Here is a 115,343-nt window from a genome sequence, read left to right as displayed (position 1 = left end):
TCATCTGCTCGAAGCAGATGCGGACGCTTTCCATGGGTGTGAAATTGTATTCCTCCTGCTCGACGATATAGAAATCGCAGGCGCCGATCGCCTCGGAGACTTCGATGATCGTCTTGAAGTCGATCTCGCCGGTGCCGAGTTCGCTCTGGCGTTCACGGGTGCCGTCCTTAAAGTGCAGTTGGGTGATCCGCCGACCGTGCTCACGGATGAACCGGACCGGGTCGGCGCCGGGCCGGAAGGCCCAGTAAATATCGAGTTGGCAGCCGAGGTTGCGGGGCTCGGCCGCGTCGAGCATCCAGTCGAAGACATAGCGGCCTTCGACCACGGCGAATTCGGCTCCATGGTTGTGAAAGCTGAAGGGCAGGCCCTCGGCGCGGAGTCTGGCACCGATCCCGTTCAATTCCTCGCCCACCTTCGCGCAGCCGGCGGCGGTCGCGAAATCTTCTTTCGGCCACCCCGGGCAGGTCACATGCATTGCCCCGAACAGGCGGGCTTCCGCCACGACGGTCGAGAGCTCCTCGCGCAGCTTCTGGATACCCACATGCATCCCGGAAACCTTGAGTCCGGCGGCATCGAGGGCGGCTTTGGCACCCTCGGCATTGAGATTTCCGTAACCGGCAGTCTCGACATACCTGTAGCCGATGGCGGCCACGTCCTTGGCCATGGCGGCAAAGTCCTTGTTCATCGAGTCGCGAACCGACCAGAGTTGGAGGGAGACGGGAGGTGTGCTTTTCATGATGGATTGCAGTTCGGTAAAGAAAGGCTGTGTGTGGGTCTGAGGATGGGTCGGATGGGATCGAGTTCAACCTGATAGCGCAGGCCACGGCAATTGAGCTGCTCTCTCGGGAGAGCGTGGTTGGGTTGGCTCAAGCCAACTCCACGGCCCAGGTCCATTTCCCGTCCTCACGGATCTCCAGCCAGGCGAAGCTGGCGGGGGCGCCCCGGTTGGGCCGACTGATGCAACCGGGATTCAGCCAGGTGACACCGTTTTCGGCCCGTCGTGAGGGAACGTGAGTGTGGCCGGAGAGGATGACGTCCGTCTCGGGAGGCGGTCTCCCCGGCGCGATATGTTCGAGATGAAAGCGGACCCCGTGCACTGTCCGGCGCATGACACCGGGCCAGAGATTGAGGTAGTCGCAGTTGCCCGAGATCACCCGCACGGCCATTCCCAATGCCTCTATCCGATCGAGGGTTTCGGGCCGGCAGACATCGCCGAGGTGCCAGATCTCGTTGGCGTCGGCGAGGCGGTCGGGCAGACCCGGGGGCATCCGGTCATGGGTGTCGGAGATAACGGCGATTCGGGTCATCGGTCTGGGTAGAACAATTCGACGGGTGACCTTGCCAATGAACGACACCCGGCAAGACTGTAGGGATGCTTTTCAACGGGTTCAAGCTGATCGGGCGATCATCGAGGGACGATGTCGATCGGGCCTTCATCACCAAGGTGAAGATCCGGCGCAAACGCCACCCTGTCGATGCGTTCCTGGTTGTCGGCTGGATCTTTATTCTGGCCAAGTGCCTGGCGAGCAGTTGGGCCGTTTCCCACTACCAGATTCCGATCGATCCGTTGTTTGTCTGGATACCGTCCTTCCTCTTTGGAGGGGTCTGCACCGGATTGTACCTCTATCGGGATTGAGCGGGAAAGCCTGTCCGGTCGTTTGGTGGGTCGGAGGGGGGCGTTCTCCTCCCTGGGATTTGCCGGTCTGCTGTTCGACCGTATTCATTGGGAATCGCATTGACCCGGATTTCGCGCCGATCTTCGATGGGAAGCGGCACTGCAACCACCCAAAGCCCCCAATCTACCATGCGTAAGAAAGCTGTTCCCGCCGGTCACGAATCACACACCAAGTCCGCCAGCGAGTCGGGTCTTCCCGGTTCCTTCAGCCGGCCGATCAAGATCACCATGATGGGTGCGGGCAGCGGGTTCACGCCGCGTCTGCTCAATGATGTCCTGCAGACTCCGGGGCAGCAGGGTGGGGAAATCGCCCTGGTCGATATCGACCGCAACCGGCTCGTCACGATGGAGAAGCTGATCCGCAAGCTGATCCGCAAGCTCGGTGCGAACAACTGGAAGGTGGTGGCGTCGACCAACCGCAGGACCGTCCTGAAGGGCAGCGACTACATCGTCAACTGCATCGAAGTGAGCGGAACCTCCTGTGTGCGGTTCGACAATGACATCCCGGCCAAGTACGGGATCGATCAATGCATCGGCGACACCATCGGACCGGGCGGTCTCTTCAAGTCGCTGCGAACCATCCCGGTCTTTCTTGAGGTGCTCAAGGATGCGGAGCGGCTTTGTCCCGAGGCAATCGTTCTCAACTACACCAATCCGATGAACATGATGTGCCTGGCCGCCGCGCGGACCAGTTCGATGCAAGTGGTTGGCCTCTGTCACTCGGTCCAGGGCACCAGTCATCTCCTGGCCGGTCGTGCCGGTGTGCCTTACCATGAGATGGAATGGGACTGCGCCGGCATCAATCATCTGGCCTGGTTCACCAAGCTGCGTCACGCGGGCAAGGATCTTTATCCCCTGTTGATGAAGAAGGCGAAGGACGATCTGAAGAAGGCGGCGGCCGAAGGCTGGGAAGATCCGGCGGACATGGCGGATCCCCGGTCGAACGAAAGGCCCGAGCATCACCGCGATCTCGTCCGCAAGGACATGATGGTCCACTTCGGTGCATTCATCACCGAGTCGAGCGGTCACCTTTCGGAGTATCTGCCTTACTACCGCAAGCGGAAGGACCTGTTGAAGACCTATGCCCGGCCGGCCTACGACGGTGGTTCCAGCTTCTATGCCGACAATTGGCCGACCTGGCGCAAGCATGCCGACCAGATGCGTGATGCCATGGTCAAGGGCCGTGAGTCGATCGACTGGGATCGCAGTTGGGAATACGCCAGCTGGATCATCGAGGCCCGCGAAAAGAACGTCCCGTTCCGGATTCACGGCAACGTGCCGAACTGGACTCGTGGGGGTGGCGCTCTCATCACCAATCTCCCGGCAAACGGCTGTGTGGAGGTGGCCTGTATGGTCGACCGCAACGGCATCCAGCCCACCCGCTACGGTGCCCTGCCGCCGCAGATGGCGGCGATCTGCTCCTCCAATATGAGCATGTTCGAGCTCGGCGCGATCGCCGCGGTCGAGAGGAGCAAGGAAGCGGCCATCCACGCCCTCATGCTCGATCCCCTCAGCGCGGCCGTCTGTTCTCCTGCGGAAATCCGCAGGATGACCCTCGAGCTCTTCAAGGCCGAAAGGGCTTTTCTGCCGGGGTACCGGTAGGCGGCTTTGCCGCCGCGGGTGGCCGGTGGACTGGTGGACGGTAGTCTGAGGACGGCAGGGGTCATGACGTTGATTGTTGCGCCCAGCGCAATCCATCCCGTTTTGACCCCTTGATACCAGGGTCGGGGGACAGCAGGATTTCGGTTCTGTGTTGTAGCCGCGGCAGTCTCTTGCCGCGAATCCACGTCGATGCGCCCCAAGAGACCGGGGGCGGCTACATGATTTGAGCTTCGAAATGGAGCAACGCTGCCCCTCCATCCGGTAGGGATGGACCGCCGGGCCGTCCGGCGAAGCGCAAACCCGTGATTCTTCCGTCCACTGTCCACCGGCGGCATCGCCGCACCGTCCACCGCGGCTCCGCCGTCTGCTGTAGCGATAGAACGGATGGCGGATCGCATTGGGGTGGAATTCTGGTCACGCTGGTCACCATCCATGAATCCCTACGGTCATTTCGACGACGCCAACCGGGAATACGTCATTTCCCGACCCGATACCCCGCTGCCCTGGCTGAATTATCTCGGGCAGGATGAGTTCTTTGGACTCTGCACGAACACGGGAGGAGGCTACACATTCTGGCGGGATGCGCGTCTGCGGCGGTTGACCCGCTACCGCTACAACAATGTCCCGATGGATCTCGGGGGCCGCTACCTTTACGTCCGGACCCGTGACCGGATCTGGAGCCCGACCTGGAAACCGGTCCGTGCCATGCTGGAGCGCTATGAGTGCCGCCACGGGCTCGGCTATACCCGGATCATCGGCGCGCTCAACGGCCTCGAGGTGGAGATGCTTTTCTTTGTTCCCCCGGGTGAGAACGTCGAGATTTGGAAGACGACGGTCCGAAACCACGAGCGCAACACCCGTGACGTGCGCCTCTTCTCCTTTGTCGAGTTCTGTCTCTACGAAGCGCTCAACGATATGACCAATCTCCAGCGCACTTATTCGATCGGTGAGGTGGAAGTCGAAGACGGCGCCATCTACCACAAGACCGAATACCGCGAGCGCCGCAATCATTACACCCTTTTTGCCTGCACGCACCCGGTGTCGGGATTTGACACGTCACGGGGCGCCTTTGTCGGTGTTCATAATGGTCTTCATGATCCGCAGGTGCCCTGTGTCGGCCAATGCACCAACAGCATCGCTCACGGCTGGAATCCGATCGGCTCACACCAGATCGACCTGCATCTTGAGCCGGGAGCGGAAAAGACCTTCGCCTTTCTGCTTGCCTACGTCGATCAGGGGAATGAACCGAAGTTCGAGAGTCCGCGGGTGCTGAACAAGGTCAAGGGCCGCGCCCTCATCGCCGAGTACCGGGATCCCGCCGCGATCGATCGGGCCTTTGCCGCCCTCGGTGGCCGCTGGTCGGAGCTGCTGGACAATTTCCAGGTCGATTGTCCGGACCCCCATGCCGGCCGGATGGCCAATATCTGGAATCAGTACCAGTGCATGGCCACCTTCAATCTTTCCCGCTCCGCCAGCCTCTATGAGACGGGCATCGGGCGCGGCATGGGCTACCGCGACAGCAACCAGGACCTGCTCGGCTTCGTTCACCTCATCCCGGACCGGGCGCGGCAGCGGATCCTCGACATCGCGGGCACCCAGAACAGCGACGGCTCCTGCTTTCACCAGTATCAACCCTTGACCAAGAAAGGAAATGCCGAAGTCGGGGCCGACTTCATGGACGACCATCTCTGGCTCATCCTCAGTACTTGTGCCTATATCAAGGAAACCGGCGACCGCTCCATCCTCAGCGAACGGGTCGGCTATGCGGATGAACCGGATTCCCCCGCCACCCTCGAGGACCATCTCGAGTTGAGCATGGCCTATACTCTGCGGGAGCGCGGCCCCCACGGGCTACCGCTCATCGGTCATGCCGACTGGAACGATTGCCTCAACCTCAACTGTTTTTCGACCGAGCCCAACGAGTCGTTCCAGACGGCCGGCGACGTGGCCGGATCCAAGGCGGAATCGGTCATGATCGCGGGCCTCTTCCTCTTTGCGGCGCGCGAGTTGACGGATCTCTATGTCTGGCTCGGGCGAGCGGAAGATGCCGCGCGGCACAACCTCTCCCGTGAAGCGATGCTCGAGGTGGTGGAAAAGCACGGCTGGGACGGCGAATGGTACCGGCGGGCCTACGATGCGGCCGGCAACCCGGTCGGGTCGGCTTTGTGCGACGAGGGAAAGATTTACATCGAGAGCCAGGGCTGGTGCATTCTCGGAGGCGCGGGGATGGACAACGGCCGGGCCCGCCAGGCGCTCGACAGCGTCGAGAAACACCTTGCCACCCCCTACGGGATTGTCCTCCAGCAGCCGCCCTACGGCGAATACCACGTCGAGCTGGGCGAGGTCTCCAGCTACCCGCCCGGCTACAAGGAGAACGCCGGTGTCTTCTGTCACAACAATCCCTGGATCCAGCTTGCCCTGATGAAGATCGGGGATGGCGACCGGGCCTTTGATTATTACCTGCGGACCTGTCCCTCCGCCCAGGAAAGCCGGATCGATCAGTATCGGGGAGAGCCCTACGTGTACTCACAGATGATCGCGGGGCCGGATTCCGGAACGCCGGGGGAGGCCAAGAATGCGTGGCTGACCGGAACGGCAGCCTGGACCTTTCTCACCGTGTCCCAGGGTATCCTGGGAATCAGACCCGGCTATGACGGCCTGCAGATCGATCCCTGCATCCCCTCGACCTGGCCTGGGTTCACCGCCCAGCGCCGGTATCGCGGCGCGACTTACCGGATCACGGTGGAGAATCCCTCGGGTCTCTGCCGAGGGATCAAGTCAGTCATGGTCGATGGCAAGCGGATTGCGGGTAACACCATCCCGTTGGCCGCCGCCGGCACCCAGGTCGAGGTGAAAGCCGTGCTGGAAGCCGGCTGACCCGATCCACCACCCCGAAGAATCGATCGGTAGGAGAGGCTTTACGCCTCGATCCGACGGTTGATCGAGGCGTAAAGCCTCTCCTACGGGTCGCTCAGTCGGTGGCCGGTTGTGATCTGCGGTTCGACACGCGACGGAGCCACGAGACCAGCGCTCAGTTGGTGGCCGGTTTCTACCTGACGGTCAGGGTCGGATCGTCGTTCATGATCCGAATCGCTGTCTCAGTCCGCGACCGGATTGAGGACGAATCGAATAAAGAACGGTGGAGGTGCGACGTCGTCCTGGATTTCGATCTCAACCAGGTCCGTCCCGGCTCCGGGTTCCATCAGGATTGGGGAGAGGCTGACATCGAGTGGCACCCAAGTCTGCATATCGCGGGATATCTCGATGCCGATCGGCTCGAGGTCGATCAGGGCGCGCACAGGAAACCTGACAATGGTACCTCGGTCATTAGGGATCATCCCGACCCACGGCACCGAGGCCGGGTCGAGCGGATCGGTTCCGAAGAGAAACTCCGCCTGATTGACCGAGCCGTCGTTGTCGGGGTCGGCCAGGTCGCTGCTGATGGCCGGATCGTGCTGTTGTTCGGCGGTGAATATCCGACTTTTCCAGGCCGCCGCGGACTGGTGAAAGCGGGCGACGACCCGCGTGTCGTGTTCGATGGTGAAGCCGAGATCCGCCTCGGGACCCGACTGATCGCCGGACCATCCGCGGAAGGCCCAATTCGGCTCGGATCGGGCACTCAGCCTGATGGCGGCTCCGGGCGGAAATACGCCTTCGTCCGGATGGACCTCGACCACTCCGGCACCCAAGACCTCGGTTCGCAGAGTCAGGGCCCGGGCGAAGTGGGCGGTGACTTCACGGTCGGTATTCATGCGGATTGTGGCGGTATCGAGATGGCTCTCCGTTACGCCTTCCCATCCGGAGAAGGCAAACCCGGGTGACTCGATCGGCACGAGGGTGACGCGCGCCTTGTTCGCGTAGCGCTGGCGGAAGGGCAGGATGTCAATCGTGCCCCCACCGTCGGACGAGGTGGTCAATCGGCGCTCGGGTATGTCGATCTCCGCTTTATCACTCCATGCGTAGTTGTTGAACTCGTTCTGTTCGGGGATGTGATTGCCTGCGTCGAGCCAGACGGCCACACCGTGGAGACCGGGAGGCACGTCGGCCGGGATGATGAATCGGATCGTTTGGATCTCGGACTTACCGGCGTCAATTGCGATCGGTCCGGTCTGGACGGTTCCCAGCCCGGTATCCGTGCGCGGGCTCCAGATGCGGTCCTCGGCAAGAAATGCCGCTACGGGTAGTCCCTCCGGAACGTTGATGGGCTCATCCGACGCGTTGCGGATCTCAATCTGAAGGTCGATCGGGTCATCTGCGCCGAAGGTATCCGCCGGGGCGGAAACGCCGGCGAGTTCCAGGTCGGTCTCGACCAGGGCGAGAACGTCGTTGTCAAGATAGTACCAGGTGCCGTTCACAAGAACCGGGGTCGTATAGCGGTAGCGGCCCGGGAGGGTGGCCGGTTGCCAATGGATCCCGTCAGGAGAGAAGAAGCTGCGACTGATGTCACTGTAGCTCTGGTCGTCGGCGAAGAACCCGTCGGCGGTCGGAATGATCCGCATATACTGGAGGGACGGCAGGCTCCCGGGAAGGGGATGGACCGTCCAGTCCTGGAGGTCGGTGGATACGGCGACGCGGTCATATCCGATGGCAAGTAGATAGGTCCCGTTGGCCCAATAGAGCCAGCCGTATTGATCCTTGAGGGCGACCCGGTGCCAATTGACTCCATCGGTGGTGTGGCGGAAGCCACCATCGAAATTGGAGATGACGTGGCCGTTGAGTTCGTAGAAATTCCCGGAGAACCGGTCGCGGAATTCCCCGGTGGTCCAGGTGACAAAGTCGGCGGTGGTGGCGAAGAGGTCGGCATTGACCGCCACGACATACCGGTTCGAGTCCTTCAGGTAGAACAGGGTTTCGAGATTGGCCTTCGGCGGGACCACCACTGCCTGCTTCTGCCAGACCCGGCCGTCGGGTGAGAAATAGACGGCATTGTTGTCCGAGATGGACGTGGCGACAAAGCGGGTCCCGTCGAAGAAGGCCCTTTTGAGATCGGTCCCTGACGGTTCGAGCCGGCTCAGGGTGGCCCCGGTTTTCACTCCGAAGTTGTAGGTCGACGCCACCCAGACTCCATTGCCCTGCGCGAGGTTGACCAGATTGGCCGTATAGTCCCACGGCAACAGGTTTTCCTCCTGTACCCAGACGGAGCCGTCGCGGGTATAGCCGAGGCCGACTCCATCCGCCGGGCAGACCAGCATGCCGGCCGGGCCGGTCACGAGCTTCGAACTGGAAACGGTGCCGCCGTGTTCGGGCAGTCGGTGGACGACGTCCCAGTGGACGAGGTCGTCGGATCGATAAACGGTCTGCCAGGTGGTTCCGTAGTAGGAACCGTTGAAACGGACGATGGAGGAGAGGCCTTTGACGGCAATCGTCTGCCAGTGTATCTGGTCGGTGGTGACGAGCGGATCAGCGGAACCGCCGTAGAGGACGATCGCTTTGCCGTCGGTGAAGGCTCCGGTGGGGTGAGAATAGTCGACCTGGCCGAGTTGCCAGACCTTCCAGTCATGACCATCGATTGACCGGGCCACCCAGGTGTCTCCCTTCAGATAGAAGTGGCCCCCGTGGGCGAAGAGGCTTCGGAACCACTCGCTCTCGGCGGGTGGAGGCAAGGCTTCCTTGCCACCGTCGGGTCTTCTCAGGGTGGCGGATTCCCATCGCGATTCGGCGGTGATGATCGATCCCTTGTTCATGGCCATCAGATCCACCCCGTAGTTGCTGATTCCGACCGGAAGCCATTCGACGCCGTCGAAGGAAGTGAAGATACCCTCGTTCTCCATCAGGAAGCCGTCGGCTCCGTCGGTGCTGAGGTGATCAATGCTGCGGCCGGCGTAAGGGGTTCCGACCTCGACGAAGCTCAGTCCATCGCGGGTCAGGGCCAGATCGGGGCTGCTCCGGATCAGCAGGACATCCTCATTGGCCACCAACTCGCGCCGGGCTCCGGGAACATCCGGGAAGAAGACGACGGACCAGTCCTCGAGGTTCGAACTTCGCCAGAGGTTTCCCTGCGTATCCAGGACGAAGTACTGATCCTTGAACAGAACCGCGTCGATCGCATTTCTCGGTCGGGTACGGTAAGAGACCGGCTGAAGGTTGGGTTCTCGAACCCGAATCCCGATGGCGTCGGTTGACGTCATGCCGTCCGCGTCCCGCGCTTCGGCAAGGAGGCCAAAGGTACCGGAAGTCGGCGGAGTCCAGTCCAGTTCGAGAAGTCCGGTGCTCGAGGAGGCAATCTCGGATCCGTTTGCCAGAAGCCGGATTCCGATCAGCCGCCCCTCGGGATCGGAGGCCCGGATCCTGAGGTGCTGGATTGCGTTGCGGGCGACGGTGAGTTCGGCCGTGGGCTCTTCGAAGGCGACGAGGGGCACGGCATTCGGTTGCTGGCCAAGTTGGAGGAAGATACCGGAGGTCGCCGCGACGAAAGTGCCGTTTCCGTAAGCGACCGTGTCCAGGGAACTGACCGGCGCGGGCGAGCGCGTCCATTGGTCGAGGTTGCCCGACCGGAAGATCCACCTGTGTCCGACCACCATGAACACCCCATCGCCGAAGGTAATGTCGGCAAGTGAGGGCAGGTCGTTGGAATTGCCGGAGTCTCCCGGGAAGCCGTGGACAAACCGCGTCCAGTTCAGTCCGTCCCGGGACCGATAGAGGACTCCGTTGGTGGTGGTCACCACAAACTCGCCGAGACCATAGGCAACTCCGGTCATGGTGGTGTGCTGGTCGGTCGGGTTGTAAGGAATCTCAATCTGGGTCCAGGCGTCCGGACCGCTGGACGTGGCGATGATGTTGCCGCCGACGGCCACGAATCGGCCGCCGCCGAACGCGATATCCTCGAAGCCGTAAGGGGGGCTGAAGGAGTGATCGGTCCAGTCGCGGCCGTTAGTCGAAGTGATGACGCTGTTGTAGGCGATGCCGGCAAAGATGCCGTCCCCGAAGACAATGGCGCTCGGGACCCATGGGTTGTCGTTCAAGCCGGGTTCCAGATAGTCTGGGGAAGGCCCGCTCAGTGCGCCGGTTGTGTAGACACCGTTGCCGTATTCGATGGCCTCGATCTCGGCCGGGCGGCCCGGAGCCATGTAGAGCCCCTGCGTATAGTCGTGGATCTCCCAATGGGCACCGTCATCGGAAGCGGCGGAGTCGGAACCCATCACATAAAACCGTCCATTGACAAACGATAGCCTGGGTGGGGCGCTGGCGTAGTAGGTGGGGCCCGGGAGGGGAGCGGAGGGGGTCGGGATCCCCGGTTCCGGTTGAAGCATGTGCAGGTCGCCGTTGCGGTTGACCACGACAAACCGATCATTGCCGAAGGCGACCGAGGTGATGTCTGAAGCGATGGTGCGGGCGGCTTCCCGGGTCCTGGCCGGACCAATCTCGAAAAAGGGGGCGCCGGTGCCAACCGACCAGACCTCCAGGGCATAGAGCCGGCCCTGATGGATGAAGATCCTGTTCATATCCCCGACGAGGACGGGCCCCGGTTCCCAGTTGATCCCGTCCGTTGTCCGAATTGAGGAATCCCAGGAACGGATGAGGTGGAGCGCGCCATCAACAACGGCGGCGGTTTCGTAATAATCGGTATTCACGGCCGTCGGGTCGGTCCAGTTGATGCCGTCGAGGGAATAGGCGATGGTTGCACGGCCTCCACGGGTGCTGTCGAACCAGATGGCGACAAAACGGTCGTTCAACCGGGCGAGATAGTCGGGCAGCCGACTGAACGGGGCGGCACGTTCGGTCCACGCCAACCCGTCCAGGGAGGTCTTCATCCCCCCCAGGGTGGCGGCAACGAAGAGACCGGAGTCAAAAACGATGCGGGCGGCCGAGAAGTCACCGTTGGCCATGGGAGCAGCCGAGAAGTCAAGGTCTTCGCCGACCACCCTGAGTCTTCCGAAGGAATCGCGAACGAGGTAGCGGTTGTTTCCGTAGATGATTTCCTCAATTCGATCGTCCTTGTTGAGATAGGGATGGCGCTGCCAAGTCTCTCCGTCGGTCGACGAGTAGACCGTTCCCAGCGATCCGTAGGCGAAGAAGCGGTTGTTCAGCCAGGAGACCATGGAAATACCCGGAGTGGACGAGGGGAAGCGGAAATGCCAACCTTCAGGGGTCGGCGCCGTCACCGTTATCCGAACGCGGTCCGACTCCACGGACCCGAAGGCGTTGGAGGCTTTCAGGGAATAGAGACCGGAATTTGAGGGTTGAGCCGAGGTTCGGATCAGCGAGTCACCGGTTTCACCTGTGATCGGCTGGCCGTTCAACAGCCACTGAAGGGAGATTGGGCCAACACCCCGGACCCGCACGCTCAGGCGGATGCTCTCGCCGACGAAATAGGATCCCGCCACGGGCGGGGTTTCAATGCGGGGAGGGTGCCCGCCGAAATAGAGGCGGGCCTCCCGGCTGAATGCCTGGGCTTCGGGCCCGGTCGCCTGTAGCCGGTAGCCGCCAAGGTCGGAACTCGTGATCGAGGACAGTTTCAATTGGGTTCCGGTGGCTCCGGCGATGGGGTCACCGTCCTTGAGCCATTGGTAGAGGATGGGGGGGCGGCCTTCGGCTCTTGCGTTGAAGACGGCCGTCGCTCCTTCGGTGGAGTAGCTGTCCTCGGGTTGAACCACAAAACGCACGCCGGTATCGAACGTGCCCTGGATCCTGACCATGCCGCCGGCGGGTGAGGTTGAATCCGCGACGATCCGGTAGGTCTGGCCGGCGACCGGATTGAAGGCGACGGAGCTGAAGACGACCCCCTCGGCTGAGTTGTCGTTTGCCGCGACGAGGGAGAGCCCGGACAGGGAATCGCCCTGGTAGACCGCGAGGGTGGTATCGTGGTCGCTGCCGAAGGTCGAGACCACGAAGTATCCGGAGCGCGGCGCTGTCCAACTCCACCAGAGTGAGCGGTTCGGGGCGAGGCCGGCGTGGGATGGCTCGGCGGTTTCCCGGGTGGCCAGACGATTGTCAGCCGAGACGTTGAAGGAATCGCCCGTCAGGAGAGCCGCGCGGGCGAAGGCATCGTTGGCGGCGGGAATGGAGACATCCAATTGGTAGAGGCCCTGGCGGTCATTTATCGGTTCAATGCGAATGCGATAAGGCAATCCGCCAATTGCCTCGAATGAGAGATCGACCTCGGACCCGGATCCCGAGGTGACGGTGGCGAGGTTCGCCAAGGCGTTGCCTCGATAGATGGTTACCCCCGACTCAAACTGGGTCGAGGAGGACCGCAGGCGAACCTTAGTGGTGTCCGGCACCGTCAGCTGAAACCAGACCGACCGGATCCTGGATTGGCTGAAGGGATTGGCTTCGCCCGCCTGGCCGGTCGCGAAACTGGTTGTTCCGAAATAGCGGAAAGTGGATCCGGTTGCGGCGACGGCGTCTTCGAAGTTGTCGTTGATCGGGGCGGATGAGGAATCGCTTAATGACCGTGCCAGGTCCACCACGCCGCCCCCGGTGACCTTCGAGGCGAGGAACGAAACGGCTCGGGACGTCCGGTAGAGCCGGTCGATCAGGTCCTCGGCGGATTCCGGACCGAATGTGCTCCGGAGCAGGGCGGCGATCCCGGCAACGTGGGGTGCGGCCATCGAGGTTCCGCTCGCATAGCCATAGGCATCGTCGGATTCGGCCAGGCAGGAGAGGATGTCGGAACCGGGCGCGGCGAGGGCGACCCGCTGGTAGCCGAAGTTGCTGAAGGAGGACAGCTGACCGTTCTGGATGACGGAGGCCACGGCCACGAGGGACGGCAGGTCGAAACCGGCGGGAAACTCCGGGGAGACGTCGATGTCACGCCCGCTGTTGCCGGCTGAAGTCACGAAGATGATCCCGGCGGATCCCGCCCGGCGGATCGCCGCCTCAAGGATACCGCTGCGTCCCGGGCCGCCCCAGGATGCGTTGATGACATGGGCGCCGTTGTTGATGGCATAGTCGATCGCTTCGACCGCATCGGAGGTGGCTCCTTCGCCGTTGGCGCCGATGAATCGCAACGCCATCAGATCGATCTCCCAGGCCACTCCGCTGATCCCGATGCCGTTGTTGCCCCGGGCGCCAATGATTCCGGCCACGTGGGTGCCATGTCCCTCCAGGTCCGATGGATCTCCGTCGCCGGATATGGTATTGATGCCGTGGATATCGTCAACGTAGCCGTTGTTGTCGTCATCGATCCCGTTGCCCGGAACCTCCCGCGGATTGGTCCAGAGGTTCTCGCGCAGGTCGCGGTGGGTCACGCGGATGCCGGAGTCGATGACCGCGACGACCACTTCGCCGGCATTGTGATCGATGGTCCAACCGGCAGGAGCCTGAATGCCGGCATTGGTCCCTCCGGACGCGAGCGCCCACTGCTGGCCGAAGGAGGGGTCGTTCGGAGTGATGAGATGGGTTGTCACCAGATAGTCCGGCTCAATCGCAGTCGCCCGTTCACCGAGGACCCGCCGGGCGGCTTCAATTGATAGCGGAAGCGAGTCCTCATGCTCGAAGTCCCCGATCCGGGCGACGAGGAAAGTGCTGCCGGAAGTGGCGACCCGGGCGTCGATCCCTAAGTTCCTCAGTTCAGTGATGGCTTCGGCCGGATCGGCCTCCGGTGCGAGGCCGACGAGGAATTGATCCGCCACCATCCGGATGGATCGTGCCTCGGTTGAATCAGACGATCCGCACGGCGGATAGCTCGTCTCGGAACGGACGGGCCAGGGAAGGTCCGGAGTTCGGCTTATTTCCACCGCTCCAATCGCGTAGCCGTTGGCATCGCGGCGGACGGAACGGTCGAGGAGGACGGACGGACTTCCCGATAGGGAAACGAGGGACGCGATTGCCGGCTTCGGGTCGGCCACCGGTCCGGAGGATGCCGGAACCTGCGGGGATGGAGAACCCTCGAAGACCTCCGCCCGCCGGGGTGACGGCTCATCTCCCGGTGACGAGATACGGAGAAAAACGACCGCCGTTACGACGACGGTCAAGCCCAACCCAACCCATTTGGTTGCCGCGTGCATCTCTTTGAATGTCGCAACCGAGCATGGCGGAAGTTCCTCAACCTACAAGATCGGTCTCGCCGAACCCACTAGATTAGAGCGTCTTATGGCGCCTGCGCCATGGCCTGCAGAAGGGGTGGTGCGTCCTCCCTTTTCGGCCGCACTTCGCGAAGTACTTCTTCGGCCGGGCCGACCCCTTTCCCCGCGTTCACTCCTGCGGGGTCAATCGTACGATGAGGATCAGGTCGCCCTTGGTTGTCTGCGGTTCGATGGTCAGGCGGTTCAGACCTGGGTTGGTCGGTTCTTCGGGTCGCGGCGGGTTTTCCGCTGACTCCCAATGGACGTTCAGGGGATATCCGGCTTCGGCCTCAACGCGCAGAGTCCTTCCATCCTGGCGGAGAAGGGCGCCGTTTGCGGTCGGCTCGATCTGCGCCCGGGTCAGCAGGTTCCATTGCGGAGGGACCGGTGCGCTCAGGCTTTCAATCCGATCTTCAATCACGGCCGATCCATCCGGCTCCAGCCTGGTCATGCGTTGGTAGGTGTCATAAAATTGTGGATATAAGGCGGTCAGATCCGCCGTGGCCTCGCGGGTGGAGGAATGGGCAGCCGGTTCCGACCAGTCGCACCGGCCATCGACGTCGGGGTTGAAACCCGGAAAGCGCAGGAGACTGTGCCCCAGGGTGTTCCAGGTCATCAGGGTCCAGCGTTCGCCGTCCTGGTTCATATCCCAGAGCTGAATGCCCTGACTCTCGAAGTGGTGATAAGATTTGGCCCCCAGATCGACGGCCCAGCGGATCCCATTGACTTCGTAGATGAAGCTTCCCGCATCCATCTGTCCGTGGCTGATCCGGGCCGCGCCCCCTTTGAAGCCGAGAAACGCAGCGTTCGGGTCGGACCAGGAGGTGCGGAAGACGGCGACCGGGTTCTTGCCGCCCCAGATAGAGGAAAGCGGAAGAGGGTCGTCGGTAACATCTGTCAGCGAAGAACGGCTCAGCCAGATCAGGTCGAGAGGAAGGAAACGATCTGATTCACCCAGGCCCCGGGCCGCGCGTTCTGCGAGGAAGTCATATTCGAGCCGGCTCACTTCGCTGTCACCGAACCAGAAAAGGGTCGGCGAGGCTCTCCGTGACTCGCCGTTGTCGGAGAAATTGTAACTCAGGCCGGCCGGTGTATTCAGTTGAGCGCGATACCGGGCGGTCTTGAGGAAGCCGGGGAAACTCGCGGTGACTCCGAAGTCGGAGCCGAGGGCGGATTGGAGAACATCGAGGAAGATCACGTTGTAAGTCGTCCCGTAATCCCAATAGCCGGGACCCTCGGGGTAGGCGCCCTCGGGTTCGTAGACCTGCATGCCGATGCCGATATTCTCGAGAGCCTGGCGGACGATCCGGCTGGGAATGTCGCCGCCGCCTTCGCCGGCAATGGCCAGGGCGGCCAGCGTCAGTCCTCCGTGGCAGACCTGGTTCCAATTGTTCGTTCCCTTGATCCACCAATTGCCTGGGGCCTCGGTGTCGAGGCCGACGGTCAGAGCCTTGCTCAGGATGGCTTCGCGGTAGCGGGTGCGCTGGTCGTCATTGAGAGCGTCGTGGAGCCAGTCGTAGCCGATACCCACCGCGGTCGCCATTTCGGCCACATCGAGAAAGTGCGAGGGATTCCAGTCTTCGAAGGCACTGACGGCGTCCAGTTCGATGATCGCTCGATGAAGGAAGCGGGCGTCGGCGGTCAACCGGTAGGCCATGGCGAGGCAGGCTATCCGCTTGATGGCTTCACGGCTGACCCCGAGCAGACGCCGCCCTTCGAGTTCCCGTTCGAGCGGTTCCTTCTCGAGGCAATCCATGGCGAATTCCAGAACGGGTTGGCGAAGGCAGTCCAGCCGGGCTCGCGAGGCCTCGATCCCTGACTTCAGCTCGGCCCAGTCGGTATCCTGCAGGAAGAGTCTGGGGTGGTTCGGATTCAGATTTTCGAGAGGATCCTAGATATCGGCAGCATTCATGATGGATGAAAAGACGATGACGGAGAGGGGGAGGGCCTTGGCGAAGGATCGCATGATGGGCGGATAGGTAGGGCATTCCGCGTCCGAACTCAAACCGGAACCTGCGGAGTGAGGCTCCGCCTCGAGAATCTGAAAGAATGTCACCGCCGCTGCCCGGTGGAAGAGCGGTTATGCGCGTTGCATGGTCTTTGACGGCAAAAAGTAAGGGCTGACCCTTTGCCCATGCACTTGACCACGCTTCTCGGTGGAATCGTGACCATCCTGATCATCGATCTGATCTGGATCACCTTCGATCACCAGCTCGGGGCGGAGACGATGAAGAACGTCATGCTGCAGTTCGGCGAACTCCTCGGCGAGGAGGCGGCCGAGCAGATGGCCGAAGCGATGGAGCAGTCGGTCGATCAGACACTGACGTCGCTCACCTTTGTCATGCAGTTGGCTTCATCCGCCACCATCGCGGCCATCGGCGGCCTGATCGCCGGAAGCCTCGGCGCCGCCCTTTTCAAGGGCCGGAAAGGGTAGGGACTGACGCTCCCGTAGGTCGCTTAGGTATCAGGAGGTCAGGCTGTCGGGCTTTAGGGACAGCGAATCCAGGTACGGCCAAGGGGTCATGACGTTGATAGGTGCATGCTTCATGCACTTATCCCGTCTTGACCCCTTTGAAACCAGGACCGGCGCGAGTGAGGAATCAGGAATCAGGTTGGTGTCAGGCTGTACGTCCCCAGTGCATCCGGGGTAGGGACGAGCGGCCCGCTCGTCCGTCGAAGCATCCGGCACCCATTGACTCAACAGCCATTCTCCCGTGTAGCGGCCGCGCTCTGTCGCGGTCGGGCAACCCCAGCCGTCTCGTCCCGCCCAACCAATCCATGATGCCTTGACATCATCAAACTCTGATGTTTGATGTCTGTCATGAGGACGACCCTGACCCTCGATCCGGATGTGGCCGAACGGCTCCGGCAGGAAACGGCTTCAGGCCGGCGTTCCTTCAAAGAGGTGGTGAACGAACGCCTGCGGGTCGGGCTCGGCCTGGTCGTCGAGGAGCCGCACACCCCCTACCGGGTCAAGCCGCATGCGTCCCCGTTTCAGCCGGGTGTCGATTCTGGAAAGCTGAATCAGCTGGTCGATGAACTGGAAGCGGGCTCAGCCCTCGGTCGTATGAAGCGGGCCTCGCGAAAGTGATTGTCCCCGACGTCAACCTGCTGGTTTACGCCCACAATTCTGAGGTTCCGTTTCATGATCGGGCACGGCGGTGGTGGGAGGATCGACTGAACCAGCCTGCCCCGGTCGGCCTCTCCTGGGTCACCATCAGCGGCTTCATCCGCCTGATGACCCACCCGCGCGTTCTCGTTAGTCCCATGACTGTCGACGCCGCAGTCGACCAGGTGGATTCCTGGCTGGCGCAACCCTGCGTCGTCCTTCTGGAACCCGGCCGGCGCTTTCCGCAAGTCTTCCTCGATGGGCTTCGGAAGCTGGGGACTGCCGGAAACCTGACGACGGATGCCTATCTCGCCGCCCTCGCCATTGAACACCAAGCCGACCTCTGCAGCTGCGATGGCGACTTCGCCCGTTTCGCCGGCCTGCGCTGGAGCAATCCGATCGAGAAGCCGCTGCCGAAAGCATCGAAGCCACGAGCGCATCGACGCGGACCCAGAAGGTAAGACGTTACCTGCTTTCTCCGTCGGACTTAGGGTAGTTTGGCACTGGCTCATAGACCATCGGAAATGCTCCCGGGTCCTTGATCGACTCGAGCGAAAGATCGATATCAAGGGCAGGCCAACGCAGATGCCCGGCGCCTTCTTCAGTCACGGAAAAAACCCGACCGACTGGCGCGTCGCGAAACCAGGGAAAGTCATCGTAACCCAGGAAATACTCCTTCCCTCGAAGCAGCAGCCAAATCCCGAAAGGGGATATGTCCGTGACCTCAGGCGCCGAAGTGTCTGTTCCAATGGTTCCGTATTTCATCTTCCCGTTCTTTGATGATTTCTTCGAGTTCTTTCAACTGTTTGCCAGAAAACCCATGATTGACCGCCAATTCAAGTTTGGGCTCGATCCAGAATTTCGCCTCTCCCGCGGGCGACCTGACATGGACATGCTGCCTCGCTTCTTCGCGTGAAAAGAAGAAGAAGCGGTAGGATCGAAACTGAAAAACGGTCGGACTCATACACGGTCATTCGCCGGACACGAGGGCGGATTCGATTCTCAGCAGGATTCGCCCAATCGGCAAGACCCGCTTTTGAGACAGCCTCCTGGGTGCATTTCAGAGCATCCGGGGTAGGGACGAGCGGCCCGCTCGTCCGCAGAGCAGGCGGGGAATCCTCTCCAACGATCTCCCTCGGCGCAGGCAAGGGGGGCTTCGAGTGGGCAACGGCAGGGAAATCTAGAAGAATTCCTCATATCGATCCCGCGATCTGCTTAATTGGATCCCTCAATATCCTGGGGCATAGTTGTTTACGCGTTTCGAATTGATTTCCCAAACGCTTCTGTCAGGATCCTTGGGACAACCGGAAAAGACCAATAGCCGTGTCTGACTCTTGACCCAGTCCGGGTGGCTGGGATGAAGTGGGTTTCCCCAGGCATCTCTCCATGAAAAAGTCCCTGTGGGTCTTCATACTTTTTGCAGCAGTCACTCTTTTCGGAATTATCCTCTTCCGCTTGGGTTCGGCTGAACGGGCAAGCTCCGGGAGGGCATCGGAGGCGCTGGCGACTCATCGTATTAGGACCCCGGCCAACCCGGCTCTCAACCCATCAACGCTCGATCCAGTCGAGTTCACCGCTTCGGTCGAAAACACCCGTTCCTCTTCGATTCCGGAGCAGGCGTTGGCTTCCTCGCTATCCCTCCTTCTGGATTGTTCGAATCTTCTGACTGAATCCACGGAGCCGATTGGAGATCGCCGTCTTCGGCGCACTCAGATATGGGAGACCGACGGCACTTATCCGTTTATCCGAACGGAAGAAGCGGTCGAACTTGATGAACAGGGAAGCGAAACGGTCGTCTCGCGCGTGGCCATGGTGGCCGACCATCTCCTCGTCCAATTGGAAGAACCGAAGCCGGACGCCACCACGGTTGCCCGGCTTTCCAGTCTCGGCGCCGACCTCTTTGAAACGGTCACCGGGGGTGGTCTTTACCGAGCCCGGATCCAACCGTTTGATGATCCCGAGAGGATGCCCCAGGTGCTCGCGAGCCTCCAGCGGGAGGGCGTCGGGATTCGTTTCTGCGAGCCGGACTATATTCTGGAAACCCAGCGGAGAATTCCCAATGATCCGAAGTTCAGGGAGCAGACCTGGTTCGACCGGACCCGGGTTGGTTCGGAGCCGAATCACGACATGGATGCGCCCGAGGGTTGGGAGATCCGTTCGTCTGCTCCGGATGTGGTCGTGGCCATCGTCGATACGGGAATCCACCTCACCCACGAGGACCTTCAGCCCAACCTCTGGGTGAACCCTGGCGAAATCCCGGCAAACGGGTTGGACGATGACGGCAACGGTGTGATCGATGACGTGCACGGATTCGATGCCATCAAAGGTTCGGCTCTCGAGGGCGATCCGGAAGGACACGGCACCTTGGTGGCCGGCGTCATCGGTGCAGTCGGAAACAACGGCAAGGGCATCGCGGGCGTGGCCTGGAAGGTCAAGCTGATGGGCGCACGCTTCCTTGACCAGAACGGGACAGGAGCAACCAGCGACGCCATCAAGGCGATCGATTACGCGGTCGCGAACGGAGCCGGGCTCATCAACAATTCCTGGGGCGGAGCGGGGCATACCTACGCCCTTGAGGATGCTCTCAAACGAGCTGGCAAGGCCGGGGTTCTTTCGGTCACGGCGGCGGGGAATTCGCACCGGAGTATCGGCGCAATTCCGACCTATCCCGCCGCCTTCGATCTGCCCGATCAGGTTGTGGTTGCGGCGGTCGACGACTCCGACACCCTGGCGACTTTCTCCAACTTCAGCTCCTCTCTCGTTCATCTGGCCGCCCCGGAGTCGGCTTTTTCGACCGATTACAACTCGGTTTCCAGTTATGCGATCTTCCACGGAACCTCCGCTGCCGCGCCCTATGTGACCGGGACCGCCGCCCTCCTTTTCGCACACCTTCCCGATGCCACGGCTTCATCAGTCACCGCCCGGATATTATCGACGGTCGAGGTCCGGGCATCCCTCAACCCGTATGTCGCCACCGGGGGGCGGTTGAACATCCACCGTGCGCTGGCCGGGGAGGTGGAAACACCGGCCAACGATGCCTTTGCCGATGCGACCGTGATGCCTTCCGACGGCTCCTTCGTCAGCGGGGTTCTTATCCGGTCCGGTAAAGAGCCCATCGAGCCGACCCCTCCCGGCTTTCTCGGACAGACTGTCTGGTATCGGTTCACGCCGGACCGTGACGCTTTTGCCGAGATCAGGCTCAGGCCGCTGGGGTTTGAGGCCGGGATTGCCCTTTACACGGGAGAATCGATCGGATCCCTCCAGCTGGTCCAATCGCGTCGGTCGACCTCCTTCGGGCAACCCCTGACCCTCACGGAAACGCTCAAGGCCAACCAGACCTACCGTATCCAGGTCGATCGGACAGCCGGCGTAGCCGGACCGTTCACCCTCAGTGTCGCGCTTGCGCCGGGCAATGACCTTCTCGGAAATGCCATCGAACTGTCGGGAGATGCCTTCGAGATCGAGGGAACCACCCGTCTGGCCTCAGCTCAGCCGGACGAGCCGACTCATCATCCGCAGGCCTCCCGTCGAAGCGTCTGGTACCGATGGACGGCACCCAAGTCGGGGACCTTCGCATTATCGGGCGAGAGTGTGGATGGCACGGTCTTCCCCGCGGTCTATGAAGGCGACACGATGCTCGATCTGGGTCGGTCCGATTCGGTCTTCGATCGGGGAATTGCCTCCCAATTGCTGATCCCGGTTCTCGAGAACCACGCCTATGTCATCGCCGTCGACTCCCAGAACGCCAACGGCTCCAGCTTCAGTCTTTGGGGGCGTTTCATCACCGGTCCGCGCCTGTTCGCGGAACCACAGGATCAAAGCGTCCTCCTTGGCGGGGATGCCGTCTTTTCCGTCACCGTCAACGGCGGCACGGATCCACAATTCCAGTGGTACTTCAACGGCAAGGCTCTCGTTGCGGAGACGTCCTCGTCATTGATCGTCTCGGGGGTAACTCCCGAGATGACCGGCATCTACCATGTGGTCGTCGCGACCGGCGGTGTCATCCTGGAGAGCCGCAGTGCCCGCTTGTCGATCGGAGGGAGCCCGCCTCGTATCCTGATTCCGCCGCGCTCCACCGCCGTGACTGTCGGTAGCTCTGTCACCCTCTCGGTATTGACCGATCCCGCGTCGGGCGTGGATTTCCAGTGGATCCGCGATGGGGAGGCGATCGAAGGCGCGAATGGACCGTCCTACAATTTCCTGAACGCGGAACTGGAGGATTCCGGGTTTTACGGGGTATCGGTTTCCAATCAATTCGGCATCTCCCATTCGTCGCCTGTCTTTCTGAGTGTCACCTCCGGTTCGACCGATTCCCACTTTTCCTTGCCCGCCGTCTTCGGGCCGCCTGGCCAGATCAATATGATCAACTGGGTTCATGATCGGTATTTCGTTACCGGATTCGGCGGATTGATCGGCTTTTCGCTCGACGGCGAGAATTGGCAGTACTCATCGGTTCCGGCCATAGGCGATTTGTATGGTTGGACTGTTTGCTTTGGCAACGGGATCTGGGTAATCGGAGGCACCCAGGGGTCCGCCCGTTCCGCCAACCTGATTGAGTGGGAAAAGGCGGACGACGGCGTCGGCGGCGTCCTTGCGGTCACTTTCGGCGCCGGTCGGTTCGTCAGGTCACTCTTCAGCGGAGTCAGCTATTCGCAGGATGGCCGATCCTGGACCCCGGCGACCGGACTGCCTGAGGACCTGATTGTGGGGTTGGCTTTTGATGGTCAGGTCTTTCTGGCCTCGAGCCCTCCGGGGATCTACCAGTCTCCCGACGGGATGACATGGGAAAAGGTCAATCGCACCGGGGCGACCGGTTACGGCAGGCTTCAGCACTCCGCCTCGCGAGGCTGGTGGATCCGGGAGCAGTATGGGCGGATGCTCCGGTCATCGGATGGCAAGCACTGGACTGAGGTCACACCATCGCCTTGGCGCGCCTCGGACATTAAAATCGACAGCATCGACGGTGAGGTTTACCTGGCAGATGACAAAGGGATCGCTGTCTGGTCGGGTGCCAAATGGACGACGCTGGACGAATCCGCCCAATGGGCCAGTGACTTTGTGGTTCGTGGCGGATCCATGACCGGCATATCCGGACGCCAGGTCGCGCCGTTGACGGCGCCAGCTCCCCCGTATGACAACGGAGCACTCTGGAGCGGCCACCTCGTTTCAGCTAATGATCGCTTCTTCCTCTTCAGAGACAGCGAGATCCTTGAATCCTCGGACGGTCTCAACTGGTCGGGAACGGCAAACCCGGAGTCGCTGCTTCCCGATTCTCGCCGGTTCGCATATGGCAATGGCGTTTATGCCTTCTCCGGTGGGCGAGGTACGCACCCGGCCGCATTCGAGAAAATGGATACCTTCTGGGAGCATGTCGTCTTCGGGGATGGGTTCTTCCTGGCGGTCGCCAGCAGTCAAGTATCCAGATCAATAGACGGCCTGGAGTGGGCAGAGGTCGCTTCACCTTTCCCTGAATCGGTTAGTGCGCTGGCATTCCAGAACGATGTTTTTGTCGCCGCGGGGCGCGAATTCATTGCCTATTCCATAGATGGAATCACTTGGACAGTGAAGCAGGGAGTCGAGTTGCAGCATGTGAGCTTCCTGGCCTACGGAAATGGCGTTCACATTGCCCTCAGTACGGATGGGACAATCCAGACTTCAGCTGACGGGCGAACGTGGACGACGAAAGGCAAAGCAAGCCCTTCGGGGGTTGGGGCTTCGATCCAGAGTCTGATCTTCCATCAGGGGCGCTTCCTAGCGATCGGCGATCGATCGATTATCCAATCGACCAACGGAGTGGATTGGACCTTGGCCACCGATAGCCTTTCGGCCTATGAACCCTGGAGGCTTTTGGCGGCCGGAGATGCCGTTCTCGTCATCAGCAGTTACGCACCGCCGGCTTTGCTGGGGACACCGAAAACCGAATCAGCCTTTCTGGACTTTCTTCATCCGAGTGGTCGACCGGTTGTGCTGCCCAACTCGCCGGTCGCGATCGAGTTGCTCGCGTCCAGCCCGGGCGATCCTTTTGAGCAGGTCATCATCACCGTGAACGGCAACGAGTTCGCCACCCTGATCCCCCCGGACCTGTCCGTTCAGTTCACCCCTGAGGCACCTGGTGACTATCGGATTGAAGCGGTTGGCAAGACAGCCGGCGGCCTGGAAGTGACTCGAACCCGGTTCCTCACTGCGGCGTTGGGAGGTTCGCCCGGTGGACCGCCGTCGACTCTGCGATTGTTCGATATGACCTTCTTCGAGGGTGCCTTCTACGGTGCAGGTCCCGACGGGATCATCTATGTCAGCCTCGATGGACAGGACTGGATCGCCATGCAGACACCCTCGTCGGCGGACGTGCGGCACTTCCAGGTGGCCCCGGCAGGTATCTGCGCCACCGACGAGGCCGGCGGCATTCTCTTCAGCCCGAATGGAGTCAAATGGGTCTATTTTCCGGACATGAGACTCTATTGGTTGTTCGAGCGGAGTCGGACGGACTTCTTTGCGATTGCCGATTGGCTTTCGGTCGACGGACTCAATTGGTACAATCACAAGACAGGGATTTCGCGTGGACCCGCAGGAAATCCGCCCGACGTTCCGGCTTCTTTGTTTGGGTATCTTGGTTCAGACCGAGGCAGGCCGGGCAGCCGGTCAACGGCCGTCGATGTGGCAGCCTCTGAGGAAGCGGGACGAATACTGCCATGGAAGGGACAGACGATCAAACTGAACTCGACGGCTCTTTTTCTCAGTTCCGACGGATTTGAGTGGGAGGAGATCACTCCGCCGGGCTACCCGGCGGGTAATGTCTCCCAGATTGATGTCACAGGAGATCTTCTGATCCTGCGCGACTACGCCTCCTATGAAGACCGGCCGGGTGCCATTCATCAATCCGTCGATGGGATCAACTGGCAACGGATCGCCACCGACCGGGGTCACCTGGCGACCGTCTCATGGAATGGAATGCTTATCAGTGCGACCCGTGGCGACGTGCGTATCTCCCGGGATGGTCTCATCTGGGAAACTGTAATGGAATTGGATCCAAACGTTTCCGGCTTGTCCCGAATGATTTCCGGGCCACTGGGTGTTGTTTTCCTGCGGGCGCCCTACGAACTGAGTCACCCAACCGTCATCGCGTCGACCCGCGACGGCCGAACCTGGGTCCACGGATCTGCCGAGCCCCTGGCAACGGTCAATAGGACCACGGCCATGACACAGAGTCCGGTCATTTATTCGGCCTCTTCACGATCCGTTCTGATTGAGGCAGCGGATTCCAATGAGGACTCGCCCGCCGACCTCGCCTTGGTGCGGGCGACGGCTCCTGCCGTTGACAAGTCGGTGGGGGACACGATCCCGATCGAACTTCTGTTCCGCAATGCCGGCAGATCGGGTCTGCCCGCCCGAGACCTTCAGGTCGACGTCCTGCTGACCACTCGAAAGGGTGTCTGGGGTGTTCCCGAGGATGGGCGCCATCTTCTACGATCGTTTCGGGTGAGTCTTCCGGCGCTTTCCGCTGATTCAAACCATACCGCCATCACCAACCTTCAATTGCCGGATACGATGCGTCCGGGCGACTACTACCTGGCGGCACGGATCCGTCCTTCCCGTAGTGTGATTGACGCCAACAGCGAGAACGACGTGGTGTTGGGCGATGCGGTATCGGTTGTCAGGATACCGAAGCGGAATCTCTCGATCGAGATCGCCGGCGAGGGTCGCGTCGACTCCAGCTTGCCGCTGAACGACCTGGCCAACGGGCAGGTCGTGGTCCTGTCGCCCCAGCCCGCCGACGGATACGAGTTTACCTCGTGGGCGGGGGATGTTGAAACCGGGCTTGATGTCGCCACGGTTCGGATGGATCGGGATCGGTCGGTGACGGCAACCTTCAGTCGGAGGCGTTACAGCGTGACTGTCGCGACACTGGGAGAGGGGACCGTCAGCGGTGTTCCGGCTTCAGGTTCGGCCCTTTTTGGAGATGAGGTCAACTTGCAGGCGGAGTCGGCCGTGCACTGGCGTTTCGATGCCTGGACCGGAGATCGCCAGACTTCGGAGTCGACCGTTCATCTGGCGGTTGCCCGTGACCAACGCCTGCTGGCCCGGTTTGTCCAGGACTATGTAATGTGGACTGCCACGGCGATGTCAGGGGCCGACGAAGAACGAAAAGCACCGGATTTCGATGCCGACGGCGATGGCTATTCCAACGAAGCTGAGTTCGCCCTTGGCACCGACCCGCTGGACGCGACCGGTATGCCCACTGTCCGGATTCGTCGGGAAGCCGCCAGCCTTGTCATTGATCTGGGCGTGAATCCGACGGCATTCGGCACGAGTGTTGGGCTTGAATCGAGCTTCGATCTCATCGATTGGGTCCCGGTTCCTGACCCCGTCGCAAGCGATCCCCTGGACTCCGATCCGGCCATCCGCACCTATCGCCTGAGTGGCACCTTCACCGAGGCAGTCTTTATCCGGATCGCCTCTGAAAAGGTGTCAGTTTTCAATATTCAACCCGGCTCAACTGAGGTTCCCGACTAAATGTCACTGCGCCTTCACCAAATAGCCGTTCAAACCGCAACCAACCCGATCGGCTACAAGAGTCAGTACATGGATCGGGACGCAGCGCGCAAGCGCGGAGATGGTGGTTGCCTCGCAACCGCCCGGAGGGTTGATGAGACGACGTCAAAGAAGGGGTCAACGTTCAGTTTTCAGTTTTTCTCTTGCTGAAACCACCAACCTGCCCGGAAGCATTTCCTGACCGTTCCGCACGGTGGACTTCGGGTTTGTTTTCTGAATTCTGAACGTTGACCCTTTTCTCCCCCTCGGTCGCTTCATCCGGCGCGACCCGATCGGAGAGGCCGGAGGGCTCAACCTCTACGGCTTCGCCGGCAACGACCCTCACTGATGATCGGCCGATGATGCTGAAGAAGAAAGAGCCTGGAAAGGTGACGCCACCGGTCAGGTCCGGTCTTTAGGGCGTCGCCTCGAAGTAGACGGTTGCCGGGGTGGGGTGGCCGGATCGATGCGGGTCAGAAACGGAAACCGGCTGAAATCGGTGTCCCGGGTGTAAATCGTCTTTATCCCGTTTTCCCTCATCAGGATTGCCGTATGGGCGTCAAATGCGAGGTTGCCGGTTAGGTCGGGGATTTCAGAGAAAACCTCGGCTGCAACATGCCGGTGCCGATCGGTCTCGACGAGGATTCGCAGGTGTGGGGACGCAAACAGCGCATCGAGAAAAGACCAGGCCTGAGAGACCGAAAACGGGAGGTTCAGGACCCGTGGGTGTGTGACGACCCGAATGAATTCGTAGACAATTCCCCACGTGAGGTACCACGGGGTGGTCTGTGGTCGCCAATTTTCGACCAACTTGCGGCATGACGCGTGGTCCGGCGAGTCCCCGTCCGCCGCATAGATGAGAATATTCGTGTCGACAACAAACACAGTCATCCTCCCATGGTGCGGTAGAGAGCTTCGCGGTCGGCGACATCCACCTGAAGTCCGCCGCCGCTTAGTTTCGGCAGGGGCGGAAGTTTTCCGTCTCGCTTTTCCGGTTCGACAATCGTGCGCAATGCCGCATCGACCATTTCAGACATGGTCTTCCGGCGCCGTGCCGCTTCGCGCTTCACCTCCCGCATCGTCGCGTCACTGATATTGAGGGTCGTCTTCATATGGTTAACCATACAGTCGGTAAGTTGCCTTGTCAATTGATCTTCCAGGGGCGAAGGCGGCGGAGCGGGTCGAAGGGGTCATTCCGTAAAAACGCAATTGTGGGGGGCGTTGGCATTCTCCTGATGCGCGACCTCCTCATGGCGTGGACTTGGCTGGGTGCCCTCAAGAAGCAAACGGATTCTTGATTTGCAGGGGACCGACATGCTGTCCGTCCTGCAGGTCTTCGGAATACAAGATAGACGCGCCTCCGGCTAGGGCGGATGCCACGATGAGACTGTCGTAGAGGCGGTATTGGAACCGGGCGTGAATCTCCAGAGCCTTGGCGAAAATCGTCCCGGACGGAAACACTCCACAATTCGGCCAGAGCACCAGATCCAGATAATCCTTGAGATCTCCGGCCTTCAGCGGCACCTCGAACCGGTGCAGGGCCACATTTGCGAACTCCTGCACAACCTGCCAGCTGACAAACCATCCGCTTCCACGAAGAATCTCTCGCGCGCGCTGCCGCTTGGCAGGAGCGGTGGCATCGAAGGAATAAACCACCACGTTCGTATCGAGAAAGACTCTAGCGGGCATTCATCTCCTCCCGGGTAAACTTCCCTCCGGATTGTGCGTAATCGAGTCGCAAATCCAGATCGCGGAGACGGTTCTCTCGCTCCTGCTGCCCCGCGAGGTCGGCCAACCACTCACGGAAAAGCTGGTTCAATGTCGATTTTCGCCTGCGGGCAATGTCCCGTGCACGTTCCACGAGGTCTTCATCTGCACTGAACGTGATGTTCTTCATAATCCGCACAAGATATGTGTGCACGGGTTTCGTGTCAAAGCGTAACTCGTGGTGGCCTTGAGAAGGGATGGTCAAGAGGATCAGCCCTGACTGTTAGCGGGATCGACGGCCTTGGTTTTCTTCAGCCGCGATGGCGCGGAAACCAAGGATTGGATGTATGCCGGGGGCCGGCTCGAAGGAATCCGGATTCGCTCTCGGAACCGGCGCGGTTCGAACCTGAAGCAGCAAAGCGTAAGGGCCGACCCGAATGGCGATGATAAGGGTGTTCAGGATGAATCACGAGATGTAGCCGCGGCAGTCTCTTGCCGCGTATCCACGTTGATACGCCCCAAGAGACTGGGGCGACTACACCAGACAATTGCACGATCAGGATATGGCCATTCTGAGCCAAAGAATCTGCCTATCTTGGCGCCATTCAGAGCTGCCCCCTTTCCTTCGAGACCCCTTTCCGTCGGATCAATCCAAGGTTGTAATTCGCTCTGCGGTTGCAGGCGGGATTGCCTTCCGGTTGCGGGTGGGACATCTTTCGGGGTGCCCATGACTTTGATCGATCTGAATTCCTACGCCCCTTTTCTCGATTCAATCCGGTTGGGTCGGCCGGAGATGATCGATCGGCTGGTCCGGTGGGCGGATCAGAACTCGGGCAGTCTGAACGGTCCCGGGCTCAAGGCCATGCAGGCTCTGGTGCAGGCGGATTTTGACCGGTTGCCGGGGGCGTTCTCGACTCTGCCGCTGGATCAATCGGCCCCGGGGGCCGGGCCGGGTGAGGTCATGCTGCGCTGGCAGTGTAGGCCGGAGGCCCCGATTCAGGTCCTCTTCAATGGGCACTTCGATACGGTCTTTGGTCCGGAGAGTGCCTTTCAGAAGTGCACGGTCCTCGACAACGGGCGCCTGCACGGTCCCGGGGTGACCGACATGAAGGGCGGGCTGGTCGTGCTGCTGGCCGCCCTGACTGCCTTCGAGGCCTGCCCGTGGAAGGAACGGATCGGCTGGGAGATCCTCATCTCGCCCGACGAGGAATTGGGTTCTCCGGGCTCGGCCGCAATCCTCACTGAGGCGGCCCGGCGGCACCATTTCGGGCTGGTTTTTGAATCGTCCCTCCCGGATGGGCAGATGGTCCGTTCGCGGATGGGGGTCGGGCATTTCAGCTATCGGGTTCGAGGGCGGGCCGCTCATGTCGGCCGGGATTTCGAGGCGGGGCGCAACGCGATCGAGGCTCTGTCCCGTATCGTGCTCAAGGCGACGGCGTTGAACCAGCAGATGGAGGGGGTGATCGTGAATGTCGGCCGGACCGAGGGCGGCGGCCCGATCAACGTGGTCCCGGACCGAGCGGAGGCGCAACTCAATGTGCGGGTCTGGCGGGCGGACCAGATGGAGGAGGTCATGGGGCGTTTGCGGGCCTGTGCGGAGCCGGTGGTGAAGCGCGAGGGATTTGCGGTCGAGATGGAGGGAGGATTTTCCCGTGGGCCGAAGGAGGTCACGCCTGAAGTGGAGGGGCTTTTTGCCACCATCCAGGATTGCGGACGGCCGCTTGGGCTGGATTTCGGTTGGCGGGATACCGGCGGCGGCAGCGACGGGAATATCCTGGCCATGGCGGGACTGCCCAATATCGACTCTTTGGGGGTGCGCGGGGAGTTCATCCACAGCGAAAAGGAGGTCGTTCTCGTTGACAGTCTGGTTGAGAGGGCCTCATTGACCGCGCTCTTTCTCATGCGGCTGGCCAAGGGCGAGGTGGCTTTGCCGGAGTCCATCTTGAACCGGTCGATCGAGCAACCCACGGGAGGGGTGAAGAGATGAACGGGGCGGTGGTCAGGCCGGTCCGTCCCGACGATCTGGATGCGCTTGTCGAGATGGCTGGTGCGATTCGTGGCGGGATGACCAGCCTGCCGCCGGATCGCGATGTCCTGGCCCAGAAGATTGATGAATCGCTCCGGGCCTTTGACGCGCGAATCCGCAAGCCCGGAGGGGAGTTTTACCTCTTTGTCCTGGAGGAAGGAGCCGACGGGGCGATCGCCGGAACCGCGGGCATCGTGGCGCGGGTCGGGGGCTTCGATCCCTTTTACTCCTACGAGATCAGGCACGAGACGTTCAGTCATGAACCCCTCAACCTGAATCGGGAGGTTGAGGTTCTGCATCTCAAGACCAACCACAAGGGGCCTTCGGAGGTCTGCAGTCTTTATCTTCGCCCCGCGAGCCGCCGGTCGGGCCGGGGGCGCCTGCTATCGCTTTCGCGCTTTCTCTTCATGGCCATGTTTCCGCAGCGGTTTGATCGGGAAGTGCTTTCCGAGATGCGCGGTTTCATCGATGAATCGGGTCGCTCGCCCTTCTGGGAATCGGTCGGCCGTCATTTCTTCCAGAATGATTTTGCGACTGCGGATTTCCTGAGTGGTCTCGGCAATAAGTCCTTCATCGAAGACCTGATGCCGGAGTATCCGATCTACGTGACCCTTCTGCCGGAGGAGGTTCAAAAGGTGATCGGCCGGGTGCATCCGGCCACCGAGCCGGCTCTTCGCCTGCTCCATGAGGAGGGCTTTACCTTCGCCAACGAAGTCGACATCTTCGATGCGGGCCCGCTGCTTCGGGCCGAGACCAGGAAGGTGCGGACCATCGCCTCCAGTCGGGTGGCCAGGTTGGAATCGATCGGGGAGATCGGCGAGCGGCCTGTCGATTCGCTCATAGCCTGGGGTGGGCTGGATTTCCGCTGTTGTCTCGGAGCGGCCGAGGCGGCGGGAGAAGGCCGTTTGTCCATCCGGATGGAGGACGCGGACAAGGGTTCTCTGAAGCCGGGTGACGAAGTGCGGGTCAGCCCGCTGAGAGGTTGATCAAGAAGCGATGAGACGGGGCATGTTTCAGTATTTGTCGGACAGCTTCCGGGCGGGTCGGACCATGGACGCTTTCAACCTGATGGGAGGTGCACGAGGGACGTGGCACCCTGCCAATGGCGAAAATGCAGGAGAGGCTTTATGCCTCGATGGGACAGGTGATCGAGGCATAAAGCCTCTCCTACGGGTAATGGATTTGGACCTTCATAAATGTCTGACCGTAGACATGGAAATCCGGAATGACCTTTGCCTGTTTTCACTGGATCGGGAGGTGCCTTGTGAGTCGGGGCCTATTTATATACAATAAATGGATACATGAAGCCGGGCCGGAGCTGGGGTCGACCGATCCGGTGACCGGCCAGGTTGTCTGGAAAGGGTGCACGGCCCGGCCGCAGGAGATTGATGCGGCGGTGGCCGCGGCCCGGGTGGCGGCCGCGGACTGGGCTAAGCAGGAATTGAGTCAGCGACGCGAGATCATTGAACGCTTTGCCGGTCTGCTCGAAGAGCATTCCGGTGCGATGGCCCTGGCGATCTCGCGCGAAGTGGGCAAGCCGGACTGGGAGGCGGCGACGGAGGTCAGGTCGATGATCGGGAAGGTGGAGCTTTCGATCGAGGCCCACGAGCGCCGCTGCGCTTCGTTCGTCGGCGGAACGGCGGTGGCCCGTTTCCGGCCGCACGGGGTGGTGGCGGTGCTGGGCCCGTTCAATTTCCCGGGGCACCTTCCCAACGGGCATATCGTGCCGGCGTTGCTGGCCGGGAATACGGTGGTTTTCAAACCGAGTGAACAGGCGCCGCTGGTGGCGGAGGAAACGGTGGCGTTGTGGGAAAAGGCCGGGTTGCCGGCCGGGGTGCTCAACCTGGTCCAGGGCGGCGGGGACGTCGGTGCCCACCTCGTCGAGCATCCGGGGGTGGATGGGGTCTTTTTTACCGGGAGTGCCCGGGCGGGTGTCGCGATCAATACCCGGTTGGCGGGAACACCTCAGAAGATCCTTGCCCTGGAGATGGGCGGGAACAACCCGCTGATCGTTCACCGGGTCGTGGACCGGGAGGCGGCGGTTCTGCTCACCCTGCAATCGGCGTTTCTTTCAGCCGGGCAGCGCTGCACCTGTGCCCGGCGCCTCATCGTCGAGCGAGCGGAGGCGGGGGACGCGTTTCTTGAGGCTCTGGTGACGGGGGCGGCGAGGATCCGGGTCGGTCACCACACGGAGCGGCCCGAACCCTTCATGGGTCCGGTTATTTCGCCAGTGGCTGCAGAGGCGGTTCTGAAGGCGCAGGCCGGATGGGTGGCGCGCGGAGGCCGGTCTCTTCTGGAATCGCGGAGGTTGCGAGCGGGCTCGGGGTTGCTTTCGCCGGGGATCATTGATGTGACCGAGATGGTGGAGCGGGAAGATGGCGAGGTCTTTGGACCGCTTCTTCAGGTGATTCGGGTCGATACCTTCGATGCGGCGATTGAGGAGGCGAACCGGACGGTCTTTGGACTGGCGGCCGGACTGATCAGTGACGACCGCGAGGCCTATGAGGTGTTCCGGAGGCGCATCCGGGCGGGGTTGATCAATTGGAATCAGCAACTGACCGGGGCAAGCGGAGCGGTGCCGTTCGGGGGGGTCGGGTTGAGCGGGAACCATCGGCCGTGCGGATTCTTTGCGGCGGATTATTGCAGCTACCCGGTGGCTTCAATCGAAATCCCCGAAGTGCGGCGGCCGGCAACGTTGCCGCCGGGGTTGGAGTGAGGCGAGCGGCACGGGGGGAATGGGGATGGATGGATTCTTTGAGGAGGCGCGCCCGGCGGCCACGCCCAGCTATGGCGAATCGGGTGGGGATGGGCGAGTCGGGTGGGGATGGCATCGATGAGGGGTATTCAGGAGGGATCACGAGATGTAGCCGCGGCAGTCTCTTGCCGCATATCCATGTCGAACCGCCCCAAGAGACTGGGGCGACTACACCAGACAGATGAACGAACAAGAAACGACCCCTTCGGGTGAGATTCCGACTTGCGCGATCGGGGTCTCGGGCTACAGGTTAACCGATTACGATACTTTCCCAAAATTTCCATCATGAGCACAACCACACCTGAACGATTTGAATTCCAGGCTGAGATCAAGCAGCTCCTCAACATCGTCGTCCACTCGCTCTACACGGACAAGGAGATCTTTGTCCGGGAGCTGGTTTCGAATGCCTCCGACGCTCTCGAGAAATTCCGGCATCTGCGGTTGACCGAGAAGGAAGTCTTCGACGATCGCCTCGAGCTCGAGATCAACATCACGACCGACGACACGGCCAAGACGATCACCATCCAGGACTTCGGATTGGGGATGAGTCACGACGATCTGGTCGAGAATCTCGGTACGATCGCCCACTCGGGCTCCAAGAAGTTTCTCCAGGCTCTGTCCGAAGGCGGTGAAAAAAACGCCAACCTGATCGGCCAGTTCGGGGTGGGCTTCTACAGTGCCTTCATGGTGGCCAAGACGGTCAAGGTCTACTCGCGTTCCTGGCACCTGGAAGGGACGGGCCATTGCTGGACGAGCGACGGTTCCGGTTCCTACGAGATCGAGGAGGCGGATGGACAGCGGCGCGGCACCAAGGTCGTGGTCGAGCTGAACGATGAATCGAAGGAGTTCGCCAAGGCCGACCGGATCAAGGAGATCCTCCGGCGGTATTCAAGTTTTGTCCCGTTCCCGATCAATCTGAACGGGGAAAAGATCAACACGGTCCAAGCGCTCTGGCTGCGGAACAAGAACGAAATCAAGGACGAGGAATACACCGAGTTCTACAAGTTCCAGGCCAACGCCTTTGACGAGCCCCGTTACCGTCTGCATTTCAGCGCTGATGCGCCTCTCGCCATCCAGTCTCTTCTTTTCGTACCGAAGGATAATATCGAGCGTTTCGGGATGGGGCGGCTGGATCCATCGGTCGCACTCTATTGCCGGAAGATCCAGATCGACGCTCATCCGAAGAATCTGCTGCCCGAATGGCTGCGTTTCCTCAAGGGGGTGGTCGACAGCGAGGATCTTCCCCTGAACATTTCGCGAGAGACGATGCAGGACAGCAGCCTGGTCGAGAAGCTCAACCGGGTCATCACCGGTCGCTTTCTGCGCTTTCTCGATGAGGAGGCTTCGAAGCGGTCGGAGGCCTACCTCGAGTTCTACAAGGAATTTGCCGTTTACCTGAAGGAGGGGGCGGCCACCGACTTTGCGAACCGGGAGAAGATCGCCAAGCTGCTGCGCTACGAATCGTCCCTGACCGAGAAGGGGAAGCTGACCAGCTTTGACGATTACGTCTCGAGGATGAAGGAGGATCAGAAGGAGATCTATTACCTGCTGGGCCCGAACCGTGCGGCGCTTGAGAGCGGTCCCTATCTGGAAGCCTTCAAGGCCCGCAATCTGGAGGTGCTCTTTCTTTACGAAGCAGTGGATGATTTCGTCATGTCCAATCTCCGTGAATACGGGGAGAAGAAGCTGGTGGCTATCGATCAGTCCGATCTCAAGCTGGAGGACACCCCGGAGCCGGCAGGCGAGAGTCTCGACGCCGACACCACGAAGAAGCTCTGCCTGTGGATCCGTGACCGGCTCGGCGACAAGGTGGCGGAGGTGAGCGGAAGCACCCGGCTGGTCGACAGTCCGGCCATGGCGCTCAATGCCGACAAGATGATGAGCGCGCAGATGCGGCGGATGATGCGGGCGATGAACCGGGACGAGGAGATGCCGCTGAAGGTGAACCTCGAGATCAATCCGCGGCATACCCTCATCCGGCGTCTGAACGACGTTCACGAAAGCAAGCCGGAGCTGGCACAGATGATCATCGAGCAGGTCTTCGACAACGCGCTGATCGCGGCGGGCCTGCTCGAGGACGCCCGGCCGATGGTGGAGCGGATCTACCGGATTCTCGAGACGGCGGCCGATTCGAAGTAGGGACGGCGGGACTGTTCTGAAGTGTAGCCACGGCAGTCTCTTGCCGTGGAGCCGGTTTGAAGCGCCTCAAGAGACTCAGGCGCCTACACCCAGCCCATCTCTGACCTGTGTTCCTGGGTCTCCGCCCTCAGCCTCTGCGGCGGATGGGCTCGCCGTCGCCGGGCAGGGCGACGGTGTTCTCCGGTGGGAGGATGACGGTTCCGGTTTCGAAATCTCCGGCGGCGGGTAAGGCCCTGATCGAGTAGAACTCGGATTCCGGGTTGAGCATCATGTCGCTCCAGCGGACGATTTCCCCGGTATAGGCGGAGAGGCGGCCCATGATGGCGGTGGCGGTGGATTCCGCCACCTGACGGGCTTCGTTCAGAGGCTGGTCGTCGATCACGCTGTTGATCAGATCGACCATTTCCTGGACGGTCCCGTTCTCGGAAGCGACTTTGAAATCGGGAATGGGGACGTCGAGTCCGGTGATCCGGCCACCGCCGTGGACCTCGCCCTTTGTCCCGCGGAAGAATTCACCGACCCGGTCGTAGCAACCGGAGATCTGCCGGCATTGGCTGTTGATGTGGACGCCGTTTCCGTAGTCGTAGTCGACGCTGAAGAAATCGTATTGGTTGCCGGATTCCCGGCGTGCGCGGCCGCCCATGCCGAGGGCGCTCTCCGGGGGACGGCCGATGAACCAATTGGCCACGTCGAGGTTGTGGACGTGCTGTTCGGTGATGTGGTCGCCGGACATTTCCCAGAAATTGACCCAGTTGCGGGCGAGGTATTCGGCATCGCTCCATCCGGGCTGTCGTTCGTAGATCCACGGGACGGTGCCATTCCAGTAGACGGCTCCGCCAAGGATTTGGCCGATGGCACCCGCCTGGACCCGGGCGGCGTTCTGCAGGTAATTCAGTTCGTGGCGCCGCTGGGTTCCGGCCACGATGGCGAGACGCTTTCGCTCGGCCACGCCGCCGAGCTCGATCACCTTGCGGCAGCCTGCGGGATCGACCGCGACCGGCTTCTCCATGAAGACATGTTTGTCGGCCTCAAGGGCAGCCTCAAGGTGGAGGGGACGGAAGTTGGGCGGGGTAGCGAGGAGGACGAATTCCGCATCGGTCTTGAGGGCTTCACGGTAGGCGCCGAACCCGAAAAAGCAGCGGCCGGCCGGGACGCCGAAACGGTCCGCGGTCCTGGCCGTCTGGTCGGGGAAGGCGTCGGCCAGGGCGGTGATTTCGGCCCGGAGGCCCAGGAGGGTGCAGGCCTCGATGAAATTCTTCAGATCCGTGCTCATCCTGCCCCCGCAGCCGATGGCGGCGACGCGGACGATATCCGGACTGTCGTCCGATTGGGCGCGGGCTTTCGGCGTCATGGCGTAGAGGCCGGCGACCGCGGCGGCGGCCGATGAATTCTTGAGGAACTGGCGGCGGGTAAGCGAAGGGTTCATGGGTGGGTTTGGGATCAGTGATTCATAAGGCAGATCGGGACGGACGGGAAGCCCGGATTGACCTGAAATGACGTCCGGGCATCGTCCCGTCATGGAACCAACCAAGATCAATCTGAGCGAAGTGCCGGTCCAGCACCAGCAGTGGGGGATGGGCGTTACGACCGGAAGCGTCGGCACCTGTCGGTGGCGTTGGGATATTCGAAGAAGCACCGTCACCCTTTCGATGTGGAATTCACCGTGGTGGCGCCTGGCAAATACAATTGCCCGCACCACAGTCATTCAAAGATGACCGAGTTCTTCATCATCATCTCCGGAGAAGGGCGGGTTGAGCGGAACGACGACGTCTTCGAGGTCGGACCCGGGGATTGCTTCATCCAGCATCCCGGAACCTTTCACCATATCCTGAACACCAGCGAGACCGCGGAGTTGTTCTTCTACATCATCGCCGACGAAGTGGACGGGTGTGAGCTGACGATCAATCGGCCCTAGGAAGAGGAGGGGAGGATAGGAAGAAGGGAAGAAAGGAAGGTAACTCACGGAACCTTTGCAGTCGCGCGGGTGTTCGATCCTTTCCGTGATTTGTAGCGCAACACCGTTGTGTCGGCGTTCATGAATTGGACGGCGCGGCGGGGTCAAGAGTGAATGGCACCGGGATAAGGAGTGTTCAAGAGGGGTCACGGGTTGTAGCCGCGGCAGTCTCTTGCCGCGAACCAACGTCGGAACGCCCCAGGAGACTGGGGCGACTACATCCACGAGATGAATGAGCTGAAAATGCCTGTTCTGAGCCGAAGGATCGGCTTAACTCAGCACAATTCCCTCTTGATCCGCTTGCGGAGGACGAGGACGAGGTCTTCCTGGGAATCGTCGAAGGGGCGGCGGATGGCGAGTTGGTGGGTGAAGTCGTGGGATCCGGCGATCTCGAATTCCGGGATGGACGCGATCAGGTCACCCAATTGACCGGCATCGTAGGTGCGGCAGGTCCAGCGGGTGGTGATGGTCTCCGTTTTACGGATACCGGATCGGCGGACGCGAAGCCGGTTGCTCAGATGTTCGATCCGAGTCCGGGGGTTGGGCGGGCCGGTGCGGGTGTCGCAGGTCACCCGGATGCCGTCGCGTTCGCCGACCCAGCGTTCGTGGTCGCGGCGGCGGTTCCGGTAATCGGCGAGATGGATTCCGAGGACATAGAGGCCGCCCGGTTTCAGGGCCCGGGCGATGCGGCGCAGGTGGGCCGCGGCGTCCTTCCCGGTCAGCAGGTACTTGAAGGTGCTGAGCAGGCAATGGGCCAGGTCGTAATGATTGGCCATTGGCCGGAAGGACTGCATGCGGGCCTCGCGGAAGGAGATGCGGTTCCGGATGGCGGGGGGCTGGGCGCGCTGCCGCAGGCGGGCGTAGCGCAGCATTGGTCGGCTGAGGTCGAACCCATCGACCCGGTGTCCGCGGCGGGCCAGTTCGAGAACGAGTCGTCCGCTGCCGCAGGCGGGTTCGAGAACGGTGGCTTTGGCTCCCCTGGCTGTCGGCCCGTAGTGCTTGAGGACGGCTTCGAGGAAGTCCGCCTCCTTCCCGGTATCGCCATCGAAGACGATGTCGTAATAGAGCGGGTGCGCGTACCAGTCGGCTGGGTCTGCGTCGCTCAACCTTAATGCGGGATTGAAGGCGAAAGCGGCTTCAGGATTCCCTGTAGCAATCCCGGTCGGACCGGGAACACGTCGCGACGCTGACCCGTTTGTCGTCGAAACCGATTTCTGTCATGGTCTTGTTGCACCAGCAATGGGCCGAGGCCCCGGCCTGTTGCTTTTCCTGAAGGGCTTCCGCGCTCAGGGAAGGGACGTAGAGTTTCTTCGTCCGGAGGTGTCTGCATGGTGTGTCTGGCATGGTCGGTGAAGGCTTCGGAAGGGGCTTGAGTTCGTGACGGGAAGGATTCCCGGGGTGGTGGAGAACTACAAAGAACGGAAGAATCAAAGGAGTGGCGGATAGAGGCCGGTTGGTCTTCGGAATCGAGGCGTAAAGCCTCTCCTACAGTCGGCGGCACTCCTGGGGAGAGGATGGTGGTCAGTGATTGAGTTGGAGGAGGGTTCGGCGGACGAGGGCCTTGGCCAGAGGGATCTTGTAGCCATTGTGCTCCAGCGGTTCAGCCGGGGCCAGGAGCAGGTCGGCGGCTTCCGTGGCGGTCGCTTGGTCGAGGATCCTGTCGTTGAGAAAGCTGTTCACCTCTTCGTTCTCGTAGGGAACAGGCGCGACGGCGCCGAGGACGACCCGGCAATCGCTCAGGCGACCGGAGTCCAATCGGGCGGCGGCCGCGCAACTGACCAGGGCCCAGTCGAAATCGCTTCGCTCACTCGCCTGCAGATAGGCGCTGTGTGTCCGGTCGGTCGGGATGGATACGCGCAGGATCAGGTCGTCGTCTCGAAGGGAATGGTGGGCGAGGGGATTGGTCCAGGCGTTTTCGTAGAGTTCCGCCATGGTCAGGCTGATTTCCTTATTACGGCGCCAGAGGACGACGGTGGCATCGAAGGCGGAGAGGGCGGTGGCCAGATTGGAGACGACGGGGCTGATGCAGGGATTTCCGCTGAAGAGGCTGTGGTATTTGTTCTCGCCGGTTCGGGCGTAGCAGGTGGGTCCGCCGTTCTTGAGGCATTTGACATCGCGGTGCCGATAATACCAGCAGCGGGAATGTTGGGCGAGGTTGCCCGCGAGAGTGGAAACATTGCGGATCTGGGGGGAGGCCACTTCGGCGGCGGCCTCGGCCAGTCCCGGGAAGGTCTTCCGGATACCGGGATGGGCGGCGATCGTGGCGATGGTCGTATTGGCGCCGATTGTCCAGGCGGCCTGACCGGGAGTGATCGCATTCGTGCCCGGCAGTCCCTTGACGTTCACGAGAGTCGTTTTCTCGATCAACGATTCCTTGAGGAGGCCGAGGAGGTCGATGCCTCCGGCGAGCCAGGCCCCTTTGTCGCGGACCATTTCGGGTGCCGATTCGGGGCTTTGGGCAGATACGTAGGCGAAGGGTTTCATACGGGAAGAACCTTGTCTTGGGCGAAGGGAGAAAGGGAAATCCGATTGAAGGATTCGAAGAGTCTCTGCGAGGCGGCGCGGGCCAGTTCGGGAGTCCGGTTGGGCACCTTGCCGAGGGCGGCGAGGACCTTGTCGGGGGTGATCGGCAGGCTGTCCACCCGTACACCGATGGCATTGGCGACGGCATTGGCGACGGCTGAGGCGGTCGGGATGGTGACGGGTTCACCGACGCCGATCACGCCGCGCTCGGGCATGTCGATGAGGTAGATCTCAATATCCGGGATGTCGGCCGCTCCGGGAAGCTTGTAGGTCTCGAAATTGGGGTTGAGGACCACGCCGGTGGCATCGTCCATCACCCGGTTTTCGTAGAGGGCATAGCCTAGCCCCATGATGATGCCGCCGTTGACCTGGCTTTCGCAGGTCAGCTTGTTGACGATGAGGCCGCAGTCCTGAACGCAGACCACTTTTCTGACGTGGACGAAGCCCGTTTCGGTGTCGACGTCGACTTCGATCATCTGGACACCGCCGACGCCGGAGGAGGAGAGTCCCTTCTGCCACTGACCCTGAACGGTCAGGGGATTGATGCCGATCTTGCGGCAAGCGGCCTTCCAGCTGGTTCCGCGGACATCCTCCAGACCGCTGACCTTCTCGAGCTCGGCGATCACGTTCTGGCAGAGGTCGTAGATGGCGGGCGAGACCGAGGCGGCGGTTGTGCTGCCTCCGCTTCCACCGGACGGGGGGAAGCGGGTGTCGCCGATCCGGACGATGATATCGGTCGGTTCGAGACCGAAGAGTTCGGCGGCGATGACCGCGATGAGTGTCTTGGTCCCTGTACCCAGATCCTGCGTGCCGCAGTGAATCTCGACCGTGCCGTCCGAGTTGACGATGGCCTCGGCCTTGGTTCCTCCCCCTCCTCCTCCCCAGGTGGCTCCGGCACAGCCGAGTCCCGACTTGATCGGTCCGGGAGTCTTACCGGGCGGATGCCATTTGCCGGCCCAGTCGATTTTCTCGGCCGCCAGTTTGTACTCCTTGCGGCGGGTTTCGGAGGGATCGTTTCTCAAGCGGATCTCGAGCGGATCCATGCCAAGGCTGGCGGCCAGCTGATCGAGGACGGATTCCATCCCGAACGAGGCCTGGGGGTGGCCGGGTGCGCGGAAGGCGCGCGCGGAGCCCGCATTGATGGCCACGCCGGCCTGTTTGACCCGGACGTTTTCGATCGGGTAGATATAGGGCGCGGGAAAACCGGCCCCCCCTCCACCGCCGGCGGTCTCGCCACCGCTGGCGTAGCCGGCGGAGCCGAACGAATCCATGTCGAAGGCGGTCAGCTTGCCCTCGTGGTCAGAGCCGAGCCGGATCCGCTGGAACGATGAGGGTCGATTGCCGACGGCGAGGGCTTCGTCGAACCGGGTCAACATCAGCTTGACCGGAGCGCCGGCTTCCTTGGAGAGACGGGCGGCGACGACTCCCTCGACTCCGGCTCCGAACTTGGCTCCGAAGCCGCCTCCCATGAAATCGCTGATCACCCGGACTTTGTTCTGAGGAATTTCGAGGGCGTCGGCCAAGCCATCGCGGACGCTGAAGATGCCCTGGGTCGAAGCCCAGGAAGTCAGCTCGTCCGATCGGAAGTCCGCGGTGGTCCCGTGGGTTTCAAGGGGGTGGTGGAGTTGGATCTGGGTGGAGAAGAAGCCCTCAACCACGGTATGCGCGGCGGCAAAGGCTGCATCGGGATCGCCCCTTTGCTCCAGCGTGGCCTCGCCGACGTTTGATTCGCCTTCAAAGACCTTTGGGGCGCCCTCCGCCATCGCGACCCCCTCATTGACCACGAAGGGCTGAGAGTTGGCCTTGACCCGGATCAATTGGAGCGCGTCGAGGCAGGCCTGTTTGGACACACCGGCCACGGCGGCAAGTTCTTCCCCGTAATACCGGATGTTCCGGCTGCCTTCGCGGATCAGGATGGCGGCTTTGATGCCGGGGTGTTTTCGCGCCTTATCGAGATCGATCGACTGGATGAGGGCGGCGGGCCATTTCGAGCGGAGAATCATCCCGAAGAGCCAGCCCTCCGGTTGGACGTCGGACGAGTATTTGGCGGTCCCGGTCACTTTGGCGATGCCATCGATTCGGGTGGTTCGTTTACCGAGGAACTTGGTTTCTTTGGGCCAGGCCATGATGGTAAAGTGCTGTTGACGACGGGGCTTCAGGTGAGGTGTTCGAGCTTCACGACGGTGGATTTGGAGGCCGTCTTGACGCCGGCTGCCTCGAGGGCGGCGGCGAAAACGCGAGGATAAGTGCCGCAACGGCAGGTATTGCCGCTGCAGGCCTTCCGCACGTCCTGTTCGGAAGGGTGGGGGTTCTTCTCGAGCAGGGCGGTCACGCTCATGAGGAAGCCGGGGGTGCAGTAGCCGCACATGAGGCCATCGCTGTCGATGAAAGCCTGCTGAACGCGGGTCAGTTCACCGCCTTGAGCGAGTCCTTCCACCGTGGTGATGGCCCTGCCCTGGGCTTCGATCGCCAAAGTCATGCAGGCGTAGACAGGTGTGCCGTCGATCAGCACGGTGCAGGCGCCGCAGGTTCCGCGATCGCAGACCTCCTTGGATCCGGTATGCGGCGTGTGGTTGCGCAGGGCGTCGAGCAGGGTGACGCGCGGCTCGAGCTCAAGGTCGATCGTATCTCCGTTGACCTGGAGCCTGATCGGGACCGCACCGGGACCGTGGACCTTCTCCTGGTTGACCTGGCCAAGTTGCTCGGCGACGGACTCGGCGCCGAGGGTGGCGGTGGTCACGGCGGCGGTGCCCAGACCTTTGATGAAATGGCGGCGGGAGACTTTTCCAGCGCCGGGAAAATGCGGCTCTTTCTGGCTCATGGGGGATCGGGCAAAAAGCGTTTCACGGCCGCATCGTATTGCGCGGGCGTATCGAGGTCTGTTGATAAACCAGGATCGGCGACTTGTAAAGCGATGACGCTTTCATGGTGGGCATGAAGGGCGTCCCGCAGGGTCTCGAAACGGGCATTGCCTGCGATCAGAGGGGCGAGGACCACCGGGAAGACAATCGGATGGCGGCGCCTTCCTTCATAGAGCGGCAGGAGGATCCGGCCTGGATTGGAGCGTGCGGCCTCAAGAAGCCGAGCGATCGACTCCGGGTCGATCTGGGGCTGGTCGACGAGGGCAAGAACGATATGGGTCGTCCCTTCGCGCCAGCCCGGCTGCTGCAAGGCGACTTTGACGGAGGAAAACATGCCGGATGCGGCTTCGAGGTTGAAAACACGGTCGGAAGGAGGGACCCCGATTCTGTCGAGTTCGGCCAGAAGAGGAGCGTCGTCCGCTCGACAGACCACCCTCACCTGACCGGCCAGCCTGCGGTAGAGTGACGTCAGATGGCCGATGACGGTGTGCTCTCCCCAAGCCAGCAGTGGTTTGGGCTGTCCCATCCGGCTCGAGGCACCGGCCGCGAGGATGGTCGCGCCACAGAGGAAAGGGGTTGCGGGCTTTCTCAAGATTGATCGATCGGTGGTTCCGCTTTTGGAACGATGGCCAGGTGTCCGCCCGAGGCCTTGCGCAGGACAAGGAGGATCTCGGCGACGACGCTGACGGCGATCTCCTCGGGCGAGTCGGCGCCGAGATCGAGGCCGATCGGGGCGTGCACGCGGTGGGTGGGCAGAACGGGTGATCCGGCCTCCTTCAATTCGTCGAAGACCCGGCGCACCTTGCGGCGGCTGCCGATCATGCCGAGGTAGCCGATGGCTTCGGCGGAGGGCAGGAGGGAGAGGAGCGCGTTCTTGTCGAGGTCGTAGCTGCGGTTGACGAGGACGACGGCATCCTCGTTCGTCCACGGGCGGTTCTTGAGATACTCCAGCATCCCCGGCTCGCTGAGGAGCTGATCGGCCTCGGGGAAGGACTCCCTGCGGGTGAGGTCGGCCCGGTCGTCGATCACGGTGATCTGAAAGCCGCAGGTTGCGGCTAGGTGGGCAATGGCCCGGGAGCAGTGTCCGGCGCCGACCAGGGTGAGTCGCGGGGCGGGCGGAGGCGGTTCAATCAGAACGGTGACCTCCCCGCCGCAGATTGCCCCGAAAGAATCCTCCAGCCCCTCGCGCAGGGGATAGGTCCTGAGGATGGGCCGACCGGATTTCAGCGCCTCGAGAGCGTCGGCGATGACGAGAGCCTCGAACTTGCCGCCGCCGACGGTGCCTTTGGTGGATCCGTCGGCGTGGATGAGCATTTTGGTTCCTGCCGTGCGGGGGACGGAGCCGAACGCCGCTGCGATGGTGGCGAGGGCGCAGGGCCGGCGATCGCGCCTTGCGGCAAGCCACGATTCCATCAGATCGATCATCATGGGTTCCCCGGCAAGGAAGAAGGGTGATGGAGGGTGGTGCAAGTTCTATCCGCTCTCGACGTGGGGCCTCATCCGTCGTTTGATCGGGGACATGAATACTGTCCGGATCGGGTTGATTGGCTGTGTGTTTCTGGAATCAGTCATTGCGGCCGCTTCGAATGAAGGGGTCAGGCCGTTGCCCCCGGTGGAGCGCCCGGAGGCGGGAATCGGGGGATGGACGGCGCTGTTTGACGGGGAGACCCTTTCGGGCTGGCGCGGATTCCGGATGGAGACGGTTCCCGAGGGATGGGTAGCCCGGGGCGGTGTCCTGCGTCGTTCGGGCAAGGGAGGGAATCTGATGACGTTGGAAAGCTTCGGTGATTTCGAGCTTTACCTGGAGTGGGCGGTTTCGGCCGGCGGGAACAGCGGCATCATTGTCCGAGCATCCGAGGAGACGACAGATCCGTGGCACAGCGGCCCGGAAATGCAGATCTATGACCCGGTGGATGCGTCTAAGGTCAAGCGGGTCCATGCGGCAGGAGCGCTTTATGATCTGGTACCGGTTCCAGACGGCCTGGAGTTGCGGCACCTGGACTGGAACCGGGTCTGGATCCGGGTGGTGGGCACGCGCTATACCTTTGCGTTGAACGGGGTGGTGACGGCGGATCTCGATCTGGCGGGTGAGGAAGGGCGCGCCCTGGTCGCAGGGAGCAAGTTCGCCAAGTATCCGGAATTTGGAGTTGCCGCGAGCGGGCATGTCGTCCTGCAGGACCACGGGGATGCGGTGGCCTTCCGGCGCATCCTGCTGCGACGACTGTAGGGACGGCGCATTATAGAAGTCGGCCACGTGATCGAAGGGTTGCTCCCGCGCGACCGCGGAGGATTTAGTGACGGGTCAGCCCGGGATGGTCCCGGATCAAGCCGATTTTCCGGCTCAGAACCGGAATTTCTTGTTCGTTCAATTGTCAGGTGTAGTCGCCCCTGCCTGTCACGGCGTAGCTTCGGCGAAGCCGGATCTCTTGGGGCGTGTCGACGTGGGTTTGCGGCAAGAGACTGCCGCCGCTACAACTCCTGATCCGTCCTGAAGACCACCCCAGGAGGGGCTGAGGATGGTCCGGCATGGACTGCGGGGAAGAGGGCGGAATTTTCTTCACAGAAAATGGCCAAAAGGCATTGACGGCAGGGAAGTCGGAACCATATCTAGTGGTTCATGCTTTCCGGGACCACCGTATCTTGTGGTTAGCAACTCGTTAATAAGTAAAGGTGGTCTTTCCCCTGCAACATCTTCGATATGACGGTTTGGCCGTTTTCAGCGGTCGATATCCATCTCTTTTTCCCGCAATTCCATAGTTCTTCCCACATGCAGAAAGTCTACGAAATCGGTAACCGAAAGTTCATTTTGGATCAGGACAAGGCGGAGGACGCCTTCAACGCGAAGAGGGTCATTCTCGGCCGTGACACGATGACCTTCAACCTGCTGCCGCTCAAGTATCAGTGGGCCTACGAGCTCTACCGGACGATGAAGGCGAACCACTGGGAGCCCGAGGATGTCCCGATGGGCAAGGACATCGAGCAGTGGAAAGACCCGGCGGTGGTCAACGAGATCGAGCGCTGGATCATCATGATGGGAATCGGTTATTTTTCGGCGGCGGAAGGGATTGTCGGCGACAATATCCTGCACGTGGTCCGGGAGATGGTGACGGCGCCCGAGTTGAAGCTGGTTCTCGGCCGGCATGCGCATGAGGAGAACATCCACGCGGATTCCCTCCTCTACATGATCAGCTCGCTCGGGATCAATCCGCATGAATGCGAGGCGATGTTTGAGGATGTCGAGACGATCCGCCGCAAGAACGCGTTTGTGACCGGGATTTCCAAGCAGCTGCGCCGCGATCTCGACCTGACGGTGACGGCGAACAAGCAGCTGTTGGCCAAGAATATCTTCGTTTTCGGGCAGTGCATGGAAGGGACCCAGTTCTATGGACTCTTCGGGATGGTGCTATCGCTTTACCGGCAGAACAAGTTCCCGGGCATCGGGCAGATGTTCCGCTACACCCTGCGGGACGAGTCCAACCACATCGAGCTCTTCCGGGCGCTCTTCATGGACCTGGTCGACGAGAATCCGGATGTCTGGACGCATTCCTTCAAGGAAGAGCTGCGGGATACCATGCGTCAGGCCGTCGAATTGGAGCGTGAATTCATCATGGACTGCCTGCCGGTCAATTCGGTCGGACTTTCCAAGGATGAGTTCATCCAGTACATCGATTTCATCGCGGACCGGCGCCTCGAAGGGGTCGGGCTGGCTCCTCTCACGCCCGGAGTGAAGAACCCGCTCCCGTGGCTGGCGGAGATGATGGACATCAAGAAGGAGCAGAACTTCTTCGAGGGCCGCGTCACCGAATACCAGAAGTCGTCCGCTCTTCAGACCGTCGACGACGACGAGCTCTGAACCCTTTCTATCACTTCACGTTCATTTTTGTAAGGACCGATCAGTCATGCTCAATCCCCGCTTCGAAGAGGATCTCGCCCTCAAGCATTCCGTCATTTCCCCCGGTGATCAGAAACCGAATTACAACTGGCGCGGCGTCGTCCGGGAGGATCCGCCCGCCGGGTCGTCAATCCGGGTCGTCTGTCCGCATGGTGAGGAGGATTTCGACCTTCGGGAAGTGATCGACACGGTGGGCAAGGCCCTGACCAATGTCCTGCTTTCGCGGCAGGAAAAGGAGATCTTCACCGAGGAAAACCAGCGCTGGGTGGAGCGGATCGCCCGTCAGGTCGGAGCGCGGCTGGAAGCGAGTGCGACGGACAACAAGACCGTACGGGTGGCGCTGAACGATCTCTACACCCTGATTGAGCGGACGCTGGTGGCGAACAATGCCTGGGACGTGGCCAAGAGCATCCTGGTGCATCGCTCCCGCAAGATGACGACCGAGTTTGCGCCGCCGACGGTGCCGGTCCGCCTGATCCGCCGCAACAACCAGGTCGTCCCCTGGAATGAGGCCAAGATCGAGATCGCGGTCCGCAAGGCTTTCCTTTCGATGGAAGCCGATTCGTCCCCCGCTCCGGACATCGCCCATGCGGTAACCCGTCGGGTACTGGACAACAACCATGCCTTTGTGCGGATCGAGGAAGTCCAGGACATGGTCCAGGAGGAGTTGATGCGGGCGGGATATTTCAAGCTGGCCGAGCACTATATCCTCTACCGGGCGCGCCGGGCCCAGCAACGGCTGAAGGAGCAGGCGGAACCCGGGGTCGAGGTTGAACAGAAATCGATGGTGGTGGTCCGGCGTCCGGATGGGGAAACCTATTTTTGGGACGGAATCGACCTGAAGAAGCGGATCGAGTTCGCAATGATCGGCCTGGACCTCTGCCTGACGGCGGATGAGATCGAGGCTGAGATCCGCCGTTCGATTTTCGACGAGATCAACCAGGCGGAATTGAACAGCACGCTGGTCCTCAATGCCAAGACCCTGATCGAGCGGGACGCCGATTTCGCGAAATTCGCGGGCCGGATCCAGCTCACCTTCATCTACGAAGAAGTCCTGGGTTGGGACATTGTCCGGGACGGGATCTCCGCCCTGAAGGCCTTCCACCTGAAGTATCTCTCGAAATACCTGAAGCACGGGGTTGCGATCAAGCGGCTCAACCCGCGGATGCTCGAATTCGATCTGGGCAAACTGGCGGCGGCTCTGGATCCGTCGGCCGACCTCGAGCTCGACTTCCTCGGGATCCAGACCCTCTACGACCGTTACCTCATCGTCGACAAGACCGGCACGAGGCAGAGGCGGATTGAGACCCCGCAGATCTTCTGGATGCGGGTGGCCATGGGGCTCTTCATCGATGAGAAGGAGGAGCGCGAGAACCGGGTGATCTCTCTCTACGAACTCTACAAGAGCCGCCGTTTCTGCTCGTCGACCCCGACCCTCTTCAATTCGGGCACCCTGCATTCGCAGCTCTCCTCCTGTTACCTCTACTGGGTCGATGATTCGATCGAAGGCATCATGCAGCGCGGCATCGCCGAAAACGCCTATCTTTCGAAGTGGGCCGGCGGCCTCGGCGGCAGCTGGACGAGTGTCCGCGGGACCGGCTCGCATATCAACGGAACGAACGGCGAGAGCCAGGGCATCATCCCCTTCCTCAAGCTGCACAACGATCAGCTGGTGGCGGTCAACCAGGGCGGAAAGCGGCGCGGTTCGGGCTGCGCCTACCTGGAAACCTGGCACAACGACCTCTACGATTTCCTCGAACTGCGCAAGAACGTGGGCGACGAACGCCGCCGTACTCATGATATGAATACGGCGAACTGGATCCCCGACCTGTTCATGAAGCGGATGGAGGCCCGGCAGGACTGGACCTTCTTCCGCTCAAGCGAGGTGCCCGATCTTCACCACACCTACGGCCGGGATTTCGAGGAGCGCTACATCGCCTACGAAAAGATGTCCGATGAGGGGAAGATCAACGGACGAAAGGTTCCGGCCCTCGATGTCTGGAAGCGGATCCTCCAGATGCTCTTTGAGACCGGGCATCCCTGGATCACCTTCAAGGACCCCTGCAATATCCGCAGCCCCCAGGACCATGTCGGGGTGGTGCACAGCTCCAATCTCTGCACGGAGATCACCCTGAACACCGGAGCGGATGAAACGGCGGTCTGCAATCTGGGCAGCGTCATCCTCGACTCGCACCTCGATCATGAAGGCAATCTCGACCACGAGAAGCTCCGGCAGACGATCCAGGTGGCGGTCCGGGCGCTCGACAACGTGATCGACATCAACTTCTACCCGACGGAGGCGGCCAAGCGGTCCAATCAGCGGCACCGCCCGATCGGGATGGGGGTGATGGGCCTGCAGAACGCGCTTTACGTCCGAAACACGCCGTTTGCCTCCCAGGAGGCGGTCGAGTTCAATGACGAGGCCATGGAGGCGATTGCCTATTACGCCTACGAGGCCTCGAGTGACCTCGCGGCGGAGCGGGGCACCTACAGCACCTACAAGGGGTCGAAGTGGGATCGCGGGCTGTTGCCCCAGGACACCCTGGATCTGCTTGAGGAGCAGCGTGGAGTCACGGTGGAGGTGCCCCGGGGCGGGCGCATGGACTGGACGCCGGTCCGGGAGAAGATCCGCAAGCAGGGCATGCGCAACAGCAATGTGCTGGCCATCGCGCCGACCGCGACCATCTCGAACATCACGGGAACTTCGCCGTGCATCGAGCCCGCCTACAAGAATCTCTTCGTGAAGAGCAATCTGTCGGGCGAGTTCATTGTCCTGAACGCCCATCTGGTGCGCGATCTCAAGGCCCGCGGTCTCTGGAACCAGGAGATGGTGGACAACCTCAAGTACTTCGACGGTTCGCTTGCGGATATCGAAGGCATGCCGGAAGACCTGCGGAAGAAGTACCAGACCGCCTTCGACATCGACTACAACTGGTTGATTGACGCGGCGGCCCGCCGGCAGAAGTGGATCGACCAGTCCCAATCGGTCAATCTCTTCCTCGGTCATCCCGAGATGAAAACCCTCTCGCACATGTACCGGGCGGCCTGGCGGCGCGGTCTCAAGACGACCTATTACCTGCGGACCCTTGGCGCGTCCAATATCGAGAAGGCGACTGTCTCGGTGAAGAAGGAGGTCAAGGCCAGCTTGCTGGGGGCTCCCTCGCCGGAGACGGGCAAGCGCGAGTATACCGAGGCGGAGAGGGTGGCCTGCAGCATCGAAGCCATGCGCAACGGAGAGGAATGCGAGGCCTGCCAGTAGCGGGCGGTCAAAACGAATTTGGTGTCGAACCTCGTTGAAGATCGGTCCCTGTGACCGGAAAAGATGCCGCGGAGCAATCCGCGGCATCTTTTTTTGGCGGTGCGGGTTGGGAAGTTTGAGAACTGCCAGGAACGGACGAACGGAAGGGAGATCGAAATGGAGGGATTTTCCCTGCTCCACCGGGTAAGGTCCTTTCGTTCTTTGGTTCTTTGCAGTTATTCTTCCTTCTGCTCTTTGGGCTCTGAAATCGAGGCGTAAAGCCTCTCCTACTGCTTGATGGATGCTTTCTGGCTCTTTCCTGCGCTTCAGCCGAGGGAGGGCTGAAAGTGTGGATTTCGAAACCCACTCTTCCGGCGATGCCCTCATCCCAATCCACCATTGCCGTCGCGGTGAAGGGGTTGATACTCGGGGCATGACCATTTCGGACGGACGGACCCGAACAAGCGGGAGCGCGCTTTCGCGTTGGATGATGATCGGGGGTCTCCTCTTCCGGGCTGCATCGATTATCTCCGCCGCAGAGGTGGAGGTGGCTTCGGAGGCGGCGCTCCGGGAAGCGATCTCTTCCGCTGGGCCGGGCGACCGGATTCTCCTGGCGGCGGGTGAATGGAAGGATCTCGACCTGGCGTTTTCCTTTGCCGGAACGGCGGAGGACCCAATCACCATCGCGGCGGCGGTGCCCGGGAAGACGATCCTGGGCGGGACGACGCGACTGGCGGTGGAGGGCCAGCATGGGGTCATCGCGGGTTTGCGCTTCGTGGACGCGACGGTGGTGGACGGCGCCTCTGCCCTCGTGCAGCTCGGGGGATCCGGCCGGCCGGCTGCGAGCATCCGGTTGACCGATTGTGCCTTCGAAGCGTGCAACCCGGATCGGCCGGAAATCCGTTATGCCTGGATCAGGCTTCAGGGTCGCGAACACGAAATCGACCATTGCCTCTTCGCCGGGCAGAACCACTCCGGAGTCACCGTGCAGATCGTGGTGGATGAGCAAGGCCCCGGGCACCTCATTCACCACAATCACTTCCGTGATCGGGCACCCGGAACGGGAAACGGGTTCGAGATGATCCAGATCGGGCAGAGTCCGGATTCCCTGAAGAAGAGTGGCTGTGTGGTTGAACGGAACTGGTTTGTGCGTTGCGACGGAGAGACCGAAATCATCTCCTCCAAGACGGATGGGAACCGGATCGGGGGGAATCTCTTTCTCGAATCATCAGGGACGGTCACCCTGAGGCACGGCAACCGTTCCACGGTGGAGTCGAATTTCTTCATTGGGCGAGGAAAGGCCGGGAGCGGGGGTGTCCGGGTGATCGGGGAAGGGCACCGGGTCGGCCGGAATTACTACGGCGGATTGACCGGGCGGACCGGGGGCGTGGTCGTCCTCTATTGCGGGATTCCCGACTCTCCGCTGAACGGCTATTTCAAGGCGGATAACGCCTTGATCGAGTCCAATCTCTTTGAGGGAAATTCGGGTAACGGAATCTATCTGAACGGTGGGTTCGGCGGACGCGGACGGACGCTTCTTCCGGCCGAAATCCGGATCCGGGACAACCTCTTCCGGGTGGGGGGTGACGGTGTTGTGGCGGTGGCCGGCGGGCTGAACGATGTGGTTTTCGAGGACAACCTCTACGAAGGCGGAGTGGATACAGGGGTGATCGAACCGGGCGGCTTGTTTGAGTGGACGGAGCCGGAGTATGGGGCAACCGGACCGTGGGCCTGGCGTTCGGCGGGTGAGGTCGGACCGACGGAAAGCTGGCCGCGGGCGCAGGAGGTGGGCCCGGTCTGGCAGTTGTCCCTGCCGGGACTTTCGCTGATCGAGCGGGCACGGTTGCTGGAACTCGCCCGAGCCCAGAGCGGGCAGACGAAGGCATTGAAAGGATCCCTGACCGATCATGCCGACGCCATCCTGGCGGCAGGAGCGGTTTACGCGGTGACCGACAACGACGCCCTGCCGCCGAGCGGGAATCCGCACGACTACTACAGCACGGGGCCGTATTGGTGGCCGGACCCCGCATCACCCGACGGCCTTCCCTACATTCTGATCGACGGAAAGTTCAATCCGGAGCGCGACCTTGTATCCGATCGCGAGCCCCTGCTCGGGATGATCGGGGATGTCGAAGTGATGGGTCTGGCTTATGCGGTGACTGGCGATGAATGGTATGCCGCCTGGGGACATCGACTGCTTCGGACCTGGTTTCTTGATCCGGAAACAGGGATGACTCCGCACCTGCGCCACGCCCAGGCCATTCCGGGGCGGAGTGAGGGGCGGGGCACCGGAATCATCGACACCCATCCCTTCGCCGAATTGGTCGACGCGGTCGCCCTGCTCGAGTCCTCACCGGGCTTCCCGGCAGAGGATGCCGCCGCTCTTCGCGACTGGTTCGGGCGCTACCTGGACTGGCTGCTGACCTCTCCGAACGGTCGGGATGAAGCGGAATCCGTGAACAACCACGGCACGGCTTATGACCTGCAGGTGGCGGCCCTGATGAGTTTTCTCGGAAAGGAAGACGCGCTGCGTGCTTATCTGGAAACCGTGACCCGGGCGCGGATTGACCGGCAGTTCGAAGCGGACGGTGCCCAACCGCAGGAACTGCGCCGCACCCGGACGTGGAGTTATTCGACGGAAAACCTCGAGCATTTCTTCAAGCTGGGCCTGATCGGCCGGCGGGTCGGGGTGGATCTTTTCGCCTATATGAACCCCAAGGGCGGATCGCTCCGGAATGCATTGGGTTATCTTCTGCCCTCGGTCTGTGATCCGGAGCGCTGGAATCATCCGCAGGAGACGGAGTGGCAGGAGGAATTCATCACCGTGGTCCTCGCCGTCGGCGGAGGCGTCTATGGCGACCCGGAGCTGGAGGCGGCCCGTCAGTGTCTGCGGGTTGCGTCGAATCAGCTGGAGGCGTTTGTCCTACGGCCGGAGACCGGCGAGGTCGCTGGAAACAAACCGTAGGTTGCTACGTTTGGTTGATGAATAAAGAACAAACCGTAGGATGCAACGTAGCAAAGATACAAACAATACGTAGTATAGACGAATGGCGCTTAGTTAGCGAAAGAGTCGGATCAGCCAACGAGGTGTTGACTGCTCTTCGACGGCGAGTCCGGAGGCCCTCGCCCTACCAACCGAAATCAGAGCATCCGTGGTAGGGCTGGACGTCCCCGGCCAGCCGCAACGGTTGTCCGAGACAAAACAACGACAAGCTCCCTTAACCAAGCGCCATTCTAGCATAGACGGGTTTCTTTGTGATGGGAAAGCCGCGGCAGGGTGTTGTCGCATCGCCGCTCTGCCGGCGTTCATAGGGTCAGGTGGCACTTCGACACAGCGAAGTGGCTACACCCTGGCGGGTGATCGAGGCGTATAGCCATTCGACCGGCTCATGGCAGGCCTCTCCTACACTTGTGCGCGACCGGTCTGTTCAGGAAGCCACCGCTTGCCGTTGCTCCCGGCTGATCTTCACGAACTCGTCGCACATCGCCTCGATGGCCTCCGGGGTGTGACCGGCACCGGCCGGATCGCTGTACCATTTGGCGATGAAGCCCCCGTTGGGTCGTCCAAGATGGGCGACCATTTTCCGGCAATAGGCCCGGATCTCGTCGGGATCGCCCCGGGCCATGGTCTGCTGGATGTCGACCGGGCACCAGAAGGTGATGCGTCCGCCGAAACGTTCGCCGAGCGATTCGACCGTCATGTTCTCCTGCTGATCCATCTGGATGACGTCGAGTCCGATTTCGATCAGATCGTCGAGGATGCTGACGATGTGGCCGCAGCTGTGGAGGAAGGTGAGGAGGCCGGCATCGTGGGCGGCCCGATACATCCGGGCGTAGCGTGGTTTCCAGATGGATCGCCAGGTTTCCGGAGCGATCATCAACCGGTCCTGCAGGCCCCAGTCGTCGCAGAAGATGAAGCCGTCCGCCCCGGCCTCGGCGTATCGTTGGATCGCATACAGGTTCATCTCGACGAGGATGTCGATCAGACGGCAGAGCTTCTCCGGTTCCTCCAGGATGTCGACCCAGGCATTTTCCAGGCCGCGGATGAAGTGGATCCGCTCGTAGATCGAGAGACCGTAGGTCAGGATGAAGCGGTCGCCGGCTTCGCGGCAGGCGGATTCGAGCCCCGTCCATCGACGGGTTTCCGTGATGTCGGGGATTCTCAAGCGGTCCCAGTCGTCCCATGAGGGGAGGGCCGGCTCCTTGACCTCGCCGAGGCTGGAGACGCCGATATTGTCCCAGAGGCAGCCCCATTCATCGCGTCCGGTGCTGTTGCGGGGGCGGTCATCGGGCGAGGGGCTCATCCCCACCCAGACAAAGTCGCTGCCGTGGGCGGGGTCGAGATCGAACGGCATGCGGTCGGCGCCCTGGAAACGGATGGTTCGCGAAACAATTTCGCGTGGAGTCATCCATTCATCCTGAATGATTCGGTGGACCCGATCAATCAGGAACGGATTCCCCGGGGATTCCGGCCTTCGACGCTCAGGCGGCCTTTGAGCGGATCTGGGGCAGGTGGGCCAGGAAGAGGTCGATCAGGGCGGGCTCGTACTTGACGTTGCGCAGGCGGGTCAGTTCGGCGATGACCCGGTCTTCCGGCCAGGCGGGTTTGTAGGGCCGGTCGGCGAGGAGGGCGTCGTAGACATCGGCGACGGCGACGATCCGGGCTTCCAGGGGGATTTCTTCTCCGCGAAGTCCGTTCGGATAACCGGTGCCGTCCCAGTTCTCGTGATGGGAGTGGGCGATCCGGGCGGCGCACTGCATGATCGGCCAGGGGCTTCCAGCGAGGAGATCGTGTCCGATCTGCGTATGGGACTGGACGATCATCATCTCATTCGGATCGAGGATGCCGGGTTTTTCCAGGAGGGTGCGCCGCAGTCCGATTTTTCCGAGATCATGCAGTGGGGCGGCGAGGGCGATATGCCCTACCTGCTCGGGAGCGAGGCCGGCGAGTCGGGCCAGTTCCGCGGAGAAGTGGGCCACGTTGTCGAGGTGGCGGGTGATTCCGGGATCGTGGGCCTCGCAGACCTTCCGAAGCCGGAGGATCATCTCGGTCTCGTGCTTGTGCAGGGTGGAGGGGATCATGCGCTGGCCCTTCCGGGAAAGTGGACGACGGCATCATCAGCCTGATGCCTGCGCCGTTTGTCATCGTAGAGCTTCTTGTCGGCGGTGGCGAGAACCTCGTCCATATTGAGCTTGGAGCGCCGGTCGAAAGTGGTGATGCCCAGGCTGGTCTGGATCCGGCAATCCTTGGGTCGCTCGCGGTTGCGATCGTGAAGGAGGGCTTCGAGCAGTTGGAGGTATTCCTGGAGAAGGCCTGATCGGCCCTCCAGGCCGATGGCGACGAACTCGTCGCCGCCGAGCCGGATGAGGGCGGAATCCTTGCGGAAGACGCGCCGGAGGACGGCGGCGAAATCCTTGAGGGCCTCATCTCCGGTGGCATGGCCCATCCGGTCGTTGATCAACTTGAAATTATCGAGATCGAAATAGCAGAGGAATCCCCCGTGGGGGCTGGTGCGGGCCCGCTGAAGCATGTCGTCCTTGAGCGAGTTGAAGCCCCGGCGGTTGTAGAGCCCGGTCAGCTCATCAATGACAGCCAGCTGGCGGATGGTCCGCTGGAGCCGGTGGCGTTCGATGCTGTAGAGAATGCTCCGGTTCAGGCTCTCCGCGCTGAACGCTCCCTTGATCAGATAATCCTGGGCGCCGAGTTGAACGGCCCGGATGCCGTCCGCTTCGCTTTCGTTGGCGGTAAGGACGATGACGGCGGCTTCGGAATCGGCCGCCACGATGGCTTCGGTGGTTTCAAGACCGTGGCTGTCCGGGAGATTGAGATCGGCCAGGACGACGTCGAAATCCTGGTCGCGTTGGGCGTTCAGGGTCTCGGTGAGAGAGGCGGTGTGGGTGATGGCATAGCGCCCCTTGCCGCTTTTCTCGAGCATCCGTCGGGTCACCGCGGCAGTTACTGGCTCATCCTCAACGAGGAGGACGCGGCAGGGTGGTGTCGTCATGAAGGAATGCCGGGTCGAAACCGGTTCAGGGCTGGGCGGCAGCGACCACCTCCACGGAGCGGATTTCGCCGAGATCCTTGATGATGCGGGGAGTTACGAAGAAGATGAGTTCGGAGCGCTCGGTTGATTTGTATTCGCCGGAAAAGGCTTTGCCGAGAAGGGGGATGTCGCCGAGAATGGGGATCTTGCGGGTGGTGGTGGTTTCGCCATCCTGGACGAGTCCACCCATGACGACGGTGTCGCCATCGCGGACCCGGACGAGGGACGAAGCCTGGCGGATATCGATGACCGGAGCGTCGGTGTTGCCGCTGGCCGATTGGATGATCCGGACGAGGCGGCTGACGGCCGGGGTGATATCGAGTGTGATGAGTCCCTCGTCGGAAATCTGTGGTGTGATGGACAGGACGGTGCCGACAGTGACCACCTGGATGGTCTCGCTCTGGGTGATGACGGGAGGGGTGCCCGGCGACTGAATGACCTCGGTCACGAAGACGGGCAGATCCTGGCCGACCCGGACAACGGCGGGTTGATTGTTGAGGGTTCTCAGGCGCGGCTTGGAGACCACGGTGATATCCCCCTGTTCGGAGAGGGCCTCAAGGACGGCGGAGATCCCGTTGGAAAAATCATAGCCGATGGTCACTCCGGGCGCGGACGGATCGCCTCCGTAGAGTGGGTTGCGCACAATCAGCCCGGTTCCGATGGTCGGGTTGCCGACACGGGACCAGTCGATGCCGAGTTGGAAGGTATCCGTGAAAGCGACCTCGTAGATCTGGACCTCAAGGTCGACCTGTTTGACCACTGAGTTGCCCACGGATTCGAGGAACTGCGCGACGCGCCCGATATTCTGGTGGCTGTCGGTCACGGTGATGGTGCCGGAGAGGCTGTTGACGGTCAGTTTGGCATCCTCACTGAGCATGGTGGCCAGCTGGCCGGCCAGATCCTTCCAGAAGTCCACGTTCGAGGTATTGGTCACGGTCATGGTCGACCCCTGTTCCTGACCGGACCCGCCTCCGCCTCCGCCGCTTCCGCCGGAGGACGCGCCGCCGCCGGAACTGATCTGGACGGCGTTGGAGCCCTCACCCGCCCGGGTGGCATTGATATAGTCGATCTGGAAAAGGCGGGTTTCGGTCTTGCGGACCCGGATGAGCGGGCCGTCCTTGACGAAGTAATAGCCGTTGGCATCGAGCAGGGCCCGCATGGCGTAGTCGAGCGGCAGATCCTGGAACTCGACGGTGACCTCTCCGAGAATGTCGAGATCGGCGACGATGTTGAGTTTGTTGGCCCGGGCAAAGAGGCTGAGTGCCTGCTTGATCGGGGCGTTTTCGGCGCGAAAGCTGAAGAGTTCGGAGGAGATCTCCGGGCCCGGCCCTGCGTCCTGGGCACGGGCTGGAAGCAATCCGGTCAGGACAATGACCGCGGCGGCGAGGGAGCGTTGAAAGGAATCAGTTCTCATTGAGGGCGAGGGTTGGATTGGGTTCCCGGGAACTCCCGGTGTTTTCCCACTGGAAGCTGCTGCCGAGGGAGATGAAGTCGCGACCGTCGGGATGGCTCAGCCAGATGCCGTCGAGGGTAGTGGATTCGATGGTCAGGTCGCCGATGACATCCCCGGCCTGTTGAATGCGGTTGTTGACGAGGACGAGAGTCTGACCGTTCTGTTGCCAGATGGCGAAAAGGTGGACGATGAATCCGGCACCTGCGGGTTCCTCAACGGAACCGTCGGCCACGATTTCGGCCTGCCGGCTGCCAAACGGGTTGGAGTTGGGGGTCGTGGTGCTCAGGGCGTCGAGCGCCTGGCGGACGGAGGCGACTTCCCCGGCGGCGGGCAACCCGGTTTCATCCGGACTCACCTCTTCGAAGTCATCGACGTATTCGTCCGGGTAGGACGCCGGGTAGGCGGCGGATTGGCGCTTGCTCAGGGTGGCCTGGGCCACGAAGACAATCGCCCCGGCGACGAGAAGACCCACAAACCAGGGATTATTGAGAAGCTTCTTCATGAGGGGGGAGGCTGGCCATCCGGAAATTGAGCTCGACGACAGGACCGCTTTGTTCATCGACCCGAATGGCCAGTCGGGTGAGGTCGGTTCGCAGTTTCATCGAAGTGAATTCGGTGAGGAATTCGAGGAGGGTGACGAATGGGCGGGTGTTTCGGCGTTCCGGCATCATCTTGCCGGCGGCGGGCACGAAGAGGATCCCCCGGTCCTGCGGGTTGCCCGTCGTGACCGGTTGGTAATCCTTGAACACGCCGACCCACTGATGGCGGGATACCGTCTCGCGGATTTCCTCGAGCTGACCGGGAGCGGCCTCCGGAGATGGCAGCATGAGCGCGGCGGCCTCGCGGGCGCCTTCGGCGAGGTTCATTGCCTCCTCGTCGGAACAGACTTCCCGCAGTTGCCGGGTGTCCTGTTCGAGTGCGATGAGGGGTGCGAAATTCGCCCGGGTGCGTTCGATTTGCGGACGGTGGACAAGGATGGACCAGCCGACCAGCAGAAGGGAGGCACTGAAGGGAAGCAGGATGGGGACGAGACGACGCAGCCGCAGTTTCAGGGGGGGCTCGGACCATCCGGGCACGTCGGTCAGGAGGTGCCAGGCGGAACGGAAAAGGCGGGTCAGGTCAGCGTTCAAAACAGACCTCCTTCCAGGGTGAAGGGTTGCGCGGTGCTTTCGGTCGAGAGGTTCAGCTCCATTTCGGGCCGGACCGATTCGATGAAGCGGACTTTCAGGGGACTTTGGCTCAGCTCGCGACGGATCGAGTTGACCGTGAGGCGGGCGGTTTCGGCGTCGGCCTCGAGCATTCCATCGATCCGGAACTTCCATTCTCCGGTTTCCTCGTTCCAGTTGACGGAGAACTGAACCAGCCGAACATCCCGTGGAAGGATGGAGGCGACATACTTGAGGAAGCGGTCGGGAACAGGAGGCAGACGATCGTCGACCACCTGCTTGATGAAGGCGCGGTTGCGATCGGCCAGGGCATTGCGTTCGACCAGGTGGTCGTAGTCTTCCTGCAGGGTGTATTCGTCCGCACTGAGTGCGTTCAGCCGATCGCGCTCACCGTGCCAGATCTGTTCGCGGGCCCAGGAGTCGAAGAGCAGGACGGCGAGGAGGAGCCAGCAGGTGGCGAGGATGACCCGACGCAGGAAATGGTTGCGGCGCTTGGTCCGCAGATAGCCGGCGACAAGGTTGACCGGATGCCGGGGGGTGAGCCGGGCGATGAGAGAGAGCCAGCGGGTGGGATCCCCGTCCTGAACGGTGACTGTGCAGTCACCCCCGCAGTGGCTCCCGACCTCGGCCCTGACCCGTTCGGCCCCGGCCCCGGACAGCTGTATCTTCTGGATGGTGACACCATGTTGCTGTTTGGCGTAGAGGAGGCACCGGTTGATCTCCACCGCCACTCTTGAGGGGTCGTCGGACCAGCTGCTCAGGGTGGTGCGCGAGAGGAGGATCTCTCCACCGGTGCCGCAGGCGACGACGGCGGTGGAATCCCCCATGCGGACGGCCATGAGGAGGTTCTCCCTCTGGTCGCCGGGCAGGCCGGCCATTTCCAGTTGGAGGGGAACGGCGGTCGGGATGATCCGGGTCAGGTCGAGATGTCGGGCCAGAAAAGCCTGGTTGAGCTCGAGATAGAAATCGCGTGGGAGAAGGTGAAGGAGGCTTTGGACCTCGTTGCGGATCCGGGCGGCGGGTTGGGCAACGGAGAGGACGGGGCCATTCTCCCTTTCGAAGCGCTCCACCCGGCCCCGCAGGTAGGTTCGGATGGCATGATCGGAGAAGGAAGGGCAGTTCTCGATCTGGTGGGCAAAACGGGGGTGGGCGAGGAGCAGGATGGTTTCGGTGGCGCGGAAGCGGGTGGCCGCAAGGGCGGCATCGAGGGCATTGCCGAATGAGGCGATGTCGGTTACGTGCTCCGCGGTGGTCCAGGTGGCGACGAGGTTGGCGCGCCGGTAGGTGGCGAGGTGAAAGACGCCATGGATCCAGGCGATGGCCAGGGTATCCGCCTGACCGCGGGCGGTGCCGCGTTCGGCCTCGGCGGGCGCCGAAGGCGGGGAAACGTCGGGAACGGGGTCGTTGAGGAGGGTGGTCATTGGGGAAGCCATTGGAATCCGTCGAAATCGAGGGTCTTGCCCTGATCGCTGACCACGTAGCTGTAGTCGAGGTTGGCGGCGCCGGAGGACCGGTAGAGGTTGACCCGGTCGCGGGTGCGAAGATTGGTCAGGATGGCGGTGGCTCCGGCGGGCACATTGACGGTCGAGGGTGAACCTCCGGAGCCGGGAAAGAGTTGGTAGCTGGAGGTGGTGGACCCGTTGTTGTTCAGGGTGATGGTGAAAGTACGGAACTCGGATCGGTAGACGGGAAGCAGGTTGACCCGCTCGATGACGAGGTAGTCCTCGCTGTTGGGGGTGTTGCGCCAGGCGTTCCAGCCGCCCCAGCTGACGCTGGATGGGATGCTGTTTTCAGGCGTGTCCCAGAGGTCCTGGAAGCGGGCGGCGGAGTTGATCGAACCGGAGGTCGGCAGCGAAAGTCCGCTGCGCATGCTGGAGAGGATGATGACGCGTTCGGCCGGGGATCGGGCCGGATCGAGGAGGAAGACCCGCGCGTTATTGCGGCGGTTGACCGCGAGGTCGGTCGGGCTGAGGTCGGAATAGGCGGCCAGGGCGGTCGTCCAGTTGGAGGAGGTGGGCAGGGCGGCCTGGTCGCGCAGGTAGAGTTTGAGCTGTTCTCCGAGGTTTTCCAGGGACCGGGCTTCGGCGCGGACGGCGGCCCGCTCGATCGAACGCAGGGCGTTCGGGGCGATGGTGCCGGCGAGGATGGTGATGATGGCGAGGACCCCGATCAGCTCGATCAAGCTGAATCCGCGAACGGGATACGAAGAGTTTCGATCGGGCGTCTTCATTGAACCTGCCAGAGTTGGAGGATGGGGAGGACGACGGAGAGGGCGACGACGCCCACGATGCCGATGAGGCTGAGCATGATCACGGGATTGAAGATGGCGAAGATCGCCTTGATCCGCCTCGGAATGATCGTGTCGTAGTAGGAGGCGACGCTCTGGAGGGCCACGTCGAGGTTGCCGGAGGTTTCGCCGGTGGCGATCATGGTGACGAGGGTCCGTGGGAAGATGGCCTGGTCGCTCAGGCTGCGACTCATGGGGGAGCCTTCGGTCACGGCTTTCCGGACTTTTTCGAGAGCGAATTCGATCGCCCGGTTTCCGGCCAGGCCGGTGGAGATCTCGAGGCCCTTGAGCAGGGTGACCCCGGACCGGTAGAGCATCCCCAGGTTTCGGGAGAATCGTGCGAGGGCGAACATGGAGACAAGCTGGCCGAAGATGGGCAGCCTCATCAGACTGCGGTCGAACCAGCGACCGAAGGCGGGGACGCGCAGAGCCAGTTTCAGGGCGATGGGGATGCCGACGGCGGCCGCGATGAGGAAGGGCGCCCCTTTGACCATGAGGTCGCTCAGGGCCATGACGATCCGGGTGAGGACGGGAACCTCCATGGACAGATCGGTCAGGAGGGTGACGAAGCGGGGGACGACCAGGGTGAAGAGCAGGACGATGAGTCCGATCGAGGCGGCGATCACGATGATCGGGTAGATGAGGGCCTGACGGATTTCGCTGACCAGCTCGTCGATCCACTCGAGGTAGCTGCTGAGGCTCCTGAAGACTTCAGGCATTTGTCCGCTGACTTCACCCGCCTCGACCATGGCCACAATCTGACGGGAGAAGATCCGGGGAAAGGCCTCCATGGCCTCATGCAAGGGCACGCCGACGGAGACGCGGTCGGCCAGTGAGTCAATGACGGGCCCGAGTTTGGAATCGGAGAAATCCTGGGCGAGTTGGGCCAGGGCGGTCGGCAGGGTGATGCCGGACTGCAGCAGCAGGGTCATCTGGATGAAGAAGGCGATCTGGTCGCGGCTGTTGGCCCTGACCCGGCTGATCCGGGTTTTCTCGTCCCGCGCCTGGTCGCCATGTTCGCGGGCCTCGAGCAGCCAGATGCCGGTGGCCCGCAGGCGGCCTTCAAGGGTGGCCACGCTGTCGGCTTCCAGTGCCCCGGTGATGGTGGCGCCGGCGGCGTCGTAGGCTTTGTAGTGAAAGAGACTCATCTCGGTTCGGGGTCTCTTAATGGGCAAGGGCGACGCGGAAGACTTCCTCGATCGAAGTCAGGCCGGCGCAGGCCCGCCGGAGGCCGTCATCGAAAAGTTGGGACATGCCCTTTTCCTGAGCGAGTTTCTTGATGGCCTCGGCATTGCCCTGGTGGAGGAGGGGATGGAAGTCGTCGTCAATATTGAGCAGTTCGAAAATGGCGACGCGGCCGCGGTAGCCCTGGTCCTGGCACTCGGGGCATCCTTTCGGCTTGAACAGGGTCAAATCCTGGTCCGCCGGGGCTTTCAGGCCAAAAGAGGCGAGATGATCGAGCGGTTGGGGCACGGGTTCCCGACAGACCGGGCAGAGGCGCCGGACGAGGCGCTGGGCGATGACGACGCGGAGGGTGGCGGGAAGCAGAAAGGGCTCCACCCCGAGGTCGATCAGACGGGGGATGGCGCTGGAGGCGTCATTGGTGTGAAGGGAACTGAAGACGAGGTGGCCGGTCAGCGCGGCGCGGGTCATCAGTTGGGCGGTTTCCTGGTCGCGGGTTTCGCCGACGAGAATGACATCGGGATCCTGGCGGAGGAGGGTGCGCAATCCGGCGCTGAAGGTGAGCCCGATCTTTTCGTTGATCTGGGTCTGCCGGATATGGGGCAGGCGGTATTCGATCGGGTCCTCAAGGGTGAAGACGGATCGTTCCAGGCGATTGACCGAGTTGAGCGCGGTGTAGAGGGTGGTGGTTTTGCCGCTGCCGGTCGGACCCGTCACGAGGAGAACGCCGTGTGGGCGGGTGACGGCCTCGGCCAGGATCTTCTCATCGTTGAGTTCCAGGCCGAGCGAGCCGAGGTCGAAAAGCATGCCTCCGCTGTCGAGGATGCGCAGGACGACGCTTTCCCCGTAGTTGGTTGGCATGGTCGAGACACGGATGTTCAGGTCCCTGCGACCCACGGCAAAGGCGAAGCGGCCATCCTGGGGCAGCCGGGTCTCGGAGACATCGAGATTGGCCATGACCTTGAGCCGGGCGGTGAAGGCATCCTGGAGATCCTTGGGGACGAGGAGAAACGGGCGGAGGACTCCGTCGGTGCGCATCCGGATCCGGAGCGATTTCTCGTCAGGTTCAAAATGGATGTCGCTGACCGATTTGCGGACGGCCGAACTGATGATCTGCTCGACGGCCCGGATCATCGGTGCGGTGGTCTCATCGCCGTCGGTCTGACGGCTGATCTTCATCAGCTCATCGATGGTCTGATCGATCGAGCCCTCGCGTTCGTAGGCGATGGCGAGTTTCTCGAGGATGTCCGGCTTCGGCGCGTTGAGGACCTCGACCTTGAGCCGGGTCATCTGCTCGATCCGGTCGATGGCGACGACATCGAAGGGGTCGCCCATGACCACGGTCAGGGAATCGGCATCCCTTTGGGAGGGAATGAGGACGGCCTCCCGGCAGAAATCGTAGGGGACGAGGGCGAGGACATCGGGCTCGATCTGGAGGGAGTCCAGGTCGATCGTCCGGGCCTGGGCATCCTGGGCGAGAAAGCCTGCGATATCTTCCTCGGTGACGAAGCCCAGCTCATGGAGGACGGCGCCGATCAGTTTGCCGGACCGTTTTTGTTCGCGCAGGGCGAGCTCCAACTGGTGACGGTTGATCAGCCCGGCGTCGAGGAGACGATCGCCAAGTCGCTTCTTGTTGGGAGCCTGGTTCATGAGGGATGCAAAACGAGCGGGCGAGCGTCGAGGCCCGGCCCGCTCGGGAACCTTTCTATACCTGATTGAAAAGGTCCGTTTCGACCGTGCTTACTGGTGTGCGATATAGACGTAGGCGGTGGTCAGGCCATTGCCGTTCGGGCGGCGATAGACGACTTTGCCGGTCTGGTCATCCACGGTCGAAGTGGCCGGGGTGAACGCTTCGCCGTCAAGGCGCATGCTTAATTCCTGGGCTTCATTGGCGGTCAGATTGACGATCACGGCCGAGACGACGCGCGAATTGGCGGGCAGGTTGTTGGATCCATCAAGACGGTAATTGGCGCCGTTGGCGGTGGCCGGCGCTGTCGTGTTGGAGTTGAGACAGATCAGCCGCGACTGGCTGTTCTGATTGGATCCTCCGGTGGCGGTCCAGGCGCCGCCCGAACGGGTCCAGGTGGCTCCATCAATGCGGGTGTCCGGCTGGTTGCCGATCTTGACGGCGAATCGACCCTCGAGAAGCCCGTCGGCTGCGAGCAGATCGTCGATCCGACTCCGGTTGTTGGTCACCGGGATGGTGCCGTATTTGCCGGCGAATTCCGTGACAGCGGACTTCATGGAACTGACGGAGCCGACCGCATTGGTCACGCGTGATGAAGCGATGGTGGAGAACACCTTCGGCACGATGACGACCGCGAGGATGGCAATGATGGCGAGGACACCGATCATCTCGACCAGGCTGAATCCAGCCTTGGAGTGCGAGACGCGGCGATTGGTGGAGGATAGCTCAATATTCATGATGTATGATAGCAAGGTTCAGGGTGTGTATCGGCGGAGTTGAGCTCCACCTTTAGGTAGAGTTGCCCAAGGGGCGGGCAGGGGTTCTCCCCCCGGGGCGGGGGTTGGCCGTTTTCAGGCGAAGCGCTGGGCCAGTTTCCAGCCCATCCAGACGCCGATCAGGCTGGCGAGTGAGCTCAGGGTGAATGCCCAGCCAAATCCCCAGGGGGATCCGAGGAACCAGCCGAGGTAGGAGGCCACCAGGGCGCCTCCGAGTGTACAGAGTCGACTCATGGGGGGATAAATCGGTTTTCTTCCCGGGATCCTGAAGGGAATCCGACTGGACGGAGGTCGCAAGACCGAGTGAATCGGATCCATCCAGAGGCACTGCAGAGGCGGGACGCCGATCGGGGCGGTTCCGGGGTCGATCGAACGGTCTCTTTCCGGTGAGTCTTGCCTGATGGGGGTTTCCGGTTGTCGAGTGATCGCGATGGAACTGCTCTTTGAGTCACGCGTGTGTCTGGGCGGCATCACCGGCAAGGTGCTGGCGGTTCAGGGAAAACCGGAGCTGCACGAGGAGCCGGTTCTGGTCGGCGATACTGAGGTGGACGGGTCGGGGGCGTCCATCTACGGGAGCGTTCTGTGGGCGGACGGCAGATTCCGGATGTGGTACCAGGCCTGGCCGAGTCGCTGGACGGGCAAGGATGCGGCGCAGGTGGCCTACGCGGAATCGGAAGACGGGGTCGAGTGGCGAAAGCCGGATCTCGCTGCCGGGCGACCGGATCGACCGGGTGGCAACCTGACGAATCTGTCATTTCACTCACCGTCGGTCTTCATCGATCCCTGCGGTGCCGCCACCCATCGCTATCGGGCGACCGGTTTCGCACGGCCCGGACATGCCGGAGCGTGCGAAGCGATCCGCAGCCAGGGCTACTACACGGCCCATTCGGCCGATGGATTGGACTGGGAATTGGATACGGCTTCTCCGGTCTGGCCAGGCGCGGATGTCATCACCAGTTTCTACCATCCCGGACGGTCGGAGGGATTGGTGGCGCTCAAACAGATTGCCCGTTACCGGGGAATTCCGCGCCGTTCGATCTGGAACGCGGGGTTGCGTGATGGTGTCTGGACGCGGGAAAGCAGGGCATTGGTTCCGGACGATTTTGACGATGTGGCGGCCATCAGCCGGGGGTTTGCGGGTGGCGATTACTACGGCATGGGGATGCAGGCGGCGGCAAACTCCGTGGTGGGCTTCCTCTGGCAGTTCCGGCACACGCTTCCCCGGACGGCAACGGTGGGTTATGAGGCCGGCATCTTCGGTTCGGTGGGTGTTTCGTTGGCCTTTCAGGAAAGGGCGGGAGACTGCTGGCAACACGCCCCGGCCCGGATGGACTTCATCCCGCATGACGCCCTTTCCTGGGCGGAGGGCGGCTTCTACACTTCGTCCTGTCCGGTTGAATACGGGGAGGAACACCGACTTTACCTCTGCGGGGCCCGGCATACCCATGGGTGGTACCTGGACAGTTCCTGGGGCCGTCGTGAGCGGTGGACAAGGGAATTGATGGACGAGGGATTGGCTCGGATCACCTATGCCAGTTGGCCGAGGTGGCGTCTGTTCGGATTCCGTGCCGATCCCGAAGGCAGCCTTGAACTCCGTCTCGAGGGATTGGAGAGGCCGTGCCGGCTCGTCCTCAACTATGAGTGTGACCCGACCGGTTCGGTCAGGGTTGCGGTTTCGGGCGACGAGGCGAGATCAAAGGAAAGGGCCGTTGCCCTGACCGGTTCGAGCCTGGACGCGGTGGTGGCGTGGGAAGGCGGTGATCTTCTCGGCCCGGTTCCCGAGAGCGGGCGGATGACGTTGCAGTTGCATCTGGAGCGGGCCACGGTCTGGGCATTCGAGTTGAGACCGGTCGAGTGAAGGTCCTTGCCTCGGGTCATCGGGACTGCGAAGATCGGAGAAGGCCGGAAACGATGAGCGAAGCCACCGAGACTCCCGGAAAACCGGAACCATCAACCGAACAACCGGCAGGTGCGCCGCGCCCGGTCTGGAGGTCGCCGTCCGTCCTGGTGGCGGCCCTGGTCATGTTGATCGGGCTGGGGGTCTGGCTGGTCGAGGTGATCGGGGGCGAACCCCAATCGGAGCCGGATTCGGCCGGGATGGAAGGCATGAGTTCCCTGACGGATTCGCGCCGGACGTATCCGGAATTGGACGACGCCGGGTCCGATGCCCGGACTCCGGTCTCTCCGGTCGCCTTCCGGCTGGGCGCGGGTTATCTGGGCGGGTTTTTCCTGGGTTGGGCCTTTCGGAAGTTCATCACGCTGACCCTGCTGGCGGCAGGCGGACTGGTTGCCCTCCTCGCCCTGTTTCAGGGGTTGGGATGGTTCGAGGTGAATTGGGGCGCGGTGGACGAGCACCTCAAATTGGCCTTGGTGTGGGTCCAGGGCCAGGCGGGGTCGTTCAAGACCTTTGTCACCGGATATCTGCCCAGTGCCGGGGCGGCGAGCGCCGGTCTCTTTGTCGGATTCCGGCGCCGCTGAGTCGGGCCATCCCGGCTCAGAAATGATCGACCAGTCGATCGATCACGGTTGTCCAGGCGGCTTGAAAGTAGGCGTAGGTTTCGTCCCAGGCCGGGCCGAGTCCGAATCCACGGTGGAGGAGTTCGATTTCGGTGGCGGTGTCCGAGAGGGGGGTGAAACGGAGGTCGACCACGGTGTGCTGGGACCGGGTATACGGTTGGGATGGTGGGGCGTTCCAGGTGAAGGCGAGGCGGGATTCGGGTTCCCAGATCAGGATTCGATTGCCTTCGCCGCCCCGGGTGCCCGGAGGGTTGTCCATCAGGAAGTAGAGCTCATAGGCGCCGCCGACACCGGGTTCAATCCGACAGTGTCTGGTCCACCATGAGCCGAGCCCATCGGCGGTCGCCCAGGCATTCCACAGGGCGCCGGGAAGGGATTGAACGGTGCGGGTGATGCGGATCTCTCGATCGTAGTCGGGATGTGCCATGGGTGGAAAGACGGGAAAGGTTGAGGGATGGATGGATCCGGTGCAAGGGACGAGGTTTGGGTATTGAGTTCTTGATCATCGGAAGCAAGTCTTGTCGGCCCATTGGGTACCCTTGGGCAATCCCTTATGCTTATGAAAGGAATGCTGCGCGCGTGTTTCGTCCACCTGGTCTTTGTGTCGACTTCCGGCCTGCTTTTTGCGGAGGGTGCGGTCGAGGTCATTGTCCAGGTCAATTCGTCGTCGACCGCCCTTGTGCGGGGTGCGGAGGTGGAGCCGATGTCGGTTCGGATGACCTCGCTGCGTCTGGAGAAGGGCTGGTTGGTGGTCGACGATGAAAACGGCCTGGTCGCTTTCGACCGGGCAGGAGACCGGGTGCTGAAACTGCATCCTGGGGTAAAGGAGTACGAATCCACCTCCCTTTTTGCCGTTTTTGAATACCGGTTGGAGGCTTACCGCCGGCTGTTGAGTCTGGAGGACTTCGGTTATGCCGAATCGGTTCGTGGAACGGGTCTTCCCCGGGTGCTGGCCGATCACATGATCGGGATCTGCGACCCGGAGGAACCATCGGTGCCCGAGTCGACGGAATCGGGTGGAAAGCGCCGGTGGTCGACGGGTGACCAGGCCCTTGCCTCCTGGTCGACCAAGGGGACGCGATTGACCGCGGATCAGATGGAGATGCTGGTTTACTGGATGCGCCAGACCACGGGGGGGCACCCGATGATCCTGAGCGATCTGGTGGGCGGAGGAATGGTTCCGGACAGCATGGATTTCCTACTGAACGACGGACGGACAGTGAAGACGGTGACTATTGACCTGGTGGGAGTTCGCGAGATTCCGGACATCGATGTTCCCGGACAGATCGGCGGATGGACCCGGGTGACGGCGGGTGACGGGAAGGATGCGTTTCTCGTCCTTCTGGATTGGGTGCTTAATCGGGGAGAGTTCACCGCTTCGGTGGCGGCGGCTGGAAACGAGGATTACTCAAAAGCGGAGAAGGCGTTCCAGAATGGAGATCCGATTCGGGGTATTCTGGAAACGTTGCGGGTGGAAATGGTCCTGGGAACTTCTCCGGCTGAAGAATTGGACCGGCACCTTGCACAGATCCGGGAAAGCCGGACGGCAACAAATATCTTCGCCAGTCTGGGGGCATCCAGTCCGCCCGAACATCTCCAGGCCGTGCAGACACTCGATGTGCTTAAGGATGCTTTCGAAGACCAGGTGGCGGTCCTCAACGTATTGAGTGCTCAGAATCTTGCGCGGATGGGGCAGCTGGGCCTGGCCGAAAGCAGTTTCCGCGAGGCAATCATGAAAGATCCGAGCCTGGCCGTAGCCTATCAGCAGCTGGGAGACATCTTTCGGGCAACAAACCGCAATTCGCTCGGCTGGCTCTGCTATGAAGCCTTCGGACTCATCTCGCCGGATCATCCGGCCAATCAGCAGATCCGCGAATTGAGAGAAGCCCTGCAGACCCGCTTCGCAGATTTCTTCTAGGGGCTCTCTTGCAGTCCTCCGTGCCACTTGCCGGGGTGGCTCGGGCATGGGGCCCGGCTCGTGGGCGCTTTTCCACGACCTGTCCCGGCGGAGGGCCGGGAAGGCGCGCCCACACAGCGGGCGGCCCAGAAGGGAAATTCCAAATGGGCGACGGCCTCCGAGTCGGATCAGGGGTGCAGGAGCAGGGAGCGGATACCGGTCTCCCGGCCGGCGGAGTCGATCAGGCCGAAGTGTCCCTTGTAGTCCCAGTTGGCCCAAGCGACGTCGTGTTCCTCAAAGAGGCTGATCATGTCCCGGTACCAGTTGTCCCGCGCCTCGATCGGCGTCCGATGGTAGACGCCGAATTCCCCGCAATAGAGAGGCAACCCGGTTTCGCGGCTGCGGCGGAGGGGTGGTTCCATTTCGGCCAAGATATCTTCGCGGCCGTAGGGGCGGGTGAAGGGTTTCATGGCGTCGCGCAATGTGGGGTCGAGAGCGGCCAGGTCGGCGCCCGAGACTGATGGGCCCGGGTAGCGGACGGGGCCCTGATAGCCGCCGACGGCGGTCCACGGCGCCTGGTGGTGGGTGACGGCCATCGGGTTGTAGTGATGAAAGGTGAGCAGGCAGAGCCGGTCGTCCGGTATGGCCAGCGAATCGTAGGTGGCGGCCGAGTTGAAGCGGTTGGAGCCGAGGACGATCGTACGATCGGGTTCTCGATCCCGAAGCAGCCGGAAGGCTTCGCCGGAGACGCGGTTCCAGTCGTCGGGAGAGGGTGCGACGGCTTCATTGAGGATTTCGTAGGCGAGGAAATCGGGGCTCCAGGACTGGAGTTCCTTCGAGAGGTCGACCCACATGGAGAGGAAGCGATCAAGGGAATCGCGGGCCGAGAAGAGGGCGGGAACGCCGTCCTGATTGAAATAGTGGCTGCGCAGGATGTGGAAATCGAGAACAACGTTGAGCCCGGCTGTCTGCGCCCAATCAAGTGCGGACTCGAGTAGATGCCAGGCCTCGGGTTCGCGCCTTTCGTCGTCGGTCCAGAGCTGAACCTCGTCGAAGGGAAGGCGGATGTGATCGAACCCCCAGGATGCGATCTGCTCTACGTCGCGGCGTGTGAACCAATTCTCGCGGGCTTCTCCGCGGCGCTCGCTCTGGCTGAGCCAGTGGGAAATATTCGTGCCACGCTTGATCTGGAAGGCCATGATGCGTTGTTCCTCCGGTCTGGTGTTGACCAATGACCTCTTCATTGTGTCACCTCATCGGATCGGGGCAATAGTGGATCGGACGAATCAGAGAATGAATGCGACTTCTGGCACGCTGCGTGAGGTCCGGGCGGAACGGCTTCTGGCTGTTTCGGATCTGCACGTCGACTATGACCGGAACCGCCGATGGGTTGAAGACCTGGTGTCGACCGATCATTCCGATGCCGCCCTGATCGTGGCGGGGGATGTCAGCCATCGACTGGACCGGATGGAAAGCACACTGGCCTCCTTGGCTTCGGCGTTTGCCGCCGTCTTTTTTGTCCCGGGAAATCACGACCTCTGGACAGGGGAGGGGAGTCGGGATTCCCTGCACAAGCTCGAACAGCTGGAGTCGATCTGTGGGGCAGTCGGGGTGTTGACCGAGTCGGCGATCCTCTCGTCGGGCGGGGCCAAGGTCCAGGTGATTCCTCTGTATTCCTGGTATCATGAACCGGAGGAAAGCGGCGATTCGCTCTTTATCGGCCGGAACGATGAGGATCCCTGGCGCGAGATCTGGGCGGATTACCGGAGGGTGCGCTGGCCAGGGGAAATCGCGGCGGGTGGGGTTGCCGATCTGCTTGGAGCGGTCAACGCGAGATGGACACGCGAGGACCGCCGCATTCCGGTCGTGACCTTCAGCCATTTTCTGCCGAGGCAGGAATTGCTGCGGGGAAATCCGGGATCCCTTGTCAACGGATCGATCGAACCGCGGCATGCCTTCAACTTCAGTCGGGTGGCCGGGAGTGCCTCCATCGACCGGCAGTTGCGATCCTTGGAATCGAGGGTGCATGTTTATGGCCATCAACACCGCAACCGTGACCGGATTATCGACCGGGTGCGGTATCGTTCGCATTGCCTGGGGTATCCGTCGGAGCGGGACAAGCGCCATATTACGAAACTCGAAGACGGTCCCATTGTCATCTGGAAGGCGGCGGATGGTCTTGATCTGAAAGAGAAGACAACGTTCGGGGTGGCGGCCGCATGACGGTCCGGATGAGGCGTTGGATCGCAGGGGCCGCCATAATCGTGCTGGCCGGGGTGGTGCTCGTCCTGGCGACTGGTCCGATCCTGAGCCATCTGTCGCGGAGGATGATCAACCGGATGATCGAACGTCCGTTGAGTGCCTCGCTCCGATTGGATTCGGTCCGGTTTGACCGGTTGGCGCTGGATCCGACGGCGGGACTGGTCTATCGGGGCGTCCGCGGGCGGCTGGCTTTCCGGGGGGACAACGGGTTCCGGGCGGGTCGGGTGGTCGCGGTGGAGGTTGACCGGTCGGTTGTTCGATTGGTGGGACTGGTCCCTTTGAAGGTGGCGGTCGACGTGGACGGACTGTCCGCCGTGGCCACTCCAGTCGGCACGGGTTCGGGTGAGCAACTGGCGGCAGCGGAAGTGCTGACCTCAGGGCGGGGCCGGTTTGTCCTTTCCGGTCCGTCGGGCTCACCGATCGAATGGGTACGGGCGGCCCTTGGCGACATGCTACGAAGCGTGATCCAGGGAGAGATGACGGACGGAAGCCGTTTCAGTGGGCGGGTCGAGTTCTCGGTGGGAAGCCAATGGCACTCCGCCCTGCTCTATACCCTGGTATCGAGGGGCGGGACCCGCCTGGTGCTGAACCGGGATGATGTTGCGCAGATCGGAGCCCAATACAAACAGCCGCTCACGGAGGCGGAAATCGACCTGGTTTCTCTCTATCCCCTGCGGACTCCGGTCCTTCTGCGCATCAAGCAGTATGCGGCGAACGAGAGTTTCCGGATGTCCCGATCCATCCCCTCCCTGTCCGCCGATGCCTATCGGCATGTTCTCTGGAGCTACCTCCTGACCCGTGAATTCGGGGAGGAATTCGCCGAACAGGTGACCGACGCGCATGAAATCGGGGCAACTTATGAAAGTGGCCAAGCCAGTCGTGAGATGGACCTGGCGAACAACGCGGTAGGCCGGCGCTATTTCCTTGAGGGAGTCAGGGAAGTGGAATTGCCGCAGAAGGTGTTGACCGACCCGACGGTGGTGCGTGGGCCGGGGGTTCTCGTGTTCTGACATTTGCCTTGCCCGGGACGAAAGGGCCATCTGGGATGGGGCATGCGTCTGCCTGATCTTCACCGCTGTGTGCAGCATCCGGCCCGGGTCGGGATCCTGGTCGCGCTCCAGGCTTGTGGTTGGGCCACATTCACTGTCCTCCGGGAGGAAGTCGGGTTGACTGACGGCAATCTGAATCGGCACCTGAAGGTGCTGGTCGAAGAGGGATGGGTGTCCAGTCGCCGGAGCGGACTCGGGAGGGGGTCGACGACGAGGCTTGAGATAACCGGGGCGGGGATCCGTGGTCTCGAAACCTTCAGGGTCTGGTGCCTTGAGGTGGCGGGGCGGATCGGTGACGATGGAGGGAGCGCCGCGCCGGAGGCTGAGCCGGATCCGGACGCCGGAATCCCCGCGAGACGTTTCGTGGTCGATGACCGCAGCCGGACCTGGACAGACTGACGGACCAGGAGGGCTTCGACAGGACTGATCTCCGGGGCACAATCGGATTTATTCACTTGACCGAGAGTGGGTTTCGCATTGGTTCAAAGGGTCTTGTTGGCGCGAATCTTTCGCATGTGCGGATGGGTCGCAGGTGCCGGTCAGGACGATACAAGCACGGTTTCCATTAAGATGAAAAAACTCCTAATCTCCTCAATTCTCGGGACGATCGCCCTCGGCTTCACCGCCTGCACGACTTCCCCAAAAATCCAGTATGACTCGGTTCAGGGTTACGACTTTTCCAAGGTCAAGACCTACGCGGTCATCGACACCAGCAAGAAGACCAATGTCAAGGTGGGTCCCGGCGCGGTTCAAGCGGCTTCGGAGGGCCTGAAGAGTGCCCTTGAGTCCAAGGGGCTGACCGAGGGATCGGCCGCCGATGCGGATGTTCTCGTCGTGATGTACCTGCAGATGACCGAAAAGACCGATGTGACCGACTTTGGCTACACCTATGGCGGTTACCGCGGCTACGGATATGGCTACGGTGGCGCCTACATGGGTGGTGGAGTGACCACCACCAACTACAATGCCACCACGTTGACCATCGATATCGTCGACAATGTCGAAGATACGCTCGTCTGGCGCGGCTGGGCCTCCAAGGACATCTACGGGGACACCAAGGGAACCGTGACGGAGGAAGACAGGACCCGGATCAAGGGTGTAATCGCCAACATCATGGCCAATTACCCGCCGCCTCCGACTCCGGAGAAGTAAGGGCTCCCAATTTCGTTTCGTTTGGAGAGGCGCACCCGGCAGGGTGCGCCTTTTTCTTTCGCTGACGAAAGCTCGGGCTGCGAACCGATGGCGCAGACCGTCGATGGGTTGACAGGGCCGGTGGGGGCATCCATCACATCCGGTTGATTTTTCCTTCGTCCCGGGTGGACTTGATCTCCGTTCAGTTTCTCCGTCCTTGTGCGCCTGCTCTCACCAGTCTTTATCGTAACCATCCTCGTCTTTTGGGGACGAGGCCACTCCCTGTCAGCCGCAGAAGAGGCTGAGGGAACGGTCGGGTTGGATCAGTCGCCGGCGGAAGCGGAGGTGGCGGCGGTATCTCCGGATGAATCGGTGTCGTCCGAAGTATCCGCCGGCCATGAGGATGCGGAGGCCGAGCCGGAGGCAGTGAAGAAAGAAGAGTCGGAGGGCGGGTGGATGGAGCGCTACCGGGACACCTTCAAGAACCGGCTGGATCAATCCGCCGATTGGTTGGACGGCGTCCTTGGATCCGATGATTTCGCCAATGAACAGGAGAACACATCAGGCCGGGTTGCCGTTCATCTCTTCTGGCAGAACCGGCAGGGGTTTGATGTTCGCGGGCGTTTCCGCGTCAAGGTGAATCTCGACAATACCAGCCGACGGCTGAATGCCTTCATCGGCCGGGACGATCCGGACGATCTGATCGAGGACCGCTACACCACCAGTTCCCGATTCGCCAGTTTTTACCAGGGTGGAGTGGATGAGGAGTTGCTGGCCGGGGTGGGCTTCCGTCCCGACTGGTCCAAATCGAGGCGGATCTCCATCGGGGCGGGGGTTCGTCTTTCCTCTTCTCCGGCTCCGTATGTAAATATCAACTACAGATATCGCTATCTTTCGGACGATCAGAAGCTGCTGATCAGTTTTTACGAATCGGTCTATTACCGGACGGACGAGGGAGTGGGTTCGCGGACGACGATCGAGCCGGGCTACCTGGTCGGGGAAGACTGGCTGGTGCGCTGGTACAATACCTTCGAGTTCGGGGAGACCCCGCAGGGAGTGATCTGGCAGTCCACCCTCTCGATCTATCAGGACCTGAAGAGAAACCGCGCGATCGCCTACGAGTTTGGTGCTTTTGAAGAAACCGGGCGGCCGATTCCCTGGGTCAATTACGGGGCATCGGTCACCTACCGCCAGAGGATGTTTCACGATTGGCTTTTCGGCGAATTCACCCTGGGCGTGCAGTTTCCCCGGGAAGAACCGAGTTGGAATCGCCGGGCGGACCCGGTGATCGGCGCCGGGGTCGAGTTCTTTTTCGGAGGCGGCGACTGATGCCGGTTGAAGCCCAAGGGAGAACCCTCCTGTTCTTGCCTGCGATACCCACTCCTGTCTGAATGCCGATTGTGATGACCGGCCGGCAGCGATTCCTGATTTCCCTGGCGCTCTCGCTCTGGGTGGCCGGACTGGTTCTCATTGTCGGTTGCGGGCGCACGGTCCAGACTTCCCATCCGGTTGAGGAGACGGCCTGGAGATCTGCTCCGGTCACCTTTGTCGGCCGGGAAACCTGCCGGGAATGTCATGAGTCGGCGATGGCGGGTTTTGCCGGATCGCACCACGATCTGGCCATGGATCACGCCACGCCGGACTCGGTGCTGGGGGACTTCAACGACACCACTTTCACCTACAATGGAATGACCTCCCGATTTTACCGGAGAGAGGGCGGGTTTTTCACGGAAACCGAAGGGCGAGACGGTTCGATGCAGGAGTTCCGGATCGCCTATACCTTTGGGGTCACGCCCCTGCAACAGTACCTGGTCGAGTTCCCTGACGGGCGACTCCAGGCTCTGGGGATCGCGTGGGACAGTCGGGCGGTCGAGGCGGGCGGGCAGCGCTGGTTCCATCTCTATCCGGACGAGAAAGTGGATCACCGAGATGTGCTGCACTGGACCCGGGTGAGTCAGAACTGGAACTACATGTGTGCGGATTGTCATTCGACCAATCTGCACAAGAACTACGATGAAGTGACCAACACCTATGCGACGGATTGGTCGGAGATCGATGTTTCCTGCGAGGCCTGTCATGGACCCTCTTCGCGGCATCTCGCCTGGGCGGAGCTCCATCGTGCGGGAAAGGTGGAGGCGGGGAGCGAGAAATCGATGGGCCTGGTCAATTCGCTTCGGGATACCAGTGGCGGGTATTTTCAATACGCCCTCGGGGATCCGATCGCGCGGCGGACAGCGATGCCGGACAACGATCGTCAGGTAGAGACCTGCGCGCGGTGTCATTCGTTGAGGACGCAGTTGCGGGAAACCCCGCCGAAGGGTCAGCCGCTCCTGGACGACTATGAGCTGCGCCTGCTGGATGAGGGGCTCTATTATGCTGACGGGCAAATTCTTTCCGAGGTCTACGTCTACGGGTCTTTCCGGCAGAGCAAGATGGCCCGGGCGGGGGTCCGGTGCACAGACTGCCATGATCCCCATACGCTCAGGGTGAAGGCTCCGGGAAATGCCTTGTGCGCCACGTGCCATATGCCGACCACCTACGACACCCCGTCCCACCACTTCCACCCGATGGAGTCGACCGGTGCGCTTTGTGTGGAGTGTCACATGGCATCGCGGGACTACATGGTGGTTGATCCCCGGAGAGACCACAGTTTCCGGATCCCGCGACCGGACCTGACCTTGTCCACCGATTCACCCAATGCCTGCAACCTCTGCCATAAGGACAAGGATGCCGTCTGGTCTCTGGAAGCGTCCCGCAAGTGGTATGGTGAGGACTGGCCGCGGACTGGCCACTATGGAGAAGCCCTCCATGCAGGCCGCCAGCAGGCTCCAGGTTCGGTGGATGCTCTTCTGGCGCTGATCCGGGACCCGGCGGAGGCGGGAATAGTCAGGGCGACGGCGACCAGCCTGGTGGGTCGGCAACCGGTTCCCGGGGCCATCGAGGAATTTTTGCGTCTCCACGCGGACCCGAATCCTCTCGTTCGGATGGCGGCGTCGGGGGCATCCGGTGGGCTGGTGCCGTCCGAGCGTCTGAAGGTGTTGCAGCCCATGTTGGACGACTCCCTGCTCAGTGTGCGGATGGAGGCGGTATCCCAGCTGATGGATCTGCCCGGGTCGCTGCTGAGCGCGGACCAGGCAGCGGCGCGCGAGCGCGTCTTTGCCGAGTTTGTCCGGACCCAGAAGTTCAATGCGGATCATCCTTCGGCCCGGGTTCGGATGGGTTATTTCTATCAGCTGCGCGGGGATTCGAAGAGGGCGGAGGAAGCCTATCGCGGGGCGATCGGGCTGGAGCCGGGTTTTGTCCCTGCCTACGTCAACCTGGCCGATCTCTACCGGGTGCAGGGACGCGATCCGGAGGGCGAGGCGCTTCTTCAGAAAGGGTTGGCCGAAGTGGATGCCGCGGCTCTGCATCATTCCCTGGGTCTTCTGCAGGCCCGGAGTGGCCGGATTGGGGAGGCGCAGACCAGCCTTGGCCGAGCGGTGAGGCTGGACGGCGAGGATCCCAGACTGGCCTATGTTTATGCGGTGGCCCTTCAATCCACCGGTCGGCTGGACGATGCCATCGGAGCGCTTGGGAATGCTCTGGAGCATCACCCTTATGACCGGGAACTCCTGGTGGCGGCCGTTTCGTATCTGATTGAGGCGGGACGCAGGGCGGAGGCTCAGGATCGGGCGGACGTTCTTCTCACTTTGGAGCCGGGCAATCCGGATCTCACCCGTTTCATTCGGCAGTTTGGATTGCGGGCGGACTGATGCCCGGGAGGTGGTGGAGGGTCCGGGAGATTCCGAGCGCCGGCTTGTAAAGAGGGCGTGGGCGAACGATGTTCGGCGGATCCATGCGCACGATCCGTCTTGCTTTCCTGCTTCTGCTTGCCTGGCCATCGGGGCTTCCCGGGGCGCTCGAATATCGTCTGATGACCGGAGACCGTTCCGCTCGGGCCAGCGGGGAGTGGACGGTCCTGGTGGCGGTGACCAATCCGGACGCGATCGAAGCCGGCGTTGATCTGCCCGAGAGAACGGTCGCACGAGTGGGATCCCGCAGCGTCCAGTTGGAGCGGAAGATGGAGGGCTTCCCGCTGGGCATCGCCCCGGGAACGACCGTGCTTGTCGAATACCGGGGGATTCTTCCGGATGATCTGGACGGACTCCTTGCGGTCGAGCTGGAGGTACTCGCCGCCGGTCGATGTTACGTGGAGGTGGTATCCGGCGACGAGGCGGGACGGTCACCTTCAACCGGTCCGACTTCCCCGATGAAGCCGGCGCCGGTCGGGAAATCGTCGAGGGAGATTGAAGAGTCGCGCGTGCCCCGCTTTGCCCGGAATATCTCCTTTTACGAACCCATCTATTTCGTGGTCGGACCGCGGGTGAGCCTGAACGCGAAGTTTCAGCTGGGTTTCAAATACCGACTGTTGAGCGAGGAAGCCAGTCTGGCAGCGGCGATGCCCGCTCTGGGCGATCTCTACCTGGGTTATACGCAAACCTCACTCTGGGACCTCGGATCCGAGTCCAAGCCCTTTCTGGACACCAGCTACAAACCGGGCCTCTTCTATTATGAACAGTATTCGGGCATTCGGTTTTTCGGCTTCGAGCTCGAATGGATCGAGGGCGGATACCAGCACGAGTCGAATGGACAGGGAGGTGAGGATTCCCGGAGTCTGAATACGGTTTATGTGAGGCCGAGCCTGCGCTATGATCTTCCGAAGGACTGGTATCTGCGATTCATGCCGCGGGGGTTCGTTTATATCGATGACTTGTCGGACAACCCCGATCTTCCCGAATACCGGGGGTATTTTGACCTGAGCCTCAAGATCGGTCAGTTGAATGGATTGGAGTTGTCGACCCTGGTGAGGATCGGAACGGAGCCCGGGGTGGGCAGTTTCCAGCTGGATCTGACCTATCCGATGGATCGTCTTTTCTTCGGCAACGCGGCCTCCTTCCTGCACCTCCAGTATTTCGACGGTTGGGGGGAGACCCTTCTCAACTACGATCAGCGGCTTCCCTCCCAGGTCCGGATCGGGTTCACGCTGCTGCGGTAGCGTATCGGGCGGAACGCTTCAGCACTTTCAAGACAGCCTCGAACCACACAGGTAAAGGCGATTCTCTGGCTCAGCCTCCAAGGCTTTCTGCGGGTTCGTTTCTCGGGTGTAGTCGCCCCCTGCCTGTCACGGCGTGGCTTCGGCGAAGCCGGATCTCTAGGGGCGTGTCGACGTGGATTCGCGGCAAGAGACTGCCGCGGCTACATCTCCTGATCCATCCTGAGCACCTCCTATCATTGCCATTCAGGACCGCCTCTTATTCCGGGTCGTAGTCGAGAATCGGGGCCAGCCAGCGTTCAACCTCCTGCCGCGACATTGCCTTGCGGGCGGCGTAGTCGGCCACCTGGTCGGGATTGATTTTTCCGATGGCGAAGTAGCGCGATTCGGGATGGTGCAGATAGAGTCCGCTGACGGAACTGGCCGGAGTCATTGCGAGATTCTCGGTCAAGGTTACACCGATCCGCGGCGTCGCTTCGAGCAGGTCGAAGATCTTCCATTTCTCGGTGTGATCGGGACAGGCGGGGTAACCGGGGGCGGGCCGGATGCCGCGGTAGCGTTCGCGGATGAGGTCGTCGGGGGAGAGCTCTTCCTCCAGGCCATAACCGCACCAGTCGCGGACCTGCTTATGCAGGAATTCCGCCCCGGCCTCGGCCAGTCGGTCGGCCAGTGCTTTCAGAAGGATGGCAGTATAGTCGTCATGATCGGCCTCGGCCGCCGCCACAAGTGCATCGAGGCCGTGTCCGGCCGTGACGACAAACGCACCGCAGGTATCGATGCGTCCGCTGTCCCGCGGGGCCACGAAATCGGCCAGGGCGTAGTTGGGCTGACCGGCCGGCTTTTCGAATTGCTGGCGCAGGGTGCAGATGCGGCCGATCGGGGAGGTGCGCCCGGGAGAGTCGTAGAGCTCGATGTCGTCGCCGATGCTGTTGGCCGGGAAGAGGCCCACGACGGCCCGGGCCTGGAGGCTCCCGTCGGCCACGATGGACTCCAGGAGCCGGATCGCGTCCCGATGAAGATCGCGGGCTTCCTGGCCAACGACCGGGTCATCGAGGATGCCGGGAAAGCGGCCATGCAATTCCCATGCGTGGAAGAACGGCGACCAGTCGATGAACGGAACGAGGTCCTTCAGCGGAATCGACTCGAGTGTCCTGAGGCCGGTAAAGGCGGGCGTGGCCAGATCGGTGGTCGCCCAATCAATCAGCGGACGGCGTCGGCGGGCTTCTTCGATGGGGAGCATCCTTCGCTGGGCGCGGCGCTGGGCGAATTCATCCCGGAGCCGTTCCTGGGTCTGGCGGTTCCGGTCGATCGTCCCCTGGCGGCGATCGTCGCTGAGCAGGTTGCTGACCACCCCGACCACCCGGGAGGCATCGATGACGTGAATGACGGGCTGGTCGTAGGCGGGCGCGATCTTGACCGCGGTATGGGCCGGACTGGTGGTGGCGCCCCCGATGAGCAGCGGTTGATGATGGCCGGCGCGTTTGAGTTCCCGAGCCGTGTGGACCATTTCGTCGAGGGAGGGGGTGATCAGGCCGCTCAATCCGATGATGTCGACCTGCTTTTCGACCGCGGTCGCGATGATCTTCTCGGCCGGCACCATCACACCGAGGTCGATCACCTCGTAGCCGTTGCATCCGAGGACAACCGCCACGATGTTTTTCCCGATGTCGTGGACGTCGCCCTTGACCGTGGCGATGAGGAAACGCGGTTGGGCCTTGGATTCGAAGGCGGCTTCCTTCTCCGCCTCCATGAAGGGAGTCAGGTAGGCGACGGCTTTCTTCATGACCCGGGCGCTCTTGACCACCTGGGGCAGGAACATCTTGCCCTCGCCGAAGAGATCTCCGACCACCCGCATCCCGTCCATCAGGGGGCCCTCGATCACCTCGAGCGGGCGGGCGAACTGCAGGCGGGCTTCTTCGACGTCCTGGTCGATGAACTCGACGATCCCTTTGATCAGGCAGTGGGAGAGGCGTCGGGCGACCGGTTCATCCCTCCAGGCCAGATCGCGGACGTTTTCGCGACCGGCGACCTTCTTGAAGCCCTCGGCCAGGCTGATCAGCCGGTCGGTCGCATCCGGCCGGCGGTTGAGCAGGACATCCTCGACATGGGTGAGCAGGTCGTCGGGGATTTCTTCATACACTCCGAGCATGCCGGCGTTGACGATGGCCATGTCGAGGCCCGCCCGGATCGCGTGGTAGAGGAAGGCGGTGTGCATGGCTTCTCGAACCGCGTTGTTGCCTCGAAAGGAAAAGGAGATATTGCTGATGCCGCCGCTCACTTTGGCGTGGGGCAGGGTCGCCTTGATCTCGTGGGTGGCCTCGATGAAATCGACCGCGTAGTTGCTGTGCTCCTCCATCCCGGTGGCGACGGTGAGGATGTTCGGATCGAAGATGATATCGGTGGCGGGGAATCCCACCTTCTCGGTCAGCAGACGGTAGGCGCGGGTGCAGATCCCGACCTTGCGGCGCCGGTCGGAGGCCTGTCCCTCCTCGTCAAAGGCCATGACGACGGCGGCCGCCCCGTAACGCCGAACGAGGCGGGCACGCTCGAGAAAAAGGGCCTCTCCGTCCTTCAGGCTGATCGAATTGACGATGCCCTTGCCCTGGAGACATTTCAGTCCGGCTTCGAGGACCGACCAGCGGGAACTGTCCAGCATGACCGGAACCCGCGAGATTTCCGGCTCGGCCGCGAGCAGATGGAGGAATTTGACCATGACCGCCTCGCTGTCGAGCATGCCCTCATCGACGTTCACATCGATGATATTGGCACCGTTTTCGACCTGCTGACGCGCTATGGCGAGCGCCCCGTCATAATCGCCGGCCTTGATGCATTTGGCGAACCGGGGCGAACCGGTCACGTTGGTGCGTTCGCCGACGACAATGAATTGGGAGGCGACGGACCTACCGGGCTCGGATGGCTGGGTCATGGTGGGTGGATCGAGGTTCAGTGAATGGTGAGGGCCTCGAGTCCGCTCAGACGAAGGGCGGGAACGAAGGTGGGCGGACGGCGCGGGGCCAGTCCGGTGACGGCTTCCCGGAGGACGCGGATATGGTCGGGTGTCGAACCGCAGCAGCCGCCGACGAGATTGACCCAGCCGTTGGCGGCGAATTCGCGGAGAGTCTCCGCCATCTCGTCAGGGGTTTCATCGTACTCGCCAAAGGCATTGGGCAGACCCGCATTGGGGTGACAACTGACATAGGCCGTGGTGAGGGAGGCCAGTTCCTCAAGGTAGGGACGCATCTGCCGGCCGCCCAGGGCACAGTTGATCCCCACGCTGAACGGGTCGGTGTGGGCGATGGAGTTCCAGAACGCTTCGACCGTCTGGCCGGATAGGGTCCGTCCGGACGCGTCGGTTATCGTGACCGAGACCATGACGGGGACCGAGCGGCCGGCGGAGGCAAAGGCCTGGTCGAGCGAGAAGAGGGCCGCCTTGGCGTTGAGGGTGTCAAAGATGGTTTCGACCATGATCAGATCGACCCCGCCCCGGAGGAGGGCGATCGCCTGTTCGGCGTAGTTTTCCACCAATTGGTCAAAGTCGACTGCGCGATAGCCCGGATTGTTCACGTCGGGCGAAAGAGTCGCCGTCTTGTTGGTTGGGCCGAGGGTGCCAATGACAAAGCGCGGATCCCCGGGATTTTCGGACATCTCCCGGTCAACCGCGTTCCGGGCCAGAATGGCGGCGGCCTCATTGAGTTCGGGAACGATGGATTCGAGTCCATAGTCGGCCTGGGAAATCCGGTTGGCGTTGAAGGTATTGGTCTCGATCAGATCCGCGCCGGCCTTCAGGTAGGCGCGGTGGACGGACTCGATGATGTCCGGCCGGGTCAGGCAGAGGATGTCGTTGTTTCCCTTCAGGGGATGGGTATGGTTGGTAAAGCGGGTGCCTCGAAAATCGGATTCTTCAAGTCGGTGCTCCTGGATCATCGTGCCCATGGCCCCGTCGAGGAGCGCGATGCGCTCTTTCAGGATGGTCCGAAGTTGATTCAGCGTTGGATTGGGCATGAGGTCGGGCGGGTCGAGATTTGGTTATCCGACGAGGACAACCCATACATATCGACGTATCTAGATACGATGATATGAAATTTGCAAGAAAAGGATTTGCCGGGTTTGCGGGATGGAGCAGGTGAGCGGCGGCTCAGGAGGTCCGCCATCCGAAGGGATCCAGGCGCAGGTTCCTGCTCCCCGGGCCTTTACCGGGTCCCGGGGCGGGCCTGTCCTGGAGTGAACAGAGGAAGTGGCCCGTCACCGGTGCGGGCAGGCAAGCCGAATCCGCAACAACCGCTTCAGCGATTGAAGGCGAAATAGATGATCACCATCAGGGCGATCGCTCCGACCACATAGAGAAGGGTCTGCCAGTCAAAGCGGCTTTCCTGCCGATTCAGTGTCTCGGCCATGGGCGAGTAAAGGGGGTGGTGGCATTTGGGGCACTCGCCGTGGTAGTGGTGACCCGCTTTGGAATTGGCGTGGGTGAGACCGATCAGATCCACCGGGTTGGCGTATTCGATGCCGTCGGCAACCAGATGGGGAATGACATCTTCCCGGCAATGGGGACAGAAGGTTTTTGAAGGCTCGACGATAGGCTTGGATTCCAAGGTGCGCATGATTTGAGCGGGGTTGACGCCTGAAGCGCAAGGTAGCGGAAATGGCGATTGCTGTCAAAAAGACGCTGGCTCTGTTTAGCCCATGGTCTAGGCGCTATTACGCGGGCGAATAGGTTCGCCGCACTTTGAACATTTTGAGCGAACGCGAATCTACCGCATTGCAAGTCGTTAACAGAGTTCCCGCCTACGGGCGGGAGTTTTGGGGTTAACACAAGTAACAGAGTGGCGGGTCGTTTGGGGTAGGCGACCCGCCTTTCTGTGTCTGCAGGGTGGGGGATTCCGGCGGATGAAGCAAGCCTAATCTTAAGAAGTAGCCTGGCTGATGCAATCGAAGGCGTGACGATAAGAAGGATTGCTGCGCAGGTCCAAACCCATCGGCCGGACGCTTCGGGCGAAATGGACCAAGATCCCGCCCCGGATGCTTTCGGGCAGGGCGTGCGTTTCTGTCGCCCCTCAACCAGGTCCGATCCGGCGGGCGGCCAACTGGGCCTTCACGCAGAGTTCGGCGGCCTTGAAGGCGTGGGCCTGGGTCATGGCGTTCTCGGTCCGGTTCAGGCTGTCGAGAATGAGCCGGCCAAAGAACGGGTAGCCGACTTTGCCGGCCAGTTCGAGGTGCTGTTCCCCATCGCCCGTGACGAGGAAGAGATGATCCCCGGTGGCCCGGGTGGCGACATTGATGTACTTGCGCAATTCGATGTAGCCCTTTGTGCCCAGGATGATGGTACGGCCGTCGCCCCAGGTGCCGAGTCCGTCGGGGGTGAACCAATCGACCCGGAAGTAATTGGAGGTCCCGTTGTCGGCCACGAGGGAGGCCTCCCCGAAATCCTCGAGTTCCGGTTTGTCCGGGTTGTTGAAGTTGCCGACGGCCGCGTTGGTCACGGTGGCGTCGGTCGCCCCGCTGAAAAAGAGGAACTGTTCGATCTGGTGGCTGCCGATATCGCAAAGGATTCCGCCATACTGCCGGTGGTTGAAGAACCAGTCCGGACGGGAGGGCTTGCTCAGCCGATGGGGGCCGAGTCCGAGCACCTGGACGACCCGTCCAATGACACCGTCCTGAACGAGGTCGCCGGCGAAGATGGCGGATTCCACATGGAGTCGTTCGCTGTAGTAGACCATGTAGCGCCGACCGGTCGTGGCGGCGACTTTCCGGGCTTCCTCGAGTTGATCGAGGCGGGTGAACGGGGTCTTGTCGGTGAAATAGTCCTTGCCGGCCTGCATGACCCGGCAGCCGAGGGGGCCCCGGTCGCAGGGGATGGCGGCGGCAGCCACCATCAGGATTTCGGGATCGTCGAGGACCTGTTCCAGGCTTTCAGCCACCCTGACCTGGGGGAATGCCTTGCGGAATGCGTCCACCTTGGCTGGATCGGGATCGAAGACCCATTTGAGAGTGCCCCCTGCCTCGACCAGGCCGTTGCATTGTCCGTAAATGTGACCGTGTTCGAGGTGGACGGCGGCGAAGGGAAACTCGCCCGGTTTGACCACGGGAGAAGGTTTGCCTTTCGGCGCGTAGTTCATGCCATCGCCTTTACTCATATCAATTCGCTTTCCTCAGGTTCTTCCGGGTCTGTTTCTTCAGTCTCTTCACCGCCTGATCGATTTCCGCCAGACTGCTCCGGTGCATCCGGTCGATGAAAAGGACGCCATTGAGGTGATCGACTTCATGCTGGATGCAGCGGGAGAGCATGCCATTGCAGGTCAGGAGGTTGTCTCGCCCTTCCAGATCCTTGTACCGCACCTCGATGAAGTCGGGGCGATCGATGTCGCCGTGGATCTCGGGGAAGGAGAGACACCCCTCACTCGCGGTGGTCACGGGCTCTGTTCGGGCTGTGACCATGGGGTTGGCCACGTAGAGGGGCATAATCAGATCCAGAGGAGGGTTGACTGATCCGTTCAGTTCAAAATCGAACGTCCAGTCGCCTCCGCGAAGGTCGACCACGCAGAACTGGAGGGCGAGGCCGACCTGCTGGGCAGCCAGTCCGATCCCTTCGGCGCTGTGCATGGTCTCGACCATATCGGCGCCAAGTTTGCTCAGGGCTTGATCAAACGAGACGACAGGTTCGCCCTTCTTGCGCAGAATGGGATTTCCGTAGTGAACAATTTCGAGTTGCGCCATGTCGTGAAGAAGGAAATTACGGTCCGGACGGTGCCACCGGCAAAACAATTTCTTGTTGCGCGGGCACGTTCGGGCTCCTCGCTTTCCCGTTGTGCGGTCGCGACGGCAATGGCGGGTCCAGGTTCGATCGGATAACGGACGGTCAAGTTTGAAAAAAATTGATAAATAGAGGTTTACACAGGTGTCGCCGACCTGGGGATCTTCCCGGTCACCGAGAGCCGGGTTGACGAATTCGGGATTTCGGTTCGGAATTCTTTCTTTTCGGGTATGGATTCGTTTGGATCGCGTCCGAAATCGCCACATGAACACACCCGGATCATTCAAAGTGCAGGCAAAGAGGTGGCTGCTGCTGCTCCTTATCTGGACCGTCTCGAGTTCCGAGGCGCTCGATCGGGTCCGTGTCGATCTCGATTTCGTCCGGAAACAGGCCGAAGAACGGGCGCAGAAGCCCTTCAAAGAACGTCGCGATCGCCTGCCGTCCTGGCTCAAGGACCTCGACTACTCGCAGTATCAGGACATCCGCTTCCTTCCGCAACAGGCGCTCTGGATTGATGAGGGCCTGCCGTTTCAGGTTCAGTTCTTCCATCCCGGCGGGATTTTCCAGGATCCGGTCCAGATCTCGGAGTTTTCCGACGCTTTCGCGCAGGAGATCCCCTTCGTCTCGGATTTCTTCTCCTACGGTTCCCGGATCGAAGTCGGGCGCCTCCCGCGGAACCTGGGGTATGCGGGCTTTCGTCTGCACCATCCCCTGAACCGGCCCGGTTATTTCGATGAATTGGTGGTCTTCCTCGGGGCCAGTTATTTTCGAGCCCTCGGCATGGGGCAGGCTTATGGGATTTCGGCCCGGGGCATCGCCGTCAACACCGGTCTGGGCGGGCCGGAGGAGTTTCCGGCCTTTGTCGCCTTCTGGCTGGGAAAGCCGGAGGCGGATGCCACCTCGATCACGGTCTTTGCCCTTTTAGACGGACCGAGTCTGACCGGTGCATTCCGCTTCCGGATTGTTCCGGGCGAGACATCGGTCATCGAGGTGGCGGCTTCGCTTTTCCTGCGGCAAGAAGTGGAGGCGATCGGCCTCGCTCCCCTGACCAGCATGTTCTGGTACGGCGAGAATACGATTCAGCCGGGCGACGATTTCCGCCCGGAGGTCCACGATTCGGACGGCCTCGCCGTAAGGGTGGCGGATGACAACTGGATTTGGCGGCCACTGAACAGTCCGCCCACGGTTCAGGCGACGGATTTTCCCGTGGCCGACTTGAAGGGCTTCGGGCTTCTGCAGCGCGACCGCGATTTTGACCACTATCAGGATTTTGAGGCGAAGTTTGATCTGCGACCGACGGCCTGGGTGGAGCCGAACGGAACCTGGGGCGCGGGCCGGGTGCGGCTGGTCGAGCTCCCGACCGGGAACGAGTACATGGATAATGTCGTGGCATTCTGGATACCTGATGAGCCGCTTCAGCCGGGCCGGAGGTTCGATCTGGAGTACAACATTCTCTGGGCCCTCGACCGGGGCGTGGTCACGCCGGTGGGACGGACCGTCAGCACGCGCAGCGGAAGTCTTCCGGGCAACGGATTGTCGCGGCTCTTCGTGGTGGAATTTGCAGGAAGTCACCTGGCCGGCATGGCCGCGGACAGTCCGATCGACGCGGTCATCGGCGTCCCCGAGGGAGCCCGTTTCCTGCACTCGGAGGTGAAGAAGAATCCGGTCACGGACACCTGGAGGGTATCCTTCGGGGTCGAGGCGCTCGAGGGTGGAAAACCGATCGATCTCCATTGCCATCTGCGTTCGGGCTTCGAAACCCTGACCGAAACCTGGGTCTACCGATGGCATCCGTAGGTTCATCGGGGACGACGGTCATTCCGCATGCGTCGGAATGGGATGAGGCCTACTCCCGGGTCGAGAGTTATCTGCGGGCGCATCGCATCCGGAACCGCATCCTGCTCAGCGGTCTGGTCAACGGGATCGTGAAGCGGGCGGTTGAGGAATCGAAGGAGCAGGGCGGGGATCCGGTCACGTTGACCATGCAATTGGCGGACCGGACCATGGCCGTCTGGTTTCACCATGTCCTCGGGCAGGACGAGGTCACCCAGAATCGGCTGTCGATTCAGGGACGCCTGGCCCTGACCATGGCGGATGTGCCGGACCGGTGGCCGGAGCATTTCCTCGGCCCCGACCCGCTCCCTGAAGAGATGGCCGGGTTGATGCGGGACTGTTTCCTCGAAGCGGGTCCCGATTTTCAGTTCACCAACATGGCTCCCCGGCCGATCGACCTCGGCCCGATCGTGAGCGCCGCCGGCGGGACCTGGGACACCTTCCAGCGATGGCCACTGATTCGGGCACTCTTCCTGTGGATCCTTTTCCTGTCGGGCCTCGGCGCGCTTTTCTATCTGACGCGCTGATGGATTCCGCCCCGTTCACCTTTCCGTGATCCGATGACTCTTTTTGAACCGGACAGATTGAACCTGGCGCGTAGCACCCGGCGCCGGATTTTCATCGGAACGGTTGTTCTGGTCCTGACCGGCCTGGCGGTGGTCATGATGGCCGATCTCTTCTGGCGGTCCGGATTCGATCGGCTCAAGGCCGTCATCCTCATCCTGTTCGCCGTTCTCTTCGCCAATATCGCCTTTGGCTTCGCCCAGGCGTTGCTGGGCTTCTACCTTCGGCTGAGAGGCGGGGATTTCTGCCGGGTGACCCGCAGCGTGGACTGGTCCGAGCCGGATGACGCGACCGAACTGGCCCCGACGGCGATTGTCATGCCGATCTGCAATGAGGAGGTCAGCCGTGTCTTTGAGGGTATTCGGGTGATCTACCGTTCGCTGGAGAAGACCGGGCGGCTGGAGCCGTTTGATTTTTTTATCCTGAGCGACTCACCCGATCCCAATCGCTGGATCGAGGAGGAGGCGGCCTGGGTGGCTCTGGCGCAGCAGTTGGGGGCGCGCGGGCGGCTTTTTTATCGAAAGCGGAAGGTCAATATCAACAAGAAGAGCGGGAACCTGGCGGATTTCTGTCGCCGCTGGGGAAGGCGCTATCGCTACATGGTGGTGCTGGATGCCGACAGCATCATGTCGGGCCGTTCCGTGGTCCAACTGGTCCGGATGATGGAGAAGAATCCGGGGGTCGGCATCATCCAGACCGCGCCCAGGCTCGTCCGGGGCACCACCCTGTTCTCCCGGATGCAGCAGTTTGCCAGCCGGCTCTACGGCCCGGTCTTTCAGGCCGGCCTCAACTACTGGCAGCAGGGGGAGGGAAATTACTGGGGCCATAATGCGGTCATCCGTCTGGCTCCGTTCATCGATCACTGTGCCCTTCCCGATCTTCCGGGAAGCGAACCGTTTGGCGGAAAGATCCTGAGTCATGATTACGTCGAGGCCGCCCTGATGCGGCGGGGCGGGTGGTCGGTCTGGCTGGCTTATGACATTGACGATTCCTTCGAGGAGGGACCGGCCAACCTGATCGACTTTGCCAAACGCGACCGGCGGTGGTCGCAGGGCAATCTGCAGCACAGCTGGCTTCTGGCGGCCCGGGGTCTGAAGCCGGTCAGCCGTCTGCACCTTTTTCTCGGTATCATGGCCTACGTGGCATCGCCGCTCTGGCTTCTCTTTCTGCTCCTGAGCACCCTGCTGGTTTATCGGTTTGAGGCGACGGGGCTCACCCTGATCGCCGGCGACAGTTTCTGGGATGTTTTCGATATCAGCATCGGCGAGCAGGGTTTCCTTCTGCTCCTGGGGACCGTGGTCATCCTGTTTCTACCCAAGGTGCTCAGTCTGCTGGATCTGGCGAGGCAGGGCGATGCCGCCCGGACATTCGGAGGCTGGAGACGAATCGCCCTGGGCGTGGCCCTGGAGAATCTGGCGTCCCTTTTGATCGCGCCGGTCCTGATGTATTTTCACAGCAAGTTTGTCGCTTCCATTCTCCTGGGCCGGAGCGTGAGTTGGGCGACTCAGCGACGGGGTGGATCGACGGGACCGGATTGGCGGGAGGCGATCCTGACTCATGCCGGCCAGACCCTGACGGGACTGGTCTGGGGAGCGGCGGGTTTTCTCATCAATCCGGCCTTCTTTTACTGGATGTCTCCGGTCTTTCTGGGCTTGCTCGGTTCGATCCCGGTTTCTCTGGTCACCGCGAGCGAACGTCTCGGGCAAGCCGCCCGGCGGGCCGGTATTTTCCTCACGCCCGAGGAAACCGCTCCACCGGAAATCCTCGTCCGGCTGGAACATCATCTCGAGGCCTGCCGCGAGAGTCCCCGGCCGCTGAGTGAATTGGCGGCGGACTATGGTCTGATCCAGGCGGTGCTGGATCCCTACGTGAACGCCGTTCACGTCTCCCTGCTTCGGGAAAAAGACCAGAGCCGACGGCCGGAAACATCACATCTGGATGAGCTGCGGGAACGCCTCCTCCGGGCGGGTCCCGGATCGCTGACCGCCCGGGAAAAAACATCACTCCTGATGGACCCCGACTCGGTCATCTGGCTGCACACCCATATCTGGTCGCGACCGGCGGCCGCGCTGGCCTCCTGGTGGCAGCTGGCCATCCGACAGTACAATATGCTCACCCCGGTTCCCCCGACCGGGTTGTACCGGTAAGGCGGCCTCTCAGGTCAGCTCCACCATGGCGTGGCATTCAAAGCGGGGGACGCGGACAATGGTGCGGCCCCCCGACTGGCTGATCTTGAGTTTCCTCCCACCGGGGACCAGACGGGCCCCGGTCACTTTTCGGGGCAGCCTGAGCGAGACTTCGACCGGACCGATGGGAATGAGATCCTCGATCACCTCGATCTGCTTCGGAGGGTGGGAAAGGAGCGGGGAGGGCTTTTCCAGGCTCCCGCCGCGCGCCACGGTGGGGGCGTGGAGAAGATGGAGCACAAAGCGTTTCTCACCGGGCTGATCGTTGATGGTGGCACGGGCGGTCGAGGGCAGATCGACGCGCAACGATTCGTCGTTCCCGATCAGGGAGCGGACGAGGTTCTCGAAGAATTCCTTGAGGGCGACCGTCCCGTAGGCCTGGTAGAGAGTGAAGATCGGATGAGCGAGGTAGGTCAGTCCGCCATGGGTCACTCCGAGGTCGTAGCCGGAGGCTTCCGGACGGGCCGGGGCGTGCTGATGACTGCAAAAGTGGTCCCAGGCCCGGTTGAAGTAGGGATCGAAAACCTGGCCCAGCGATTCGCCCCGGGTGGCTCGAATCCGTTGTGACGGCAGGTAGGTGACGAAAGGGGAATCAACGAAGGAGGGCCGCAGTCCGGCCACAGGCAGGATGAAGTCGGGCTGGTATTCACTTTGCCCCGACCAGGTGGCCCCGATGTTCAGGGCAAAACCGGATCCGTCGGGTTTGAGTCCGCTCTTTCCGGACAGGAGGATCCTGCCGCCCTTCCGAAGATAGGCGCGCAGTTTGCGGGCCAGGCTCGGATCCACGGCAATATCATCGGGAAGGATGAGCAGGCGGTAGGGGGAAAACGCCATGGACCGATCGATGACGGTGAAAAGAAAATGTCCTTCGAGGAGCAGGCGGGTGGCTCCGGTATCGGAAGGCCGGTTGCGATGGTGGGGGTCGGGATTTTCGGATTCGCTGGATAGGATGGCGATATCGGCCAGCGATCGGGCCCCGACGCACCAGGGTTCCCTGGCCTCGACCTCGGCATAGGCGATGCCGATCCCGCGGTAGGTCGACTCGTCAAGGGAGCCCGCGGGATGGAGTTGATCGCCGATGCTGCACTTGGCGCCCCAGGCAAGCATGGACGCGCATTCGTAGCGGAGGGCGTTGGGGTGTTTGTAGCCGCCGAACTCGCCCCACGTGGTGTGGAACTTGCCGGTCATCCCCAGGTAATCCAATCCGAGATTGGAGACGTATTTGGCTGAAAGCGGGAAATGGTCATACCCCCATCCGCCGGTCGGAAGCGACTCGAGTTCGAGATGGCTGAAGAAGGGCAGTATATCCCGGCTGCCCGGGGTGATATGTCCGGAATTATGGAAAACCGGCATCTTCCGGTTGGGTCCGGAGAGGCAGGCCTCGGTCGTCCGCTTGAAGTATTTCAGGAGGGCCTGGCGGCTGGATTCCTCGCGATCCCCTTCCTTCGTCGGATCGAGCCCGTTGGCTTTCATGAACTCGATCGACCAGCGGCCGCAGGATTGGTGCTGGTGGATGATGTCGAGGAAGATGCCGTCGGCGTCGGGATAGGCGGCGACCACTTCGGCAATCTGCTCGCAGAGATAATCGAGGTAGGGGGAGTGGAAGTCCATCATGTGGAAGCCCGCATCGACGATGCGTCGGTTCCAGCCGCAGTACTGGCCGTTGGCGTCGACTTCGCGCCATTCCGGATGCTCGTGGGAAGCGACATTGTCGACTCCCGCAGAGATGTAGATGGGCGCCTGTACACCGATCTCCTTGCAGGCATCGAACTGAGCCCGGAGCAGGTCGAAGTCGAGATGCGGATGGGTCTGACCGACTTTGGTCGGGTGGTAGCTCCAGCCATGGTGGCATTTGGAGAAAAGGGTGATCGAGTCGACGTGGCCCGTCTTCAGGGTCTGCTGCCAGTGTTTGCGATCGAAACGGGCGCCGATCCCGGGGATCTGTGGGGCTGTGTGGAAATCAAGATGGATCTGGCGGAAGCGGAGGTTCTTTCGTGCGGGCATGGGGTTCTTTTAGGAGGAAGCTTCCTCCGGGTCGAGTGGATAAGGATTTGAGACGGTCATTCCGCCTTGTTTTTCCGCAGGAGCCTCTCATCTTTGGCCCATGGCAAAGAAGCTTCGGGTTGGTCTGATCGGGGTTGGCGGGATCGCCGCCGGGCAACACATTCCTGGATGGCTGGCGGTTCCGGATGTCGAGATCGTCGCCATCTCCGATGTCTCCGCAGAACGCCTTGTCGTGGTGGGTGAGCAGTTCGGGTTCAAGAAGCGTTTCACGGATTACCGGGAAATGCTCGGACTGGAGCTCGACATTGTTGATGTCTGTACGCCGAACAAGGTTCATACCCCGGCGGTCACCGCGGCTCTCAATGCAGGTTGTCATGTCATCTGCGAGAAGCCGCTCGCGGTCACAACCGAAGAGGTCCGTTCGATGGGCGAATTGGCCGACGCCAAGGGACTCAAGCTGATGACGGCCCAGCACATGCGTTTCACCCCGGCCGCCCAGGCCGTTCGCAAATGGGTCGATGCGGGCCGACTCGGCAAGGTTTACCATGCGCGGGTCCACGCCACCCGCCGCAACTTGATCCCGGTTTCTCCTGGATTTCTCAAGAAGGAGTTGTCCGGCGGAGGCCCCTGCATGGACATCGGGGTTCACGCGCTCGACCTCTGTCTGTGGTTGATGGATCATCCGACCCCTTCGCGGGTCACAGGCACCACCCGGACCAATTTCGCCAAGGGACACAAGATACCGGGAGGGTGGGGTGAATGGGACCGGGACCTCGTTTCCGTCGAGGATTTTGCGAACGGTTTTGTCCGCTTCCGGAACGGCTCAACGCTGGTCCTCGAGACCAGCTGGCTTGGTCATCAATCCGAAAAGGAAGACATGAGCTGCCAGCTTTTCGGACTGGAGGGCGGGGTCAAGTGGCCCTCGACCGAATTTACCGGGGTGACCGAAGGCGCGCTCGAACAGGGGACACTGGAAAACCCCGGCCGAGTGGTTCCACCACACCATGCCGAACTGGCCGCCTTCGCCGACTGTGTGCGCCGGGACCTTTCATCTCCGGTTCCCTGGACTGAATCCATCCGGGTCATCGCCATCCTCGAGGCGGTCTACCAGAGTCAGGCACGCGGGCGCGAAGTGACCGTCCGGACCGGTAGTCTGCCCAAGATCGCCCGGCGGAAGTAACGCAGAGCCGGATTCGGCGAGTTCGCTTGCAGGGACCCCTGGGTGCTGTCTGAGACGATCTGAGGCTTATTCTGTAGCCACGTCGCTATGTCGACGTGCCTTTGGCGGAGTTGCTTTCGGGAACGCCGACCCAGCGGCGTGGCTACACCGGATTGTCACGCGATGCTCTGAGAAAACGGTGGGACGTTGCCGCTCCCCGGTGCTTACTCGGCGACGATGTAGTAGTACCCGCCGGCGATGGTCCGCAGTTTTCCGGTCGAGAGGCTGCCGTCGTCGAACTTGGATTCGATGTGCATCAACTGGGCGTTGGTCGCATTGTGACCGGTGGCACCAAAGGCGGAGACGATTCCATCGCTGTTTTTCAGGAAATTCCAGCTTCCGCCAATCGGGGTGGGCGCCGTCCATTTCATGGTGGGAATGTATTCGCCGAGACCGGTCGGCATGACGCCGGCTCCGGCCGCCTCCGGGTAATCTCCAGTTTCAAGGCTGAAGACTTCGGCAGCGGCGCCATAGGTGCGGACGTCATTGATGAAGGTGGCTCCTTTGGCCGCCCGCTGGGAGTTGTGAATCGCGGGGATCGCCAGGGCTGCTAGCAGGCCGATGATGATCACGACGATCATGATTTCGACTAGGGTGAATCCACTGCGGGATTCGTTGGAGGTTGGTCTGTGCATGGTGTGGTATGATGAGGATGAATAATATCGTAACGCTCCTATATACGCACCCATGGGGAAAGCTCACAAGGGGAAGAAGGGCCGGTTCCCGCTTTTGATATTTGATTTAAGCGCGCCAATCCATTCTTGTATCCACCTCAATGTAACAGGACTCAGTTGGTCTGAGTATTCTTGCTCAAGCTGATCCCTGTCCCGCTGAAACCTCAACACGACCACCTCTTCCTTCCCTCCGCTCGCCATGGCACAAATCGCCCTTCTCTCAACCGCCCATATCCACACCCGCGGATTCCTCACCAACATCATCAACGCCTCCGACGGCCGGAAGATTGCGGGCATCTGGGATGATGATCAGGAGCGCGGCTGGCGCTACGCCGAGGAATTCGGCGCGCCGTTCGAGCCGGATATCGATACGCTTCTCGCGAAGCCCGAAGTCGATGGCTTCATCATCTGCGCCGAGAACACCCGGCACCTGCCCCTCCTGAAGAAGGCCCTCCCGGTGGGCAAGCCCGTCTTCTGCGAAAAGCCGCTCGTCACCACAGTCGTCGAATTGCAGGAGGTGCAGGCGCTCCTCGCCAAGTATCCGACGACTCTATTCTGCGGTTACTTCCAGCCCTTTGACGGACTCATGCAGCGGGTGGCCCGGTTGATCGAGGAGGGTGCCTTTGGGACAATCACCCGGATCCGCTACCGCAACGCCCATCATGCGGCCTATGGGCGGTGGTTCGACAACCCGGACCTCAACTGGTTCTACCAGCCGGAACTATCCGGCGGCGGGGCTTTCATGGACATGGGCACGCACGCCCTCCATCTGGTCCGCACCCTCTTCGGCCCGGTCAGCGAAGTCTGGGCGACCATCGCCAATCATTCCGGAATCTACCCGACGACCGATGATTATGGCCTGGCCGAGTTGCGCTTCGCCTCCGGCATCCTCGGGACGGTGGAGGCCGCCTGGACCCAGACCGGCGGGATCGGCGGTCTCGAAATCACCGGATCGGAAAAGACGCTCTGGAATCCCGGTAGCGGCTACGTCATCGGCGGACCCGACGGGAAGTCTCGGCCGGTCGAGTCCGTCGAAGGACGTCCGACCCGGGTGGACCGCCTGGTCGCTGCCATCCGGGGCGAGATCCCCGCCGACGAACTTGCGGCCGACCTTGCCGCCACTCAGGACGCCGTCTCCATGATGGAGGCGGCCTACCGTTCCTCAGCCGAAGGCTGTTGGGAGCCGGTGGTGTGATGACGGCGCTTCAGGAGCCAAGCAGGCTCATGCGCGCAAGTTGATGGATGCTTACCGGAAAGTCTGTGTCTTGCTGCTCGGGGCGACGGTCTCTCTAGAGCTGCCTGTCGAAGTGATTTCGGAGGTTCCGTTTGATTACCATCGCGGGGAAATCCTCGTTTCCGTCCGCATCCTCGTGCGCTGTAATCATCAGGTGGCAACGACTCGGGTCGGCCCTTGAAGGGAGGCGAGGCCAGATTCAAACTCATCGGGGACGATGAGGACGAGAGCGGGGGCCTCGGTTTCGGTTCCGGGGGTCAGCTCGCAGCTTTCGATCGTCTTGTCGACGTGGACCCAGCCCTGGTGGGTGCGGAGGGTTCCCTTGACCCGGAGGATGTCTGGTGGAAGGGCGTCGAGCCAGGCCTCAAGGGCCGGCTTGGAGACGGGAGTGGGGAAGGGCAGGGTGCGGGTGGTGTAGGGGTTGGACGCGGCGGTGGCGAGTTCGGCCAGGGGCAGGTTGGTCTGGCGGGTGACGAAGGCGAAGGGTGCCTTTCCGAAGGTGCAGCGGACCGACTCCACGCCGGGATGGATGGCCTGGATACGGCTCTCGGTTTCGATGATCGCGTCCTCGGTCGCGAGGTCGGTCTTGTTGATCAGGACGAGGTCGCTGGTCCGGATCTGGGCCGCGATATTGGGCAGGGTGTGGACGAGTTTGAGGAAGGAGGTGGGGGAGACGAGGCTGACGATGCGTTGGATCTGGAAGGCGATATCGAGGCCGAAATCCCGCATGATCCGGCCGATCGCCTCGGGATCGGCGATGCCGCTGGTCTCGATGATGACGGCGTCAAGAGCCTGGCGGCGGTTCTCGGCGAGAACGTCCTGCTCCATCACCCGCACGAAATCCGCTGCCTTGCATTCACAGAAAAGACTGCCCCCGACCACGCTGTGGGTGGGGCGGCCGGTCGATCGAAGAGCCAGGCTGTCGTGATCGGTCCGGGCGAATTCGTTGACGAGAAAAAGAAGGCGCTGCTCCGGCCGGGTCCGGGCGATTTCCCTAAGGAAGGTGGTCTTTCCGCTGCCGAGAAAGCCGGTCACGAGGATGACGGGAATTTTCATTGCTGAAAGAGAAGGCGGGTTCGGTGGTGACGGGATTCGGCGACCGGCAGGAAGAGTTCGCGGATGATGGTCCGGCCGAAGGTGAGGGCGCGTTCGTCGTGGTCGAGTTGGAAAACGGCGGCGAGACCGCAGAGCAGGGCGTTGTGACCACCGATCTGGTTTTCATCGACGCACCCGGTTGGAAGGATGGTGCCGATATAGCCTCGCGAGTTGAACGCTTCGGGCAGGCGGTCGAGGATCTCGAGACGATGGGGCGCTTCCCGGTCGAGGGCGTGGGCGTGAAGTTTCAGGCCGAGGAGAGCGCGACCGATCCAGTCCCCGGGCGCCTCACGGGCGGTCGAGCAGACGCGCATGGAGTCAAAATGAAACTCGGAATCGTGGAGCCGCCGGAAATTGAGCTCCATCCGCCGGCGGAGGTCGCCGGCGGGTTGGACAGTTGCGAGAGACAGGGCAGGCATGGCAATCCGCGATCAAGCAAACCGTAGTATCCCAGAATGGCGCCCAGTTAGCGAATGAACTGGATGAGCCAACGAGCTGTCGGTTGCGCTTCGACGGCGGGTCCGGAGGCCCTCGCCCTACCACCGGAAACCAAAGCATCCGGGGTAGGGCTGGACGTCCCCGGCCAGCCGCGACGGTTGTCCGAGACAATACTACGACAAGCACCCTCAACTAAGCGCCATTCCAGTATCCTACGGTTTGTTTTTGATCCGAAAAGAATACGTAGGTTGCTACGTTGCATGCTACGTTTTGTTCGTCGGCTAGAACAGCGTCGGCTGGTCGCCGGTCAGGGCCTTCAGGCCGATGGCGCGGTAACCCTGTTCGGTGAGGACGCGCCCCTGGGCGGTGCGCTTGAGGTAGCCGCTCTGGATGAGGTAGGGCTCGTGGACTTCCTCGAGGGTGTCCGGTTCCTCGCCGACGGCGACGGCGAGAGTGGAGAGACCGACCGGGCCCCCCTTGTATTGGTTGGCGATGAGGCGGAGGATGCGCTTGTCCATCTCGTCGAGTCCGGCGGCGTCGATCTCGAGCAGTTCGAGGGCGGCCATGGCGACCGGCTTGGTGATGATGCCGGCGGCCCGTTCCTGGGCAAAGTCGCGGACGAAGGAGACGAGGTTGTTGGCGATTCGGGGCGTGCCCCTGGCCCGGTTGGCCAGTTCGCGGGTGCCTTCGGCGTCGGCCTCGATCTCGAGGAGCTGGCAGGTGCGTTTGACAATCTTGATCAGGTCGTCGGCGTCGTAGTAGTCGAGTCGGGTCTGGAGGATGAATCGGCTGCGCAGCGGGGCGGTGAGCAGGCCGCTGCGGGTGGTCGCTCCGATGAGGGTGAACCTGGGGACGTTGAGCCGGACGGAGCGGGCGTTGGGTCCCTGGTCGATCATGATGTCGATCCGGTAGTCCTCCATGGCGGAATAGAGGTATTCCTCGACCGTCTTGGAGATGCGGTGGATCTCGTCGATGAAGAGGATATCGCCCTCCTCCAGGTTGGTGAGGAGCCCGGCGAGGTCGCCGGCCTTTTCGATGACGGGACCGGAGGTGACCCGGACGTTGCGCTCGAGTTCATAGCCGAGAATGAAGGACAGGCTGGTCTTGCCGAGGCCCGGAGGTCCGCTCAGGAGGACATGGCTGAGGACGTCGCCCCGCCTCTTGGCCGCACCGACCATCACCTTGAGCCGCTCGACTGTCTTGCGCTGTCCGGTGAAATCGTCGAATGACTTGGGGCGAAGGGCGGCCTCCTGCGGGGTGATGGCGGATTGCAGGGTCGTGGAGATGAACTGGACGCCTTTTTCGGTCACGCGGTCAGTCTTGGTTCAGGGAGCGGATAGGGTCAAAGCATTCCGCTGATAAGAAGGGGTAGAGGGCAGAGGAGAAATTGTGCCATGGAGGCGCGCCCGGCGGTCGCGCCCTACCGTTTTGGCGGCGGGCGGGCTTGGCCGGGTTTCATTCAAGGCCGGAGGCGAGGTAATCGGGGAGGGCTTTGGAGGGCAGGCGTTGGATGGTGGCGCCGAGAGCAGTCAGTTTCCGGTCGATACGTTCGTAGCCGCGGTCGATGTGGTAGACGCGCTGGATCCAGGTCTCTCCCTCGGCGGCCATGGCGGCGAGGACGAGCGCGGCACTGGCCCGGAGATCGGAGGCCATGACGGGGGCTCCGGAGAGACGGGCATGACCCTTGATGATGGCGCTGGCCCCTTCGATGGCGATGTCGGCGCCCATGCGTTGGAGTTCCGGCACATGCATGTAGCGGTTCGGAAAGACCTTTTCGGTGACGATGCTCAGTCCCGGGGTGATGCTCATCAGGGCGCAGATCTGGGCCTGGAGGTCGGTGGGGAAGCCGGGATGGGGCAGGGTGATGACATCGACCGGCCTGAGCGGCGTCTTCCCCGCGACGATCCGGACGGACGGGCCGGGAAGGATCTCGAGGGTGGCGCCGGCTTCCCGGAGTTTGTCGAGGAGCGCGGCCAGGTGGTCGGGCCGGGCCTGCCGAACGGTGACATCGCCACCGGTAATGGCGCCGGCGAGAAGGAAGGTGCCGGCTTCGATCCGGTCCGGGATGACGGAGTGGTCGGTTCCGTGGAGTTCCGAGACGCCCTCGATGATGAGCGCATGGCTGCCGATGCCCTCGATCCTTGCTCCCATGGCGGCGAGCATGTGGCAGAGATCGACGATTTCCGGTTCGCAGGCGGCGCTGTCGAGGCGGGTAATGCCGGGAGTGAGCACGGCGGCCATGACGAGATTGGCCGTGCCAAGCGCGGTGCTGCCGTGACGTCCGCCGAGGAAGACATCGGCTCCCTTCATTTCGGAGCCATCGAGATGGACATAGCCGTTGTCGATCGAGACGGCGCAACCCAGACCGGAGAAGCCCTTGAGGTGGAGGTCGATCGGCCGCGGGCCGATGACGCACCCACCCGGGAGTGAGACGATGGCCTGCCGGAGGCGACCGAGGAGGGGCCCCATCAGGCAGACGGAAGCCCGCATCTTGCGGACGAGGTCGTAGGGGGCGGTGTGAGTGAGGGAGGCCGCGGTGATCTGCCAGACGCCTTCGCCCCGATCGATGACCTGGGCACCGAGGTGCCGGAGGATATCGCCCATGAAACGGACATCACTCAGATCCGGGACGTTGCGGATGGTGCAAGTCTCGGAGGTCAGGAGGGTGGCGGCAAAGATGGGCAGGGCGGCGTTCTTGGCCCCGCCGGCCGTGACAGTTCCGGAGAGGGGGAATCCCCCTTCAATTCGCAATACGTCCATGGTGGAATTGAGTGTTGGCTGTTCGCCGGTCGGGAAGCAAGGGGATGTTTGGCCGGGCGATGCCTTGAGTGATTGGAGCCCAAGAAAAAGCCCCGGTCAGGTGCGGACCGGGGCTTTCGAAAAGCGGGATCGATTTTCTGGAGAGCCGGAATTCAGCCCTCCCTCGGGGGGCGTCGATTCCCGTCGGGCCGGCCGCCGCGACTACGGCCACCGCCGCCACCGCCACCGCCACGACGGCGTCGGCGCCTGGGGCGACCTTCTCCATCCGATCCTCCGGACTGCGGGCCCTGATTGGGTCCACGCCCGCCCTGGCCCCGGCTGCGGGAGCCGCGTCCGCGGTCGCCGGACCTGCCTCCGGAGCGACGGTCGCCGGACGGGGTTTCGGACGGTTTTGATTCGGGGGTCTGCGTCGACTGTTCTCCGCCGGTGAAGACCGACTTGATCCAGCCCATGAGCGAACCCTTTTTCTCGGGACCTGTTTGCCCGGATCGTGACGAAGTGGAGCGGTCGGCGTGTCTCGAGGGCTTGAATTCCTGAATGAGATGTGACCGGTTGGAGGCTTCGTCGTCGGCAGCCTCGAAGCGGGGGCCCCGGCGCCGGCGCGGGTTCCGTTCAGTCTCTTCGATCTCCTCGTCCTGATCCTCCTGTTCGGTCAGGTCGGGCGATTCATCCGGAACGAGATTCCTTTCCGCAGGCTCAAAATCCGCCTCGGAGGGCGTCTCTTCCGCCGGTGCTTCCCACGTGGTGGCGGGTGGGCGGTCATCCGAATTGCGTCGATCGTCGGATTGGCGCCGGCCGCGGCCTCGATCATCCCGGCCTCCGCGTCCGCCGCGTTCGCCCCGGTCGTCACGGCCGCCGCGTTCGCGGCGTTCATAACGACTCGGCCGGTCGGAACCCTCACGGCGTTCGGATCGCTCGGGCCGTTCGTCGCGTGATGGACTGCCGTCCCCGACCAGATGGGCGGGTGCGGTGGCCCGAACGGGCAGGTTGTCTATCTGGGTCACGGGCTCGGCACTCAAGGAGGCGCTGGCCGGTGGTGGTGGGCCGACTTTGTCGCGGCGCATTCGCGCGTAAAGGCGGGAGACCTGCCTGGGGGCTGCCGAAGTCTTCGGCGCAGCCGGTTTCTGGACTGCGGCGGCAGGTGAGTCCGCGGTGGTGTCCGGGTTGTTATCGTTCGCTGACATGTACTGTTTTCAGGGCTGGCGGCGGCAAAAGTTGTGTGCCGACCGATACTTTTGGAGGGAGGCTGGGGCCGCCGGAGTGGCGGTGACTGTGCCTCAAAACCCGAAACCTTACCGGGCCGCGGGCCATATCCGCAATCTCAAATCCGCATTCCTGTGGTCGACGGGGCTCGGTTATGGACTTGCCGGGATTTGGACAGGTCGGTAGGGACTGGGCTGATGGACAAGCTCGAGCAGATTTTTGACATGCAGGAGGCCTTGAATTCCCGGATCGGGGTCCACCTGCGGGACCTCAATGAGGAAGAGCGGACGAAATGGGTGCTCAACTACACTCGCGCGATGCAGCAGGAAATGGCCGAACTGATCGATTCGGTGCCTTGGAAGTGGTGGGCACGCTATCAGGAATTCGATCTGCAGAACGCCCGGGTCGAGGTGATCGACCTGTTTCATTTTCTGATATCCCTGGCCCAGACGCTCGGAATGTCTGCGGATGATGTCTTTGCGGCCTACGTGAAGAAGAACGCGGTCAACCACCAGCGTCAGGATTCAGGATACGAAGAAAAGGATCACGACGACTCGAAACATATTTGAGTCAGGACGAAGAAACGGATGACCTTCGGAGGGCCGGGTCCCGGTCCTGTTTCTTCGCTTCCAGTTCCTGCATCAACCGACCGGGGGTATCGGGCAATCGAGAGTGGCGCTGATGGCCCGCAGGAGTTCGATTTCAGAAGCTTCGATGGTTCCGTCGAAACCGGCGGTCTGGACGCACGCGTCAAGGATACGCTTGCAGATCGGAAGGGACGCACGGGAGAGGTGTTCGAGGGCTGCCGCGACCTGATCCGCCTGGAGGCCGGTCACTTCGGGTTTGGGCAGGGTCTTGACGTCATCCATCCGGTCGGCGCCGGCCTGGTAGGCGCGGGCCGCCATTTCGGGATTCCCGTGGTGAGCTGAATCAGCCAGGGTGGCGAGAAGAAGGGCGATGTCCTCCGCGAGGGGCTTGATCGCATAGAAGTCCGGCAGGCGGGGCTTACCGGGTTGGGGGTTCAGGGGAACGTAACGGCGGAGGAGCTGCTGCACGGCAAACTCGAAGAGGGAGACCTCGCGGTTGGCATGGATCAGGTCGTCGATCACCTGGTGAAAAACGGGCCGCTCACTCACGGGAAGGCTCTTGAGAGTGGGCAGGGCGAGATCGAGAACGGTGAGGCGCTCTTCCCGGCCGAGGCCCTCGGTCAGGGCGACCGTCTGCGTCGCCCGGTGCGAGAGTTGGGCGCCGAGGTGGTTTGTGACCACGGTGATCTGGCGGTCCCGGACGGATGGATTCCGATCGAGGAGGAGGGCGAGTACCAACACGCGGGAGGATTCGGGATCGCGGGCCGCGTTCCGGATCTCCGGGGAAATGGACCCGAGGGCATCGGCGGCGGTGGCGAGGGTGAGACCGGCCATCATGCCGACCCGGGTGATGAACTGGTCGCGATCGACGGCGGCGACACCGGTTTTTCGCCGTCCGGGCGAAGCCGGTTGCGCAGGGTCCGGCCGGTCGGAGCCCGGTGCCTCGATGGTCCCGAAATCCCCGTTGAAGGAAGGGTCGATCGCGCGGATCCGCTCGACCAGGGGCGGATGGGTCGCGAAGAGACTCATGAAGGAGCTTTGCAGGCCGTTGGCGAAGAAGAGATGACTGGCCTCGGTCGCGTGGTTGTTGCGCAGAACCGAGCCGGATGCATGGGCCCCGATCCGTTTGAGGGCGCCGACCAGCCCCCCGGGATTCCGCGTGAACTGGACGGCCGAGGCGTCGGCCAGAAACTCGCGCTGTCGTGAGACCGCGCTCTGGATGAGGCGTCCGAAAAAGACCCCGATATAGCCGATGAGAATGAGGGCGAGTCCGATCAGGGCGATGACCATGACGGCGCCGCCGCTCTTGCTGTCGCGGCGCCGGCCTCCGCTGTAGAAGGTGGACCGCAGCAGGATCTGACCGGTGATGGCGAGGAGGAGGATGCCGAAGAGGAGTCCGATCAGGCGGATATTCAGGCGCATGTCCCCGTTGAGAATATGGCTGAACTCGTGGGCGATGACGCCCTGGAGTTGGTCGCGGTTGAGGGTCTTCAGGCAGCCTTCGGTCACGGCGACGGCGGCGTCGTCAGTGGAAAAGCCGGCGGCGAAGGCGTTGATGCCTTCTTCGGGCAGGACGTAGATTTCCGGGATGCGGACGCCGGAGGCGATGGCCATCTCCTCGACCACATTGACGAGGCGCCGTTCCTCTGGCCGGGTCGTATTCGGTGCGACCTGACGTCCTCCGAGGAGGCGGGCGACCGCGCCGCCGCCGCTCTTCAGGCTGGCTGTCTTGAAGAGACTGCCGGCGGCGACGAGAACGAGCACGCCGACCGCGACGATGCCGAGAAGGTCGGGCTGCCAAAGGACGAGCGGGGGAGGCTTTTCACCGGCGGCGAAGTGGAGGATGAGGACGGCGGCCAGATAGACTCCGGCCACGATGAGGACGACGGCGATCAGATAGAAGACAACCAGACGCGACGTCCGGTGCCGTGCGTTTTCCTGGGCTTCAAAGAAATCCATGGCGGGATCCGGCCGGCGGCCGGGGACGCTTCAGGAAAAGGAAACCTTGGGGGCCTGTTTCTCGGCTTCGGATTCGACCTGAAAGAGCTCGGCCTCGGAAAAGCTGAACATTCCGGCCAAGACGTTGGTGGGAAAGCTTTCGCGGGTTGTATTGTAGGTCATGACGGAGTCATTGTAGGCTTGGCGGGCAAAGGCGATTTTGTTCTCCGTCGAGGTCAGTTCCTCGGTCAACTGCATCATGTTCTGATTGGCCTTGAGGTCGGGATACGCTTCCGCCAGGGCGAAGAAACGCCCCATTGCCCCGGTGAGGGCCGTCTCGGCACCGATCAGGCCTTTGACGGCGGAGGCATCCTCGGGATGGGCCGCGGCTTTCTGGCTGGCCTGCTGGGCGGAGTTACGAGCCTGGATGACCGCCTCTAGTGTCCCGCGCTCGTGCTGCAGGTAGGCCTTGGCGGTTTCGACGAGATTAGGGATGAGGTCGTAACGACGCTTGAGCTGGACGTCGATCTGAGCAAAGGCGTTCTTGAAGCGATTTCTCAGGGCGACGAGTTTATTATAGATGCCGGCCACCCAGAGGGCGAGAACCACGACGATGGCGAGAAGGATGATCAGCGGTAGCATAGACTTTCCGGATATGAGGTTGAGGGACGGGCAGAAGGGGTCTGAAAGGCCCCAGGTGCACGGTGATGATCACTCTAGAAGTGATTGAGCCTGGTGGGCGAGTCATTTTGAATCTCGCAAGAACGGCCGGAAGATGTTGTCCCAATGCATCAGGCATTCGGCAGGTATGACAGGAATTCCCAACAGAACCAGAAGCGGATGGATCCGGTTTGTGTGCAATCCGGGGCTTCTGCTGCTCCTTTTGTCAGGAATCGTTTTGCCGGTCATCGGATTTGAAGGGTCGGTCCCGCTGGACCTGGGTCGCATCGACCGGAGATCGGATCCCACCTCGATGCTCTGGAATGCCACGGTGGCCGACCGGGCCCTGGAAGCGGGTTTCTACACCATCGCAGAGGGCCTTTACCGCGACGTGCTGCTCGACGAGCGAATCCCTTCCAGTCAGAAGCACCGTCTGGCCCTTAATCTGATCACGGCATTGATCGGACAGGGCAAGATCGATGAGGCGAACGCGGCCTTGGAGGCCTTTGACGGTCCGAGGGAGGACCGTTTTCATCTGCGTGAGGCGATGGTCGCGATCGAGCATTCCGATTTTGACGGACTTGGTCGGCAGCTCCGCTCGATCGATGACGAGCGTCTTCCGGAGGAGGATGTGGGCTGGTATTATTTCCTTGAGGCGCTGGCCTACGAAAACCGAGGGGACCGCCGGCGGGCGGATGCGTCGTTCAGTGAAGCCATCGGTCTGGCGGTTTCCGCGGCGCAACTGGCCCAGTTCCGGGCCGGGCAGTTGCGCCTGCGGCTGGTCTCGGGCGAGGCCACGACGGCTCTGGCGGGAGATCTCAAGAGACAGGTGGATGAGTATCAGGGCCGGCGTCTGGGGTTTCAGTTTGTCCAGCAGTATGCGGTTGTGCTGGATCAATTGGGGCAGAAGGCCGAGGCGATTGATGTCCTGCAGAAGAACGCCCAGCTGATTCCGGCTGATGAAACAGAGATCCGCGACCAGGTTCTCCTGCTGCTCGGGATGATTGCGGGTGCCGATTCGCCGGTAGGCCGGGATGCCTACCGCGATTTGCTCGTGAGGGGAATCGAACCCGACCTTCAGGCGGTGGCGCTGCAGCAGACGGCGGAGGCGGTGGTTGATCCGGCGTCGACCCAGGCGAGCGCTTTTCTCAATCTGCTCGGTGAACTGATCGGGCGGGATCCGCCCCACCAGCTGATCGAACAGCTTCTCTACTACCGATCCGAGTTGTCCCTTCAGCGGGGCGACTTGGACCTGACGGAGGCGGATGCCCGGGAACTGCTGGCCCGATTTCCGGGATCCTCACTCAAGCGCAATGCCCTCGCCATCATGGCCGCGGCCTCCTGGCAACGGCAGCGTTACCGGACTGCGGCAGATTTCATCGTGCAGGTCCGGGCGGAGATGCCCGCGGGAGAGCAACGGGCCAATCTGGCAGTTCTTTTGGCTGACGGCCATTTCCGGGCCGGCCTTCAGGCCAACAACCCGGAGGATTTCCGCAATGCTGCCAATGCCTACGGCATGGCAATCGCGGAGGGAGCCACCGCCCTGACTCGCGGAGAGCTCTTTTTCCAGCAGCTGGTTTCCGAAATCAGTGCGGGTTCCCTGGACCGGGCGACGGCGATGCTGGACGATCCGGCCAACATTTCGGTCATCGCTCCGGGCGACCGCTGGGTCGCCGAGTGGAATCTGATCAAGGCGCTGCAACTGGTCGGGAGAATGGAGGATGCCTATCGCCGGGTGGGGGGATTCGTTGACAGCGACGATCTCGAAGTGGCCCTGCGGCTGCGGTTTCTCTGGCTGCGGGCCCGTCTCTCCCTGGATGCGGGGGAGTCCGGGCGGACCCCGGGACTGGCCGATGCGGTGGATGCCTATCTGAACGAACTGGACAACCGGTCCATCGACGCGGAGACCCGCCGGGAAGTCGCCAGCAACACGCTTCTCCTCCGGGCGGAGGCCGCTTTTGCCGGCGAGGACACCGAACAGGCGATTGCCATCCTCGACCGATTGAAGCAGGAATATCCTGACAGTCGGGCTGCCATTTTCTCCTATATCATCAAGGCACGCTTTCTCTCGGCCAACAACAAGACGGTGGAGGCCCAGCAGGAATTGATCGAGCTGGCCGACCGGTTTCCTCAGAGCGACTATGCGCCGATGGCGCTTTACGAGGCCGCGCTCAACGCCGAACGCCGGGGTCAGGATGCGTTCCTGACCGAGGCCAACCAGCTCCTTGAACGATTGGCCCGTGACTACCCCAACGACAACTTTCTTTTTCACGCCCGATTGAAGCAGGCGGACCTGCTTCGGAAGCTCAATCAGTTCAGCGCGGCCCAGCAGATCTACGAATATCTGGAAAACAATTACCAGGATCGGCCCGACCGGCTGGTGGCCCAGCTCTCGCTGGCCGACTGCCTGATGGCGCAGACGGCGACGGATCCGGTAAAGTTTGAATCGGCCATTTCGAGGCTGGAGCGCCTGGTTGATCTGCCGAACGCGCCGGTCGACCTGAGGGTGGAGGCCGGGGTCAAGCTCGCTCTGGCCTGGGAAGGGCATGGCGACCGCGCCCGCGCCCGGGAGATTCTCTGGTCCGTCGCCACGCAGTTTCTGCTGGACGACGCGGTCGCCGCGGAATTGCGGTCCGAGGGGCGCTACTGGGTTTCCCGGGCCCTGTTCGAGCTTGGCCAGTTTTCCGAACTCGACGGGCAGCCCGACAATGCCCGCCGATCCTACCAAATGATTCTGGATTACCGTCTTCCGGGCGACACCCTGGCGAGGGCCCGCCTCTCCCGGGTGAGCCCGTGACGGGCGCAGGCCCCAATCAATAACGCGCACATGAGCATCGACCAATTCAGCCTTCTGGAACTCTTCCAACGCGGTGGACCCATTATGTGGGTGCTGCTTCTGATCAGCGCGGTCGGACTGGTCATCTTCGTTGAGAGGGCCCTTTTTCTCCACCGCGGTCATATCCGGTCGACCGAGTTTCTCGAGGGGATCAAGAACATCGTGCAGAAGCGTCGGTTGGTCGAAGCCCTGACCGTAGCCGAGGAGACACCCGGGCCGGTGGCCAACCTGGTCAAGGCCGGTCTTCTTCATTATGAAGACGGGGAGGAGAAGATCCGGTTTGCCATCCAGGAGGCGGCCCTGGTCGAGATCCCCGCGCTCGAGCGCAGGATCGGCTCGATCGGTGCGATCGCCCACATCGCCCCGCTGCTCGGCCTGCTGGGCACCGTTCTGGGGATGATCGAAACCTTTTACCAGTTCGAGCAGGCGGGGGTCTACGCCAACTCGGCCGTCTTGTCGAACGGACTCTGGCAGGCGATGCTGACCACTGCGGGCGGACTGGCTGTCTCCATCGCGGCTCATCTCGGGCACCATTTTCTCGCGGGACGGGTCCGGGCGCTGGTCTATGACATGGAGTGGGTTGGCAGTGACCTGGTTGAGTTCCTGGTCAGCGACCCGACGGCCCCGGCGCCGGCCGGGGGAGAGGGAGAGCCGTCGTGAAAGCCCGTCCCTTCGATTTCGAAGCGCAGCTTCACCCGAAGTCGCGGCGGATGGATCCCGTCCCGTTCATTGACGCCTGTCTGATCGCGATCTTCTTCTCGCTCTTTGGTTCGAGCTATGTCTTTGCCCCGGGGATCACCCTTCGTCTTCCCCATAGCCGGACGGCGGCGGCGGACGCGCTTCCCATCTACGAAGTCCTGACCGTCGGGGAGATCGAGGGTTCGGAACGGATCCTGTTCGATGGCCGGATCTTCAACCTGGAAACATTCGGGCAGAGTCTGCTCAGTGCCGGACAGGAGCGGAATGAGACAACCCTGTTGGTCCGGGTAGGCGAGGACGTTTCGGTCGGCACCCTGTCCCGGGTCTGTGATATCGCTCGAGCGGCCGGCTTTCTCGAAATACAGATTGCTGCGGAACCCGAGGTGGAAGGGGGGGCGGGTTTTTGAGATGGGGTCGACGCTCACAGCCACGGTGGGGGAGGCCGGACCCGGACGTCAGCGGCGTGTAAGGATCGTCCGTTGGCTGGTCGCGATCGTGGTGGCCTTCCTCGTTCACGGCGCCGCTCTTGTCGTATTTGATCTGCCCCGCAGGGAAACCCCCGCCCTGCCCGGGCGACTGGCGCCGATCACGTTTCTTTCGACCGATCGTGAAGGGCAGGGCCAACTATTGAAGGAGCAGCTCGAATTTGCCGACACGGCCCCCCTCTATTTCCCGACCCGCTGGAATGTGGCCAATGCGGAAAACATCCGGCTCCCCCTCAAGTCACCGGGTGACATCTTTCCGTCCTATCCGCCGCGACTGCTTGGCTCTGATCTTTCGGCAGGCGGGTTGGTCCAGCTGCCCGAACTGGCGATTTCCTCTCCCGTTGGAGCCCTCGCTTCCTTCAAACCGGATTACACCCGAGTGGCCGGGCAGGTGGACCGGGTGGTTGTGGTGCCGGAACCGAGGGTCGCCATGGTCGAGGTCTTTGATCTGCGAAGTGGTCGGAAGGTCTCGGAGACGACGGTGGGCGAATCCGGGGACGGATCTCTGCAGCTCGACGTGGTCTGGCGACCCGCCGAATGGATGGTGCTGGTGGATGCGGTCGGGCAGGTCGGGGAGGCCATGATGACCCGGTCTTCCGGTTCGGATCTGGTCGACGCGACCCTTGGAGATCTCGTCAATGAAGGCCTCGACCTTGATAAGCGGCTCGATCCCGGCTACTATTCGGTCCAGATCGGACCTTGAACCGGAGAAAATCGGGCTGGCTCAAGAAATAAGGAAGTTTGCAGTTGACGGGGAAAATCCGGTTATTCAATTTCTCCCTTCTTTTTCATATTTACTTTCCCTGAATCCTAGTGCCCTTGTAGCTCAGTCGGTAGAGCGCATCCTTGGTAAGGATGAGGTCGGCGGTTCAAATCCGCTCGAGGGCTCCAGTCCGGGTGGCCGCATGATTCCAAGGCCCTAAATAAGGAATTCAATTTGTTAAATAGTTAATACACAACGAAATGGCTAAAGGAACCTTCGAACGAACCAAACCGCACGTCAATGTCGGTACCATTGGACACGTCGACCATGGGAAGACCACCCTGACGACGGCGATCCTCTCTGTTCAGGCCAGCAAAGGCTTGGCTGAAATCAAGTCCTACGCTGACATAGCGAAGGGTGGAACCGTGCGGGACGCATCCAAGATCGTCACGATTTCGGTCGCTCACGTCGAGTACGAGTCGGAAAAGCGGCACTATGCGCATGTCGATTGCCCGGGCCACGCCGACTTCGTCAAGAACATGATTACCGGTGCGGCCCAGATGGATGGTGCCATTCTGGTCGTGAGCGCGGCAGACGGTCCGATGCCCCAGACTCGTGAGCACATCCTGCTCGCCCGTCAGGTCGGAGTCCCGAGCATGGTTGTCTTCCTGAACAAGGTTGACCTGATCGACGACGAGGAACTCCTCGACTTGGTCGAGATGGAAGTCCGCGAACTGCTGAGCAAGTACCAGTTCCCCGGTGATGACATCACCATCATTCGCGGGTCGGCCACCGCCGCCCTCGAGGGGACGGACACCGGCAAGGCCGCCATCCAGGCGCTGATGGAAGCTCTTGACAAGGATATCGCCGAGCCGGAGCGCGAAATCGACAAGCCTTTCCTCATGTCGGTCGAGGACGTCTTCTCGATCACAGGCCGCGGCACTGTCGCGACCGGTCGTATCGAGCGTGGAATCTGCAAGGTTGGGGACACTGTCGAGATCGTCGGTCTCCATGACACCAAGTCGACGGTTGTAACCGGTGTGGAGATGTTCCGCAAGATGCTCGACCAGGGTCAGGCCGGCGACAACGTCGGTGTGCTTCTGCGTGGTGTGGAAAAGGAATCGATCGAGCGCGGCCAGGTGATCGCGGCTCCCAAGTCGATCACCCCGCACACCCAGGCCCGTGCCGAGATCTACGTCCTGTCGAAGGATGAAGGCGGCCGTCACACGCCGTTCTTCAACGGTTATCGGCCGCAGTTCTATTTCCGCACGACCGACGTCACGGGTGTCTGTGATCTTCCCGAGGGTGTCGAAATGGTCATGCCGGGTGACAACATCAATCTTGTGATCAACCTGATTGCGCCGATCGCGATGGAGAAAGCCCAGCGTTTCGCCATCCGCGAGGGTGGCCGCACCATCGGTGCCGGTCGTGTGACCGAGATTCTCAAATAAGCGACCCGATCCATTCTATTCGTCGCCGGGGTCCCGAAGATCGGGGCCTCGGCGCCTCTGTTTTAATCGTCCACAGGAAGGACAGTAGCTCAATTGGTAGAGTAGCGGTCTCCAAAACCGTTGGTTGGGGGTTCGATTCCCTCCTGTCCTGCCATCTTTTTCAGGTATGAAAAACCCATTCCGCAGCGTCCGCATTTTCGCCGGTGAGACCGTTGGTGAGCTCAAGAAAGCCACTTGGCCGACTCGAACCGAATTGCGTGATTCCACCCTCGTCGTCATCATCGCCATGGTGATCCTCGGGTTTTTCACTTCCATCGCGGATTTCTCCCTCTATCAGGTCGTGAATCTCTTCACCTCCTGGATGCACTGAACCGATCAATGAGCGGACCCACCTCTAAACCTGTTGGTGCTCAGTGGTTTGCGTTGCATACCCTCTCCGGAAAAGAAGGGAAGGTCAAGCAGTACATAGACCGCTACAAGACAATCGAGGAACTCGACGACGAGATCCTGGAAGTCCTCCTGCCGACGGAAACGGTTTCCGAGGTCAAGCACGGCAAGAAGAGCACCATCGTCCGCAAGCTGATTCCCGGCTATGTCTTCGTGCACATGAAGCTCTACGACGAGACCGGGAAGGTTCTCAACAAGCCCTGGTACTTCGTCAAGGAGACCAACGGGGTGATCGGCTTTGTCGGCGGTGAGCGTCCTTCGCCCTTGAAGGAGTCCGAGATCGAGGATATCCGGGCGCGGGTCGAGGCTGCGACGGGCAAGGAGACACCTAAGGTTCAGTTCGAGACCGGTGAGGAGGTCAAGATCACCGATGGACCGTTCCTCAATCTGACGGGTCGGATCGATGAGATCGACCCCGAGCGAGGTAAGCTCAAGGTCTCGGTATCCATTTTCGGGCGCTTTACTCCGGTCGAGCTCGAATACTGGCAGGTAGAGCGAATGACCGGCTGATATCTATACTTTCCCTTTAATCACATGGCCAAGAAAATTACTGGATATATCCGCTTGCAGCTGCCGGCTGGAGCCGCCAACCCGGCACCGCCGGTCGGTCCGGCACTCGGTGCCCAGGGCGTCAACATCATGGCGTTCTGCAAGGACTTCAACGCCCGTACCAAGGAGCAGGCCGGACTGATCCTTCCGGTTGTCATCACGGTCTATGCGGACAAGTCATTCACTTTCATTCTCAAGTCCCCTCCGGCGGCGGTCCTCCTGAAAAAGGCGGCCGGTCTGGCCAAGGGGTCGGGTGTCCCGAACAAGGAAAAGGTGGGCAAGGTTACCCGGAAGCAACTTCTCGAAATTGCCGAGACGAAGAAAAAGGACCTCAATTCCCGCAGCGACGAGGCCGCGATCAAGGTGATCGCGGGCACCGCCCGCAGCATGGGTATTGATGTGATCGACTGATCAGGAGACGCAGGAGCCCGAACGGCGTTTGCACTGCAAGGAGTAATCAATGGTAAAACTGCACAAGAAGTACAAGGCCGCTCTCGAGGTGGCTGACCTGAGCAAGGAATTCCCGCTGGAAGAAGCGGTTGCCGTGCTCAACAAATTTCCCAAGGCGAAATTCGACGAAACCGTCGAAGTCTCCTTCCGCCTGGCGGTCGATCCCCGTCAGGGTGATCAGATGGTCCGGGGAACGGTGGTTCTTCCCCATGGCAGCGGCAAGAAGGTCCGGGTCCTGGCGTTTACGACCGATGCCGACGCCGCAATCGCGGCCGGCGCGGACTTTGCGGGACTGAAGGACTACATGGAGAAGATCCAGAACGGATGGTTCGATTTCGATGTGGCCGTGGCCACTCCGGAGGCGATGCGCGAGGTGCGGACGATCGCCCGGGCCCTCGGACCAAAGGGTCTGATGCCGAATCCGAAGTCGGGAACGGTAACCGACGACCTGGCCAAGGCGATCAAGGAAGTCAAGGCGGGCCGGGTTGAGTTCAAGGTCGACAAGACCGCCAATATCGGCGTGGGCGTGGGCAAGCGCTCCTTTTCCACCGAGCAACTGATCGAGAATGTCCGTTCCCTGCTGACCGCAGTCGGGGCCGCCCGTCCGGCGAGCGTGAAGGGGCGTTTCATCATGTCGGCCACCCTGACCGCGACAATGACACCCGGAGTGCGCCTGGCCGCTTCCGACTACAACCAATTCTAGACCCTGTAACCTGATGAGAGCAGCGAAAAAGTACCTCGTTGAAGAGGTCACCAATCATCTGTCCAAGTCGGACTACGTTTTCCTGGCCAATTACGACCGGATCACGGTGGGCGAGGTTTCGGATCTGCGCGACCGGCTTTCCGAGGAGAAAGCCGAATTTCACGTGGTGAAGAACAGCATCCTCAAGGCGGCGGCCAAGAGCCGGGGTCTTCCCGATCTCGATTCGTTTCTGACCGGGCCGACCGCGATCGTGGTCGGAGGCCAGAATCCCAGCGGCGTCGCCAAGATCGTCCAGAAGTTCTTCGATGAGAAGAGCCGACCGGTGGTCAAGGTGGGGATCCTCGGGGACCGGGCCATCGACGCGGGGAAAGTCAAGGAGTTGGCCGAGTTGCCCTCGATCGAGGTGCTCCAGGCCCAGTTGCTCGGTCTCTTCACCCAGCCGGCCCAGAGCCTTGTCCGGATCCTCAACGCCATCCCGTCGAGTGTGGTCAACGTCCTGCAGGCCAAGGTTCGTCAGGCCGAGGGTTGATCCTTTTCAGAAACCAGATACTTTTCCGGCAGGCGGGCGTCAGTGACGGCGAACGTCTCCGGGCTAACCACAAGACCAACAATCCAAAGAAAAAGGCCAGGGGCATCCGCCCTTAAACGCACCCCGTCGAGGGGTCACTAGCCATTCAAGGAAATACCATGTCAGACCTGACCAAAGAACAAGTGATCGATTGGCTTAGCGGCCAGTCCGTATTGGAAATCGCCAGCCTGGTGAAGGACCTCGAGGAGAAGTGGGGCGTCAGCGCCGCCGCTCCTGTGGCCGTAGCCGCCGCTCCGGCCGCCGCTGCCGCCGAGGCGGCCGAGGAGAAGACCGAATTCGACGTCATTCTCACCGGTGCCGGAGCCAACAAGATCGCCGTCATCAAGGAAGTCCGCGCGATGACCTCACTCGGCTTGAAGGAAGCCAAGGATCTCGTCGAGGGCGCACCGAAGCCTGTCAAGGAAGGTGTCACCAAGGACGAAGCCGAGGAAGCCAAGAAGAAGCTCGAAGCCGCCGGCGCCTCTGTCGAAGTCAAGTAACATTACGCCGCGTGCTCGCGCGAGCGACCGCGTTTTTTCGGGGCAGGCTCGGCTCAATGCCGTGCCTGTCCTCGCCATTTCTGTTGTTCGGCGATTTCCGGCCCGATTTCGCCGCTGAACGAATTCTGTTCACCAACTGTTTCCATCCGCACACCGAGCCGCCCACACGAGGGAAGAACCATGGCAGACCGCATCAATTTCGGCAAACTCAAGGAAGTCATTTCGCCGCCCAATCTGATCGAGATTCAGATCAACTCCTACCTGGAGTTTCTGCAGAAGGACATCGCCATCAATCAGCGCGACCCCTTCGGCCTGGAAGCCGTTTTTCGGGAAGTGTTCCCGATCGAGAGCTATGACGGACGCCTGGTTCTGGAGTATGTGTCCTACACGATCGGTGACTCGAAGAGCTCGGAGATCGAGTGTATCCGAGAGGGTATTACGTATGCCGTTCCCCTATACGTGAAGCTGCGGCTTCGCGAGGAGGACTTCATCAAGGACGAGGAGATCTACATGGGGGAGATCCCCATGGTGACCAAGCGGGGCTCTTTCATCATCAACGGTGCCGAGCGCGTCGTGGTCAGCCAGCTTCACCGTTCTCCCGGCATCTGTTTCGAGGTGACGACCCATCCGAACGGCAAGCTGCTCCATTCCTTCCGGATCATTCCCGACCGGGGAACCTGGCTGGAAGCGCAGTTCGACAACAACGATCTGCTTTACGTCTACCTCGACCGCCGCCGCCGTCGTCGCAAATTCCTTATCACGACGCTTCTCCGGTCGGTCGGCTACAGTTCGGACATCGACATCCTCGGTCTCTTTTACGAGATCAAGGAACTCCCGACGGCCTCCGCGCTCGACATGGAGAACGTCAGTTCGCTCGTCCTGGTCGAAGACGCGGTCGACGCGCAAAAGGGCGTCGTCCTGGCCCGTGCATTCGAGCCTCTGACCAAGGCGATCGTCCGCCAGTTCGAGAGCCACGCGATTTCCTCCCTGCGGGTCATCGACACGACGATCGACGAGGGCGCCATGATCCGCGCCCTGAAGAAGGATCCCACCCGCAACGAAGAGGAGGCGCTCAAGGAGATCTACCGTCGCCTGCGACCGGGCGAGCCGCCGACCACGGCCAACGCCAAGGCCCTGCTCAAGCGCCTCTTTTTTGATCCGAAGCGTTATGACCTCGGGCGGGTGGGGCGCTACAAGATGAACCAGAAGCTGAATCTGGAAACGGACCTCGATGTCAGGATCCTGAACGGAGAGGACATCGTCGAGGCGACCAAGTACCTGATCAAGCTGAAGAAGGGCGACGGTTTCGTCGACGACATTGACCATCTGGGCAGCCGGCGTGTCCGCACCGTGGGTGAATTGCTGGCCAACCAGTGCCGGGTCGGTCTGGCCCGGACCGAGCGCCTCGTCCGGGAACGGATGACCCTCTACGATCAGAGTGTCGACTCGATCACGCCACAGAAGCTGATCAACCCCAAGGCCCTGACCACGGTTATCCGGGACTTCTTTGCCCGGAGCCAGCTTTCCCAGTTCATGGACCAGATCAACCCGTTGGCGGAGCTGACCCACAAGCGGCGTCTTTCCGCTCTCGGTCCCGGCGGTCTCAATCGGGAGCGGGCCGGTTTCGAAGTCCGTGACGTTCATCCGTCCCATTATGGCCGGATCTGCCCAATCGAAACACCGGAAGGTCCGAACATCGGACTGATCAATTCGTTGTCCACCTACGCCCGGGTCAATGAATTCGGTTTCATTGAATCTCCCTACCGGTATTGCGAGGACGGCCGGGTGACCGACCGGGTGGACTACCTGACCGCTGACCAGGAGGAGGACCAGATCATCGCCCAGGCGAACTCGGAAGTCGGCGAGGATGGTCGGTTCATCGAGCGGGTCACCGTCCGTTTCCGTGGTGAATTCCTTGAAGTGGATCCGAAAGAGGTCACCTACATGGATGTCTCGCCCAAGCAGCTGGTCTCGGTGGCGGCGGGTCTGATTCCCTTCCTCGAGCACGATGACGCCAATCGCGCTCTGATGGGTTCGAACATGCAGCGCCAGGGGGTGCCGCTCCTGCGGACCGAGTCGCCCTTTGTCGGAACCGGGATCGAGGAACGGGTTGCTCGCGATTCCAAGACGGTCCTCGTGGCCGACACCGAGGGCGTCGTTGCCTCGGTTGATGCCAAGCGCATCGTGGTGACCAAGGACGGACAGCTTCCGGCCCGTTTTGACCGCAATCCCAAGTCGGACCCCAAGAACGGGGTCGTCGTGCATGAGTTGCGCAAGTTCATGCGGTCCAATGCCGGCACCTGTTTCAGCCAGAAGCCGATCGTGGCCAAGGGCCAGAAGATCGAGGTCGGGCAGATCATTGCGGACGGCCCGTCGACCGACCAGGGCGAGTTGGCTCTCGGACGCAATGTCCTTGTCGCCTTCATGCCGTGGAACGGGTATAATTTCGAGGACGCCATCCTCATCTCCGAGAAAGTCCTCAAGGAGGACATTTTCACTTCGATCCACATCCAGGAATTCGAGGTGACGGCCCGGGATACCAAGCTCGGACCCGAGGAGATCACCCGTGACATCCCGAATGTCGGGGAAGAAGCGCTCCACAACCTCAACCACGACGGAGTCATCCGGGTCGGAGCCGAAGTCAAACCCGGTGATATCCTGGTCGGGAAGATCACGCCGAAGAGCGAGACCGAGCTGGCTCCCGAGGAAAAGCTCCTCAGGGCCATCTTTGGCGAGAAGGCCGCCGATGTGAAGGACACTTCCCTGGTGGTTCCTTCCGGCGTGTCCGGCATTGTCATGGACGTCAAGGTTTCGAGCCGGATCGACTTCGAAAAGGAAAAGCTCAGCCCCTCCGATCGGAGACGCCAGGTCAAGCAGATCAACGAGGACTACAAGACCCAGATGGACAAGCTGCGGGAAGGCCTGACCGAGGCCCTCTCGAATATCCTCCTGGGCGAGAAGATCCCTCTCGATGTGATCAACGGCGACACCAACGAGGTGATCATCCCGGCCAACCGCAAGATCACCAAGACGCTCCTGCGCAAGCTGGCCGCGGTCAGCAAACATATCGAGATCGATCCTTCACCGGTTCGGATCAAGATCATGGAGATCATCAGCTCTTATCAGGGCAAATTCGATGAGCTGGAATCCGATCGTGAACGCAAGACGGTCAGCATCGAGGCCGGCGACGAGATCCAGCAGGGTGTGATCAAGCAGGTCAAGGTCTACGTCGCGACCAAGCAGAAGCTTGAAGTCGGCGACAAGATGGCGGGCCGGCACGGAAACAAGGGTGTGGTCGCGAAGATCG

At 61.7% G+C, this 115,343-nt stretch carries 89 protein-coding genes and 2 tRNA genes (2 of these 91 only partly in view); 47 read left to right on the top strand and 44 right to left on the bottom strand.

Annotated elements, in window-relative coordinates; translation table 11 throughout:
- Positions 1–736, bottom strand: the 5' portion of a protein-coding gene (locus R3F07_10480; protein ID MEZ5276794.1) for a sugar phosphate isomerase/epimerase. Its footprint begins 20 nt before the window's first position; the window shows 736 of its 756 coding nt (coding positions 1–736); it begins with the start codon at positions 734–736; its stop codon lies off the left edge, out of view.
- Between the two features lie 130 nt (positions 737–866).
- A complete protein-coding gene (locus R3F07_10475; protein MEZ5276793.1) occupies positions 867–1,307 on the bottom strand; it encodes a metallophosphoesterase family protein in 441 nt (146 codons plus the stop codon).
- Between the two features lie 65 nt (positions 1,308–1,372).
- Between R3F07_10475 and R3F07_10470 the strand changes: the two genes are divergently transcribed.
- From R3F07_10470 to R3F07_10460, 3 genes are all read left to right on the top strand, one after another.
- Positions 1,373–1,636: a hypothetical protein gene (locus R3F07_10470; GenBank protein MEZ5276792.1), complete on the top strand. Its 264-nt coding sequence runs from the start codon at positions 1,373–1,375 to the stop codon at positions 1,634–1,636.
- 168 nt (positions 1,637–1,804) lie between these two features.
- Positions 1,805–3,277: an alpha-glucosidase/alpha-galactosidase gene (locus R3F07_10465; protein MEZ5276791.1), complete on the top strand. Its 1,473-nt coding sequence runs from the start codon at positions 1,805–1,807 to the stop codon at positions 3,275–3,277.
- A gap of 432 nt (positions 3,278–3,709) precedes the next feature.
- A complete protein-coding gene (locus R3F07_10460; protein ID MEZ5276790.1) occupies positions 3,710–6,154 on the top strand; it encodes a glycosyl transferase in 2,445 nt (814 codons plus the stop codon).
- A 221-nt stretch (positions 6,155–6,375) separates the two neighbouring features.
- Here R3F07_10460 and R3F07_10455 read toward each other — a convergent pair whose 3' ends face one another.
- Entirely contained in the window at positions 6,376–14,226 is a 7,851-nt protein-coding gene (locus tag R3F07_10455; protein MEZ5276789.1) for a S8 family serine peptidase, read from the bottom strand.
- Positions 14,227–14,413: 187 nt separating this feature from the next.
- On the bottom strand, positions 14,414–16,039 hold the full coding sequence (locus R3F07_10450) for a heparinase II/III family protein (protein MEZ5276788.1): 1,626 nt from the start codon (positions 16,037–16,039) through the stop codon (positions 14,414–14,416).
- A gap of 378 nt (positions 16,040–16,417) precedes the next feature.
- Here R3F07_10450 and R3F07_10445 point away from each other — a divergent pair, with 378 nt between their 5' ends.
- The 5 genes from R3F07_10445 (at position 16,418) to R3F07_10425 (ending at position 25,903) form a co-directional block, all read left to right on the top strand.
- On the top strand, positions 16,418–16,717 hold the full coding sequence (locus R3F07_10445; GenBank protein MEZ5276787.1) for a hypothetical protein: 300 nt from the start codon (positions 16,418–16,420) through the stop codon (positions 16,715–16,717).
- 387 nt (positions 16,718–17,104) lie between these two features.
- Complete coding sequence (locus tag R3F07_10440) at positions 17,105–17,374, top strand: hypothetical protein (protein MEZ5276786.1); 270 nt, start codon at positions 17,105–17,107, stop codon at positions 17,372–17,374.
- Entirely contained in the window at positions 17,371–17,853 is a 483-nt protein-coding gene (locus R3F07_10435) for a type II toxin-antitoxin system VapC family toxin (GenBank protein ID MEZ5276785.1), read from the top strand. Before R3F07_10440 ends, R3F07_10435 begins: the two co-directional genes overlap by 4 nt.
- Positions 17,854–18,104: 251 nt before the next feature.
- Complete coding sequence (locus R3F07_10430; protein MEZ5276784.1) at positions 18,105–18,308, top strand: hypothetical protein; 204 nt, start codon at positions 18,105–18,107, stop codon at positions 18,306–18,308.
- A gap of 470 nt (positions 18,309–18,778) precedes the next feature.
- Entirely contained in the window at positions 18,779–25,903 is a 7,125-nt protein-coding gene (locus R3F07_10425) for a S8 family serine peptidase (protein MEZ5276783.1), read from the top strand.
- Between the two features lie 420 nt (positions 25,904–26,323).
- Here R3F07_10425 and R3F07_10420 read toward each other — a convergent pair whose 3' ends face one another.
- From R3F07_10420 to R3F07_10405, 4 genes are all read right to left on the bottom strand, one after another.
- On the bottom strand, positions 26,324–26,812 hold the full coding sequence (locus tag R3F07_10420; GenBank protein MEZ5276782.1) for a TA system VapC family ribonuclease toxin: 489 nt from the start codon (positions 26,810–26,812) through the stop codon (positions 26,324–26,326).
- A complete protein-coding gene (locus tag R3F07_10415) occupies positions 26,809–27,033 on the bottom strand; it encodes a hypothetical protein (GenBank protein MEZ5276781.1) in 225 nt (74 codons plus the stop codon). The genes R3F07_10420 and R3F07_10415 overlap by 4 nt, the downstream gene beginning before the upstream one ends.
- A 163-nt stretch (positions 27,034–27,196) precedes the next feature.
- A complete protein-coding gene (locus R3F07_10410) occupies positions 27,197–27,610 on the bottom strand; it encodes a PIN domain-containing protein (protein ID MEZ5276780.1) in 414 nt (137 codons plus the stop codon).
- Positions 27,600–27,818, bottom strand: a complete 219-nt coding sequence (locus R3F07_10405) for a hypothetical protein (protein MEZ5276779.1) — start codon at positions 27,816–27,818, stop codon at positions 27,600–27,602. The genes R3F07_10410 and R3F07_10405 overlap by 11 nt, the downstream gene beginning before the upstream one ends.
- 537 nt (positions 27,819–28,355) lie before the next feature.
- Here R3F07_10405 and R3F07_10400 point away from each other — a divergent pair.
- From R3F07_10400 to htpG, 4 genes are all read left to right on the top strand, one after another.
- A complete protein-coding gene (locus R3F07_10400) occupies positions 28,356–29,615 on the top strand; it encodes a hydrolase (GenBank protein MEZ5276778.1) in 1,260 nt (419 codons plus the stop codon).
- Positions 29,612–30,640, top strand: coding sequence for an arginine N-succinyltransferase (locus R3F07_10395; protein ID MEZ5276777.1), 1,029 nt, complete (start codon positions 29,612–29,614; stop codon positions 30,638–30,640). Before R3F07_10400 ends, R3F07_10395 begins: the two co-directional genes overlap by 4 nt.
- A gap of 278 nt (positions 30,641–30,918) precedes the next feature.
- Positions 30,919–32,370 (top strand): succinylglutamate-semialdehyde dehydrogenase, encoded by a 1,452-nt coding sequence (astD, locus tag R3F07_10390; GenBank protein ID MEZ5276776.1) that lies wholly within the window; start codon positions 30,919–30,921, stop codon positions 32,368–32,370.
- Positions 32,371–32,694: 324 nt separating this feature from the next.
- Complete coding sequence (htpG, locus tag R3F07_10385; GenBank protein MEZ5276775.1) at positions 32,695–34,548, top strand: molecular chaperone HtpG; 1,854 nt, start codon at positions 32,695–32,697, stop codon at positions 34,546–34,548.
- Positions 34,549–34,675: 127 nt separating this feature from the next.
- On the opposite strand, the gene R3F07_10380 is transcribed toward htpG, so the two are convergent.
- A complete protein-coding gene (locus tag R3F07_10380) occupies positions 34,676–35,974 on the bottom strand; it encodes a Gfo/Idh/MocA family oxidoreductase (protein MEZ5276774.1) in 1,299 nt (432 codons plus the stop codon).
- A gap of 141 nt (positions 35,975–36,115) precedes the next feature.
- Between R3F07_10380 and R3F07_10375 the strand changes: the two genes are divergently transcribed.
- A complete protein-coding gene (locus R3F07_10375; protein MEZ5276773.1) occupies positions 36,116–36,463 on the top strand; it encodes a cupin domain-containing protein in 348 nt (115 codons plus the stop codon).
- Positions 36,464–36,777: 314 nt separating this feature from the next.
- Here R3F07_10375 and R3F07_10370 read toward each other — a convergent pair whose 3' ends face one another.
- From R3F07_10370 to R3F07_10340, 7 genes are all read right to left on the bottom strand, one after another.
- Positions 36,778–37,608, bottom strand: a complete 831-nt coding sequence (locus tag R3F07_10370; GenBank protein MEZ5276772.1) for a class I SAM-dependent methyltransferase — start codon at positions 37,606–37,608, stop codon at positions 36,778–36,780.
- A gap of 31 nt (positions 37,609–37,639) precedes the next feature.
- A complete protein-coding gene (locus R3F07_10365) occupies positions 37,640–37,846 on the bottom strand; it encodes a hypothetical protein (GenBank protein MEZ5276771.1) in 207 nt (68 codons plus the stop codon).
- 177 nt (positions 37,847–38,023) lie between these two features.
- Complete coding sequence (locus R3F07_10360) at positions 38,024–38,986, bottom strand: FAD binding domain-containing protein (protein ID MEZ5276770.1); 963 nt, start codon at positions 38,984–38,986, stop codon at positions 38,024–38,026.
- Positions 38,983–41,151 (bottom strand): xanthine dehydrogenase family protein molybdopterin-binding subunit, encoded by a 2,169-nt coding sequence (locus R3F07_10355; protein MEZ5276769.1) that lies wholly within the window; start codon positions 41,149–41,151, stop codon positions 38,983–38,985. The genes R3F07_10360 and R3F07_10355 overlap by 4 nt, the downstream gene beginning before the upstream one ends.
- Before the next feature lie 29 nt (positions 41,152–41,180).
- Positions 41,181–41,846 carry a (2Fe-2S)-binding protein gene (locus R3F07_10350; protein ID MEZ5276768.1) on the bottom strand — a complete coding sequence of 222 codons (666 nt, stop codon included), beginning with the start codon at positions 41,844–41,846 and terminating at the stop codon, positions 41,181–41,183.
- The gene (locus R3F07_10345) at positions 41,843–42,478 is read right to left on the bottom strand and encodes a nucleotidyltransferase family protein (protein MEZ5276767.1); all 636 of its coding nucleotides are present in this window, start codon (positions 42,476–42,478) and stop codon (positions 41,843–41,845) included. Before R3F07_10345 ends, R3F07_10350 begins: the two co-directional genes overlap by 4 nt.
- Positions 42,475–43,314 (bottom strand): XdhC family protein, encoded by an 840-nt coding sequence (locus tag R3F07_10340; GenBank protein MEZ5276766.1) that lies wholly within the window; start codon positions 43,312–43,314, stop codon positions 42,475–42,477. Before R3F07_10340 ends, R3F07_10345 begins: the two co-directional genes overlap by 4 nt.
- A 91-nt stretch (positions 43,315–43,405) precedes the next feature.
- On the opposite strand from R3F07_10340, the gene R3F07_10335 reads away from it, so the two are divergent.
- The 4 genes from R3F07_10335 (at position 43,406) to R3F07_10320 (ending at position 51,981) form a co-directional block, all read left to right on the top strand.
- The gene (locus R3F07_10335; GenBank protein ID MEZ5276765.1) at positions 43,406–44,113 is read left to right on the top strand and encodes a DUF1080 domain-containing protein; all 708 of its coding nucleotides are present in this window, start codon (positions 43,406–43,408) and stop codon (positions 44,111–44,113) included.
- A gap of 540 nt (positions 44,114–44,653) precedes the next feature.
- Positions 44,654–45,739, top strand: a complete 1,086-nt coding sequence (locus tag R3F07_10330) for a ribonucleotide-diphosphate reductase subunit beta (protein MEZ5276764.1) — start codon at positions 44,654–44,656, stop codon at positions 45,737–45,739.
- Positions 45,740–45,785: 46 nt separating this feature from the next.
- The gene (locus R3F07_10325; protein MEZ5276763.1) at positions 45,786–49,037 is read left to right on the top strand and encodes a ribonucleoside-diphosphate reductase subunit alpha; all 3,252 of its coding nucleotides are present in this window, start codon (positions 45,786–45,788) and stop codon (positions 49,035–49,037) included.
- A 412-nt stretch (positions 49,038–49,449) separates the two neighbouring features.
- The gene (locus tag R3F07_10320) at positions 49,450–51,981 is read left to right on the top strand and encodes an alginate lyase family protein (protein ID MEZ5276762.1); all 2,532 of its coding nucleotides are present in this window, start codon (positions 49,450–49,452) and stop codon (positions 51,979–51,981) included.
- Between the two features lie 463 nt (positions 51,982–52,444).
- On the opposite strand, the gene R3F07_10315 is transcribed toward R3F07_10320, so the two are convergent.
- The 12 genes from R3F07_10315 to R3F07_10260 form a co-directional block, all read right to left on the bottom strand.
- Positions 52,445–53,425, bottom strand: coding sequence for a uroporphyrinogen decarboxylase family protein (locus tag R3F07_10315; protein ID MEZ5276761.1), 981 nt, complete (start codon positions 53,423–53,425; stop codon positions 52,445–52,447).
- A 73-nt stretch (positions 53,426–53,498) separates the two neighbouring features.
- Entirely contained in the window at positions 53,499–54,098 is a 600-nt protein-coding gene (locus R3F07_10310) for an HD domain-containing phosphohydrolase (GenBank protein ID MEZ5276760.1), read from the bottom strand.
- Positions 54,095–55,021, bottom strand: coding sequence for a diguanylate cyclase (locus tag R3F07_10305; protein MEZ5276759.1), 927 nt, complete (start codon positions 55,019–55,021; stop codon positions 54,095–54,097). The genes R3F07_10310 and R3F07_10305 overlap by 4 nt, the downstream gene beginning before the upstream one ends.
- A 25-nt stretch (positions 55,022–55,046) precedes the next feature.
- The gene (locus R3F07_10300) at positions 55,047–56,474 is read right to left on the bottom strand and encodes a secretin N-terminal domain-containing protein (GenBank protein ID MEZ5276758.1); all 1,428 of its coding nucleotides are present in this window, start codon (positions 56,472–56,474) and stop codon (positions 55,047–55,049) included.
- Positions 56,464–57,015, bottom strand: coding sequence for a hypothetical protein (locus R3F07_10295; protein MEZ5276757.1), 552 nt, complete (start codon positions 57,013–57,015; stop codon positions 56,464–56,466). The genes R3F07_10300 and R3F07_10295 overlap by 11 nt, the downstream gene beginning before the upstream one ends.
- Positions 56,996–57,643 carry a hypothetical protein gene (locus R3F07_10290; protein ID MEZ5276756.1) on the bottom strand — a complete coding sequence of 216 codons (648 nt, stop codon included), beginning with the start codon at positions 57,641–57,643 and terminating at the stop codon, positions 56,996–56,998. The genes R3F07_10295 and R3F07_10290 overlap by 20 nt, the downstream gene beginning before the upstream one ends.
- Positions 57,640–59,100, bottom strand: a complete 1,461-nt coding sequence (locus R3F07_10285; GenBank protein ID MEZ5276755.1) for a hypothetical protein — start codon at positions 59,098–59,100, stop codon at positions 57,640–57,642. The genes R3F07_10290 and R3F07_10285 overlap by 4 nt, the downstream gene beginning before the upstream one ends.
- On the bottom strand, positions 59,097–59,909 hold the full coding sequence (locus R3F07_10280; protein MEZ5276754.1) for a type II secretion system protein: 813 nt from the start codon (positions 59,907–59,909) through the stop codon (positions 59,097–59,099). Before R3F07_10280 ends, R3F07_10285 begins: the two co-directional genes overlap by 4 nt.
- Complete coding sequence (locus R3F07_10275; protein ID MEZ5276753.1) at positions 59,906–61,114, bottom strand: type II secretion system F family protein; 1,209 nt, start codon at positions 61,112–61,114, stop codon at positions 59,906–59,908. The genes R3F07_10280 and R3F07_10275 overlap by 4 nt, the downstream gene beginning before the upstream one ends.
- A gap of 16 nt (positions 61,115–61,130) precedes the next feature.
- On the bottom strand, positions 61,131–62,798 hold the full coding sequence (locus R3F07_10270; GenBank protein ID MEZ5276752.1) for a GspE/PulE family protein: 1,668 nt from the start codon (positions 62,796–62,798) through the stop codon (positions 61,131–61,133).
- A gap of 90 nt (positions 62,799–62,888) precedes the next feature.
- Positions 62,889–63,572, bottom strand: coding sequence for a prepilin-type N-terminal cleavage/methylation domain-containing protein (locus R3F07_10265; GenBank protein MEZ5276751.1), 684 nt, complete (start codon positions 63,570–63,572; stop codon positions 62,889–62,891).
- A 114-nt stretch (positions 63,573–63,686) separates the two neighbouring features.
- The gene (locus R3F07_10260; protein ID MEZ5276750.1) at positions 63,687–63,845 is read right to left on the bottom strand and encodes a hypothetical protein; all 159 of its coding nucleotides are present in this window, start codon (positions 63,843–63,845) and stop codon (positions 63,687–63,689) included.
- A 196-nt stretch (positions 63,846–64,041) separates the two neighbouring features.
- Here R3F07_10260 and R3F07_10255 point away from each other — a divergent pair, with 196 nt between their 5' ends.
- Both R3F07_10255 and R3F07_10250 read left to right on the top strand, forming a co-directional pair.
- Complete coding sequence (locus tag R3F07_10255; GenBank protein ID MEZ5276749.1) at positions 64,042–65,469, top strand: hypothetical protein; 1,428 nt, start codon at positions 64,042–64,044, stop codon at positions 65,467–65,469.
- A gap of 53 nt (positions 65,470–65,522) precedes the next feature.
- Positions 65,523–66,089: an FUN14 domain-containing protein gene (locus R3F07_10250; GenBank protein MEZ5276748.1), complete on the top strand. Its 567-nt coding sequence runs from the start codon at positions 65,523–65,525 to the stop codon at positions 66,087–66,089.
- 16 nt (positions 66,090–66,105) lie between these two features.
- Here R3F07_10250 and R3F07_10245 read toward each other — a convergent pair whose 3' ends face one another.
- Positions 66,106–66,555: an SRPBCC domain-containing protein gene (locus tag R3F07_10245; protein ID MEZ5276747.1), complete on the bottom strand. Its 450-nt coding sequence runs from the start codon at positions 66,553–66,555 to the stop codon at positions 66,106–66,108.
- A 126-nt stretch (positions 66,556–66,681) separates the two neighbouring features.
- Here R3F07_10245 and R3F07_10240 point away from each other — a divergent pair, with 126 nt between their 5' ends.
- Positions 66,682–68,046: a hypothetical protein gene (locus R3F07_10240; protein ID MEZ5276746.1), complete on the top strand. Its 1,365-nt coding sequence runs from the start codon at positions 66,682–66,684 to the stop codon at positions 68,044–68,046.
- Between the two features lie 167 nt (positions 68,047–68,213).
- Here the strand turns inward: R3F07_10240 and R3F07_10235 are convergent, their stop codons facing one another.
- A complete protein-coding gene (locus R3F07_10235; protein MEZ5276745.1) occupies positions 68,214–69,269 on the bottom strand; it encodes a cellulase family glycosylhydrolase in 1,056 nt (351 codons plus the stop codon).
- 49 nt (positions 69,270–69,318) lie between these two features.
- On the opposite strand from R3F07_10235, the gene R3F07_10230 reads away from it, so the two are divergent.
- The 7 genes from R3F07_10230 to R3F07_10200 all read left to right on the top strand — a co-directional run bounded on the left by R3F07_10230 (position 69,319) and on the right by R3F07_10200 (position 77,502).
- Positions 69,319–70,248, top strand: coding sequence for a metallophosphoesterase (locus R3F07_10230; protein ID MEZ5276744.1), 930 nt, complete (start codon positions 69,319–69,321; stop codon positions 70,246–70,248).
- Between the two features lie 8 nt (positions 70,249–70,256).
- On the top strand, positions 70,257–71,297 hold the full coding sequence (locus R3F07_10225; GenBank protein MEZ5276743.1) for a hypothetical protein: 1,041 nt from the start codon (positions 70,257–70,259) through the stop codon (positions 71,295–71,297).
- Positions 71,298–71,339: 42 nt separating this feature from the next.
- Positions 71,340–71,735, top strand: coding sequence for a transcriptional regulator (locus R3F07_10220; protein MEZ5276742.1), 396 nt, complete (start codon positions 71,340–71,342; stop codon positions 71,733–71,735).
- Positions 71,736–71,906: 171 nt separating this feature from the next.
- Positions 71,907–72,488, top strand: coding sequence for a DUF4136 domain-containing protein (locus R3F07_10215; protein ID MEZ5276741.1), 582 nt, complete (start codon positions 71,907–71,909; stop codon positions 72,486–72,488).
- A gap of 198 nt (positions 72,489–72,686) precedes the next feature.
- A complete protein-coding gene (locus tag R3F07_10210) occupies positions 72,687–73,796 on the top strand; it encodes a hypothetical protein (GenBank protein ID MEZ5276740.1) in 1,110 nt (369 codons plus the stop codon).
- Positions 73,797–73,858: 62 nt separating this feature from the next.
- Positions 73,859–76,219 (top strand): tetratricopeptide repeat protein, encoded by a 2,361-nt coding sequence (locus tag R3F07_10205; protein MEZ5276739.1) that lies wholly within the window; start codon positions 73,859–73,861, stop codon positions 76,217–76,219.
- Between the two features lie 83 nt (positions 76,220–76,302).
- Complete coding sequence (locus R3F07_10200; GenBank protein MEZ5276738.1) at positions 76,303–77,502, top strand: phospholipase A; 1,200 nt, start codon at positions 76,303–76,305, stop codon at positions 77,500–77,502.
- 256 nt (positions 77,503–77,758) lie between these two features.
- Here the strand turns inward: R3F07_10200 and metH are convergent, their stop codons facing one another.
- The 5 genes from metH to def form a co-directional block, all read right to left on the bottom strand.
- Entirely contained in the window at positions 77,759–80,425 is a 2,667-nt protein-coding gene (gene metH / locus R3F07_10195) for a methionine synthase (GenBank protein ID MEZ5276737.1), read from the bottom strand.
- Between the two features lie 17 nt (positions 80,426–80,442).
- A complete protein-coding gene (locus R3F07_10190; protein ID MEZ5276736.1) occupies positions 80,443–81,501 on the bottom strand; it encodes a homocysteine S-methyltransferase family protein in 1,059 nt (352 codons plus the stop codon).
- 281 nt (positions 81,502–81,782) lie between these two features.
- Positions 81,783–82,100 (bottom strand): hypothetical protein, encoded by a 318-nt coding sequence (locus R3F07_10185; protein ID MEZ5276735.1) that lies wholly within the window; start codon positions 82,098–82,100, stop codon positions 81,783–81,785.
- 453 nt (positions 82,101–82,553) lie between these two features.
- Entirely contained in the window at positions 82,554–83,633 is a 1,080-nt protein-coding gene (locus R3F07_10180; GenBank protein ID MEZ5276734.1) for a Gfo/Idh/MocA family oxidoreductase, read from the bottom strand.
- A gap of 1 nt (position 83,634) precedes the next feature.
- Entirely contained in the window at positions 83,635–84,213 is a 579-nt protein-coding gene (gene def, locus R3F07_10175; protein ID MEZ5276733.1) for a peptide deformylase, read from the bottom strand.
- 301 nt (positions 84,214–84,514) lie between these two features.
- Here def and R3F07_10170 point away from each other — a divergent pair, with 301 nt between their 5' ends.
- From R3F07_10170 to mdoH, 3 genes are read left to right on the top strand one after another with little or no spacing between them, the layout of a single operon-like run.
- Positions 84,515–86,047, top strand: coding sequence for a glucan biosynthesis protein G (locus R3F07_10170; protein MEZ5276732.1), 1,533 nt, complete (start codon positions 84,515–84,517; stop codon positions 86,045–86,047).
- Complete coding sequence (locus R3F07_10165; GenBank protein MEZ5276731.1) at positions 86,035–86,610, top strand: hypothetical protein; 576 nt, start codon at positions 86,035–86,037, stop codon at positions 86,608–86,610. The genes R3F07_10170 and R3F07_10165 overlap by 13 nt, the downstream gene beginning before the upstream one ends.
- A gap of 33 nt (positions 86,611–86,643) precedes the next feature.
- Entirely contained in the window at positions 86,644–88,794 is a 2,151-nt protein-coding gene (mdoH, locus tag R3F07_10160; protein ID MEZ5276730.1) for a glucans biosynthesis glucosyltransferase MdoH, read from the top strand.
- A 9-nt stretch (positions 88,795–88,803) separates the two neighbouring features.
- Here mdoH and R3F07_10155 read toward each other — a convergent pair whose 3' ends face one another.
- Positions 88,804–90,837: an alpha-amylase gene (locus R3F07_10155; protein ID MEZ5276729.1), complete on the bottom strand. Its 2,034-nt coding sequence runs from the start codon at positions 90,835–90,837 to the stop codon at positions 88,804–88,806.
- Between the two features lie 100 nt (positions 90,838–90,937).
- Here R3F07_10155 and R3F07_10150 point away from each other — a divergent pair, with 100 nt between their 5' ends.
- The gene (locus R3F07_10150; protein ID MEZ5276728.1) at positions 90,938–92,017 is read left to right on the top strand and encodes a Gfo/Idh/MocA family oxidoreductase; all 1,080 of its coding nucleotides are present in this window, start codon (positions 90,938–90,940) and stop codon (positions 92,015–92,017) included.
- Positions 92,018–92,220: 203 nt separating this feature from the next.
- On the opposite strand, the gene R3F07_10145 is transcribed toward R3F07_10150, so the two are convergent.
- Entirely contained in the window at positions 92,221–92,691 is a 471-nt protein-coding gene (locus tag R3F07_10145; GenBank protein MEZ5276727.1) for a prepilin-type N-terminal cleavage/methylation domain-containing protein, read from the bottom strand.
- Between the two features lie 238 nt (positions 92,692–92,929).
- On the opposite strand from R3F07_10145, the gene R3F07_10140 reads away from it, so the two are divergent.
- The gene (locus tag R3F07_10140; GenBank protein MEZ5276726.1) at positions 92,930–93,925 is read left to right on the top strand and encodes a Gfo/Idh/MocA family oxidoreductase; all 996 of its coding nucleotides are present in this window, start codon (positions 92,930–92,932) and stop codon (positions 93,923–93,925) included.
- Positions 93,926–94,114: 189 nt separating this feature from the next.
- Here the strand turns inward: R3F07_10140 and R3F07_10135 are convergent, their stop codons facing one another.
- From R3F07_10135 to R3F07_10115, 5 genes are all read right to left on the bottom strand, one after another.
- Positions 94,115–95,020: a GTP-binding protein gene (locus R3F07_10135; GenBank protein MEZ5276725.1), complete on the bottom strand. Its 906-nt coding sequence runs from the start codon at positions 95,018–95,020 to the stop codon at positions 94,115–94,117.
- Positions 95,017–95,478 carry a hypothetical protein gene (locus R3F07_10130; protein ID MEZ5276724.1) on the bottom strand — a complete coding sequence of 154 codons (462 nt, stop codon included), beginning with the start codon at positions 95,476–95,478 and terminating at the stop codon, positions 95,017–95,019. Before R3F07_10130 ends, R3F07_10135 begins: the two co-directional genes overlap by 4 nt.
- Positions 95,479–95,778: 300 nt before the next feature.
- Complete coding sequence (gene ruvB / locus R3F07_10125) at positions 95,779–96,807, bottom strand: Holliday junction branch migration DNA helicase RuvB (GenBank protein MEZ5276723.1); 1,029 nt, start codon at positions 96,805–96,807, stop codon at positions 95,779–95,781.
- Between the two features lie 145 nt (positions 96,808–96,952).
- Positions 96,953–98,257, bottom strand: a complete 1,305-nt coding sequence (gene murA, locus R3F07_10120; GenBank protein MEZ5276722.1) for a UDP-N-acetylglucosamine 1-carboxyvinyltransferase — start codon at positions 98,255–98,257, stop codon at positions 96,953–96,955.
- Positions 98,258–98,409: 152 nt separating this feature from the next.
- Positions 98,410–99,441: a hypothetical protein gene (locus R3F07_10115; protein ID MEZ5276721.1), complete on the bottom strand. Its 1,032-nt coding sequence runs from the start codon at positions 99,439–99,441 to the stop codon at positions 98,410–98,412.
- Between the two features lie 216 nt (positions 99,442–99,657).
- Here R3F07_10115 and R3F07_10110 point away from each other — a divergent pair, with 216 nt between their 5' ends.
- Positions 99,658–100,029, top strand: coding sequence for a dUTPase (locus R3F07_10110; protein MEZ5276720.1), 372 nt, complete (start codon positions 99,658–99,660; stop codon positions 100,027–100,029).
- Positions 100,030–100,101: 72 nt separating this feature from the next.
- On the opposite strand, the gene R3F07_10105 is transcribed toward R3F07_10110, so the two are convergent.
- Both R3F07_10105 and R3F07_10100 read right to left on the bottom strand, forming a co-directional pair.
- A complete protein-coding gene (locus R3F07_10105) occupies positions 100,102–102,006 on the bottom strand; it encodes a M48 family metallopeptidase (protein ID MEZ5276719.1) in 1,905 nt (634 codons plus the stop codon).
- Positions 102,007–102,036: 30 nt separating this feature from the next.
- Entirely contained in the window at positions 102,037–102,627 is a 591-nt protein-coding gene (locus R3F07_10100) for a LemA family protein (protein MEZ5276718.1), read from the bottom strand.
- Between the two features lie 241 nt (positions 102,628–102,868).
- Here R3F07_10100 and R3F07_10095 point away from each other — a divergent pair, with 241 nt between their 5' ends.
- From R3F07_10095 to rpoB, 14 genes are all read left to right on the top strand, one after another.
- Positions 102,869–105,442, top strand: coding sequence for a tetratricopeptide repeat protein (locus tag R3F07_10095; GenBank protein MEZ5276717.1), 2,574 nt, complete (start codon positions 102,869–102,871; stop codon positions 105,440–105,442).
- Between the two features lie 30 nt (positions 105,443–105,472).
- Positions 105,473–106,141, top strand: a complete 669-nt coding sequence (locus R3F07_10090; protein ID MEZ5276716.1) for a MotA/TolQ/ExbB proton channel family protein — start codon at positions 105,473–105,475, stop codon at positions 106,139–106,141.
- Positions 106,138–106,587, top strand: coding sequence for a biopolymer transporter ExbD (locus tag R3F07_10085; protein ID MEZ5276715.1), 450 nt, complete (start codon positions 106,138–106,140; stop codon positions 106,585–106,587). Before R3F07_10090 ends, R3F07_10085 begins: the two co-directional genes overlap by 4 nt.
- A gap of 1 nt (position 106,588) precedes the next feature.
- On the top strand, positions 106,589–107,368 hold the full coding sequence (locus R3F07_10080) for a hypothetical protein (protein MEZ5276714.1): 780 nt from the start codon (positions 106,589–106,591) through the stop codon (positions 107,366–107,368).
- 112 nt (positions 107,369–107,480) lie between these two features.
- Positions 107,481–107,556 (top strand) — tRNA-Thr (locus tag R3F07_10075).
- A gap of 72 nt (positions 107,557–107,628) precedes the next feature.
- Positions 107,629–108,819: an elongation factor Tu gene (gene tuf, locus R3F07_10070; GenBank protein MEZ5276713.1), complete on the top strand. Its 1,191-nt coding sequence runs from the start codon at positions 107,629–107,631 to the stop codon at positions 108,817–108,819.
- 78 nt (positions 108,820–108,897) lie between these two features.
- Positions 108,898–108,973: transfer RNA gene (locus R3F07_10065), tRNA-Trp, on the top strand.
- Between the two features lie 12 nt (positions 108,974–108,985).
- Complete coding sequence (gene secE / locus R3F07_10060) at positions 108,986–109,189, top strand: preprotein translocase subunit SecE (GenBank protein ID MEZ5276712.1); 204 nt, start codon at positions 108,986–108,988, stop codon at positions 109,187–109,189.
- A 53-nt stretch (positions 109,190–109,242) separates the two neighbouring features.
- Positions 109,243–109,776: a transcription termination/antitermination protein NusG gene (gene nusG / locus R3F07_10055; protein MEZ5276711.1), complete on the top strand. Its 534-nt coding sequence runs from the start codon at positions 109,243–109,245 to the stop codon at positions 109,774–109,776.
- A gap of 24 nt (positions 109,777–109,800) precedes the next feature.
- Complete coding sequence (gene rplK, locus R3F07_10050) at positions 109,801–110,226, top strand: 50S ribosomal protein L11 (protein MEZ5276710.1); 426 nt, start codon at positions 109,801–109,803, stop codon at positions 110,224–110,226.
- Positions 110,227–110,275: 49 nt separating this feature from the next.
- Positions 110,276–110,968: a 50S ribosomal protein L1 gene (gene rplA / locus R3F07_10045; protein ID MEZ5276709.1), complete on the top strand. Its 693-nt coding sequence runs from the start codon at positions 110,276–110,278 to the stop codon at positions 110,966–110,968.
- A gap of 13 nt (positions 110,969–110,981) precedes the next feature.
- Positions 110,982–111,497, top strand: a complete 516-nt coding sequence (gene rplJ / locus R3F07_10040; GenBank protein MEZ5276708.1) for a 50S ribosomal protein L10 — start codon at positions 110,982–110,984, stop codon at positions 111,495–111,497.
- A 158-nt stretch (positions 111,498–111,655) separates the two neighbouring features.
- Positions 111,656–112,036, top strand: a complete 381-nt coding sequence (gene rplL, locus R3F07_10035; GenBank protein MEZ5276707.1) for a 50S ribosomal protein L7/L12 — start codon at positions 111,656–111,658, stop codon at positions 112,034–112,036.
- Between the two features lie 180 nt (positions 112,037–112,216).
- Positions 112,217–115,343, top strand: partial view of a DNA-directed RNA polymerase subunit beta gene (gene rpoB, locus R3F07_10030; protein ID MEZ5276706.1) — the 5' portion only. 653 nt of this gene lie beyond the right edge of the window; only the first 3,127 of its 3,780 coding nucleotides appear in the window; the start codon lies at positions 112,217–112,219; the stop codon falls past the right edge of the window.

Source organism: Opitutaceae bacterium (genome assembly GCA_041395105.1).
In the GTDB taxonomy this organism is placed as follows: domain Bacteria; phylum Verrucomicrobiota; class Verrucomicrobiia; order Opitutales; family Opitutaceae; genus B12-G4.
The sequence above is the reverse complement of the archived record's forward strand: the minus strand, read 5'-3'. Positions and strand labels throughout refer to the sequence as shown.

Excerpts from the sequence above, each read along its gene's own strand:
- R3F07_10425 (MEZ5276783.1), top strand. The coding sequence starts at position 18,779 with ATGAAAAAGTCCCTGTGGGTCTTCATACTTTTTGCAGCAGTCACTCTT.
- R3F07_10460 (MEZ5276790.1), top strand. The coding sequence starts at position 3,710 with ATGAATCCCTACGGTCATTTCGACGACGCCAACCGGGAATACGTCATT.
- R3F07_10080 (MEZ5276714.1), top strand. The coding sequence starts at position 106,589 with ATGGGGTCGACGCTCACAGCCACGGTGGGGGAGGCCGGACCCGGACGT.
- R3F07_10145 (MEZ5276727.1), bottom strand. The coding sequence starts at position 92,691 with ATGCACAGACCAACCTCCAACGAATCCCGCAGTGGATTCACCCTAGTC.
- R3F07_10255 (MEZ5276749.1), top strand. The coding sequence starts at position 64,042 with ATGGAACTGCTCTTTGAGTCACGCGTGTGTCTGGGCGGCATCACCGGC.
- R3F07_10455 (MEZ5276789.1), bottom strand. The coding sequence starts at position 14,226 with ATGCACGCGGCAACCAAATGGGTTGGGTTGGGCTTGACCGTCGTCGTA.
- R3F07_10450 (MEZ5276788.1), bottom strand. The coding sequence starts at position 16,039 with ATGGATTGCCTCGAGAAGGAACCGCTCGAACGGGAACTCGAAGGGCGG.
- R3F07_10165 (MEZ5276731.1), top strand. The coding sequence starts at position 86,035 with ATGGCATCCGTAGGTTCATCGGGGACGACGGTCATTCCGCATGCGTCG.
- tuf (MEZ5276713.1), top strand. The coding sequence starts at position 107,629 with ATGGCTAAAGGAACCTTCGAACGAACCAAACCGCACGTCAATGTCGGT.
- R3F07_10300 (MEZ5276758.1), bottom strand. The coding sequence starts at position 56,474 with ATGAGAACTGATTCCTTTCAACGCTCCCTCGCCGCCGCGGTCATTGTC.
- R3F07_10150 (MEZ5276728.1), top strand. The coding sequence starts at position 90,938 with ATGGCAAAGAAGCTTCGGGTTGGTCTGATCGGGGTTGGCGGGATCGCC.
- R3F07_10350 (MEZ5276768.1), bottom strand. The coding sequence starts at position 41,846 with ATGAGCCAGAAAGAGCCGCATTTTCCCGGCGCTGGAAAAGTCTCCCGC.
- R3F07_10105 (MEZ5276719.1), bottom strand. The coding sequence starts at position 102,006 with ATGGATTTCTTTGAAGCCCAGGAAAACGCACGGCACCGGACGTCGCGT.
- R3F07_10185 (MEZ5276735.1), bottom strand. The coding sequence starts at position 82,100 with ATGCGCACCTTGGAATCCAAGCCTATCGTCGAGCCTTCAAAAACCTTC.
- R3F07_10155 (MEZ5276729.1), bottom strand. The coding sequence starts at position 90,837 with ATGCCCGCACGAAAGAACCTCCGCTTCCGCCAGATCCATCTTGATTTC.
- R3F07_10315 (MEZ5276761.1), bottom strand. The coding sequence starts at position 53,425 with ATGACTCCACGCGAAATTGTTTCGCGAACCATCCGTTTCCAGGGCGCC.
- R3F07_10180 (MEZ5276734.1), bottom strand. The coding sequence starts at position 83,633 with ATGAGTAAAGGCGATGGCATGAACTACGCGCCGAAAGGCAAACCTTCT.
- R3F07_10245 (MEZ5276747.1), bottom strand. The coding sequence starts at position 66,555 with ATGGCACATCCCGACTACGATCGAGAGATCCGCATCACCCGCACCGTT.
- R3F07_10380 (MEZ5276774.1), bottom strand. The coding sequence starts at position 35,974 with ATGAACCCTTCGCTTACCCGCCGCCAGTTCCTCAAGAATTCATCGGCC.
- R3F07_10430 (MEZ5276784.1), top strand. The coding sequence starts at position 18,105 with ATGTCCGTGACCTCAGGCGCCGAAGTGTCTGTTCCAATGGTTCCGTAT.
- R3F07_10280 (MEZ5276754.1), bottom strand. The coding sequence starts at position 59,909 with ATGAAGACGCCCGATCGAAACTCTTCGTATCCCGTTCGCGGATTCAGC.
- R3F07_10190 (MEZ5276736.1), bottom strand. The coding sequence starts at position 81,501 with ATGCCCAATCCAACGCTGAATCAACTTCGGACCATCCTGAAAGAGCGC.
- R3F07_10420 (MEZ5276782.1), bottom strand. The coding sequence starts at position 26,812 with ATGACTGTGTTTGTTGTCGACACGAATATTCTCATCTATGCGGCGGAC.
- R3F07_10225 (MEZ5276743.1), top strand. The coding sequence starts at position 70,257 with ATGAGGCGTTGGATCGCAGGGGCCGCCATAATCGTGCTGGCCGGGGTG.
- R3F07_10170 (MEZ5276732.1), top strand. The coding sequence starts at position 84,515 with ATGAACACACCCGGATCATTCAAAGTGCAGGCAAAGAGGTGGCTGCTG.
- def (MEZ5276733.1), bottom strand. The coding sequence starts at position 84,213 with ATGGCGCAACTCGAAATTGTTCACTACGGAAATCCCATTCTGCGCAAG.
- R3F07_10240 (MEZ5276746.1), top strand. The coding sequence starts at position 66,682 with ATGCTTATGAAAGGAATGCTGCGCGCGTGTTTCGTCCACCTGGTCTTT.
- R3F07_10465 (MEZ5276791.1), top strand. The coding sequence starts at position 1,805 with ATGCGTAAGAAAGCTGTTCCCGCCGGTCACGAATCACACACCAAGTCC.
- R3F07_10220 (MEZ5276742.1), top strand. The coding sequence starts at position 71,340 with ATGCGTCTGCCTGATCTTCACCGCTGTGTGCAGCATCCGGCCCGGGTC.
- R3F07_10265 (MEZ5276751.1), bottom strand. The coding sequence starts at position 63,572 with ATGAATATTGAGCTATCCTCCACCAATCGCCGCGTCTCGCACTCCAAG.
- R3F07_10235 (MEZ5276745.1), bottom strand. The coding sequence starts at position 69,269 with ATGAAGAGGTCATTGGTCAACACCAGACCGGAGGAACAACGCATCATG.
- secE (MEZ5276712.1), top strand. The coding sequence starts at position 108,986 with ATGAAAAACCCATTCCGCAGCGTCCGCATTTTCGCCGGTGAGACCGTT.
- R3F07_10130 (MEZ5276724.1), bottom strand. The coding sequence starts at position 95,478 with ATGCCTGCCCTGTCTCTCGCAACTGTCCAACCCGCCGGCGACCTCCGC.
- R3F07_10410 (MEZ5276780.1), bottom strand. The coding sequence starts at position 27,610 with ATGCCCGCTAGAGTCTTTCTCGATACGAACGTGGTGGTTTATTCCTTC.
- R3F07_10355 (MEZ5276769.1), bottom strand. The coding sequence starts at position 41,151 with ATGGCCTGGCCCAAAGAAACCAAGTTCCTCGGTAAACGAACCACCCGA.
- R3F07_10140 (MEZ5276726.1), top strand. The coding sequence starts at position 92,930 with ATGGCACAAATCGCCCTTCTCTCAACCGCCCATATCCACACCCGCGGA.
- R3F07_10470 (MEZ5276792.1), top strand. The coding sequence starts at position 1,373 with ATGCTTTTCAACGGGTTCAAGCTGATCGGGCGATCATCGAGGGACGAT.
- R3F07_10475 (MEZ5276793.1), bottom strand. The coding sequence starts at position 1,307 with ATGACCCGAATCGCCGTTATCTCCGACACCCATGACCGGATGCCCCCG.
- R3F07_10275 (MEZ5276753.1), bottom strand. The coding sequence starts at position 61,114 with ATGAGTCTCTTTCACTACAAAGCCTACGACGCCGCCGGCGCCACCATC.
- murA (MEZ5276722.1), bottom strand. The coding sequence starts at position 98,257 with ATGGACGTATTGCGAATTGAAGGGGGATTCCCCCTCTCCGGAACTGTC.
- R3F07_10400 (MEZ5276778.1), top strand. The coding sequence starts at position 28,356 with ATGACTTTGATCGATCTGAATTCCTACGCCCCTTTTCTCGATTCAATC.
- R3F07_10295 (MEZ5276757.1), bottom strand. The coding sequence starts at position 57,015 with ATGAAGAAGCTTCTCAATAATCCCTGGTTTGTGGGTCTTCTCGTCGCC.
- R3F07_10405 (MEZ5276779.1), bottom strand. The coding sequence starts at position 27,818 with ATGAAGAACATCACGTTCAGTGCAGATGAAGACCTCGTGGAACGTGCA.
- R3F07_10200 (MEZ5276738.1), top strand. The coding sequence starts at position 76,303 with ATGCGCACGATCCGTCTTGCTTTCCTGCTTCTGCTTGCCTGGCCATCG.
- R3F07_10440 (MEZ5276786.1), top strand. The coding sequence starts at position 17,105 with ATGAGGACGACCCTGACCCTCGATCCGGATGTGGCCGAACGGCTCCGG.
- R3F07_10230 (MEZ5276744.1), top strand. The coding sequence starts at position 69,319 with ATGAATGCGACTTCTGGCACGCTGCGTGAGGTCCGGGCGGAACGGCTT.
- R3F07_10110 (MEZ5276720.1), top strand. The coding sequence starts at position 99,658 with ATGGACAAGCTCGAGCAGATTTTTGACATGCAGGAGGCCTTGAATTCC.
- R3F07_10340 (MEZ5276766.1), bottom strand. The coding sequence starts at position 43,314 with ATGATGATCGATCTGATGGAATCGTGGCTTGCCGCAAGGCGCGATCGC.
- rplK (MEZ5276710.1), top strand. The coding sequence starts at position 109,801 with ATGGCCAAGAAAATTACTGGATATATCCGCTTGCAGCTGCCGGCTGGA.
- R3F07_10335 (MEZ5276765.1), top strand. The coding sequence starts at position 43,406 with ATGAATACTGTCCGGATCGGGTTGATTGGCTGTGTGTTTCTGGAATCA.
- R3F07_10285 (MEZ5276755.1), bottom strand. The coding sequence starts at position 59,100 with ATGACCACCCTCCTCAACGACCCCGTTCCCGACGTTTCCCCGCCTTCG.
- rplL (MEZ5276707.1), top strand. The coding sequence starts at position 111,656 with ATGTCAGACCTGACCAAAGAACAAGTGATCGATTGGCTTAGCGGCCAG.
- R3F07_10260 (MEZ5276750.1), bottom strand. The coding sequence starts at position 63,845 with ATGAGTCGACTCTGTACACTCGGAGGCGCCCTGGTGGCCTCCTACCTC.
- R3F07_10205 (MEZ5276739.1), top strand. The coding sequence starts at position 73,859 with ATGCCGATTGTGATGACCGGCCGGCAGCGATTCCTGATTTCCCTGGCG.
- R3F07_10215 (MEZ5276741.1), top strand. The coding sequence starts at position 71,907 with ATGAAAAAACTCCTAATCTCCTCAATTCTCGGGACGATCGCCCTCGGC.
- R3F07_10320 (MEZ5276762.1), top strand. The coding sequence starts at position 49,450 with ATGACCATTTCGGACGGACGGACCCGAACAAGCGGGAGCGCGCTTTCG.
- R3F07_10115 (MEZ5276721.1), bottom strand. The coding sequence starts at position 99,441 with ATGTCAGCGAACGATAACAACCCGGACACCACCGCGGACTCACCTGCC.
- R3F07_10395 (MEZ5276777.1), top strand. The coding sequence starts at position 29,612 with ATGAACGGGGCGGTGGTCAGGCCGGTCCGTCCCGACGATCTGGATGCG.
- R3F07_10445 (MEZ5276787.1), top strand. The coding sequence starts at position 16,418 with ATGCACTTGACCACGCTTCTCGGTGGAATCGTGACCATCCTGATCATC.
- rplA (MEZ5276709.1), top strand. The coding sequence starts at position 110,276 with ATGGTAAAACTGCACAAGAAGTACAAGGCCGCTCTCGAGGTGGCTGAC.
- R3F07_10270 (MEZ5276752.1), bottom strand. The coding sequence starts at position 62,798 with ATGAACCAGGCTCCCAACAAGAAGCGACTTGGCGATCGTCTCCTCGAC.
- R3F07_10330 (MEZ5276764.1), top strand. The coding sequence starts at position 44,654 with ATGCAGAAAGTCTACGAAATCGGTAACCGAAAGTTCATTTTGGATCAG.
- R3F07_10250 (MEZ5276748.1), top strand. The coding sequence starts at position 65,523 with ATGAGCGAAGCCACCGAGACTCCCGGAAAACCGGAACCATCAACCGAA.
- R3F07_10325 (MEZ5276763.1), top strand. The coding sequence starts at position 45,786 with ATGCTCAATCCCCGCTTCGAAGAGGATCTCGCCCTCAAGCATTCCGTC.
- R3F07_10090 (MEZ5276716.1), top strand. The coding sequence starts at position 105,473 with ATGAGCATCGACCAATTCAGCCTTCTGGAACTCTTCCAACGCGGTGGA.
- rplJ (MEZ5276708.1), top strand. The coding sequence starts at position 110,982 with ATGAGAGCAGCGAAAAAGTACCTCGTTGAAGAGGTCACCAATCATCTG.
- R3F07_10360 (MEZ5276770.1), bottom strand. The coding sequence starts at position 38,986 with ATGAAACCCTTCGCCTACGTATCTGCCCAAAGCCCCGAATCGGCACCC.
- htpG (MEZ5276775.1), top strand. The coding sequence starts at position 32,695 with ATGAGCACAACCACACCTGAACGATTTGAATTCCAGGCTGAGATCAAG.
- R3F07_10135 (MEZ5276725.1), bottom strand. The coding sequence starts at position 95,020 with ATGAAAATTCCCGTCATCCTCGTGACCGGCTTTCTCGGCAGCGGAAAG.
- metH (MEZ5276737.1), bottom strand. The coding sequence starts at position 80,425 with ATGACCCAGCCATCCGAGCCCGGTAGGTCCGTCGCCTCCCAATTCATT.
- mdoH (MEZ5276730.1), top strand. The coding sequence starts at position 86,644 with ATGACTCTTTTTGAACCGGACAGATTGAACCTGGCGCGTAGCACCCGG.
- R3F07_10100 (MEZ5276718.1), bottom strand. The coding sequence starts at position 102,627 with ATGCTACCGCTGATCATCCTTCTCGCCATCGTCGTGGTTCTCGCCCTC.
- R3F07_10415 (MEZ5276781.1), bottom strand. The coding sequence starts at position 27,033 with ATGAAGACGACCCTCAATATCAGTGACGCGACGATGCGGGAGGTGAAG.
- R3F07_10365 (MEZ5276771.1), bottom strand. The coding sequence starts at position 37,846 with ATGCCAGACACACCATGCAGACACCTCCGGACGAAGAAACTCTACGTC.
- R3F07_10305 (MEZ5276759.1), bottom strand. The coding sequence starts at position 55,021 with ATGACGACACCACCCTGCCGCGTCCTCCTCGTTGAGGATGAGCCAGTA.
- R3F07_10310 (MEZ5276760.1), bottom strand. The coding sequence starts at position 54,098 with ATGATCCCCTCCACCCTGCACAAGCACGAGACCGAGATGATCCTCCGG.